This window comes from Zhongshania aliphaticivorans, from assembly GCF_001586255.1.
GTDB lineage: Bacteria > Pseudomonadota > Gammaproteobacteria > Pseudomonadales > Spongiibacteraceae > Spongiibacter > Spongiibacter aliphaticivorans.
In genome coordinates this window covers 2221618-2336960 of the sequence record NZ_CP014544.1, presented here as the reverse complement: position 1 = coordinate 2336960, position 115343 = coordinate 2221618, and the positions used below count along the sequence as shown (strand labels likewise).

The window sequence follows — 115343 nt, the reverse complement described above, 5'->3', positions numbered from 1 at the left end:
AGCTCGACGACGAGGGCGTTTATCGCTTTCGCAGTGTCGACCCCCAAAGCTCCCCTTATCGCGGGGTGTATGAACCCGATACTGGGCCAATGGAGGTTTAGCGCCAGGGTCTGCTGGGGGTTTTAATTGATAATTAGGGTATTGGGACTATGCAGCAAGGCTTATTCGGCGATGAGTCAGTAGCGCAAAATTGTATTTTTTGTAAAATCATTGCGGGTAAAGCGCCAGCGCATATTCTTTATCGCGACGAGCAAGTATTGAGTTTTTTAGATATTTCGCCGGTCAGTGCTGGCCATACTCTTATTATTCCCCTTAAGCACCATGACAATCTCTTCACCTTAAGCGGTGAAGAGATGACCGCTGTTGCACTCCACGCAAAGCGACTTGCGCCGATTATTAAGCGTGTTAGTAAGGCCGAAGGATTGGCGATTCATCAGCTTAATGGGCGTGCGGCGGGGCAAACCGTCTTTCATTACCATATGCATCTTATTCCTAGTCACCACGGCGGCCCAAAGCTCATTCATGGTCGTCGACCTGCGGCGCCAAGCGCGCTAGCTGAAATTGCCGCAGACATTCGTCAGGCCTTGACTAAAGGCTGAATCGGCAATTCCCAACTGACCGTTTTTGCTATCCCGATGACGTCTTATGTTATTGAGGGCTGTGGGCATATCGTGAAGAATGTGAAGTCTAAATTGGCGCACCCGGCCATTATGAAATAATTAACAGGAGCCGATCCATGGCAATGCCCAACGACATTAAAGTAATAGACCTAATGCTCAGCGTACCGGGCGAGGACAATAGCCAGTGGTATGAGTTTATGAAGCCGCTGCTGATGGATGAAGAAAGCCGCACCATGTTTAAAATGCCCGCTCAGTATATGTTTAAGGACATTCCTGAGAGCGGCAAAAAAGAAGATTATATTGCTTACACCATTGAACAAATGGACAAGCATAATATTGAACGCGCCATGCTCGGCATTGACGATCACAACGAGATTGCCAAGGAAGCGCTGCGCCGCCATCCAGATCGCTTTTTTTGCTCGCTGGAAGTTAATCCCAATAACGGCATGGACGAAGTCAGAAAAATCGTGCGCCTGCACAAAGAATTTGGTGTTAAAGCAATAACCGGCTTTGCCTCAGGTCTGTGCCCACAAGTGCCCTATGACGATAAAAAATGGTATCCGATTTACGCCAAATGCGTTGAACTCGATATTCCATTTTGCCCTTGCGTCGGTGTTCCCGGCCCACGTCTGCCAATGGCGCCGCAGAAAGTGGAACTGCTTGATGAGGTATGTTGGTTTTTCCCTGAATTGAAAGTAGTGATGCGCCACGGTGCCGAACCATGGGAAAAATTAGCGTGGAAGCTCATGCTGAAATACCCCAATTTGTATTACATGACCAGCGCTTTTGCGCCAAAGCATTACCCAGAAGAAATTGTTAAATTTGCGAATAGCCGCGGCTCAGATAAAGTCATGTATGCGGGCTATTTCCCCATGGGCTTGTCGCTGGATCGCATTTTTAAAGATATGCCGAATGTGCCGTTTAAAGACGAAGTATGGCCGAAGTTCTTACGCGAAAATGCTCGTCGGGTGTTTAAACTCGATTAATTTTTTGGTGATCGCGATAGGGCTATAGGTCAATCAGTATAGTATTAAAACAACAATAAAAACCTTAACAAGGAGATGTACCATGGCCCTATCTTTACAGGAAATGTCAGATCGATTTGAGATCCAAGACATGCTGTATCACTACGCCGATATTATTGATCGTAAAGCGGCACTGGAATTAACGGACATTTTTACCCCTGACGCCCATATCGATTACAGCGCGTTTGGTGGCACGGTTGGTGATTTATCAAGTACCATCGACTTTCTGAAAGAGGCGCTGCCCGCCTTTAGTGCCACCCAGCACCTGAACGCCAATATTCAAATCACGGTAACTGGCGATACCGCCAGTGGCCGTGTGATGTGCTTTAACCCGATGGAAATGCCACTTGGTGAAGAGACTCAGGTATTTATGCTTGGGCTTTGGTATGTTGATCGCTATCGCCGCACCGATGCAGGTTGGCGTATTAGCGAGCGTAAAGAAGAGAAGAGTTGGGTGTTTAATGTGCCCGATTTTATGGCGCTTTAATAAGCTAGACGTAAAAAGTGAGGGAGTTGATTCTCCCTCGGCTTTTTAGTTTTGGGGTGTCGCCGTAATAAATTCCAAAATTACCTGAACCAAGCGTTCGCTTTGGTCTTCTTGTAAAAAATGCCCGCCATCTGTAATCGTTGTGTGGGCTTGGCCCCTACAGCCGGGAATCCTTTTCTGGAAAATTGCGTCACCGCCTTTTGTAATTGGGTCTTTATCACTGAATGCGGTTAAAAACGGCTTTTGCATTTTGCTTAAAATTTCCCATGCGCGCCGGTTGGGAATCGCGGCTGGGTCATCTGCGGAAATCGGTACTAACATGGGAAATTGCCGAGCGCCCGCTTTGTAGCTTTCGTCAGGGAAGGGCGCATCGTAGGCGGCAATCGTATCGGCCGTTACGGGCTTAACACAGGCGCCAGCAATGATCTTACCTGTAGCGAAAATAGGAATGTTCTGAGACAACTGCTGCCACTGCACAAAGGCATCGCCAGGGTGGTGGTCGCCTGTGGGCAGCATGGTATTTGCGGCGACGCAGCGGCTAAAACGGTTATTTTCTTCGGCCAGTAAGCGCAGTCCAATCAGTCCGCCCCAATCTTGGCAGAACAGGGTGATGTCTTGTAAGTCGAGTTCATCTAACAGTGCACGGAGCCAATCTACGTGACGCTGGTAGGTGTAATCACTGCGCTCGCTTGGTTTGTCTGAACGGCCAAAGCCAATTAAGTCTGGGGCGATAACTCGGAACCCTGCTGCAGCCAAGCCTGGAATCATCTTGCGGTATAGGTAACTCCACGTTGGCTCACCGTGCATCAGCAAAATCGGCGGTGCATCTTTTGGGCCTTCATCAACATAGTGCAGGCGCAAACTGCCGCCCTCGGTGTCGTCAACATGGATATAGTTTGGCGTAAAGTCGTAGTCGGCCAAATGGCTAAAGCAATTGTCGGGGGTGCGAAGTGATTTCATAACGAGCTCCTCGTGTTTATATTATGCGTAGGCTGGCTAGATGTAGCTTGTTTTACCGTTAATTGTTGAAAATGTCGATGCGGGTTTATGGCCTGTCATGCAAAGTGTAAGGGCGACACGGGGTCAAGAGATTCCTGCTCGACGCTGCAGACGACCTTATTTTGCTTGAGCGCTTCGCTAATAAGCTTGTGAAGGTGGCTGATATGCGAATTGCTTGCTGCCGCTATGGTATCGGTGAGTGCCTTTAAATCTATTCTATTTTCATTTGATGCTGGCTCGTTAAACATACGAAAGGGAATCACTTTTCCGTCAAGCTGGCGATCTAGGTGGGCGAGTATTTGGTAGCCGCCAAGATCTATGTCGCCCCAGTGGTATACCGGGCACTGAACGGCTGCAATGAGGCGCTGCACTGGTGCGATCCATTGCCTTGGCGGGAAGCCAGAGGTGTAAATGATTACGCCGTCGTCGTCGATTTCTCGGCAATAGCGTTCAAAACTGCTTAAGTTTTCAATCAACAAAATATAAGGACTAGGGCTGGCAAGGGATATAGCCGTCAATTGCTCAAGCGGCATGGCAATATAAGGCGTGGCGCCCAGTGTAGAAATTGCTGAATTGCGCAGCTCTAGACGGCACTTGCCACGGATGCGCAACAGCGGGGAAAATTTGCTGACGCCCCATTCAGCCAAGATCTCAGCGTGGCTGTACGCGATACTTAGATCGTGGCGGCCACTCAATATTAAAACGTCGGTGATAGCGGGGAGATTGTTTTCTAAGGTTTTAGAGTCGCCGAAGGCCTTTACACTTGCGGTTCGAAAATCGATATTCAAATTGTCTTGCGCGGCTAGCCAGCTCGCAAAGCGAATGCCGAGAAGCAGGGCGTCTTTGCGATTATTTGAAAAGCGATGAATGCTTTTGCTATTTCGCCACGTGTCAGCAAGCTCGCGAAATGCGTCTTGAAGCCAGCTCGGGGCCGTTTGAAGCTGGGTTTGCAGCAACTGTATGTCAGCTTCAATGACCTCCGCGAGGACGTCAATATTTAGGGCTTTTAGCACGGCGCGGGTATTGCCGATGACGATACTCTTGAGTATTGGTATTTCGTCAAAGCCCTCGGCGTGGTAACAAATCTGAAGCTGGGGAACTTGCCTCGCGAGCGCATTTAAATAGTCGTGGGCGGCTAGCCGATCGGGGGTTGAGGCCGTGAGGTAGTCGTTATGACTTCTGGGCGTAATATTGATTTTGCCTTCGCACACCAGCGCACTCGTTTTGTTTAGCCGTTTCAGACATTGCAGCAAGAGGCTGTGGGCGAGGGGGTTAGCGTCCAAATTCTTGCTCCACGGCAGCCATAAAGGTATTCGCCAGCTCGGGGTGAATAATCGGATTGTCACTCTCCAGCAACAGTTTTGCTGCGTCGGTATGGCGGTGATTATCCAGAAACACCTGAGAATTTGCTCTGATTACCGTGATGGTGCGGTCAATATGGGGGGCGATTTTTACCGAGGCTTCAGGTGGCGCGGCCAGAATAATCTGGAGGCCAAGACTTTGAAAGAACTGGAGAGCAGCGGCGGTGTTCACACTGTCCATTTTTGACATGGCTTCATCAAAAATAGCCAAAGAGGCGCCGCCAATAACGCCACTGTCACCTTGCTTGCGAAGCTTGTAGGCGTTCATAAACGACGCGCCTAAGGCCACGTAAAATGGCGATTGCTGTTCGCCTCCCGATCCGGTTTTCAATAGGTCTGAGAAACGGCGCTTGGCACCGGTTTCGGTGTCGATTGTCTGGATGTCAAAGCTGAAAAAATTGCGGTAGTCGGCAATCTCATGCAGGCGCCCATCGGTAATGACTTCCTCAATGATCGTTAAACCTGGGTGATCTTGCGCGTCGTCAAAGAGTCCGCCGGGAATATGGCTTTCGTCGGGTAACGTGACGTAAGCATACACGTCTTTGAGGGTGTCAATCTCAACGAGCTGAGAGGTGAATTTGAAGCGGGTATTGTTAAAGTGCAAGTGGGTGAGTGCGCTGTTTAAGGTGTCGAAGGTGCCTTGCAAGCCGGTCATATTGTCTTTTAGCTTTGAGGCGATTTCGCTGCGGAAATGCTGAATCATCATCTCTCGGGTTTCTGCCGCAATGTGCTCGTGTACGGCGATCTCAGATTTTTCAATGGCGTCGGCGTATTCCCTGCAGCGGCTGAGTGCGTCAAGCGGTGGTAGGGCGACTAGCTCAGTCTTGTCTTCCAAGTCGTGACGATGCACAAGTTCACTGAGTTCTAGGTTGGCATTTTCTTTCGCTTCGGTCGCCTTGCGCTCCTGATTTCTCGCCTTGGCGAAGGCGTCATTCTGAATAGTGTCGAAGTCTTCATTATACTTTTCTGCCAATTGTTCAAACATCGCCGAGGAGGCCTGCTGGTCAAAAAATGGCTGTGACTCAATGGTGGCGCGGGCGGTAGCAGCCTTGCCGATTTCATCTTTTAATGGCGGGATACTTCGCTCAATTTCCTGCAGTTGCATGCGCAATTCGCCGCGCCGCTGCTGGGCTGTCGCCATGGCACTGCGACATTCTGTGCAGGCCTTGTCTGCTGCAATAAAGCGGCGTTCAAGTGCGGCAAAGCTGTCGTCGGCTTCCAGTTCTTTTATTAAGTCTTGAAAATGCTGGGCGTCTTTTTTTAGCTGCTGAAGGGTGCTGAAGCTCGCGATTGTCTGGTCTTGCTGTTTTAGTAGTTCGGTTTTGTGGCGGCTTAGCTCGTTGCTAATGTCTTTGAGCGGGCCTAACAGGTCTTTGACCTTAGTGTGTTCTTGCAAGGTATTAACAAGATCTTGATGGAGCTTTTCTGCTTGTGACTGGCGCGCGGCTTGGCCAAACAAAATAAACTCAATGGTATTGCCGCCGCTGATGGTGCCGTTTGCGGCGGTCATACCATCTTTGGTGATGCCTCGGTGGCACTGACGCAATTCGCCCTCGGTGTTAACCAGCTCAACATCGTACAGTAGCCCTTGCAGATAATTGCGCACAACGACATTGTCGGACTCGATCAGGGCTGCGGCGGTACCGCTTTTTGGGGTGTTTTTCGGTGCACGAATTTTTCCCGGATTTAATAATTTTACCGCGCGCAAACGCGGGTTGGTGTTCTTCTCCCGGCGGTAAATGGCGAGTGCGCGTTCAAGCGTAGGCGTGTCGACGGGTTCGCCGTCGGGATTGACGATCAACAAGGCCTCGCGGTTCCAAACACCTAAAAAGCGCTCGACTCCCTCCTGCCATTCGCCGTAACTGATCTCTGCCATATCACACACTGGACTTGCCTGAATATCATGGGCTTTGAGGAGCTGGATGACGGCCTGGGTTTGTGGTTTGAGACTCGCTTGGCCCGCTTTAAGGGTTTTGTGAACGTCAGTTAGGTATTGGATTGTGCTCTGGTACTCGCTGTTTTTACGGTCTAAATCACTCACCCTTTGGGTTAGGCTGGTTAACGGTGTAGCGAGTTTTTCGACGGCAGCAAAGGTGTGCTTGAGCGTCGCCTTACTCTGGGGCCACGTATTAAAAACATCTTCTTTGGCGAAGGCTGTGCAGGCTTGAATGTCGTTAATTACGGTTTGGAGTTCAGTGCGATTGGCGGCGTCAATGCCGTTGCTTAGCGGGATTGCCTCTATCGCACTCAAGCTGCGCCGACATTCATTTAAGATGGTCGTCAACGGCTTGATGTCGGTGTTGACGCGATCAAGACGCTCGCGATAAAGGGCGATCTTAGCCGCTAAGTCGGAATCATTTTTGTCTGTCAGTGCTTGGTCGCGCGTTGACGCAAGCTTGGTGAGCTTGTCTTCTAATTCAGCGCATTGCGTATCTTCATGCCGTTGTTCGGTGACCGTCGTGTCGCGCTGTTCTTCTAGGCTCTCTAAGCGTAAGTCGGCCTTGCAGACTTGCGCTTCCCGCGATGCCCATTCACAGGCCACTGATTTTATAGAGTGACTTTTGTAGGCGTCAAAGTGCTTGATGATAGCGTTGAATCGAACAAGACGGTCTTTGGCGTTTTGGATGTCCTTCAGAATATCTTTGTATTGCCGGTAATCGTTTTCGATTCGAACCACATCGATATTTTTACTCGGCAGAATGTGATTGCGGATGAATTCGGTTACGTTTTTTTGCGGTTGAAAACGCAAACCCTGGCTGATAGTGCGAAATAGCACATCTGGCGAAATAGCCGCATGAGCGCCCATGGCCGACATCATGACGCAGGCCTGATCGCGAAACTCGGTTGAGGTTGCGCTAACGGTGGCTTTGCCGGGCATACTGGCTAAGCGTTGCTGAAAGTCTTTGAAGGGCAATACCGATTGGTCTTGTAAAAAGTCGCTTGCTGAGAGGGCGTAGCCGTCAATTAAAAATAGGTATTTGTCGATGCTGCTGCGATCTTGTCGGGCATAGAATGCGCAGCCAAAACTGTAGTAGGCGCCGTTTGGCTTTTGGAAGCACAGACTTATATAGGTGTTGGCAACTTGCCTGGGCTCGCATTTTTCGTTGCTGCCGCTATCTTCGGTAACTTCGCCAAGGGCGTATGAGCGAATTGAGCGGCCTGAACCTCGCCCATCTGAAGACGCTGCGTTGTACATCAGCTTGTTTTCGTCGGCGCCGGCTAGGATGGTTTGAATGGCGTCGAGAATGGTGGATTTTCCGGCGCCATTGCTACCGGTAAGCATGATCGACTCGCCATTGATATCGAGGTCGTCGCTTTCAAAAAGATACCAGTTAACCAGTGATATTCGCATGAGGCGGTGGGTAATTATTTTCATTGGCTGTCCTCGGCTTCGGTCTCTGATTCATCCTCGTCTTGATCGTCGTCACTTGCGGGGCTGTCGGTAAAGGCGCTTAGTGTGGTGAGGTAATTGGCGCTAACCACGCGCATGATGGACGGCAGGATAGTAATTTCTTGCATTTCAGACAGTTCATTGACTTTGCCAAGTTCGATCACACCGGCTTTTCTTAGGCGGTCTAATGCGGATTTAGTGTCGCGTGGCTTGGGCTTCTCTCTGCCGGTAGCAAGGCAATATTCATCTAACAAGATGGCTTCGCTAGGTTGGCTGCGGCCATTTTCAGAGCGGGCTTTACGGCATTCCATGTCGTGCATTTTGGCTAAAATAAGCAGAAAAATAGTCTCTAGCTGATTGAGGCCGGGACGGTTGGCCTTGGGGATAATGCCGCAGTAGCCAAAGTGATTGTCGACAAAGAACTCGTCGCCAAAGGCGGCAAAGAGGTCTTCGAAATAGTCTTGCTGGCTGACCAGAATGTCATAAGTACGTCCTAGTGCACGGCTTTCTTTGAAAATAAATTGCCGTTCACGCAGTCTTGCGGCAACAGCTTTAAGCTCTGCGGCGTCGATGCCGTTGGAATTGGTGTCGACGATTTTTTCAAATTCTCTCAGCATCCTTCTACCCTTTGGATTACGAGTTGTGGGGCGATAACATATTCGTTTTCGGTAATGTGGCCGGGATTGATTTGAACATTAAATTGCTGTGCTAATGCGGCGTAATTGCCGCCTTTCGATTGGGAGCCCGCCATTAATTTTCTGACCTCAAGATAGGCCAACAGATCGTCAAGATTGTCGATTTGCATATCGCAGCTCGTTATTTTGGCGTTGTCACCGAGGTTTTTTTCTAAGTAGTTTTTGAGCCTAACGGGGTTGTCCATGCGACGCTGGAGATAAGCCTTGAACGCCCGGTCTCGTGCGATTTGCTCAAGTGGTGGCGGTGGTCGAGATAGGGCTGTGGCTTCAGCTTTGTCCTTTTTCCCTGGTCGCTCATAGAGTCGGTGGGCTGCTAAGAAAGTGTCGCCGACAAGGGGCGCCGGAAATTGCTCTGCACTGCAGCTAGCAATTTTACCGATAACGGCGTCTAAGCGCCGCCCAATATCAGGTGTGGACCGATATGAGTAGCGAATGGCCTCTCTGGTGCGGCGAGTCATAGACCGGCGGTAGCGCTCCATGCCTTCCATCAGTGTGGGGATATTGGTGAATACTTTGGTGATGGCCTGCAGCTCAGCACGCACTTCATCTTGTATTGATTCGGCGCTGGCTTCGTTTCTGGTGCTGAGAATACCGTTTACGACTTCGCTTAATACACTGCTGTCAAAGGCGATTTCGGCAGACTGGCTCAGTATTCGGCCGCGAAAGCGGTAGGGGTTGTCCTTGCTGTGCAGGGTTTTGTAGTCGCGAGTAAAAACTTGGTTGATGAAGATGTTAAAGAAAGTGTCGAGTTGCTCCGAACTCTTGCTTTGATTAAGCATGCGGTAGGCCAGTTCGCGGGTGGTAAACGATAATGCGGAAGCTTCTGCGTAAAAAGTCTTTGCACTTTTTGCGGCAAAACTAATTAGATGCGCATTTTCGCGGGGTGATTCCAGCACATTCTTTAAGCTGGAATAAACCCCTAAGCAGATGCTGCCGAGATCGAGTTCGCCTTGTTCGCCGAGGCTGGACAGCGCATTGAGCAATTGGGCAGCGTCGGGCGGAAAGGAAGTAATTCGGCGATAGCCGATTTCGTCCATTTCTATTAGCCAGTCGGTATCTCTGAGTCGATTGTAAATTCGGCCGGCCAGATCTGTGTCGGTATCGGCAATAAGTTCATCTTCGTCTTGCCATTCTATGGTTTGCGACTGATTAAATAGTTCGCGCCGAATGAAGTCTTTTGCTTCCTTGGGGGTGCATTCGTCTCCGCTTTCCTGGCTTTCAATTAGTCGTTTGTAGAGGGCGTGAAGCCCGATACCGTAGAGCCGAGCGTTCTTTGATGCCAAGGGTTTAAAAAGATTATTTGAAATCCGGTCGAGAAACACAGGGCTTCCTTTCTAAATACTAGCTGTCTTTGGTCGCGGCAAGCTCACAGCGCGTGCGCTGCGAACTTAACGCTTGAATAGCCAGGTTACGGAGCTGGTTGAGGTCATTAGCTTAGGTCGAAACGGCGGGCTCGACGGCCTCGGCGTTTGACTCCGGTGGTACAAAACTGATGACCGTATCACCGGGCTGTAGTTTACGGGGTTTTTGGCTTAGCCATTCCAGTTTGCCGCTTTCGGGGATAATGGCAAGCCGCACGGCATCTTCAGGTAGCTTGGCCAAAAAGTCTTTTTCGGTGTAAGTCTCGGTAATAATCGTTTTGCGGATACCCCAGCCACGAATCATTCGGGTCCACAGCTCGGCAAAGGAAATATTGGCAGAGAAAGCGGTAATGCCGCGTCGAGTTTCTGACACCACGCGATTGTGGCGTTCATAGCCGCTGTCGTAGGGCTGAAACACGCGGTGGCGGCCAAGGTGGGGCGCAAAGTGGTTACATACCATTGAGTTGTAATGGTTGTTGCCTGTTGCGGCCAGCACGGTGTAAATATTGTCTAGGGCCATGGCTTCCTCGGCCAAGTCAGACAGCACCTCGCCAAACCACGTGTCTATTCCCTGTTGGCGGGCAGATTGCAGTCGCCCCCATTCTGTATCGGCAATAACCACATCTTGGTTTATTTTTTTCAGGGCGCTAGCCAGTTCAACGGTCCACGGTGAGGCGCCAACGATGAGAATTCGGCCTTTGCCAGCCGATCCCAGTTTTAATAATTTGGTGAGGGGGCCAAGGGAAAAGCCGTGGGCGATGATAGTGGTGAAAATAAGCATAAACACCGCCGGTACCAGATACTCGGCGTCGCTGAATCCGGCATCAATGAGTGCTGGGGCAAAAGCACCAGCGGACGCTGCGGCGACAACCCCGCGCGGGGCGATCCACCCCATTAGCACGCGATCCTGCCAGCTACAGTCGGTGCGGATGGTGGCAAGAAATACGGCGAGGGGGCGAACCACAAAAACAAAGCCTAGCACCATGGCAATGAGTTGCCAGTGAATGGCGCGTATTGAGTCCATGGTGAGAGAGGCGGTGAGCACCACGAACAAAAATGAGACCAAAATAATGGTGATGTATTCTTTAAAACGGCGCATTTCATCTAAGCTGCGCAGGCGCATATTGCCCATCACCACGCCCATTAAGGTCGTCGCCAGTAAGCCTGATTCGTGTTGGGCGAGGTCAGATAGGGCGTAAACCGCGAGCACTGCAGCGATGATCGAGGGTGCTTTCAGGTATTCAGGGATCCAGCCCTGGCGAAATGCGTAGCCCAAGCTATAGGCAACGCCACCGCCGAGCACGATTGAGACTCCGAGGGCTAAGCCGAGGCTGGCGAGAATCGATTGCAGGGCAGGGCCTTCGCCTGAGTAAAGTAGGTATTGGTAAACCAGTACCGCCAATAGCACACCAATGGGGTCATTGATAATGCCCTCCCACTTCAAATAGGATGCCGTGCGGCGGTTGAGCTTGGCGTGTTTTAGTAGGGGCATAATGACCGTTGGCCCGGTGACCACCAATATGGCGCCAAGTAAGGCTGATACCGCCCAACTCAGGCCACCGACCCAGTGGGCCATGGCGATACCGATTGCCCACGCTAAAATAACGCCAATAGAGGTTAAGCGCCGGGTTACCTGTGCTGTTTCACGTAATTCATGGAACTGAAGATTAAGTCCGCCCTCGAAGAGGATGATTGCGACAAACAGCGAGGTAACGGCGGTGAGGCCGGTGCCAAAGTCGACAGCGGGTTGAATCCAGCCGCTAATCGGCCCAAGTACTAAGCCACAGGCGGCGAGCAGCACAATAGCGGGGAGGCGGAAGCGCCAAGCCAACCACTGACAGATGATTCCGGCGACTAAAATACTGACTAAGGCTGTTGTCATTGTGAAATGAATTCCCTTGTTAATTTGCGGTGCTGAAGATGTCATGGTCAGCCCTGTAAAGTAAAGCTGGGAACTGGGTCAAATCAAATTAAACTGCTTGAGTTATGATGGTTTAGCGCTAAAACCGACTATTCAGGCGCACTTTTGGGTGATGGGGACGTAAATGATTAAGCAACTCAGCAGCATTCTATGGGGATGTCTGCTCGTGTTTGGTATAAGTGGCTGCGCGCATCATGCCGAACAGCGCCGTTTTAGTGCCGAAGGCCAGCCCTCACCGGTTTTTAGTGGTGAATATCGCGGTGGCTTATTTAGGCAAGGTACGGTGACCTACGGAGATAAGCTTAATACAGTTTTTAGTGGGAAATTTAACGAGGCGGGCTTTCCGCTGCGGGGCGAGCTCCGGCAGTCCTACCAAGACGGCCAAGGAGGGCGGCTGCAGCTGCTACTAACGGGCGATTTTAGTTTAGACCCTGAAGAGAATGAGCTCAGATTTGCCGGTGGTTTCGTCATACTTGATGCCGAGCAGCGTATATTGGCAAGCGCTGAGGACAGTCAGTGGGCGGCCGCTTATGGCGAGCTTCACCCCTTTCAGGCGCCGCAGCGTATGACGATGGCGGGCGAAAACACCTATACCCAATATCGTCGAGACATCAGTCCAGCCGGGGTAGGCCATGCTTTTGTGAAGATTCGTCGCCCTTTATCCGGTCCGTTTGAAGTTGATCTTCGCTATCAAGCTGGATTGCCTAGGGGCATAGTGAAAATATCGACGACCAGCAGCGAGGGCAGGCAGTATGTTGTTGAGCGCCAGTATTTTAATTTTCAAATAGCAGGGGAGCCGGTTCATTATTTTTATTACGAGCCGGGTAGTTTTACCGAGGTCGATATCTTGGGTGACTGCAAAATAATGCCTAATTTAACTGCGCCGCAAGCGCTGTTGAGCGTCTATGCCTACGATTGTGATAAGGCGGTGTTTTATGCCTTGAGCGAGGATTTTCCGGCGTCGGTATTGGCGATTGCCGCCGCGGACTTAGATAATAGTGGCGCCTTTCACCGCTTTACGCTGTATCACCACGGCGAGGTTAGTCAAGTTGAGATTAGTGTCGATGCTCTGTACGAAGGCCAGTGGCTTCGGCACGGTGATGTAAGCCAGCTGCATTATGGCGACCTGCGGTTTTATGCGCGTTATCTGCTTGGCACACCGATTGGTATTGGTATTCAGGTTGATGATGAGGGGCCAAAATACATACGTTTTGGCGAGTTGGGGGCTGAGGCTGAGATACTCCCGAGCGCAGAGCTGTATGACCGCATCAACGGTCGCTATGAATGGCAAGTGACACGCTTGAATAAGCATTTTTCGGCAGTTTTGGGCAGCAGTATTTTGTCGGCAGACGCGCTTGCGACGCTAAAAGAGGCGTTGTTAGCAGATTTAAGTGAAAACAAGGCCATTGCCCAGGATGGCCAAGTACCAGGTTTGAGTGAGTTATGGCAGAGCTGGCAGCGCCAAAGTCGGGCGCGGATTATCACGTGGCAGCGCCATAGTGCTGGAGGCCAAGAGAAAACGCCGGCGTCAATGCAGTTAAAATTGAAAGCAGACATCGATAAGTGGTTGGCGCAAAGCCAAAAGCTCCTCCTTGACGAGGCGGAGCGGCGCTGTGAGCTGAATGGTCAGAGTTTCAATAATGATGTTTGGCAGTGCGAAAATCGTCCTGATGCTCGCCTTGCCGCCGTTTGCGTAAGCTATTTAAGTAAATCCGCCTGCGCCAAGATGGCAGGGGAGTTTGCGGCGAGCGCGGCGCAGTAGCCGGTGACAGTGCTGGGCATAAATTTGCCATTAATTTTGTGTTCTTGGTTTTTCCCTTGTCATAAAGCACTACAATGACGGCGAACATTTTCTTTTATCGTTACACAGGCAATGCGATACATGTGGTTTAAAAATCTTCTTATATACCGTTTTACCAAGCCATTTACCCTCACCGCAGATGAGGTGGATCAAAAATTAGGCGAAATGGCCTTTTCACCCTGTAATAGTCAAGATCCTTCTAGTTACGGCTGGACCATGCCGCTGGGCAGTCAGGGTAGCCAATATGTGCACAGTGCCAACGGCTATATTATGGTCTGCGCCAAAAAGCAGGAAAAAATTCTCCCCGCGGCGGTCATTAATGAAGTGTTGGCTGACAAGCTAGAAGAAATTAAATCTCAGGAAGACCGCAGGCCCGGACGCAAAGAACGCACAGACCTAAAAGAAGAAATTATTTTTTCTCTGCTGCCCCGCGCATTTACACGCTCGAATCGTGTGTTTGCCTATATTGCGCCCCAAGAGGGTTTGTTGATTGTGGATGCGGGCTCGCACAATAAGGCTGAAGAGTTAATGGTTTTATTGCGCGAATCGCTGGGCAGCCTGCCGGTTATTCCGATTAAGGCAAAAAATGTTGCTCAGCACGCCATGACCGAGTGGTTGACCAATGGCAGCGCACCCAAGGGCTTTGAGCTGGGTGGCGAATGTGAATTACGCGACAAGGCCGACGACAGCGCAGTGATTCGTTGCAAAAATCAAAACCTTTGCTCCACCGAGATTAATAATCACATTCAAGCGGGTATGTTTGTTAATAAATTGGCATTGCATTGGGTAGGGGATATCGATTTTATTGTTGACGACCAGTTGACGATCAAACGTTTGAGCTTTGGCGACCTTGTCCAAGAAAAAATAGGCGAAACCAATGCCGATAGCGCCGCCGAACAGTTCGATGTGGATTTCAACATCATGACCGGCGAATTTGCTAAATTCATTCCGGCGGTATTAGACGCCTTTGGTGGTGAAGACACCGCCGAGCAAGATCCTGTTATTTCAAGTGCAGCATAAGTAGTAGCCCGGCGGGCTGGCGTAGCCAGTTCCCGCCACCTCTTCTCCCTCCGTACGCCTTGGTTTTTATACGCATAGATGTGCAGGCCTTGTCGCCTCAGTGTAAGAAAATGTCATTTTTTTTGTTCTCTAGTGACATGTCCCCTTGGCCTGCTATGGCACAGAATGAGCCGCACATTTTTAGGGTGTCTATCATCTCTACCGACTTGCGGGCAGAGCTTCTCGATACGCTTTAATTAAATGCTTATTCGCAGGGATTACTATGCAAAGAGATTGTTTTACTGAAGAGCAGAATCAATTCCGCGACGCATACCGGCGCTTCTTGGATAAGGAAGTTGCGCCTTTTCGGGATGCGTGGCGCAAGGCGGGTATTGTTCCCCGTGAGATATTTAAAAAAATGGGTGAGCAGGGCTATTTGCTGACTTGGGCTGCAGAGGAGTTTGGCGGTCTCGATATCAATGATTTTCGCTATCAACAAATCATGATTGAAGAAGATGGCCTTTATGGCGAAGCTGGGCTTTTTCACACGCTCCATAGCCGTTTGGTTGCCCCGTATTTAAAACATTTTGGTAATCCTGAGCAGCAACAGCGCTTTATTCCTGCCTGCGTTAGCGGTGATTGTATTCTCGCTATTGCGATGACCGAACCTGACGCTGGCAGTGATTTGGCTGGCATGAAGTCGCGCGCTGAGGATAAAGGCGACCATTGGGTGCTAAATGGCTCTAAAGTCTATATTTCCAACGGCATTCTGGCCGACCTGGTAATCGTGGCGGCCAAGACCAATCCAGAAAAACCCCGCGAAATGACCTTGTTTCTGGTCGAGGCAGGCATGGACGGCTTTGAGCGCGGCCGCAATTTAGACAAATTGGGCTTGAAAGCGCAGGATACGGCTGAGCTGTTTTTCACCGACGTTAAAATACCCAAAGCAAACGTATTAGGTGAGGTGGGGCGGGGTATGCACCACTTGATGCAGGGCTTGGCAGAAGAGCGCTTGATTACGGCCTGTATCTCACTGGCCGCCGCACAGAGTGCCTTCGAGTTAACCAAGGTATTTGTGGAAGACCGCAAAGCGTTTGGGAAGTCGCTGTCGGAACAGCAGAATACCCGCTTTAAAATGGCCGCCATGCGCACTGAGCTCGATGTTGCCCAGGCGTTTGTTGATCAGTGCGTAAGCCAGCATAACGATGGCCGCTTAACGGCAGACTCGGCATCTAAGGCTAAACTATACTGCTCAGAGGTAGAAGGGCGGATGGTCGATGAAGGTGTTCAATTACATGGTGGCGCCGGTTATATGCAAGAATATGAAATTTGTAATCTTTACGCTAATGCGCGTATTAGTCGCATTTTGGCGGGAACGTCTGAAATCATGAAAGAAATTATAGCGCGCTCAATTTTTGAAAAGCGCTGATTCCTAACCTTACACACTCACAACAGTAGGAGAAAACTCATGGACATTAACGGTAAAGTTGCAATTGTTACTGGTGGCGCATCAGGCTTAGGTGAAGCCACTGTGCGCGCCTACGTGGCTAAAGGCGGCAAGGTCGCTATTTTTGATATGAACGCAGATCGCGGCGCCGCCATTGTTGCTGAATTGGGCGCCGATAATGTGAGCTTTCATAATGTGAACGTCTCTGATGAAGAGTCCGTGAGTACAGCAATTGCTGAAGTCATGGCCAAGTTTGGCGCAATTCATATCTGTAATAACTATGCGGGTATTGGCAATGCGGTGAAAACCCTGGGTAAAAATGGGCCATTTCCACTCGACGCCTATAAACACGTCATCAATGTTAATTTGATTGGTACTTTTAACGTCGCGCGCTTGGCTGCCGAGCAAATGGCTAAAAACGAGCCATATGACGGTGCAAATGCGCGCGGTGTCATTATAAATACAGCGTCGGTGGCTGCTTACGAGGGGCAAGTCGGTCAGTTGGCTTATAGCGCCTCTAAAGGTGGTGTTGTTGCTATGACCTTGCCAATGGCGCGCGACTTGGCCTCATACGGCATTCGTGTGAACACCATTGTTCCTGGCTTGATCCACACGCCCTTGTTTGAAACTCTGCCAGAAGAAGCTTACAAGTCCTTGGAAAATAGCGTGGTAAATCCTCGGCGTCTTGGTCGTCCAGCTGAAATTGCCCACCTGTCAGTGATGATCGCTGAAAACGAATACATGAACGGTGAATCTATTCGCTTGGATGGCGCAATTCGTATGCAGCCTCGTTAAGTATTAGGTTAGGTGTGACCCCGTGTGCCACGGGGTTTTGATAGCGAAAAAGGACAAGCAGGCAATGAGTGATAAGCCAGTGGTAGATCTTGCAGTAGATGGCCATGTTGCCACTATTTATCTTAATAGGCCGGATTCGCTGAATGCATTTAATCGGCAGATGCGTACTGAGTTGCTTGCCAGTTTCACCCAAGTTGCCGCCATGCCTACAATTCGGGTTGTGGTTTTGGCGGCGAGGGGGCGGGGCTTCTCATCGGGTGCGGATCTGACCGAGGGTCTTGTGCCGGGGCAAACTGTAGAACGCCAAATACTGGACGAGTACGGGCCAATTTTGCGTTTGATTGAGACCATGGACCAAACAGTTATTGCCGCAATTCCCGGCGTTATGGCGGGTATCGGCGCGGCTATCGCCATGCATTGCGACTTGTCCGTGATGGCGAATAATGCCGGTATGGTAATGGCGTTTAGCAATGTTGGTTTGGTGCCGGATGGTGGCGCTAGCTGGAATTTGCTGCGTCGTTTGGGTTATCAACGCAGCTTTCAGTTGCTTGCAGAAGGCGGCAAACTCGACGCAGCTGGCTGCCTTGAAGTGGGCTTAGTGACTAAGTTAGCCGATGCCGATAAAGTGTTGGAAACAGCGCAAGAGTGGGCAGGGCTGCTCGCCGTGCGTGCACCAATTGCCTTGCGCGAAACTAAATCACTGCTTCGTAATGCGGCTACGCAGTCATTTAACGAAACGGTGGCTGGAGAAGCCAAGGCGCAAAATGTGTGCTTGGCCAGCGAGGATTCCGCCGAAGCAATTGCCGCGTTCATGGCAAAACGTAGTCCTGTTTTTAATGGGCGCTAAGCGCTCTCAGTGAAATCTAACATTTATTCTCCTGGAGGCTTTTCAATGAGCGATGAAGTATTAGTAAGCGTCGAAGATGGCGTAATGGTTGTCACAATTAATCGTCCTAAAGCGAAAAATGCCGTTAACCTCGCCGTTGCCAAAGGCATTGCTGCGGCAATGGAAGAACTCGACAGCAACGACGCAATTCGCGCTGCAATCATTACTGGCGCCGATAACACCTTTTGTGCCGGTATGGATTTAAAAGCGTTTGTGACCGGTGAAATGCCGGTTGTAGAAGGTCGTGGATTTGCGGGTTTGTGTGAGCAAGGGCCTAAGAAGCCGCTCATCGCTGCCGTTGAAGGTTTTGCATTGGCTGGCGGTTTTGAAATTGCCATTAGCTGTGACCTTGTTGTTGTTGCAGATAACGCCAAGTTTGGTATTCCCGAAGCTAAGCGCGGTTTGGCCGCAGCCGCTGGCGGCTTGATGCGCTTACCGCGTCAAATTCCATCGCGCATTGCGATGGAAATGGCGCTCACTGGCGATTTTATTACTGCCCAGCGCGCCTATGAATTAGGTTTGGTTAATAAGGTAGTGGAAGCCGGTAGCGCCCTTGAAGGTGCTAAAGCGTTTGCACGCACAATTGCGGCTAACGGTCCAATGGCGGTTATAGCGAGCAAGCAGGTTGTGATCGACTCCCAGGATTGGCAGCAGGACGAGATGTTTCCTAAGCAAGCTGAAATTGTTAATCCGGTATTTAGCAGTAAAGATGCAATCGAAGGCGCCACGGCCTTCGCTGAAAAGCGCGCACCCAACTGGAAAGGTTGCTAATTGCCCGCAGGGGCTAAATGAGGTCATAAAATGAAAGAAGCATGGATAATTGACGCCTGCCGCACCCCTCGCGGCATTGGTAAAGTGGGTAAGGGCTCATTAGCTGGCATTCATCCCCAGCAATTAGGCGCTACCGTTTTGAAGGCGATTGCTGAGCGCAATAATCTAAACACGGCCGATGTTGACGATATCATTTGGGGCACTAGCGCCCAGCGCGGTACTCAGAGTGGTGACTTAGGTCGTATGGCGGCACTCGATGCGGGCTACGACGTTCGTTCAAGCGCTGTAACACTAGACCGCTTCTGCGGTTCCGGCATCACCGTTGTCAACTTAGCCGCAGCCAGCATCATGTCGGGCATGGAAGACGTGGTCATTGCGGGTGGCACCGAAATGATGTCTACCTACGGCGAGAATAGCCAGGGCATGTCACCGTTTATGGATGCCGGTAATACTCGTTTGCGAGAAAGTCATCCCCAGCCGCATCAAGGTGTGTGTGGTGATGCTATTGCGACGCTGGAAGGCATTAGCCGTGAAGACTTGGATAAATTAGCGTTTACCAGTCAGCAGCGCGCCGCCCACGCAATCGCTAACGGTCACTTCGATAAAAGCCTCGTGCCGGTTTATCGCGAAGACGGCACACTGGCCTTGGATAAAGAAGAATTTCCCCGTCCAAGCACTACCTTAGAAGGTTTAGCACAGCTTAAGCCTGCTTTTGCGGAGCTTGCTTACTATCCCTTAGATGAAGCGGGCACCACCTACGCTGGACTTGTAAACAAGGTCTACCCAGATCTAAAAATTAGCCACGTTCACCACGGTGGTAACTCTTCAGGTGTGGTTGACGGCGCAGCGGCACTATTGCTGACCTCGCCAGAATACGCCAAAGCGCACGGTTTAAAGCCTCGCGCTAAAATCGTGGCCATGGCCAATATGGGCGACTCGCCAACCTTAATGCTTAACGCACCCGTGCCTGCAACCCTAAAAGTACTGAAAAAAGCCGGTTTGACTATCGACGATATCGACTTGTTTGAAATCAATGAAGCCTTTGCCGTGGTTGCCGAGAAGTATATTCGCGATCTGAAGCTGGATCGTGACAAGGTCAACGTCAACGGTGGCGCAATGGCCTTAGGTCACCCCATTGGTGCAACGGGCGCGATTTTGATCGGCACTTTATTGGATGAATTGGAGCGTCGCGGCCTTAAGCGTGGTCTGGTGACTATGTGCGCTGCCGGCGGTATGGCTCCAGCGATTATCATTGAGCGTATTGACGGCTAAATTTACGCGATCTAAGTTCTTTGAGTTTAGAGGCCGCAGATGCGGCCTTTTTTGTTTTTGTCCGGCGAGAAAGCGGTATTGCCGTATTAAAAGGGCATTGCACGAGAATAAAACGCCCTGAATCCCCCCAGACCATAGCCTTAGCGGCCCAGCTTGACTAAAATGCACTCCTTTCGGCTTGGAATGTAACAGTTTCCGTGCCAGTCCCAGTATTGTCGGGTTTTCAGCGCCCGAGATATTGCCTGATGTTTTTAAGGAGCAATAGTGGATTCGGTCAAAGTAGGAATATGTGGTTTAGGAACCGTGGGCAGCGGTACGTTTGCGGTATTGAAGCGCAATGCAGCAGAAATTTCTGCTCGGGTTGGCGCCGACATCGTGGTGGCGCAAATCGGTTCGCGTCGCGACAACCCCAAGTGCGACACCGGTGACGTGGCGATTAATCGCGACGTGTTCGCCGTGGCTGAAAACCCCGAAATCGATATTCTGGTGGAGTTGATTGGCGGCACCACTGTGGCCAAAGAACTCGTCTTAAAAGCGATTGCTAATGGCAAACACGTGGTCACCGCGAATAAGGCACTGATCGCTGAACATGGCAATGAGATTTTCGCAGCAGCAACAGAAAAGGGCGTGACCGTGGCCTTTGAAGCTGCCGTCGCTGGTGGTATCCCCATTATTAAGGCGCTGCGTGAAGGCTTGGCGGGCAATAAAATCCAGTGGCTAGCCGGGATCATCAACGGTACTGGTAACTTTATCCTTTCTGAAATGCGTGAGAAGGGCCGTGACTTTGCGGATGTGTTGGCAGAGGCGCAGGAGCTGGGCTATGCCGAAGCGGATCCCACGTTTGACGTAGAAGGCATCGACGCCGCGCATAAGCTGGTGATCCTTGCCTCTTTAGCCTTTGGTATTCCATTGCAGTTCGACAAGGTCTTCACCGAAGGCATTAGCCGTATTGCTCAAGAAGACGTGATCTATGCTGAAGAGCTTGGCTATCGCATCAAACACTTGGGTATCGCCCGTGACACGAGCGAAGGCATTGAGCTGCGGGTTCATCCGACCTTAATCCCTGAAAAGCGTCTGATCGCCAATGTAAACGGCGTAATGAACGCAGTATTGGTGCAGTCCGACGCAGTTGGCCCTAGCCTGTATTACGGCGCTGGCGCCGGTGGCGAACCGACCGCTTCTGCGGTGGTCGCGGACATTATCGACGTGGCGCGCACCTTAAGCTCTTCGCAAAACAGCCGCGTACCGTACTTGTCGTTCAAAACTGAATCACTGAGCGCTCACCCGATTCTGCCCATCGACGCCGTAGAAACCGCTTACTATCTGCGCATGGCGGCAGTAGATAAGCCCGGTGTATTGTCTAAAGTTGCGCAGATCCTCAGCGACGGCGGCATCAGTATTGAAGCTCTGATTCAGAAAGAACCCGCCGACGGCGCGAACTTGGTGCCGATGATTATCCTGACCAACCGCACCATTGAAGCCAAACTATCGGCTGCAGTAAGCCAGATCGAAGGCTTGGAAAGCATTGTGGGTGAAGTGACTCGGATAAGAGTGGAGTCATTGGCGGGTTAAGGCCGCTTTACGCGGCACGGGAGACGGGAAACGCCAGTGCGGCTTTTGCGTCTCCCGTCTCCCATCAAGCGTTTAACTACTATAATTTAACGAACATTGAGAGCTAAAAGCACGTGAAATACATCAGCACCCGCGGCAAAGCGCCCGCCCTGAATTTTGAAGACGTTCTGCTCACTGGCCTCGCGCCGGACGGCGGTTTGTATGTGCCCGAGTCTTTGCCCAAGTACAGCAAAGCGCAGATTGCGTCGTGGGCGTCTTTGTCGTATACCGATTTGGCGTTTCAAATTATTCAGCCCTTTATCGGCGGTTGCATTCCCGATGACGATTTAAAAGCGATCATTGACGATACCTATGTGGATTTTCGTCATCCTGCGATTGCGCCGCTGGTGCAGTTAGATCGCAACGAGTGGGTGTTGGAATTATTCCAAGGACCGACCTTGGCCTTTAAAGATTTTGCTCTGCAAATGTTGGGTCGCTTGCTCGATTACGTGCTTGAGCGTCGTCAGCAGAAAGTTGTCATCATGGGTGCGACCTCGGGCGATACTGGCTCGGCTGCGATCCAAGGCTGCAAGCGTTGCAGCAATATCGATATTTTTATTCTGCACCCTTATCAGCGGGTATCAGAAGTGCAGCGCCGCCAGATGACTACCGTGGTGGGCGAGAACATCCACAATATCGCGGTGCGCGGTCACTTCGATCACTGCCAAGCCATGGTTAAGGCCAGCTTTGCCGATCAGAGCTTCTTACCTGAAGGTCGCCAACTCGTTGCAGTTAACTCGATTAACTGGGCGCGGATTATGGCCCAGATCGTTTACTATTTTTATGCGGCTTACGCCGTTGGTGCGCCAGAGCGTTCGGTGAGTTTCTCGGTGCCCACCGGTAATTTCGGCGATATCTACGCCGGTTATTTGGCAAAGTGCATGGGTCTGCCAATTGAGCAGTTGGTGGTAGCGACGAACCAGAATGATATTCTGCATCGCTTTATTAGTGGCAATAAGTTCGAGAAACACGAGCTGCAGCACACCTTGTCGCCGAGCATGGACATTGTGGTATCGAGCAATTTCGAGCGGATGTTGTTCGACTGCTACGATCGTGATGGCGCTGCCATCGATGATTTAATGACCAAGATGAATACCGAGACCGTTTCGATTCCTGATGCGGCGTTTGCTAAAGTACGTGGTCTGTTCGATAGCTACGGCGTTAACGACGAAGAAACCGTGGCTATGATCGCCTCGGTTTATGAAAACAATGAGTATCTGCTCGACCCTCACTCAGCGATTGGTGTTAAGGCCGCCCGCGAATGCCGTCGTGATACCGCTACGCCAATGATCACCTTGGCCACCGCGCATCCAGCTAAATTCCCCGAAGCGGTGATGAAGGCGGGCTACCCCATAGCGCCAGCGCTACCCCATCACATGAGCGATCTCTTCGATTTGGACGAGCGCTATGAGGTCGTCGACAATAAGTTGGAAGACGTGCACGCAATGATTGCCGCGAATATTCGCGCATGAACTGTTCCTCGATTACGTGAGCGATTTTCCCAAGATAATCCTTCGTGAACCCGCCGCCGCAGAATTTTCTGCGGCAGTGCCGACCCTTCTGCAAAGACTCTACGCCAGCCGTGGCTTGTCTCGCGATGCTGATCTGGAATCTGGCTTAGAGCATTTACCCAAGCCAGAAATGAAAGGCATGAGTGATGCTTGCGCCTTGCTCGCCAACGCCTTAGAGAAGCAGCATCGTCTGTTAATTGTGGGTGATTTTGACTGCGACGGCGCCACTAGCACCAGTCTTGCAGTCTTGGGTTTAAGGGCCTTGGGCGCGGCGGATGTCGATTATTTAGTGCCCAACCGCTTTGAATACGGCTATGGCCTTACCCCGGAAATTGTCGCGGTAGCGGCGGAGCGCCAGCCAGATTTAATTATTACCGTGGATAACGGCATTTCCAGTATCGACGGCGTTGCCGCTGCGGCAAAGCTGGGCATTCCGGTGCTGGTAACCGATCACCACTTGCCCGGTGATTCGCTGCCTCAAGCCGCCGCGATTGTGAATCCCAATCAGCACGGCTGCCCCTTTGCTGGTAAATCATTGGCTGGGGTAGGGGTGATGTTCTATGTGTTGCTGGCATTGCGTAGTGAATTGCAGCAGCGGGGCTGGTTTAGCGCCGAAAGGGCAAAGCCTAACTTGGCCGAATTTCTTGATTTGGTGGCCCTTGGCACTGTGGCCGATGTGGTGCCGCTGGAGCAGCTAAACCGCATTCTTGTTGAGCAGGGTTTGCGCCGTATTCGCGCGGGTCGCTGTCGGCCTGGTATTCAGGCCTTATTGCGGGTTGCGGGTAAAGAGTCGGGGCGTTTGGTCGCCTCAGACATGGGCTTTGCGATTGGCCCGCGCTTAAACGCGGCGGGTCGCCTAGATGATATGAGTTTGGGTATTCGCTGCTTGCTTACTGAAGATGCCGATACCGCGCTGTGTTTGGCTGCCGAGCTAGACGACTTAAACCGCGAGCGTCGCTCGATAGAGCAAAGCATGAAAGACGACGCGATGCGGGTGCTAGCGCATTTGCAGCTAGACCCCACAGCGGTGCCAAACGGGATATGTCTTTACGATCCCACATGGCACCAAGGCGTAGTGGGTATTCTTGCTTCACGTATTAAAGACCGTTACCACCGGCCAGTCATCGCCTTTGCCGACGCGGATGGAGATGAAATAAAAGGCTCGGCGCGTTCGATTCCCGGTCTCCATATGCGCGATGCGCTGGATTTAATCGCCAAGCGCCATCCGGGCTTGCTCAATAAATTTGGTGGCCACGCCATGGCGGCGGGCATGAGTTTGGCCAAGGCAGATTACAGTCGTTTTGCTGAGGCCTTTGACGCCATTGTGGCGGAGCTAACTAGCCCAGAGCAATTAACTGCTGCGGTGTATAGCGACGGTGAATTGACTGCCGAGGATTTGTCTTTAGAGCGGGCTGAATTGCTGCGCGGCGCCGGCCCTTGGGGGCAGAACTTCCCTGAGCCGCTGTTTCACGGCCGTTTTCGGTTAGTGCAGCAGCGTATTGTCGGCGCGCGGCATCTGAAAATGGTCTTGGCGCCAGAGCAGGGCGGTGAACAAATTTTTGATGCCATCGCCTTTAATATTGATACCGACGTGTGGCCTAGTCCCGATACGGAATACGTCGAGCTAGTGTATAAGCTCGACAGCAATCTGTTTCGCGAGCGCCTGTCTTTGCAGCTTATGGTCGAACATCTGCGCCCGTTGTGAGCTCCTTAATCGCCCCTTGTGAGTAATTGCCCCCACGATGCTTTGCGGGAGCTGGCTCATCAGGTAAAATGCCGCCCTTTCCACGTGATACCGGATAATCTTCAATGTTAGAAGTCAATGCCATACGTCAGTCCCTTAAAAGCATGAGCGAAAGAACCGACGTGCTTCGGGGGTATCTTTGACTACGCTAACAAGAAAGAGCGTTTATTTGAGGTAGAGCTAGAACTGGGCGACCCGAAAGTATGGGACGACGCTAAGCGCGCCCAAGAGCTGGGGCGCGAGCGCGCCGCGCTAGAAGCGGTAGTGGCGACCATCGATGAATTAGACAGCGGCGTGTCCGATTGCAAAGAACTTTTGGACATGGCGGTTGAAGAGGGTGACGAAGACACCATCAGCGGTATGCAGGTCGATGTCGACCGCTTGGAAGCTTCCCTCGGCGCCCTTGAATTCCGACGCATGTTCTCTGGCGAGATGGACCCAAACAATTGCTATCTGGATATTCAGTCTGGCTCTGGCGGCACCGAGGCGCAGGACTGGGCCAATATGGTCTTGCGCATGTATTTGCGCTGGGCAGAAGCCAAGGGCTTCAAAGCTGAATTGGTGGAACTGTCAGACGGTGAAGTGGCAGGTATTAAAAGCGCGACCATTCATATCCAGGGCGAATACGCCTTTGGTTGGCTGCGCACCGAGACGGGAGTGCACCGCCTAGTACGGAAATCGCCCTTCGACTCAGGCAATCGCCGCCACACCTCGTTCTGTTCGGTCTTTATATCGCCAGAGATTGACGACGATATCGAAATTGATATCAACCCATCAGACGTGCGCACCGACACCTATCGGGCCAGCGGCGCCGGTGGTCAGCACATTAACAAAACCGACTCGGCGGTGCGCTTAACTCACGTGCCGACGAATATTGTGGTGCAGTGCCAAAACCAGCGCTCGCAACATCAGAACCGCGACAGCGCGTGGAAAATGCTAAAAGCAAAACTCTACGAACTGGAAATGCAAAAGCGCAATAGCGCCGCGCAGGAGCTGGAAGACAGCAAATCGGATATCGGCTGGGGCAGCCAAATTCGCTCCTACGTATTAGATGATCAGCGCATTAAAGATTTGCGTACCAATGTGCAGACCAGCAATTGCAATGCGGTGTTAGATGGCGATTTAGATCAGTTTATTGAAGCAAGTTTGAAGTTCGGCCTGTAAAGGCCGGTCGGGTGTCGGAAGTCTGACGTCTGACGAGTAGTTCGCACAAGTGTTAAGTATGGCGCTGAGATCGGCGCCTAGTTTTTAAATACAAATAAGCAGCGCGCTGCTTTTAATACGTCCGACGTCAAACCTCCGACGCCCGACCCAGGAACTTAAAATGTCTGAGAATCACAACGAAGTAGAACAGGCCCAGGAAGAGAATCGCTTAATCGCCGAGCGTCGCGCCAAGCTGAGCGCGATTCGCGAAAAACGCAATGCCTTCCCTAATCACTTCCGTCGTGAAGACTATGCCCAGCGCCTGCAAGATGAGTTGTCTGAGAAGGGTAAAGAAGAGCTTGAGGTCTTAGATCGCAAGGCCAGTATCGCTGGTCGTATTATGGCTAAGCGTGGGCCCTTTATGGTGCTTCAGGACATGACCGGTCGTATTCAGGTCTATGTGGATAAAAAGCTCCTGCCAGCTGAGCTGATTACCGAAATTAAAACCTGGGATATTGGCGATATTATTTCGGCGACCGGCCCCGTGCATAAATCCGGTAAGGGCGACCTTTATGTAAATATGCATGAGACTTCGCTACTGACCAAATCTTTGCGGCCCTTGCCAGATAAATTCCATGGTCTAACGGATCAAGAAACACGCTATCGCCAGCGTTATGTCGATTTGATCATGAACGAAACCTCGCGCCGTACCTTCGCGATTCGCTCAAAAATGATCAGCTCTATCCGCAATTTCTTGCAGCAAAAAGACTTTGTCGAAGTTGAAACCCCAATGATGCAGGTCATTCCTGGCGGGGCCAGCGCACGTCCCTTTGTGACGCACCACAATGCCCTGAGCATGGATATGTATTTACGTATCGCGCCTGAGTTATACCTGAAACGTTTGGTTGTTGGTGGTATTGAGCGGGTGTTTGAAATTAACCGTAACTTCCGCAACGAAGGGCTTTCTACTCGGCACAATCCAGAATTCACCATGATTGAATTCTACCAAGCCTATGCCGATTACAAAGACATGATGGACTTGACCGAAGCCATGCTGCGCAATACCGCGCAGGAAGTTTTGGGCACCACGGTTATTAACTACCAAGGCAGCGAATACGATTTCGGTAAGCCATTTACCCGCTTGTCAGTGTTTGATTCTGTGCTGCAATACAACCCTGAGATCACTGCTGAACAGCTCAGTGATATGGCCCAGGCCACTGCGATTGCCGAAAAACTTGGTGTTAAAGTTAAAGATACTTGGGGCCTGGGTAAAATCCAGATTGAAATTTTTGAAGAGACCGTTGAGCACAAGCTTGATCAGCCGACCTTCATCACCGAATACCCCACCGAAGTTTCGCCACTGGCGCGCCGCAGCGACGGCAACCCCTTTGTGACTGACCGCTTTGAATTCTTTGTCGGCGGCCGCGAGCTGGCTAACGGCTTCTCGGAGCTTAATGACCCAGAAGATCAGGCTGAGCGCTTTATGGCGCAAGTTGCCGAGAAAGACGGCGGCGACGACGAAGCCATGCACTACGACGCCGACTACATCGCTGCGCTGGAATACGGCCTACCACCAACAGCGGGTGAGGGGATCGGTATCGACCGCCTGGTGATGCTGTTCACCGACTCGCCCTCGATTCGCGATGTGTTGTTGTTTCCGCATATGCGGCCTGAGTGACGGGAGATGCTTGATGGGAGACGGGAGACGCTAAGAAAAGACGCCGCAACGAGTGCCTGCGTTAGCAGGTATTCAAGTGAGCGCAGCGAATGCCCCGGCGTCTCCCATCTCCCGTCCAGCATAAAGCTTCTCACCTCCAGCGTAAAACCCGCCTAGACAGCCACTTACGCAACTATGCTATAGTGACCTCCACGTTTTATCGTCCTTGGGGAATGTGGTAATGAGTATCGAAAACGTCGATTTATTTGACGGCCTGATGCCGGAAGAAATTCAAATTTTACGCGACACCAGTGTGTTGCGAGACTTCGCCAAAAACACGGTTTTGATTCACGAGGGCGACGTTGCAGATTCCCTTTATGTTGTGGAGTCGGGCCGGGTTAAAGTGTATTGCAGCGATAAAAGCGGCAAAGATTTCGTGCTTAATATTCTTGAAGATGGCGACTACTTTGGCGAACTGGCGCTGTTGGATGACGACAAGCGCTCAGCTTCAGTGCGTGCTATGGAAACCACCAAGGTACGTATTGTTTATAAAGAAGATTTCAAAGCGATATTGGATATGCACCCCAATATTACCCGTATCCTCAATAAAAACTTAACTCGTCGTATTCGCAAGCTGACCAATGACGTCAAAAGCTTGGCCTTACAGGATGTCTATGGCCGCGTGGTTAAAGTGTTGACGAATCTGGCCCAGCCCGCGGGTGATGACGGCAGTATGCGGATTGATGAAAAGCTTACTCAACAAGAAATTGCTGATCGGGTAGGGTCGTCACGTGAAATGGTGGCGCGAATTCTAAAAGACCTGACGATCGGTGAATATATCGATGTTGAAGGCCGTCATATTGTGATTAAGCGCAAACTTCCCGAAAGCTATTAAACGCCCAGCAACATCGCTAATTTTAGCGGTGTTGCATCATTAGTAGTGGCGTGTGCGTATTCCGCTGAACCTGATCAGTCGTACCGCTTGAACGTGATCACTTAATTCACCTCATGCATCATGTGCCGTCTTTTTACTTTAAGTGATCATCTTCAGTCAATGTAGTCATCAGTTTTCGCATGGATTCCCCCTTCAAATTGATCTTGTGAGCGTTGTGTAAAAGCCGATCCAAGATGGCGTCAGCCAACGTTGGATCATTGATAAAGTCATGCCAGTTTTCCACCGGAAGCTGGCTCGTTACTATCGTTGTTTTTTTGTTGTGCCGATCCTCCATGATTTCCAGCAAGTCGTTCTTTTGCACTTGCGTCAGCGGCTCTAAACCCCAGTCGTCAATGATCAGTACGTCTGCTTTGGCGATTTGCGCGAGGAGCTTGAGATAGCTGCCATCACCGTGGGCGATGGTAAGCTGCTCAAACAGCCGAGAGGCACGGAAGTACCGAGTGGGATGACCCTGTACGCAAGCATGGTGGCCGAGAGCGCAGGCAAGATAGGTTTTGCCGCAGCCCGTCGGGCCGGTCATCACTAAGTTATGCCCTTTGCTAATCCAATGATTGCTTTGCAGAGCGGCAACGGTGCTTGGTTTAAGTCCGCGCGGATGGCTGTAGTCAACGTCCGCCAATCTTGCCATTTCTTTAAGGCGTGCAGCGCTGAGTAAGCGCTGCAATCGTTTGTCGTTCCGGTAGGTGATTTCCTGCTCAATGGCTAAGCCGATACGCTCTGCAAAGCCAAGCTCGTCGTAGGTGTTGGGCTGGCGGAACTGCGCTTCCAGTGCGTCCGCTAAGCCAGTGAGTCGAAGTTGCCGGAGTTGTTGTACGCTTTGTATTTCTAGCATGTGCTTTCCTTGGGTTGGGTGGTTTGGTTGATGATGCTTGTTTAGTGGTAGTAATTGGCGCCACGGACATTGCGATGAGACTCACTTGCCTGCGCTTGCGGTTCTAGCGGCAGGGCCAGTTGATCCATATTGCTCTGCAGGATCGATTTGATATTGCTTAGGCGTAGGGCTTTGATGTGTTGTGCACGTAAGCAAGCCGCCTCTAGGCGTGCCGGTGTGTATTGTTTGGCGAGATTCAGTAACCCTAAGCAGGCGCGATACGCCTGCTCTGGTACCTGCTTTCGTTGCAGGAACAGCTCAACCATCGCGTGTGTTTCGGGGCCTATCGTTCCCGCCCACGAGAGCAGTCGCTTCGGCGTCCACTGCTGATGCCGCTGGTGTGCTTCAGGCATGTGCTGCGTATTGGTGGTAAACCCACCTTGACGCTGGCTACGTGCATGACGTGCGACCTGCTGATCCTTAAAGAAGATAGCAACACCGTCGCGGCTGGCTTGGATCTCCACTTGCGTCTTAACCAGATGATGAGGAACGGAGTAATAGTGCTTGTCGAACTCGACGTGGTAATCAATATTGACCCGTGCCAGCTTGAACTCGAGGTATTCATAGCGCGTCGCTGGCAGTGGTTTAAGCGCCGGTTTGTCCAGCATCTCAAACTGGCTTAAGCGGCAACCCGGAAGCTTTTTGAAGGGCCGTTGATTGAGGTCTTCCAGTAAGCCCTTAATTGCAAGGTTAAGTTCCGCCAGCGTAAAGAAGGTCTGGTGGCGTAACTTCGCTAATATCCACCGCTGCACAATCAGCACCGCGTTTTCGGCCTTCGCCTTGTCTTTTGGTTTGAGCGGTCGCGCAGGAATGATCGCGGTTCGATAGTGTGAGGCCATATGTTGATAACTGGCATTGATGGTTGGTTCGTAACGGCAAGGTTTGCTCACTGCGCTGCGGAGCTGATCAGGCACAATGATCTCCGGCACGCCGCCAAAGAACTCGAAGGCCTTGACGTGGGCATCAATCCAATCCGCTTTGCGTTGCGTCCAGCTGGCGGTGGCAAAGGTGTAATTGCTGGCACCGAGCGTCGCGACAAAGATTTCAGCGTTGCGGATCTCGCCGGTATCTGGGTTAACAATCGGCACTGTCGCGCCACTGTAATCCACAAATAGTTTTTCACCGGCGAGGTGGATCTGCCGCATAGAGCGTTTTTGTTGGGCGCGCCATTCGCGGTAATACCCGCAATACTGCGAGTACTGATAGCCCGCATCCCCATAAGCCTGTTTGTATTCCTCCCACAGCAGCTGTTTGGTGACGCTTTTGCGCTTTAGCTCCAGATGTATGGCGGCGCAATCAGGCATAACGCGGCCATGTCGCGCACTCAGCTGGGGTGAAGGAAACAGCAGTTGCTCAAGATCGTTATCTGACAGCTCGGCGGGCAGGGGCCAGCAAAGCCCCAGCGCAGAGGCGCGTTTGCCGTAGGTTGATACGGTGCCCACGCCAATGCCCAGGCTGCGCGCTATCTGGCGATGACTTAGCTTTGCCTCAAGTTTAAGGCGGAGAATTTCTTTGATATGTCGCATTGCTAATCTCGTGTTTGGCATCGTCATCCCGGCGCAAAAGCGGCAAGGATAACGTGCAGTACAGGATGAATTTCAATGCATGAGGTGGTGTGGAAATTGATGGTGATCAGTCATTGCGACAACGTGAACACCCGTTGCGATAAGTCCCGTAAAGTGATCATTTTAAATCGCAATGAGTGATCACGTTCGTTCGCAACAGGTGATCACGTTGGATCGCAGGCGGTGATCAGGTTGGGTCGGAATACGCAGCGTGCAGCAACGTGCGAGTACGCCTTACGAATGTTGAAAGCGCCTACCATTTATAGCTCACGCCGATCGCGACAGAATAAGTGCTAAAAGTCTCTTGTGCCACTCTGCCTAAGGGTAGTTGAGTGTTTGTATATTGGCGATTGAGTTTGGTTACATAGTTCGCGATCAATGAGGTTTTCCAGTGTTGGTCTAATTCATGGTTTAATCCAGCACTAAGGTGCCACTTCGCGATAAGATTGTTTAACGGTGATTCATTGCCATGTTTAATAACATTGCCAACGTGGTTCACACCGGCTAAAAACTGAGTTCTATCATTTATTTGGTACTTGCTGCCGACAGAACTTGAGAATTGATCTTGCCCGCCAAAATCAGAATTTATTATTATTTTGTCTGGTGCGCCATTGGTCTGTGCTCCAGATAACTGGGTGGTAACTTTGCCAAGGGCTTTGCTCCAGCGATACCAATTAAGGTCGGCGCCCAAACTAAGCTTAGGGGTGATCTTCCAAGCAAGACCAATACCTAATTCACTGGGCAATGATAGCCCGTCAATTTTGGCAGAGGTGTATTTAACTCGGCCTAGGCCCATCGCTTCAAAGTTTACCACTGCATTCCCGTCTTTTAGCACTAGCTCAGTGTCGGAGCCGTAGGCCATGCCTAGGGTGAGTCGGTCGTTGATGTCGTACTGTAAGCCGGTGCGCCAAGCATAGCTGACGCCGCTCATGTTTTTAATGTCGAGACCGGGGAAACCGCTGCTCGCATCCGAGGTATTTGGAAATATCTCTTGCTCTGCTTCGGAGTAATTTATTGAGCCACTAAAGCCGAGGCGAAATTTGTCGCTGATATTCCAGGCGACGGCGGGTGCAAGCCGAAATACCCCAAATAAAGCGGTGAGATCGTCGCTATTTCCAAACGCGGTGTTGAGATTTTTGTATTCGTAGCCGACTCCGCCCTGGGCAAATAGTCCTAAGCCGATAGTAATGCCTGGGTGGTTTGCAAGTGGCTTAGACCACGCACCGCTGACAAGCAGAGCACGATCATTACGAGAGCGCTCGTCGTTGCCCAGTGAGTCTGCATGGCGAATGCCGTTCATCGCAAAGCCCTCAATAACAGTGCTAAATTGGGCAGATTTTGGTTTTGCGATGCCTGCAGTATTGTTGTTGATACTCAGTGGATCGCTGGAAAAAGCCATATCTGTGCCGGCCATTGCATTGGAATCGGCACCAAAGCCAAGTGGCAGAACACCTATTCCGGCCCAGCTTTGAGTGGCTAAGCTTGCGGCAAGTAAGGCCATAACGCGACAGCGTATATTGTGTGTAATGTAGCTTTTCAGTGGTGCGTGCAAGGGAATTCCTTCTTTTTATAATGTACCGATTGGTATGTTTTTGGATAATATACCGGATGGTATGTTGCTGCAATGATTTACCTGCGTAATTAGCTTGGGTATAAAGGCTGTGCAAATAATGAATTAGAGATAGTGAGATGGCAGCAGGTGAGGTGGGTGGCAAGCGCGAACGAACGCGGGCAATGATATTGCTGTGCAGTGCGCAGCAGTTTGCAAAGCATGGTTATAACGGCGTGAGTATGGATTTGTTGGCAAAAGCAGCAAAGCTTACGAAGGGCGCTTTGTATGATCATTTTAAGGGTAAAGATGATGTTTACGTGCAAAGCACGTCTACGTATTTAGAGACCGCGCTAAAAAAAATAAAGCCGGTGCATGGCGAGGAGGCGGCTAGTGCTGAAGAGGCCTTGTTTTCCTATCTGGGGAAATTCCTCGATATAATCCACAGCGATTTAGTCTTGCGGCGCTTAATGCTGCGCTTGGTGACGGAGTCGACGAGTAGCACGGTTCAAGAAATTGCGCGCAAAGCGCTTGCTGAGCCGTTTCATTATACGGTTGATTTATTATCGACCTACCGCCCAGAGATTGACGCCCAAGAATGCGTTTATTCCTTTTACTGCAATGCAATATTACGGGAAGACCTAACAAGTATTATGGGCGTGCTAAGCCCAAATATAACAGCGCAAACTAGTCCCCATACCTTGTTAAGCCATTTTCGTAAAACACTGGCTTAAGCGCTATTTGCTAACGGTAAGCGTCGCTGCACCTTTGGCTAGTTTCGCGTTTAGCTGATCACCACTTTTCAGGGCGTCGGCGTCGCGGACGATGGCCCCATTTTGATCGCTAATAATGGCGTAGCCTCGATTCAAGGTTTGTTCGGGGCCCAGGGCCCTGAGCTGTTGCTCCATGTTTTTTAAGGCAATTCGTGGCTGTTGCAGTCGCAGCTTTATGGCGTGTTGCATTCTGTCGCGCAGGCCGCTGAGTTCTTTATGTTTAGCTTTTAGCTGGCGTTCTGGGTTGAGCAGGGCTAGCTGCTGATTGGCAGCGTTGAGGCGCTGCTGGCGGCGGCGCTGGCTTTGCTGCCACTGGCGTTGCAAACGCAGCTCTAAATCATCTAGGCGCTGGCTTTGCTCGCGGAGCTGGCTGCGCGGATCGCGAACGCGGCGGCTTAAAGACAGCAGTTGCTCTTGCCAGCGTCGCAGCCGCAATTGCTGGGCTTTGGCGAGTCGGCCCTTGAGTAAATGAAGCTTAGATACTAGCTCAGCTTGGTCTGGGCTGAGCAGCTCGGCGGCTGCAGATGGCGTGGCGGCGCGGATATCGGCAACAAAGTCGCTAATGCTAAAATCGACTTCGTGGCCCACGGCGCTAATTACTGGGAGTTCAGAGTCGTGAATGGCGGCCGCGACAATATGTTCGTTAAACGGCCATAAATCTTCTAATGAGCCGCCGCCGCGGGAAACCAGAATCACGTCAAAGTCTAGCTGTTTAGTGCGCGCCCAGTGGTTAGCTTGGGCAATGGCATTGGCTATTTGCCCTGCAGCATTATTCCCCTGTACCAGCACCGGCAATACGCTGATCTGCATGGCGGGCCAGCGGCGTTTAAACACCGATAGAATATCGTGAATAGCCGCGCCAGTTGGGGAGGTCACTACCGCAACGTGTTTGATGGTGGCCGGTAGCGGCTTTTTGTGTTCGGGGTCGAACCAGCCTGCGGCCAGCAGTTCTTGCTTGAGCTTTTCAAAGGCCAAGGCCAGCGCGCCAGCGCCAGCTTGCTGCATACTGTCGACAATGAGTTGATAGTCACCGCGGCCTTCATATAGGCTGACTTTGCCGCGCACGCTGACTTGCTGGCCGGGCTCGGGGTTAAAATTAACCCGCATATTCTTACCCTTAAAGAAGGCGCAGCGAATTTGAGCGCGGTCGTCTTTTAGGGTGAAATACCAGTGGCCGGAGCTGGGGCGTGACAAGGTCGACAGTTCGCCGGTCACGTTGACCTGGGCAAAGCAGTCTTCGAGTAATTGTTTAGCCAAACCGTTTAATTGGCTGACAGAGAGAGTTTGTGGCGGTTCTTGTGTAGTCATGGCGCTATTGTAGCAAGATATAGTGGGTAGTTCGCCAAGAATCGGTTTACTAAGAGGGCTGTATCGCTTAAAATTGCGAGGATTCTAGCCACCGGCATTGGAATCTATTTATGCTACGTATTGCCCAAGAAGCACTCACCTTTGATGACGTTCTTCTGCTCCCAGGTTACTCCGAGGTTACCGCTAAAGACGTTAGCCTAAAAACTCAGCTGACCCGTAATATCTCACTGAATATTCCCCTTGTGTCCGCCGCAATGGATACCGTCACTGAAAGCGCGCTGGCCATTGCCCTCGCTCAGGAAGGCGGCATCGGCATTATTCACAAGAGCATGACCATTGCTCAGCAAGCTCAAGAAGTGCGCGCGGTTAAAAAGCACGAGAGCGGTATTGTTAAAGATCCAATCACCATTGAAGCGAGTGCACCACTTAGCGAGTTGTTTGAGCTACGTCGTCGCCACAAAATCTCCGGTGTTCCAGTACTGGATAAAGGCGAGCTAGTCGGTATTGTTACTAGCCGCGATGTACGCTTTCAAGAAGAATTAAACGTTCCTGTTTCTAGCATGATGACCCCGAAAGAAAAGCTGGTCACAGTTAAAGAGGGCGTGGATATGGTGGTAGCCAGAGAGCTACTGCACCGTCACCGCATTGAAAAAGTCTTAGTGGTCAATGACGATTTTAAATTGACTGGCATGATCACGGTTAAAGACATGAACAACGCCCAGACTTACCCTCATGCCTGTAAAGACAGTCAGGGCCAGTTGCGGGTTGGTGCATCGGTTGGCACTAGTGCAGATACCGATGATCGCGTTGCCGCATTGGTTGCCGCTGGAGTAGATGTATTGGTGGTTGACACTGCGCACGGTCATTCCATGAATGTATTAAATCGCGTGCGCTGGATTAAAGAGAACTACCCTCAGGTTGACGTGATCGGCGGCAATATTGCGACTGGCGCAGCGGCTTTGGCGCTACTCGAAGCTGGCGCCGACGCGGTTAAGGTCGGTATTGGTCCTGGTTCCATATGTACTACGCGTATTGTAACTGGCGTGGGTGTTCCGCAAATTAGCGCTATTGCTAATGTTGCTGCCGCCCTTAAAGGCACCGGCGTACCGCTCATCGCCGATGGCGGTATTCGCTTTTCTGGTGATTTGTCTAAGGCCGTTGTTGCCGGTGCAAACTGCATTATGATGGGCTCGATGTTCGCTGGCACCGAAGAGGCACCAGGTGAGGTCGAGCTATTCCAAGGCCGTACCTACAAATCCTATCGCGGTATGGGTTCGTTGGGTGCTATGACTAAAACCCAGGGTTCTAGCGATCGCTATTTCCAAAGTGCTGATGACGGTGCGGAGAAGCTCGTACCCGAGGGCATTGAAGGCCGTGTTGCCTACAAAGGCCCGCTGGCCGCGATTGTCCACCAGTTAATGGGCGGCTTGCGCTCAGCAATGGGTTATACCGGCAGCCTCGACATTGAAGCCATGCGTAACAATCCAGAGTTTGTAAGGGTGACCTCGGCGGGTATGAATGAAAGCCATGTGCACGACGTGAGCATCACCAAAGAAGCGCCTAATTACCCCACCTAGGGGCAGTGGTCGTTATTTTTTTAATTAACAAACCCGCTACCGCAGCGGGTTTGCTGTTTTATTTATGTTCACATTTGCCGTGAACCTTGTTGAGAGAATTGCCGTGTCAATCCCAGATATCCACGCCCACCGTATTTTGATTCTAGATTTTGGCTCTCAGTACACCCAGCTGATTGCGCGGCGTATTCGTGAAATTGGCGTGTACTGCGAAATTCGCGCCTTTGATATCAGCGATGACGATATTAAGGAATTCAAACCCTCAGGCTTTATCTTGGCGGGTGGGCCAGAGTCGGTAACGGAAGCAGGTTCGCCACGAGCGCCACAATTGGTGTTCGAATTGGGTGTGCCGGTATTGGGTATTTGCTACGGCATGCAGACCATGGCAGAGCAAATGGGCGGCAAGGTAGAAGGCTCGCCAGTTCATGAATTTGGCTACGCGCAGATCAAACTGGAAACCGCTGGCGCACTAACCGCAGACATTGCTGACCATATCGACAGTAAAGACGGCAAGACGTTACTTGATGTGTGGATGAGCCATGGCGACAAGGTTATTCGCCTGCCAGAAGGGTTTGAGGTTTTGGCCTCTACGCCATCGTGCCCAATTGCGGCAATGCAGTGCGAGGCCAAGAAGTTCTATGGTGTGCAGTTTCACCCCGAAGTGACTCACACGTTACAAGGTCAGCGCATATTCGAACATTTTGTACTGAAACTGTGTGGCTGCGAAGCACTGTGGACACCCGCCAATATTGTTGAAGACGCCATTGCCAAGGTGCGCGCCCAAGTCGGCGATCAAAAAGTATTGCTGGGTCTTTCCGGCGGCGTAGACAGTTCAGTAGTGGCAGCCTTATTGCACAAGGCCATTGGCACCCAGCTTACTTGCGTGTTTGTTGATAACGGCCTGCTTCGTAAAAACGAAGGCGATCAGGTGATGGAAATGTTCGCCAAAAACATGGGCGTGAAAGTGATTCGTGTTGACGCCGAAGAAGCGTTTCTAAGCAAGCTGGCCGGCGAAGCCGACCCCGAGAAAAAACGCAAATCTATCGGCAATACCTTTATCGAAATTTTCGATCAAGAAGCCACCACCCTCAAGGATGTTAACTTCCTTGCGCAGGGCACAATTTACCCCGACGTGATTGAATCTGCCGCCTCAAAAACCGGCAAAGCCCACGTCATAAAATCGCACCATAATGTTGGCGGCCTGCCAGACGATATGGCGATGGACTTGGTAGAACCACTGCGTGAACTCTTTAAAGACGAAGTGCGCCGCATTGGTTTAGAGCTAGGCCTGCCTTACGATATGGTCTATCGCCATCCTTTCCCTGGTCCAGGTTTGGGTGTGCGGATTTTAGGCGAAGTGAAAAAAGAATATGCCGATATTCTTCGCGAAGCCGACGCCATCTTCTTAGAAGAGCTGCACCGCGCCGACTGGTACCACAAAACCAGCCAAGCCTTTGCCGTGTTCCTGCCGGTGAAATCGGTTGGTGTAGTAGGGGATGCGCGCCGCTATGAATACGTTATTGCATTGCGCGCTGTAGAGACTATCGACTTCATGACCGCGCGCTGGGCGCACCTGCCTTACGAGCTGCTAGAGACAGTTTCAAATCGTATTATCAACGAGATAAAGCAAGTTTCACGCGTAGCCTACGATGTCAGCAGCAAGCCGCCAGCCACCATTGAGTGGGAGTGACGCAATATCATAACCCATTGAAATATAACAATAAAATAACTTCCATTGATAATGTAATCTGCATTATCAATGGTATTTTTCATGGTATTTCTTGTGTGCAACAAGGTAAAAGGTAGCAATACCACCAATGGGGAATTGATGCCTGCATGGTATCAGAGTAGTTGTACCACTCAGGGAATATCTGCCAGTGTCTGGTATCAGAAACGCAGGAGTATCAACCGATCATCTGTTTAAATCTTGCAAATTTGGATGTTGACTCCTAAAATGCAAGGTATGATTGATCGTCAAATTTCAGAGAAACTTCGAGCAACCATCGCACAAGTGCCTGCGGTTGCACTGTTGGGTGCACGCCAGGTTGGCAAGACAACGCTGGCAAAAATCATTGCTAAAAACATCGACTCGATTTACCTCGATTTGGAAGCCCCCGAGGATTTACTGAAGCTCAGTGACCCCAGCAGTTTCTTAAGCGCCCATGCCGATAAGTTGGTTGTTCTGGATGAAATACAGCGAAGCCCGGACTTGTTTCCCGTACTGCGGGGGCTGATCGATAAAAATCGGGAGCAGGGGCGTCGAGCAGGTCAGTTTTTGCTGCTTGGGTCAGCATCAATGGATCTGATGCGTCAGTCTTCCGAAAGTCTTGCAGGTCGGATTAGCTATCTGGAGATGAGCGGTCTGAACCTGGCTGAAGTCGATGGTCACCAACGGCAAAGACAGACCTTGTGGTTGCGGGGCGGATTCCCGGACAGCTATCTTGCTGCGGGTGATGATCTGGCTATGGACTGGCTGGAAAATCTGATTCGTACCTATCTTGAGCGAGATATTCCGCAAATGGGCTTTCGCGTTCCTGCGGCAAGGTTACGTCGGCTGTGGACGATGTTGGCGCATCTTCAGGGTGAGACCGTTAACTATTCCAGGCTCGCCTCAAATCTGGAAGTCGATGCCAAGACGGTAACGCACTACATTGATATTCTGACGGATCTTTTGTTGGTCAGGCGCCTTGAACCCTGGTATGCCAACGTCAAGAAGCGGTTAGTTAAATCCCCCCGTTTTTACGTGCGTGATAGCGGCATCCTGCACCGATTGCTGGGAATCAATGCCTATGATGCGTTGCTGTCTAATCCAGTATTGGGAAAAAGCTGGGAAGGCTTTGTCATCGAGAATATTCATTCCATCCTGCCAGGTCGTGCAGAGACTTACTTTTACCGAACGGCTGCTGGTGCAGAGATCGATCTTGTTATCAGGATGCCGTCGTCTGACATCTGGGCTGTCGAGATTAAGTATGGGGTTGCCCCCAAAATCGGCAAGCATTATAGCCAGACCTGTGATGATGTTGGCGCAACGCATAAGTACATCCTTTATGGTGGTGAGGATGAATTTCCTGTAGGTAGTGATATAAACGTTATTTCATTGTCAGGACTTATGGAGAGGCTTCGCTTCGCAAACAGTGAATCGGGATGAGTGAATACCAATACTACGAGTTCATCGCTATTGATGAGCCACTGACCTCGAAGCAAATGGCCGAACTGCGCAGTTGTTCGTCTCGTGCTCACATTACCTCGTCCAGTTTCGTCAATGATTATCAGTGGGGTGATCTTAAGGCTAACCCGGTTGACTGGATGCGGCGTTACTTTGATGCTCACGTCTACGTGGCAAACTGGTGCACCTGCATTCTTTACCTGCGCTTGCCGAAAAGTGTTTTTGATGTGGGGACCTTCCGTGATTTCAAAACCGAAACCACTTTTACAGCGACGCAGACAAAGACACATTGGCTGCTTGAATGGGGGCTGGATGAGAGTGACGACTATGAGCGCTTTGCCCTTGAGAATGGACACGGCTGGATGGGTAGACTGGCGCCATTGCGTGACGAATTGCTAGGGGGCGATCTGCGCCCGCTGTATCTTGGTTGGTTGGCCGGCGTGAGTGCTGGTGAAGTCAGTGAAAAGAGCATGGAACCTGAACCGCCGCCCGGACTTTCCCGGTTGAGCGCAGCCCAGCAATCGCTGGCGGACTTTCTGGAAATCGATGCGGATCTACTGACCGCCGCCGGACTTGCTGACCCTGGAGTTGCAAAATCCAACAGCAAGAGCGATGTGGAACTGGATGCCTGGCTTGCCGCGCTTCCTGAAGTAGAGAAAAACGCGATGCTTAAATTGTTATTGACCGGGCATGCACAACGGGCCGAGCGCGAATTAAAACGGCAGTTCCTGGCCTGGCGGCGTGAGCAGTCATCAGGCGAGAAGTCTGCAATGCCGCGGCGCAAGGTCGCCGATCTGCATAAGCTGGCGGCATCCGCTACCGAAGTGAGAAAGCAGCAGGCAGCTATACAGTACAAAAAGGCCGAAGCTGAACGGCAGGCCGAACGAGAAACCTATTTGCGTACACTGGCTGCTGACTTCAACCGACACTGGCGGACTGCCGACAATCACGCTAAACGAGGCATTGCCTCTGCCTACGATGAAGTCAAACGCACACTTGTCGATCTGTCGGATGCCTACGTACTGTGTGCGACCCGAGCCGATTTCGACAGAAGATTGACTCAGTTTATGACTCGGCATGGAAAACGCGGCGCATTGGTTCGGCGCCTCGTTGAGGTGGGTCTCTGGCAGAAATAGATGGATGGACACCTGCCGCCGCTGGTGTGGACGTTGCGGGTATTCTCTTTCGATGTTTAGGCCACAACGATTTTGGCCATAAAGACTTTGGATGGAGCAGTGAAAGCAGACAAAAACATTGCCACTTACCGCCGCATGCGCAATCAGCCTTTGTGGCGCTTACTCGCGTCTGGCAACGGGCCGACGGTGATTGCTCTGCTTCAATCACACCTCTATGAAAAGGAACGCAGCCTGCCGGCCTCGATACTGTTTGAGCGTCTGACAAGAGATCTGGAAGAGTTGCGGGCCCAGGGGGATGATTTTCCCCAGACGGCTCAGGCCTATGTGGCCAACTGGCTGAGTGACGGTTATCTCGAGAGGCGATTCCCGCCGGGCGCCAGTGAGGAGGAATACGAACTCTCTACAGCAACGGTGGAGGCAATTCGGTTTGTGTCTGCCATCGCTGAGCCCCATGCGGCGGCGACCGAGAGTCGCCTCTCGCTGGTGATACAGGCCCTGGCCGGGCTGGCCGAGGACACCGATGCTGATAAACATCGCCGGATCGACCGCCTGATGGCGGAACAGGCCCGTATCGGTATGGAGATTGATGCCATCCAGAAGGGGCAGCTGCGCGTCCTGCCATGTGATACTGCATTGGAACGGACGCGGGAGATCATTTCCCTGGCCGATGATCTGACGGGCGATTTTCGCCGGGTGCGTGACCAGTTCGAGCAGCTAAACCGGGATCTGCGAGAGCGCATCATGGATAGTGATGGCAATCGGGGCGAAGTGCTCGATTCACTGTTTACCGGTATCGATCTGATTGCGGAGAGCGAAGCGGGTCGGACCTTCTCTGCCTTCTGGCGTCTGCTGACCGATCCTGAACAGGCAGCGATGCTGGAGGAATCCCTCGACAGCGTGATGTCGCGGGAGTTTGTTGCTGGGCTGGATATGCGGGAGCGTCGTTTCCTGTTGCGTTTGACCAGAAATCTTCTCGAACAGGGTGGCGCGGTCCACGAGGTGTTGCAGACCTTTGCCCGCAGCCTCAAGTATTTCGTGCAAAGCCGTGAGTACCTTGAGCAGCGCCGCGTGAACCAGCTACTGAAGGAAGCACAACGCGCCGCGCTGGCGATCAAGGATGGGGTCAAGACAACTGAGTCCCTGACATATTCCCTGGAACTGACTAGCAGTCGGTTGCACTCTCTGTCCCAATGGGCACTCTACGATCCGGCACTGCAGGCGGAGCCGGAGGCGATGCGCGAGGGTGAACCCGCGCCCATCGATCTGGAGTCGGTCAGCGAGTTGGTAGCGCAGTCGGAAATCGATTTTCGCACCCTGAAGGAGCATGTATGCTCGCTGCTCGAACAGCGTGACCAGGCCTCAATCGGCGATATACTGGATCACTTCCCGGCAGAGCAGGGGCTGGGCAGTGTGATCGGCCTGCTGGCGCTGGGCAGTCGTCATGGCATTAAGGGTAGTGATAAGGGGGGCGATGCAAGTGTCGATGATAGTATCGAGACGGTGGCCTGGATCGGAGAAGACGATCAGAGGCGCTGCGCCCGTATTCGGGGTCCTAGGGATTTTGCCTCCAAATACTGCAAAAACCGTTGAAGGCCCCGTATTTGCTGGCCTCCAAGCCACTATTAATTTTAATTTAGCTCAAGTTTCAGTATCTTCTTCGGCCTTTGGGTCAAAGAATGAGCAGAAACAAGCGACTATCAATTCTCACTGCCGCTGAAATCGAGGATTTATACGGCGTCCCGTCCTTCAACGAATCGTATCAACGGTTTTACTTCACGCTGAATGATAAAGAGCGTGCTGAGCTGGCCAGAATAAGGCAGCGCAAGTATCGCTGTATCGCCGTCGCATTGTTGGGCTACTTCAAATGCAAACCGATCTTGCTCAATCCGACGTTTAAATCCATGCAGGATGACCTGGGATTTATCGCAAAAAGCCACTTTGATGGCCTGAAATTTCGACGCTTCAGTCTGAAATCCGATCAAAAGTCCCGCATTTATGAACGGATTTTTTCCATGATCGAATATGAAAATTGGAAAGATCCTGAGCATCAACCCCGGCTTGTTGAACACTTATTGGCCTGTGCTGAAAGCTGGGTTGCACCTCGTGCTCTCTTTGATGCAGCGATTGAGTTCCTGGCCCACCAGAAAATTGCCATTCCTGCCTATAGCACCCTGCAGAAGATCGTCAGTCAGGTGGTTAACCAGCATCAGCAGCGACTGCATGAGAAGATCGGCGCCGCGTGTAGCCCAAAATTGACGACTGTACTAAATACACTGGTATCCGGTAATGACCAGCTTACGTTAACACAATTGCGCGGCGGCGCGCGCAATTTCACCGGCACCGAGTTGCAGAAAGAACTCGCGGTGTATCACCACATTCAACCGCTGATGGCAGAGGTGACCGTTGTCCTCGACTCGCTTTCTCTGTCTCAAAAAAATCAGCAGCACTATGCCGAACGGATTCAATATTACGGCGCCAAAATCAAGCGTCAGTCGCCAGAGAACCAGTGCCTATATCTGCTTTGCTACCTACAGTTTCGATATCAGGAGGGGTTGGAACGCATGGCCGAAGGGTTCATTCACCACGTTCGACAGGTAAAGCAACGAGCGCATCAGCTGGCGCAGGATCGAGTTTATCGGGATTGGCAAAAGGCGGCTACCAATGTGAGTAAGGCTGCAGAAATCTTGTGCCTGTTTGTTGATGATCGTATCGACCCCAATACGTCATTCCATGCTGTACAGAAACAAGCGTTCCAGGTTCTCAATGCCAACGAGCTGAGTTCAGTCTGCCGGTACCTCGGCAATCAGAAGCAGTCGGCGGATGAGGCGTTCTGGCAACACCTGGATACGGAATCCACGTTGAGAACCGGCCTGTTACGATCACTCTTTTGCTGTCTACGCATCGAAGGCACCGATAAAACACAACGGTTGGCAGCGGTCTTGAGCCAAACTCGACAGGAGCTGGCGGCCGGCAACATGCTCAGAGATGCCAGTATTGACCGGCGTCTACCGCCAAAAGCCACGCGACCACTCTTGTTGAAACCTGACGGCGGCATAGACAAGGCTAGATATGAATGGTTCTTGTATTTGCAGATTCCCAGCCGCCTAAACGGCCAGTTAGTGCTGCCAGAAGTCATACGGTATCGTGCACTGGACGACGATCTGGTAAAACCACAGACTTGGAAAAATCAGAAGCAGGCCTTGGTCGAGGGTACGAAGCAACCCAAAATTACTGAGGATCCAAAGCAACTGATCCCGCGCATGGCGGATCGGTTGACCACTCGGCTATACGAAGTCAGCGACTATCTGGAACGCGTGGACAACAGGGATATCATTCTGCGCCCGAAGGGTGGTAAACACCTTTGGCGCTTACCGACCACCGGCAAAAAACATCTGGTGAACAATCCGTTCTTCCAGCAAATGAGGGCAATCGGAGTCGCCGATGTCTTGCGCGTGGTGGATCAGGATACCGGATTTATTGACGACTTTGAGCACGTGCTGGGCATGACCTCCAAAAGCCGCCAGTATGAAGTGGACCTGTTGGCGATCTTGATCGCCAATGCCACAAACCAGGGCATCTATGGTATCGCCCAGATCTCTGACCGCACCTATGATCAGCTGAGTACGATCCAGGCGAACTACCTTCGGCTGGAAACATTGAATGCCGCTAATGACCGCATCAACAACGCCACCACGCGACTGAGCATTTTTAATCACTACAATATCCAGGATGACAACCTGCATGCCAGCGCCGATGGCCAAAAGTTCGAAGCTAAGCGCGAGACATTCCGTACCCGGTATTCCTCAAAATACTTCGGTACCAGCAAAGGGGTCTCAGCGATCAGCCTGAATGCCAATCATATGGCAATCAATGCCCGGGTGATCGGCGCTAACGAACATGAATCCCATTACATCTTTGACCTTCTGATGAACAATAGTACCGAGATCATCCCGGATACGCTCTCTACTGACACCCACGGGGTAAACCATGTAAATTTTGCCTTACTCGATCTGTTTGGATATCGGTTCGCCCCCCGATATGCTCAGGTAGGTAGGGTCATCAATGAGATGTTCGATATCTCCGAGGACGAGAATCAGCGCGTGAAACTCGCGTTGCGTAAACCGATTAATACGCAGAGCATCATGGAGCGCTGGGATACCATCCAGCGAATTGCCGTCTCGCTGGCTCACCGGAAAACCACCCAAGCCACATTGGTCCGGAAACTCTCAGGCTACAAGCAAAATCACCCTCTACTGAAAGCGCTGACTGAATATAACCGACTATTGAAGGCCCAATATCTGCTGGATTACATCGATGACGCCAGTCTTAGAAACCACGTGCAACGAGCCTTGAATCGGGGAGAAGCTTATCACCAGTTGCGCCGGGCAATCAGCAACGTGAACAGCGACAGGTTCCGGGGAAATAGCGACGAGGAGATACAAATCTGGAACGAAAGCGCCCGGCTGGTAGCAAATGCCATTATCTACTTCAACTCGAAAGTACTCAGCAACCTGCTGGACAGCTTCGAGGAGCAGGGCAGCGAAAAACACATGGAAACCGTAAAGGGCGCATCACCTGTCGCGTGGGAGAATATCAACTTCCGGGGTACGTATACGTTCGCGCCGACGGGAGAGCTGCCTAAACTGGATGATTTAATGGCGCCGATTGAGGGCTATCGGCCGATAAGTAAAAATTGATGCCTCTCTACAGGCTAGCAAACACGGGGGCTTCGGAGGTTTTTGCAGTATTTGGAGGCAAAATCCCTAGGACCCCTATTCCAAAAATCTATTTTCTAAGGGATCGCCTGAATGAATTGGTCTGACCCTATGTCTGGAGACAGAGCGTCTGAAAAAAGAGTACCTGATAAAAGAGTACCTGAAGAAAGAGCGATAGAGGAAGAGATGCTGAATGCAGAGGACACCGAACAGGAGCCGGACCAGGCTTTGTATCCGGGCGATAGCGGTGAGTTGTCACTGGATACCCGTCGTGTGCTGGTACAGCTCCTTGCCGGCCCGTCACTGGACGGTCAGCGGCACTCCAAACTCTGGCCAATCCTGATTCGCGATGAAGCGGCGATCCGCTGTCGTTTGTCGGAGTTGTTCCTGCAGTTGGTGATTGATCGGGATCTGCAAGTGGCTTTTACCCGTCAGGCCGAGACCGGTGACCTGGAAGCTCCCCGGCTGCTGCGTCGCGCTAAATTGACTTTCCTGGATTCCATTCTGCTGCTCCACCTGCGCCAGCGACTCACCCAGGCCGAAGCACATGGCGACCGTGCGGTGGTATCGACCGACGAGATCATTGAGTTTCTCGGGGTTTATCAACAGGCCGGCAATACTGATCGGGCGCTGTTCGAGAAGCGTATCCATGCATCGATCGAGAAGATCAAAAAACACAGCATCCTGCGCAAGATTCGCGCAAGCGAAAATCGCTTCGAAATTTCGCCCACGCTGAAGTTGCTGTTCTCGGCCGAAGAGATTCAGGCGCTGACCCGGATTTACCATGATATGCGGGCGCCGGAAGCATCGTCGGAACAAGATGATGAAATGCCGTCAGGGGAGGGGAAGGGATGAGCGAGCAGTCTACCCTGTTCGCGCCGGAACAATTCCGCATGTCCCGGCTTCAGGTCTATAACTGGGGCACTTTCTCCGATGTTCACGATATCCCGATCACGGAACAGGGCTTTCTGTTTGTGGGCCGGTCGGGCGCAGGGAAATCAACGCTACTCGACGCCTTCTCCGCCTTGCTGGTGCCGCCACGTTGGGTTGATTTCAACGCTGCGGCGCGAGAGGCGGAAAAAACGGGACGTGATCGTAATCTGGTGAGTTATATTCGCGGCGCTTGGGCGGAGCAAAAGGACGATGCTTCGGGTGAAATTGCCACGCGCTACCTGCGCCCCGGGACGACCTGGTCGGCCCTGGCGCTAAGCTACCGGAACGCCCTGGGGCGGCATGTGGTGCTGGTGCAGCTCTTATGGCTGCGCGGGAGTGCCAATGGGCCCGGCGACGTGAAACGCCATTTCATGATCTTCGAACGTCCTGTTGAACTCAATGAGTTGGAAGTGTTCGGGCAGTCCAATCTGGATGTGCGCAAGCTCAAACAGACACTTGATGATGCCTTTCATCGCAGCGAGTTCAGCGCCTATGCTGAGCGGTTTCGTCGCTTGCTGGGGATCGACAGCGAGATGGCGCTGCGCTTGTTGCACAAGACGCAGTCGGCCAAGAACCTGGGTGATCTCAATACCTTTCTGCGGGACTTCATGCTGGACAGACCCGCGACCTTCGAGGTAGCCGACCGCCTGCTCAGTGAGTTTGATGAACTCAATGCAGCGCACCAGGCGGTGGTGACCGCACGTCGGCAGTTGGAGACACTGGTTCCGGCACGAGAGAAGCATCAACAGCGAGAGTTGCTGCTGAATGAACGCGGTGGCCTCAACGAACTTCTGGCCGGCATTGACAGTTACGGTGGGCGTCGCCGTATGGAGCTGCTGCAGGATCAGATCGAGCGCTTGAATATTCAGGCTGACGGTTTGCAGGGTGAGATCAGCCGGAAGCAGGCGGCGCTCAACCAGCATAGTGACTCTTTGCGCGAACTGGAACGTCGCCATAGGGAGGTTGGCGGCGACCACGTGGAAGCCTGGCAGGCGGAGAAGTCCACCCTGGAGCTGCAGCGCGAGCAGTGCTTGAGAAAGCAGGGGCAAGCCAAGGAAGCCTGCCGACAACTCGACTGGACTTTTCCGAACTCTCCTCAAGGGTTTGCCGAGCTGGTCGGCGATGCGCGTCAGGAACTTGAACGCTGGGAGAGTGGCAGTAGCGAGATCCGCGAACAGCGCGATCTGTTGGTGATCGAAAAGAAGGAGGCCGAGACGGCGTTTACGCACACCGCCGGTGAGGTGAAGGCCCTGGAGCGGCAGCCCTCTAATATTCCTGCGCATATGCTGGATCTGCGTCAGGCGATAGCCACTGCCATCGGCGTATCGGAGAGTGCGTTGCCCTTTATCGGTGAGCTGATTGAAGTGAAGTCAGATGAGGCGGAATGGCAGGGAGCTATCGAGCGGGTGCTGCACGGCTTTGCGCTTTCTCTGCTGGTCGATGAACGCCACTATTCCGCGCTATCCAATCATATCAACAGCCGCCATCTGGGCCAGCGGTTGGTTTATTACCGCACGGGACAGCTTGATCGTAAGCCAGCCAGAACGGTCAGCACCGATTCACTGGTGCTCAAGTTAACGATCAAAGAATGCAATCAATCCGAGTGGCTGAGCACGGAGCTGCGCCGCCGTTTCGATTACGCCTGTGTCGACTCCATTCAATCTTTCCGGCGCGCGGAGCGGGCTCTGACCCGCGAGGGACAGGTCAAACACAGCAAGACCCGCCACGAGAAAGATGATCGCCGCGATGTCAGTGATCGCCGGTTTTGGGTGTTGGGTTTCGATAACCGTGAGAAGCTGGCGCTCTACCGCAAGCAGGCACAGGAGCTTGCAGGGAAAATCTCTGATCTGGATGAACGAATCAAGGCGCTCATTGAGCAGGAGGGTGCCCGGGCCAAACGCGCGATGCATTGCCAGACACTGGCCAGCCTGCAGTGGCAGGAGGTGGACGTTGCGCCATTGCTCACGGGTATCGACAAGCTGGAACGCCGGATTCGTGATGCCCTGGAAGGTAACAGTGAGCTGAAGAATGTGGCCGATCAAATCGAGCGGCAGAAAAAAGTCGTTAGGGACGCCGATGAAACACTGCGCAAGACAACCATCGCCTATGAGAAGGTCGTCGGTAAAGTCGATGAACACGAGGAGACCTTAAAGAATCTTCAGGATGATCCAACCATTGTTCCGTTGACATCCCGACAACAGCAGGGATTAGACGAGCGATTCAATACGCTCGCGGAGCTAGTACGGTTGGAAAACCTGGACAAACTCATCCGTTCTGTGGAGAGGTCGATACGCGATGAGATGGACGTCCTGACCAGGGACGTGGCCAAGTGCGATCGGTTCATCGAAAAGCAGTTCGACGAGTTCATTTTCGAGTGGCCTGCAGAAGCGGAGGGACTCGACGCGACCCTTGCCGCTGCCTCGGACTTTTTCTCCAAGCTGACCCGATTGGAGACCGATGGTCTTCCAGCCCACGAGCAGCGCTTTTTTGAATTACTGGAGAGCCAGAGCCACCAGAACCTGGCGGCGCTTGCCACCTATCTGAGTGATGCCCGCAAGGAAATCCTGGAGCGCATGGATCTGGTCAACGACAGTCTCGCCCAGGTGCCATTCAATCAGAGCACCCATCAAACCACTTATCTGCAAATCGATCCCAGCGATCGGCAGCTACCGGGTGTGCGCGAGTTCAAGCAGGAGATCCAGCAGGCCTTGAGCCACGCCTGGAGTGAGGACCGCGAGTTGGCGGAGTCGCGCTTTCTGGCACTGCGTCGTCTGGTAGAACGCCTTTCCAGCCAGGAGCCGGAGGACAAACGCTGGCGCCAGTCGGTGCTGGATGTGCGGCAACATATGGAGTTCATCGGCAGGGAGACCGATGAGAGCGGTGTCGAGGTGGAGGTCTATCGCAGTGGGTCGGGCAAGTCGGGCGGTCAACGACAAAAGTTGGCGACAACCTGCCTGGCTGCGGCGTTGCGCTACCAGTTGGGCGGCAATGAACACGGTGTACCCCTGTATGCGCCGGTGGTGCTCGATGAGGCCTTTGACAAAGCAGACAACGAGTTCACCGCGCTGGCAATGAATATTTTCAAAAACTTCGGTTTTCAGATGATTGTCGCCACACCGTTGAAGTCGGTCATGACCCTGGAACCGTTTATTGGTGGTGCCTGCTTTATCGATATTAGTGACCGGCGTGTTTCCGGCGTATTGATAATTGAATACGATTCGGAGCAGCAGCGCCTGCAACTGCCTGCTCACGCCCATCAGGAGGCAAGCGTTGAAGTTTCCTGATGATGTTCAAAAGGTGTTGCTGCGCCGTTTCAGGAACCGGCATCGGGAGTGGTTGGAGGCAAGTGGCGATCAGGAGAAGCCGGAAGCGAAGGTCTGGCCGCTGAAGGTCGCTCTGGGAATCCCTACGGAAAACCAAGCGTTAAAGCAGGTTGAAGACGTTCGCTCCTGGGTAGCGGCCTGGCAATCCTGGCGTGGTGCGGGGTCACTCTCCTGGAGCGAAAGGCGTTGGCGCAAGCTGGGTACACAGCCTGTTCCCGAGAAACTGCTACTGTCTGGCCCCGACGAAGTTGCACAATGGATCGGCGAGGCTGATCGATGGGATCTAGCCCAACAACGGTATAGAGATCTTATCGGACATTGGCCCCAGCTTGGCAACAAGCTGCCCCGTTATTTTGCCATGTTAGCTGATTACAGCGAGGTGGATTATCAGCGTCTGGTCGATATAGTTGCCTGGATCGAGAAAAATCCAGGTTCCAACCTTTATCCCAGGCAACTGCCCGTGAGTGGCCTGGACAGCAAATGGCTTGAAATACGCAAAGGGCTTCTGGCTGATCTCGTTGACGCGGTGCGAGGTGGATCCACAACCGAAGGCAATTTTTTTCAATGCTGCGGGCTCCAGGCGCCACCGCAACTTATCCGTCTGCGCATACTGGATGACCGCCTGAGACAACGGGTTGGCGGGCTGAGCGACCTATCCACACCCTGGAAACAATTGGCTGAGCTCGATCTTCCTGTTAGCAACGTCTTCATTGTCGAGAATCTGCAGACCGGTCTCGCCTTCGATGATCTGCCTGGGTCAGTTGTCATCATGCATCTGGGTTATGGGGTCGACGTACTGGGTCGTCTGCCCTGGGTGGCCAGGGCGCACTGCGTTTACTGGGGGGATCTGGACACACATGGCTTTGCGATCCTGAATCGTGCCAGAAGTTATCTTCCTAAGCTGACGTCCGTATTGATGGACGAAGTGACCCTCCGAAGCCATCAGGATCTGTGGGTGGAGGAGAAAGATCAGCATGCTGCGGACACATTGCCCTTGCTGACGGGTTCTGAGCAAGCAGTGTATCAAGCCATCAAACGCAATGCCTGGGGACAGAATGTCCGTCTGGAACAGGAAAGGATTGCTTGGACTGTGGCTTGGAACACGGTGCAGCAGACACTTTTATCGGTTTGTTGAGGGAATCAGAATGTCGAAACTAAAAAGTTTCTGAGTATGGTATTTTTCATGGTATTACTGATTAGCAGGAAAATAAGCCATTGATAATAAAAGCTAAAAATAGCTTATTTACAATCGAATGGGAGTAACTTAAGCTCAGACTAGGAGATAAAAAAAGCGGCGCTCTACGCGCCGCTTAGTCGATGTCAGGCAGTAATTACTTGCGCCTGTGATGGATTACATATCGAAGCGATCGAGCTTCATCACTTTGCCCCATGCCGCCACAAAGTCATTAACGAACTGTTTCTCGCCATCTGCGGAAGCATAGGCTTCGGTCAGTGCGCGCAGCTCGGCGTTTGATCCGAAAATCAGATCTACCGGTGTCGCAGTCCACTTCGCTTTATTGGTGGCGCGATCACGCCCCTCATAAACTCCGTCTGACGTTGATGACTTTGTCCAAACAGTAGACATATCGAGCAGGTTCTCAAAAAAGTCGTTGTTCAGGGTACCGGGTTGGGTGGTCAATATGCCAAGCTTGCTTTGCCCTGTGTTGGCATCGAGGGCACGCATACCGCCAAGTAGGGCAGTCATTTCTGGCACTGTAAGTGTCAGCAAATCGGCTTTTTCCACCAGCATTTCTGTTGGTGAACCGTAGGCATCGTCAGTGTAATAGTTACGGAATGCGTCTGCCTTTGGCTCCAATACGGCAAAGGATTCAACATCGGTCTGGGTTTGAGATGCATCGCTACGACCAGGGGCGAAGGGGACTTCAATATTGTGTCCCGCTTTCTTTGCAGCCTGTTCAATGGCTGCTGCGCCGCCGAGCACAATCACATCTGCCAGGGAGACTTTTTTGCCGCCAGACAGTGATTTGTTAAAGTCTTTTTGGACTTTAGTCAGGGTTTTTAACACCTTGGCTAACTCCTTGGGGTCGTTAGCGGCCCAGGTATTTTGAGGTGCCAGCTGAATGCGCGCGCCGTTGGCACCGCCGCGATGATCTGAGTCTCGGTAGACAGACGCTGCTGCCCAGGCAGTCCTGACCAGTTGCGGGATCGTCAATCCAGATTTCAGGATTTTTACCTTGAGTTTGCTGGTATCCTTGGCATCTATCAGTGTGTAGTCGACTGCTGGAATGGGGTCTTGCCAGATAAATTCTTCGCTCGGTACTTCACTGCCAACATAGCGAGAGCGTGGCCCCATATCGCGATGTGTTAGCTTAAACCAGGCGCGAGCGTAGGCGTCATCGAACTCTTTTGGATTAGCTAGGAAATGCTCGATTATTTTGCGGAATCCCGGATCTTTTTTTAGCGCCATATCGGTTGTAAACATAATCGGCGCGCTGCGTTTACCTGGTATATGCGCATCCGGAACCATATTGGCAGCGCTTGTATCCGTGGGGGTCCATTGGGTGGCCCCAGCGGGACTCTTCGTTTTTTGCCACTCAAAACTCATTAGATTGCTGAGGTAGAGAATGGACCACCTTGTGGGAGTGGCTGTCCAAGCGCCCTCCAATCCGCTGGTCATGGTGTCCTCGGCATTGCCTTTACCACATTTATTTTTCCAGCCAAAACCTTGATCTTCGATCGCTGCAGCAGCTGGTGCGGCACCAACGCATTCACCTTTTTTGGCGCCGTGAGCCTTACCTAGGGTGTGTCCACCGGCAACCAATGCGACAATCTCCTCGTCATTCATGGCCATTCGGCCAAACGACAAACGCATATCTTGAGCAGCGGAAAGAGGGTCATGGTTGGCGTTGGGGCCTTCTGGATTGACATAGATCAAGCCCATTTGTACTGCGGCAAGGGGATTTTCTAACTTGCCATCTTTGTAACGCTTATCATTGGCCAACCATTTGGTTTCTGCGCCCCAGTAAACATGATCTGCTTCCCAGTCATCAACTCGACCACCGGCGAAACCGAGGGTTTTGAAACCCATTGATTCCAACGAGACATTACCTGCCAAGATCATAAGGTCGCCCCAAGAAACATTGCGGCCGTACTTTTGCTTGACCGGTTCTAGTAAACGGCGGGCTTTATCTAGGCTGACATTGTCTGGCCAGCTGTTTAGTGGCTCAAAGCGTTGCTGAGCACCCTCTGCACCACCACGGCCATCTGCCGTGCGATAGGTGCCAGCGGCGTGCCATGCCATACGAATCATCAGGCCGCCGTAGTGTCCCCAGTCGGCAGGCCACCAGTCTTGCGAGGTTTTAAGGGTCTTTTCAATGTCTTGTTTAAGCGCGTTGATGTCGACGCTTTTGAACGCCTCTGCGTAGTTGAAGTCTTCGCCGTAGGGATTGGATTTGGCGTCGTGAGCGCGCAGTTGATCGAGATTGAGTTTGTCTGGCCACCAAAATTGATTGGATGGTGACACCACGTCTGCCGCTGCCGCGTTTAGCGAGACAAGCAGAGTCAGACCTGCCGCGGCGCCAGTAAATAAGGATGTTGGTTTCATTATTGTGCCCTCCAGAGCGTACATCGATAATGCACAAATATAGTGCATCATCGCGCGGGAGGTAATTGCAAAAATTAGAAGATAACGTTCAGTTTTATGAGTGCTTTAATCTTGCCGTTTTGTCGCAGGCTAAGGCGCTTTTGCACACTGCTATTAAGGCTTCAATACTCGACATGCGGGTGTAATTGGGGCGTAACACAAAGGCAATACGCCGGTGTGGTCCAGGGTCGCTTAGGTGTACTGCAGTGAGTTCTTCGTTTTGGGCAATGAGTTGCTCAATTGCCATTGCTGGGATGAGTGTGGTGCCAAGCTTCCCAATGACCATCTGTACAAGAGTGTTCAAGCTAGTCGCGCCAAAACCTTGGTTGGCCGCCTGCTCAGGTAATTTACAGGCTTCAAGAATATGGTCTTTTAGGCAGTGCCCATCTTTAAGAAGCATAAGCTCGCAGTGATTTAAGGTTTTACTATGAATGGCTTCTTGTTGGGTGAGGGGGTTGTCTTTTGGTGCGACCCAATAAAAGTCTTCCTGCCAAAACTCCATGCTCAGCAAACCCTCTACCGGGTAGGGTAAGGCCAGGATTGCTGCATCTAAATCGCCACGGCGCACCATCTCGACCAACACATGAGACTGCTCCTCAACAATATTGAGTTTGGTCTGGGGGTGCAGCTCGTTTAACACAGGTAACACCTTGGGCAATAAAAACGGGCAGACCGTGGGTATAACGCCGATAGTAAGGGGGAAACTGAGCGGCAATCGCTGGGAGTCGGCTAAGTGTTCCAGATCGTCTACGTGCAACATAATCGTTCGGGCTTTATCTAGTACTTGCTTGCCGACAGGGGTTATAAGCACTTTTTTGTTGTCGCGTTCAAAAATTTGCAGCCCAAGCTGCTTTTCTAGCTCGTGTAGGGCGGTACTTAAGGCGGACTGGCTAATATTGCTAATCTCAGCAGCCTGTTTGAAATGAAGGGTTTTTTCTACCGCTAAGGCATAATTTAACTGTTTGATGGAGATCATTATTGTGTAGCCCAGTTTGTTATTCTATTTTTTAGAATGTTAATCTAAAAATTCGCAAATTTACAGTAGGTCGGCTCGGAGTAAAATTCGCTAGGCTTGCTAATTGATGAGGAGGTTATTGGTGCGGTACTCATCGTCACGGACTCAGGCCCACTTCCTATGAAATCATTACAAAGTTAATTTGGAATCCAATGTTGCAGTCGTTGAATAATGTCTAAAGGCTGGTATAACAGAGGAATAGCATTTTCTCTGGGCGCTAATTTCGTATGGGTATAGTAACTTGATATTAATCATGAAAACTGAATTTGAGAATCTACAGCAGAATATTGCACACTCTTATGATGTGGATACTAATTCTGATAAACAGGTTCTTAAAATCTATTGCGGTGAAGTGTTGATCGCCAAAAAGATAAAACAGAAAAAATCTATTCGCTACTTTGGGGTTCGGGATTACCAGAAGTACCTGTACTCAGTTTAATCGTTTTTATAAGTCCAGTATCGAGCGGCCTTTTGGCCGCTGCCATCGCATAGTCTATTGCTCGCCCTCTGATCGAATCCATATATCCCGTTGTGGAAACGGAATTTCTATTTCGTGTTTTCTCAGCGTTGCCTCTATTTCCACGTGAATCTCGTGAATTAAGGGCATGATGTCGAGCATGCTGGGTACAAATACGCGGAGTTCAAAGTTAAGGCTGCTGTCGCCAAAGCCGACAAAAAAGACTGATGGCGGCGGGTCTTTGGTAATTCGGCGGTTGTCTTCAATGACTTTAGAGAGCAATTTATGCACGGCAATCACATCGGAGCCGTAAGCAACACCTACTTTAATTATTTGGCGGGTAATAGAGTCGCTTAATGTCCAATTGGTGAGTTGTTCGGTAATAAAGGTTTTGTTGGGAATTATCTGCTCCTTGCGATCCCAGTCGGTGAGCGTTGTTGCCCGTATGCGGATGCGAGTTACTGTGCCGGTGTGATTGCCTACGGTGACGGTATCGCCAACACGAATGGGGCGCTCGAATAAGATGAGTAAGCCGGAGACAAAGTTCGCCACAATTTCCTGTAAACCGAAACCAAGGCCGACACCTAGCGCGGCGACGAGCCACTGTAACTTTGACCATTGAGCGCCGATTATATTCAGCGAAACGATAATGCCGACCATCACGATAATATATTTCACCACCGTGGTGATGGCATAGCTGCTACCGGCTTCGAGCTGCAGTTTACGTAAGATCGAAATTTCCAAAATACCGGGTAAATTGCGTGCCCCCAAGTAGGTTAGCGTCATCATAATAATGGCTATTATGCCGTCGGCAAGGGTGATCGCCTTGTCACCCATCGCGGGGTTGGCGCCTGTTACATGCCACAGCTCAATATTATTGAGTATGCTTAGTGCCGGTAGTATTTCTGCCCATAACTCCCAGCCTAGGACGATTGCCGCAACGCCCGTTAACAGACCTAAAAACCCTCTGGTTTGCTGGGTAATCGTGTCCATGTCGTATTCGGTGGCGTCAATTGATTCTGGCATTCCTTCGCCAGCGTTGTCAGCCGCTTGACGATTCGCATTTTGTGCTTGCTCAGCCTTACGTTTCACTCGCAGACGTTCAAGCGTCATGCGGCGTTCAACTACCGAGAATATGCGTAAGATTAGCGAGTAGAGTATGAACAGCGCAGCCATTAAACAAGCGGTTACAAAAAGCTTGTTTTGGATCATAAGTGCTGAAAAATGATAGCCGTACCAAGACAGGCCGAGCAGTACCAAGGGGATGCAAACCGCCAATGCGTGAATAATATATTTAAAACTGATTTGGCGCCTGGGGGCGTGGTTTCTCAGCAAAAAGAGTTGCCATAATACGCGGTGTGTTACGTAGGCAAGCGCTAAAGACGATACGCTGAACAGTAGCCGACTAATAATGCTATTGCCGTCTGCGGGGTGGTCTGCGATGGGTATGAAAAGTGATACAAAAACCAGTGTTAAGGTGAGCCATCGTAGATTTTTCCGGGTGACATTAATGATGTCGAGACGCCATTTAAAGTGGAACTCGGCAACCCCGTCTGGGCGACATATTTCACGGAAGACATTAAGCAGTAGCCATAAACCCGCCGCATTCTTAAGCCCTTGGTGAATCTGCTCCGTCAATGCGCCGCCATCGGACGTCAAGGCGGCAAGGAAACCAAGCGCTAAGGGACCCGGCGAGGCCAGTAGTAGGGAGATGAATAATGCTAGCGCGGTATCGGAAAATCGGTCTCGGTTTACTTTGCCGACGTTCGTAGCTAAGGTTTTTAACAGCGAGAGTAGTCGCGGCTTGAGTAAAATAATTAATCCCGGAATGGCGAGTAAAAAAAGCTGCCACTTATTACTCCACTGTAGGCTTTTCGATGGCGTGTTTGCTCGCCATGCTGATAGGCGCTCTGACCAAGGCGTTTCTTGCTCTATTGCTTGCTTTAGCTGAGTCCATAGTGGCGTAGTGCTCGGTATCCACAAAAGGCGGCTATTTAAAAGTGTCATGTATTCTGCGGTTTTAGTTTTTAAAGCGATATTTTCACTTCGGGTGGTCATTATTGTTTCAATGTACCGACGGTAAATTTTGATGCCGCTCTGGAGTAATAGGCCTTGTTCGTCGCGCAGCTTGTCGCCTTGTGAATCTAAACCCGTGTTGTTTTCCTTGGTGATTAAATACTGACGATCTTCTAAGCGAAGTTTTGTTAATTGGGCGCGGGCGAGTTCTTCGTCTAGTATTTTAGTTTTTAGGGTTAGGGAGGAGCGTTGAAAAAATTGTTGGCGTTGTTCAAGCAGATCGACACCTAAGGTTGAGAGACGATCGGCACCCGTGATGGCAAGCTGCTGTGCCATGCTGTTTGAGTAACGTTCAACGTAAGACCGCTCATCACGTAGCTGTGCTAGCTTATTGAGTAAGTCATCGGTGCGCGCCGTGATATTGGCAATATCGCTAGCGAGCTCGGCGTTATCCTGGGCGATTTTTTTAATCTCTTCATCCGCGTTCTCTAGCTCAACAAGGCGTTGTTGGGCTTGCTCGGCAATAGCATTAGCCTGATTTCGGCGGGCGCTACTTACAGCTTCTTGTAGTTTTTCGATAGCTTGATTCGCAATATCGATTTTTCTTACCACTAAGCGCTGCTGAAGATCCAAAATCTCAAGTCGTGAATCTCGGGAAATTAAGCGCTGTCGCAATAATTCAACTCGCGCATTTGCCGCTACGCTTTCGCTTTCGTTAAACGCTCGGCGGGCTTTAGCGAGTTCAGTTGTTTGGCTTTCGGGGCTTTCTGCTAATTGCGCTTCAGCGTTAGACTGCTTCTGCAAGGCAGCCTCTATAAGAGGTGAAACGTCTTGTTGCGCAGTGACAATACGCGCATTTATAGCGGTTTCTTCGCTGTGTAGTTCGAGTAAAGTAGCTTGTTGATTGAGTAAGCGCTTTTCGAGTAGGCTAAGTTTACCGCCAACATCGACTTCCGGCAGAGCTTGGTCTAGTTTTTGCTGAATCTCTGCCTGCCGTGTGGCGGCCGTCGCGATTTGATCGATATATCCTTGGGCTTGATTGCGGTCTTCTGTTGCTTGCGCCAAATTATCTAGGGCTTGCTGGTAGAGTTGGACAATAAAATCGCGTTGCTCAGAATTGAGCTTTTCAGAGGATTGCGCCGCATTCAGACGAAGTTGCAGGTCACTAATTGTTTGCTGGGTGTTTGTTGATGCTGCGTAGCTTGGCCATGCCGCGATGCTCAGCAGAAAGCAAAATACGAATAAGGCGTACCGGTATATTTTAACCGTTAGCTGCGTTGGGCTGGCGCTAGGCGTATTAGTGCTATTTGCTGGTGAGTAAGCAAAGTAAGCCCTTGTTGGTGGCGGGGAGTTTTTCTTAGGTATATGATTTCGTTGACAATATAGCATGTGTTGCCTTTTCGAAGTCCAGACATACGAAATGCTGGGTTAGCCTAAGGGTTGTTGTGAAAATACTACAGTTGACGGTAGCAGAAATAAAAGCCGGCGCGTAGACAAAAGTACGAGTTGTTGAGTGCGGGGCTGTCTAAAATGTAGCCTGCGGCAGAGTCGCAGTAAATACGCTAAAATAGCATTTTTTGAAATTCTGAGGGGTGTAAATAATGCGAGTTAACTCGCTACTTTTTTTTCAGCCTTTGCGTGACGTATATGCCTGAGTTTTCTGACGAGTATTGGATGCGCCACGCCTTAGAATTGGCGCAGCAGGCCGATCAAACCAACGAAGTGCCAGTTGGGGCGATTGTCGTTAAAGGCAATGCCGTTATTGCCGAGGGTTTTAATCAGCCTATAAGCAGTGCTGATCCTACCGCCCACGCAGAAATCGTGGCGCTGCGCGGTGCCGCGCAAACCCTAAATAATTATCGCCTGCCAGATACGACCCTCTATGTGACCGTTGAGCCATGCGCGATGTGCGCCGGTGCGATTATTCACAGCCGTATTAAACGCGTGGTGTATGGCGCTGCCGAGCCAAAAGCGGGGGCGGTGTGTAGCCATTTACAGTTATTCGACCAAGCCCAAATGAATCACCGGGTGGAGTGGCAGGGTGGTGTACTCGCTGATGAGGCAACTGCTGTATTGCAGGCGTTTTTTGCGCGGCGGCGTAATGAGAAGCGCGCTTTGAAGAAAGGTTGATTAAAATTTTTTGTAAGTTAGCCTGCTAGAGTGGTTTTCGCCTCGCTGGGCGACTTACTTCTTTTTTGTGTGAAAAAAGAAGTAAGCAAGAAAAACCACACCCCATCACTCGCCCTTCGGGTTCCCTGTGCTTCTCAAAACTGAGCGGCGCTGCGCAACTCGCCTTCGGCTCAAACAGTGCTCGCTAAAGGCCCCGCTCAGTTTCTGCGATGCTCGGCGAGTTCAAAGGGGACTTGCCGAGCCCGCAGTTGATGAGCATAAATTGAGTGTTTGGCTCGACGGGGAAGAATTGTATGTTCATCATTGCCAGAATTCTGATGATATAAGAGTGTTTTGCTTTTCGAATTCTTGCCAAGCAAAAGATGCGTCTCTGATTATCATATTCGCGTTCATTATAGGCGTTTTAAATAAATGAAGCATATTTCCTGCGTCGCTCCACTTTAGATTAAGTTTTTTGATATCAGGATATTCGTAATTGCCATCGATAAACTTTACGTCGATATGCGCTATCAATGTATCGCGAGCGGATTTTGCTGACATGAATATCGGGTTTGCAAGTATGTTCGTAGACGTTACGAGAAATTGTGCATAGAGATCTTCGAAATCCTTTGAGCAGCGAAATCTATTATAGTTGTTAGCTTGATTTCCGTCGGATAGGTATTGATGTTCCAATATACTTTTTATTTCTGATTTATCCAGGGCATTTTTCAGTGTGATTAAGCTGGGATTTCGTGGTCCGCTATCAAATACCATGTTTGAGATGTCTTGAATGATGCTTAAATATAGCGAAGTTCTTATAGTGTGCAGGCCAGCGCGTTTTCGAGTTGTGTCAAACTTCTTGTTCAGGCCACCTGAGCGAATCGTAGGCTCAAGCATTGCGTACTTTCTGCATGCCATTAGATAGAGCGTTAGAAGTTGGCTTGTGTGGCCTTGGAGCTTTAATATTGTCTGTTTGGTATTCATCCATTGAGTACCTTGTAGTGTTTAAAAGATACAAAAAAGCCGCCCGAAGGCGGCTTTTTCAACAAGGTAAGTCTAAGACTTACATCGTTCTTACATGCTTACCTCAGTAATTTCTACTGACGCTATACGCTTACCTTCTTCAGCACCTTTCTGGAAAGACGCAATTTGATCGAAGTTCATGTAGCGATAAATCTCGCCAGACATGGCATCCAGATCTTTACAGTATTCCATATACTCAGCCGGTGTTGGCAGGCGGCCGAGGATCGCGCCAACCGATGCTAACTCAGCAGAGGTCAGGTAGACATTGGCGCCATTGCCAAGACGGTTAGGGAAGTTACGGGTTGAGGTAGACAGCACAGTAGCGCCATCGGCAACACGTGCTTGGTTACCCATGCACAGTGAACAGCCTGGCATTTCGGTACGTGCACCGGAAGCGCCGAAGATGTTGTAGTAGCCTTCTTCCATCAGGGTGTGCTGATCCATCTTCGTCGGTGGTGAGATCCACAGACGGGTGTTCAGCGTGCCTTTGTTGGCGTCGAGCAGTTTACCAGCGGCGCGGAAGTGACCGATGTTGGTCATGCAGCTACCGATGAAAACTTCGTCTACTTTGTCGCCAGCAACTTCAGACAGCAGCTTAGCGTCGTCTGGGTCGTTAGGGCAGCAAACTACAGGCTCTTTCAACTCGTCTAGGTCAATTTCGATAACCGCAGCGTACTCGGCGTCGGCATCGCCTTCGAGCAGGCTTGGGTTGGCCAGCCATGCTTCCATATTGGCGGCGCGGCGCTCAAGGGTGCGTGGGTCGCCGTAACCTTCGCTTACCATCCAGCGCAGCAGGGTGATATTAGAACGCAGGTATTCAGAGATCTCTGGAATGCCTTGCTTGATGGTACAGCCAGCGGCTGAACGCTCTGCTGAGGCGTCAGACAATTCAAATGCCTGCTCAACAGTCAGACCGGCCAAGCCTTCGATTTCGAGAATGCGGCCAGAGAAGATGTTCTTCTTGCCCTTTTTCTCAACAGTCAGGTGACCTTCTTTAATCGCTTGGTAAGGAATGGCGTGAACCAGGTCGCGCAGGGTAATGCCAGGCTGCATTTTGCCTTTAAAGCGAACCAGTACTGATTCGGGCATATCCAGTGGCATAACGCCTGTAGCCGCTGCGAAAGCAACCAGACCAGAACCTGCAGGGAAAGAGATACCCATTGGGAAGCGAGTGTGGGAGTCACCGCCGGTGCCAACCGTGTCTGGCAGCAACATGCGGTTCAACCAGCTGTGGATGATACCGTCGCCTGGGCGCAGTGAAACACCGCCACGGGTCATGATGAAGTCTGGCAGGTTGTGCTGGGTGTCGATGTCGATTGGCTTGGGGTAAGCCGCAGTGTGACAGAACGACTGCATGGTCAGGTCGGCAGAGAAACCGAGGCAGGCCAAGTCTTTCAGCTCATCGCGGGTCATCGGGCCAGTGGTGTCTTGCGAGCCAACGGTGGTCATTTTGGGTTCGCAGTAGGTGCCGGGGCGAATGCCTTGGCCTTCTGGTAAACCACAGGCGCGACCAACCATTTTCTGGGCCAAGGTGTAGCCTTTGCCAGTGTCGGCGGGCTGCTCGGGCAGACGGAACAGGGTAGAGGTGGGCAGGCCCAGTGATTCACGGGCTTTAGCCGTTAGGCCACGACCGATAATCAGGTTAATACGGCCGCCAGCGCGAACTTCGTCGAGAAGTACGGGTGACTTTAGTTCGAAGGTGCTGAGGGTGGCGCCAGTTTCAACGTTTTTGATGACGCCGTCGTAGGGGCGGATTTCAATCACGTCGCCCATATTCAGGTCGTCAACGGGGGCTTCAAATACCAGTGCGCCAGCATCTTCCATGGTGTTGTAGAAGATAGGAGCGACTTTACTACCGATACAAATGCCGCCGGAGCGCTTATTTGGCACGCCAGGCATATCGTCGCCGAAGAACCACAGTACCGAGTTGGTTGCTGATTTACGTGAAGAGCCTGTACCAACAACATCGCCAACGAAGGCAATGGGGTGGCCTTTTTCTTTCAGGCTGTCGATCAGTTTAAGCGGGCCAACACTGCCTTGCACGTCGGGCTTAATGCCGTCGCGTTCCATTTTGAACATCGCCAGTGCGTGCAGTGGGATGTCTGGGCGCGACCATGCGTCTGGCGCTGGTGACAGGTCATCGGTATTGGTTTCGCCGGTGACTTTAAATACGGTATTCACAATGCTTTCTGGCACTTCAGGGCGGTTGGTGAACCACTCTGCGTCTGCCCAGCTTTGAATAACTTCTTTTGCCAGTGCATTACCAGCCTTGGATTTTTCTTCTACGTCGTGGAAGGCATCAAACATCAGCAAGGTGTGTTTAAGCTCTTCTGCGGCGAGTTTGGCTAGATCAGCGTGGTCGAGGAGTTCAACCAGAGTCACAATATTGTAGCCGCCGTGCATATTGCCCAGCAGTTTAACTGCTTCTTCTTTGCTCAGAAGCGGGCTGCTGGCTTCACCTTTTACGATGGCAGACAGAAAGCCAGCTTTCACGTAAGCGGCTTCGTCAACACCGGGTGGTACACGGTTGGAGATCAGGTCAACAAGGGTTGCTTCTTCGCCAGCTGGCGGATTTTTGAGCAATTCAATTAGGCCCGCGACTTGTTCAGCGTTGAGTGGCTGGGGAACAATGCCTTGCGCGGCGCGTTCGTCGACGTGTTTCCGATATGCTTCGAGCACAGTGTAACTCCTCTTTTCAGTTTCGGTACCCGTATCCGCCGGGATCGCCGGGGCCGGGGCTATCGATGCCCATCATCGATACGAAATAGGGGGCTGCAAGTATACTGAAAAACCACACATACGTTAAGGAATCTCTGCAGAAGTAGTTGCTTGGCCAGTCTTTCTCCGCCTCGTCAGACGTCCGACGTCAGGCGTCTGGCGATTTGCGGTTGGGGCTAGGGGAATTAGATAGTAATATTGTCAGCTTTCATTATTGGCCAAGCTTGCCAGCTCCTAGGGTGCTGGCTTACCCTTTACGCTTGTATTTCCTCTATTTATCTGGAGTCTGGTTTGGCTGTTGTGCGTCCTCGCGTAGTAACCCCCTGTATTGGCGTTTGTTCAACGGCGCTGGGCGATGAGGTGTGCCGAGGTTGCAAGCGTTATAGCCATGAGGTAATTGACTGGAATAGTTACAGTGATGGGCAAAAGCAAATTATTGACGAGCGTTTAGACGGCTTTTTAGTGCAGGTCATGGAGAATAAACTGCATATTAATGACGCTAAACTCTTGGAGTGGCAGCTGCAAACCCAGAGAATCCGCTATCCTGCTCATAAAAGCCCGTATATTTGGCTTTTTCAGTTATTGCGAGCCGGGGCGGGGCAAATTAGTGACTGCGGCCAGTTTGGCTTTAGTGTTGATGCTGAATACCGCGACGAACCTTTAATGGTGCTGCGCGACATGATTGATCGCGAGCATTACTTACTATCTGAAGCCTACTATCAGCGTTATATAGGCCGCTATTTGCATCGCGAGCTTTAGGCTCGGGCTTATTGCTCTCGTTTACCCTGAAATACATCTTAATTTTGCTATACTGCGCCGGTTTTCTTGCCTAGCTTTGAATTGGATGCGCCTTATCATGTCTGTTGATATCAGTGAAATACTTGAATTCCTTCCGTGTGAAACGCCCCAGGGCTGGGTAGATGCCGCGCTGCGCTTCCCCGAGGAAATGCTGATTGATCACGCTAATTGCGAGAAAAAGGCAGCCGGTACCGCATTAAACCTTATGTTTCGCTATGTAGATAAGCCGGACCTGCTGATGAAAATGTCTAAATTGGCGCGGGAAGAACTGCGCCATTTTGAGCAGGTTATGGGTATTATGAAAAAGCGCGGCATTGAATATCGGCATCTATCCTCGGCCAACTACGCCAACGGGCTGCGCACAGGTGCGCGCACCAGTGACCCCCATAAATTGGTCGATATCTTGATTATTGGCGCATTTATCGAAGCGCGCTCGTGCGAGCGTTTTGCGAAAATAGCCCCTTTGTTAGACCCAGAATTGGGCGCGTTTTACCACTCGTTGCTGAAGTCTGAGGCGCGCCATTTTAAAGATTATTTGGCGCTGGCAGAACGCTATGCAGTGGAACCAATCGCGCCGCGAGTGGCTTTTTTTCGAGAAAAAGAGCAGCGCTTGATTGAAACGGTAGAGGAAGAATTTCGCTTTCACAGCGGCCCGTTGGCGGCTTGAAGTATGTCTTTGCATCTCGCGTCTTCCGTCAAGTATTTAGCCTTCTCGCTTGCGTGAAGTATGGCTTTACGCAGCTAAATAAAAGACCCCGTATCCAATAATTGCCGCGCAACTTCAGTAATGGGTTTGCGTTGCCGGTCAGCATTTTTGCTGAGCAGATCGCTGGCTTGGTCCTCTGCCAAGCCATAGGTTTCCATAATAAATTTCTTGGCTTTATTCAGCGCTTGTCGGGCTTCAATTACGGGCTTTATGTGTTCAGCCTCGTAGCGCAATTGGTCGATGCTGTGGAAATAGGCAATTGCTATGTCGATTAAGGCCTGCAATAGCGCGGTGGGAACCGCATCGATGGCATAAAGACTAATGCCAGCCTCGGCGGCGAGGCGGTTGATGCCTTCGGAGCGCGTGTTTTCTAATTTAATGACAGTGCGCGGTGCATTTTTCTGAAGTTGAGCCAAGTGTTCTAGGGTGTCGCGATTGGGTGAATTGGTGTCGACAAGAATGATTTCTGGGTGCATTTCGCCGACTAATTGGTAAATGTCTGCGTTGCTGTTGTTAATGGTAATCATGTCAATGCCGGTCCAGGCAATGATGGGTGCAAGCTTGTTGGCGCGAATATCGTCAACATCAATCAATAGCAGTTTCATGAAGCGAGTTATACCTCTTTTTGGGCGTTAATTAGCCGTAGCGCGGGAATGTCTGCCTTCGAAAGATTTTGTTTTTCCAGATATTTAATAATGCCGCCGACGCTAATAATTTGTCCGTCCAAAAATTGATTGGGGCCGATGTGCTGGGATTTTGTCAACATCATTTTTTCATGTAAATTGCCCTCGGTTTTTCGGTCGATGCTGGGGCTTTCAATGCCAAGCGCTGCCGCGGCTATCCGAAATAAGCCGGGTTTGTACACGGCGGCGACGGTTTCTTCTATATTGACTGGCGTTGTTAATTGACCCCAGCGATACATTTGTGAAATAAACCACTCGGCGTGATTCAGCCAGGGGAAGTTGGCGGAATAGCGGTGGAAAACGTGGAAGTCTTCTACTTTTTCTGGTGGCAGGCCGTGATGCTTTAAGGATGAGCCCATCAATGAAAGGGCAACTGTCTCCTCTGGCAGGGCGATATACGCCGCCTGACTGATGATTTTGGCGGTGAGCCTGCGATTTTCTTTTTTATCCAACCAAATGCATGCTTTGATTAAGGCTCTGAGTAAAGCTTGGTGAGTGGCGGGGTTTTCTTTAGACCAACTTTCACTCACGGCGAATACTTTTTCTGGACTGTTGTTCCATAGTTGGTATTTGGTGGCGACCACATGACCAATTTGTTGCTGCACTGCCAGGGTGTTCCAAGGCTCGCCCACACAGAATCCGTGGATGTCACCGTCGGTCATCGCGGTGACCATTTTCGGTGGTGGAATGACCACAATTTCGACATCGCGGTCGGGATCAATGCCTGCACTGGCTAGCCAGTAGCGCAATTCATAACTCTGGGTGGAGCAAGGGTAAACGACCCCAAACCGCAATTTTGGGCGTTTACTCCGTTTGTTTTCTTCGATTAGACATTGCAAAGCCTGTGCGGCTATTAGGGGGCTGAATTCGCTGCGTGAATCAATTTCGTAGAGGTGGTTGTAAAGTTGATTATTAACGGTAATGGCGTTGCCATTGAGGTCGAGCACCATGGCGCTGACCATGTCTATTTTGGGGCCGCCCACGCCAAGGCGCGAAGCGACGGGTATGGACGCCAACATTTGTGCACCATCCAAAATGCCGAGTCCCACTTTGTCGCGAATACCGGCCCAAGACACCTCCCTAGAGAGGGTGACGTTGAGTCCCTCACTGGCGAAATAGCCTTTTTCGTGAGCAATAACCAATGGTGCGCAATCTGTTAAGGGAATGAAGCCGAGTGTGACGTCGGTCTTCTCTAAGTGGAGTCCGTTCTTATTGTTGATGGCGCCCATATTTATGCCCCTACGGCCTTTTTAACTTCGGATAATGGTTCGGCAGACGCGAGCTGCGGCGCTGATGCTGGCTTTTTGGCTTGCTTTTGGTGCAAGAACGTCAACACCGCAGCACGGTAGTGGTTGTAGTTTGGGTTGTCTGCCAAGGCTAAACGATCTCTGGGGCGGGGAAGATCTATGTTTAGAATTTCCCCTACTTTGGCGGCGGGCCCATTGGTCATCATAACGATGCGGTCTGACAACAACACCGCTTCATCGACATCGTGAGTAATGAGAATAACGGTGTTGTTTAGTTCGGCCTGAATCTCCATGAGTGCGTCTTGGAGATGGGCGCGGGTTAATGCATCTAGCGCACCAAACGGTTCATCCATCAGCAATACTTTAGGTTCCATTGCCAGTGCTCGGGCAATGCCAACGCGTTGCTTCATGCCCCCAGAAATCTCAGCCGGGAGTTTGTGGCTGGCGTGTGACATATGCACCAAGGCGAGATTGTAGTCCACCCATTGGCGAATTTCGGCTTTGTTTTTTTTGCCTTTAAAGACCTGTTTAACAGCCAATTCAACATTTTCATAAACCGTGAGCCAAGGGAATAGTGAATGATGCTGGAACACCACTGCACGATCTGGGCCAGGCGCGTTAACTTCTTTGGACTCAAGTATCACCGCGCCTTCTGTTGCCTCGTAGAGACCGGCAACAATATTGAGCACGGTAGATTTTCCGCAGCCGGAGTGGCCAATTAATGAGATGAACTCGCCGCGGTTTATTTTTAAGTCCACTTTGTCTAAGGCTTTAAATGGGCCGGTTTTGGTGGGGAATTCAATACTAATGTGTGAAATATCAAGATAAGTCGACATGTCGGCGTCCTTTGTTTCAAGCTTCGTCGTGGGCGATGATTTTGTGAAGGGTATGCATGAATGAGTCCAGAATGAATCCGACAAAGCCGATAGTGATAACTGCGACCATTATACGAGCGAGGGATTCGGAACTGCCGTTCTGAAATTCGTCCCATACAAATTTGCCGAGCCCAGGGTTTTGGGCGAGCATTTCGGCGGCAATCAATACCATCCAGCCGATGCCGAGAGAGATTCGCAGACCAGTAAAAATCATCGGGAGCGCGGCGGGGATCGCGATTTTAGTAACTCGTGTAAACCAGCCAAGCTGAATGACCCGGCCAACGTTGATTAGGTCTTTGTCGATATTGGCAACGCCGACAGCGGTATTGATCAAGGTTGGCCACATGCAGCACAGCGTGACGGTGATAGCCGAGTTGATAAACGATTTAGATAGCATTGGGTCATCGCTGACGTAGACGGCGCTGACGACCATGGTCACCAGTGGGAGCCATGCAAGGGGCGACACGGGTTTGAGTATTTGAATGATTGGCGTAATGGCTGTGTTTAATAGCGGGCTAAGACCGCAGGTTATGCCGATGGGAACCGCAATAATCGATGCGATCAAAAAGCCGGTAAAAACGGTTATGAGACTAGTAATGATCTGGTCGAAATACGTCGGCTTGCCGGTGTAGTCGCGGATCTTAATTTCGGCGTCTGGATTCCTTGCCAATTTTTCTTCGTTGCGTTTTGTTTGGCGTTCATAAAAGGCGACCGCCTTTTCACGTTCAACTACGTGTTCGTGATACAGACCCTGCGCTGCTGAGACGACCGCGACCGGGCCGGGAAACGTGCCAAGACTAGTGTCAATGCGCGATGCTGCCGTAGACCAGATGGCCAGAAATACCAAGATGGCGATCACTGGCAGTCCAATAAGACGAACGATTTCCTGTGCTTGCTCCCGGGGATTCTCCCAGCTGGCAAGCTTAATGAGTGGGACGAGCCATGCGAAACCTGCAACACTCAAGTAATGCAGGGTGTTTTGTTTAAACATAGGTGCTCCTTTTGCCCCGCTGTAAGCAGCGGGGCGGTACGACTACTACTTCAGAGTGTCTTTTGGTTTTAGGCCGATGCTGAACTTTGAGATGTATTCATTGGGCTTTTTACCGTCATAGGTAATGCCATCAATGAACTCAGATTGCGGTGGCTTAAAGCCGGATTCGGTCGCGAAGTTTGGGAACTCGCTGGCGCTAATCTTGCCCTCGGCAATCAATTGTTCGGCGGCCTTGCGGTATATATCTGGACGGTAAACCTTCTTGGCGATCTCCATATACCAGCTGTCGGGTTTGTGCTCAGGAATCTGGCCCCAGCGGCGCATTTGGGTGAGGTACCAAATCGCATCAGAGTAGTAGGGAAAGGTGGCGTTGTGGCGGAAGAATACGTTGAAGTCGGGGACGTCGCGCTTATCGCCTTTTTCATACTCAAAGGTGCCGGTCATCGAGTTGGCGATAACGTCGTAGTCGGCGCCGACGTAAGCTGATTTAGCGAGGATTTTAACTGCTTCTGGGCGGTTGGCGTTGTTGTTTTCGTCCAGCCATTTGGCGGCGCGAATCATGGCCTTGACGACGGCAATGTGGGTGTTAGGGTATTTCTCAGCCCATTCATTGCTCACGCCAAATACTTTTTCGGGGTTGTTTTTCCAAATTTCATAATCAGTAATAACCGGAACGCCAATGCCCTTGAAAACGGCTTGCTGGTTCCAGGGTTCGCCAACGCAGTAGCCGTATATCGTCCCGGCCTCTAGCGTTGCGGGCATTTGTGGCGGCGGGGTAACAGAAAGCAGTGCATCGGCATCGATTTGCCCGCTGGTATCACCTTTTAGCGGAGCGTAGTAGCCGGGGTGAATTCCGCCGGCGGCTAACCAGTAGCGCAGTTCATAGTTGTGAGTAGAGACCGGAAACACCATGCCCATTTTAAAGGGCTTACCTTCTGCTTTGTATTTAGCAACAACGGGTTTCAAGGCGTCTGCTTTGATCGGATGTACAGGCTTGCCATCGGCTTGTTTGGGAATGTGGGGTTTCATGTCTTCCCACACACTGTTCGAAACGGTGATACCGTTGCCGTTGAGATCCATACTGAAGGCGGTAATGATGTGGGCCTGGGTGCCAAAGCCGATGGTGGCGCCGAGTGGTTGTCCGGCCAGCATGTGGGCGCCGTCTAATTCGCCGTCTATGACGCGATCAAGTAGTACTTTCCAATTAGCCTGGGCTTCAAGGCTGACGTATAAGCCTTCGTCTTCAAAATAGCCTTTTTCGTAAGCAATGGCCAATGGCGCCATATCGGTAAGTTTTATAAAGCCGAATTTTAACTCTTCTTTCTCGAGCTCGGCGGCCATTGCAAAGCAGGTACTTGTTAAGGCGAGGGCGCCGACTGTGCATTTTATGAGGCTATGATACCAAGGCATTTATCTGTCTCCGGGTGAGTGACGGTTGCCAAGATGTGATCAGCATCGCGGCGTTCCGTATTCGTAACACCGCCAATTTTGGCGGGCTGCGTTTTGGATCAGAACGTTCTGCATAGGAATTAGCAATAGCTATGCCATGAGTGTTATTTATTTAAAAAACAGTGTGTTAGGGTTTTATTGCGCGGCGTTTGCGCTGGCGCAGTGCGCTAAATGGGTGCTGCTTAATTTGAGTGTGCCACGAAGGCGATGTTCAAAATGGTGCAGTTCAGCGCCGCTAGGGCGCTGAAGAGAGACGGCTTGGTGTTAGAGCGTGGCGTTTGAAAAGGGGATTTCTGTTAGCGTTAGGCCATTGTTGTCGGCAATCAAGAACCACGCGGCGTGATCCCAGTCACCGAGAACAATCCGCTCTGCGGGCTTGCCATCGATGTTGAGGGGGTGGCGCATTGGCCGGTGGGTGTGGCCGTGAATTAAGCGGTGGCAGTGGTGGGTCTGCATTTCGCGGATGACGTCATTGGGGTTTACATCCATGATGTCTTCGGCCTTGTTGCTATTGGCCTCGCTGCTGGCCATGCGCAGGTGTTGCGCTATGACGCGGCGCTCTTCCAGCGGTCTGGCTAGGGCTTCTTTCTGCCAATCGGCTGAGCGCAGCATTTTACGAAACTGCATATATTCTTGGTCGTCGCTGCACAGGCTATCACCGTGCATCAGGAGGGTGGCTTCGCCATTTAGCTCAATAACCGTGGGGTCCTTGAGTAGTTGTGCACCAACGGCGTCGCAGAATTGTTGGCCTATAAGAAAGTCGCGATTGCCATGCATGATATACAGGGCGACGCCTTTGCTGGTGAGCGCCTTGAGTTCTCTGCTGACTTCGTCGAGGAGCGGCGATTGGTCGTCGTCGCCAATCCAGGCTTCAAAAAAATCGCCAAGTATATATAAGGCTTGGGCTTTGCTAGCGTGGCTATGCAAAAATTGAAAAAACGCCCGGCTGATATCCGGGCGATTTTCATCCAGATGAAGATCTGAGATAAAGAGGCTAGTCATAGGGAGATTAGTCTACCCAAACCGCTTTTTCGATGATGACGTCTTCTACAGGAACGTCTTGGTGTCCGGCAGCACTACCGGTCTTTACGCCCTTGATTTTGTTGACGACGTCCATGCCGTCGGTGACTTTGGCGAATACCGCGTAGCCCCAGCCCTGCATGGTTTTGCTGCTGTGGTTCAAGAAGTCGTTATTCTTCACGTTAATGAAAAACTGTGAACTGGCAGAGTGCGGGTCTGAGGTGCGAGCCATAGACAGGGTGCCCACGTCATTTTTCAAACCGTTGTCGGCTTCGTTTTCAATGGTGGCGCGTGTCGCTTTTTGCTTCATGCCAGGCTCAAAACCGCCGCCTTGGAGCATAAAACCGTCGATGACGCGGTGGAATATGGTGCCGTCGTAGTAACCGTCAACAACGTATTGCTTGAAGTTTTCAGAGGTCTTGGGTGCATTTTCAAAGTCTAATTCAATGTTGATGTCGCCGAAATTCGTTTTGAAGATAATCATTTACGCTGATCTCGCTTATAACCAGAATTTAAAGCCGCTATAATACGGCTTTTGGTCCCTCGGTGAAACCAGCCTCGCACGTGGCGCTTCAAATCCGTCAGCGGAATGTATTAGCCCGCTTGCCGGAAAATGACGATTAACGGAATGATTCAATGACTGACACAGCAGTAACGGGCAATAATTTTCTGCGCACTATTATTAAAGAGGACATAGCCAGTGGGCGCCTAGTGGGTGAGCTGGTAACCCGCTTTCCGCCGGAGCCAAACGGTTTTCTTCACATTGGGCATGCCAAATCGATTTGTTTGAATTTTGGTCTGGCAGAGCAATTTGGCGGCCGTTGCCATCTGCGCTTTGATGACACCAACCCGGCGAAAGAAGAACAGGCCTATATTGATGCTATTCAGGAAGATATTCGCTGGTTGGGCTATGAGTGGTCAGGTCCGATCCGCTACGCCTCTGATTACTTTGACACCTTGTTTGAGTACGCCCAGCATTTAATCAGTACGGGCCATGCCTACGTTTGCGATTTAAGTGCCGATGAGGCCCGAGAATATCGTGGCACCCTTACCGAGCCTGGCCGTAATAGTCCTTACCGTGAGCGTAGTCCTGAAGAAAACCTAGCGCTGTTTTCCCGTATGCGCGACGGTGAGTTTGATGAGGGCAGCAAAGTGTTGCGGGCGAAAATTGATATGGCCGCGCCAAACATCAATTTGCGCGATCCCATCATTTATCGGATTCGCAAGGTTAGCCATCATCAGACCGGCGACAAATGGTGCATTTACCCTAACTACGATTTTACCCATGGCCAGTCTGACGCCTTGGAAGGTATTACCCACTCTATTTGCACCTTAGAGTTTGAGGATCACCGTCCTTTATATGAATGGTTTTTGGCGCATTTACCCGTGCCAGCTCAGCCTAAACAATATGAATTTGCTCGTTTAAACATCAATTACACCGTGACCAGCAAGCGCAAGCTAAAAATGCTGGTGGACGAGAAGGTGGTTGATGGCTGGGATGACCCGCGAATGCCGACCATTGCGGGTATGCGTCGCCGTGGCTATACCGCCACAGCCCTGCGCAATTTCTGCGATATGGTCGGCGTGGCTCGCAGTGAAGGCGTGGTTGATATGGCCATGCTGGAACACGCGATTCGTGACGACCTCGACAAAAATGCGCCTCGGGCCATGTGTGTGATGGATCCGCTGAAATTGGTCATTACTAACTACCCAGAAGATAAGCTTGAACAGCTCACCGCACCGGGTCATCCGAATCGCGATGACCTTGGCGAGCGCACGCTGCCCTTTGGTCGAGAAATGTATATTGAGCGCGAAGACTTCCGGGAAGAAGCCAATAAAAAGTTTAAACGCTTGGTCTTAGGGAAAAAGGTGCGTCTGCGCAGCGCTTACGTTTTGCTTGCTGAATCTGTTGTTAAAGATGATGAGGGCAATATTATCGAGGTGCATTGCAGCTATGACGACGGCACATTGGGTGAAGACCCTGCAGATGGCGTTAAGCCTAAAGGTGTTATTCACTGGGTTTCGGCGAGTCATGGTAAGCAGGCGGTAGTGCGCTTATACGACCGTCTGTTCACCCATGAAGCACCGGATCGTGGTGGCGAAGAGTTTTTAGATCACGTGAATCCAGACTCACTGACGGTCTTAGAAAACTGTTGGATTGAACCGGGCTTAGCTGACGCTGCACCCGAAGCGCGTTTTCAGTTTGAACGCACGGGCTATTTTGTTGCTGATCGGCGCGAACACTGCAGTGATAAGCTGGTGTTTAATCGGGCGATTGCCCTGCGGGATACTTGGGGTAAGGCCGACGACTGAAGTCGGACGAGAGCTATGGCGCGCTAGAGGCTGGACGGGAGACGGGAGACGCAAAAGATCTCTCTCGTTTTGCGTCTGTTTTTAGCTGGTAGTGTTCATATTTAAATTTATATGCGGTTTACGGTTTGATGTTGTTTTTGCGTCTCCCGTTTACCGTCCAGCATAAAGCGATAACCTATGACGATTCAAATCTACAACACCCTAAGCCGCAGCAAGCAGCCGCTAAAACCATTACAAGACGGCAAGATCGGCATGTATGTCTGCGGTATGACGGTTTATGACTACTGCCACTTGGGGCATGCGCGGGTGCTGGTGGCCTTTGATGTTATTACGCGATATTTGCGCGCTAAGGCGTTTGAGGTCAATTACGTGCGCAATATCACCGATATCGACGACAAAATTTTGCGTCGCGCCACTGAAAACGGCGAGCCTTACGAGGCCTTGACCGAGCGCTTTATTGTGGCCATGAATGAAGACGCTGAGCGCCTTGGTATTATTGCACCTGACCGCGAGCCACGCGCCACAGCGCATATCGGCGATATTATTGCCATGATTACGCGTTTAATTGCTACTGGTCACGCCTATCAGGCAAGCAATGGTGATGTTTATTACCGAGTTACGGCGTTTGCCGATTATGGCAAGCTGTCTGGCAAAAAGCCCGATGAGCTTTTATCTGGTGCACGGATTGCGGTGGACGAAGCCAAGGATGATCCCCGGGATTTCGCGTTGTGGAAGGCGGTGAATGACGGAACGACCAGTTGGCCGTCGCCATGGGGGGAGGGGCGCCCCGGTTGGCATATTGAGTGCTCGGCAATGTCGACCTGCTGCTTGGGCGAGACCTTCGATATCCATGGCGGTGGCCCGGATCTGGTTTTTCCTCATCACGAGAATGAAATTGCCCAGTCGGAAGCCGCCACCGGAAAAAAATACGCGCAGACGTGGATGCACGCAGGGGCTGTGCGGGTCGATAATGAGAAGATGTCTAAGTCCTTAGGCAATTTTTTCACCATTCGCGAAATTTTGGATAAATATCACCCTGAAGTGGTGCGCTATTTTCTGATCTCAAGTCATTATCGCAGTGCTATAAACTACTCCGAAGAAAATTTGCAGATCGCGAAGCAGAACCTGGAGCGGTTTTATCACGCTTACAAGGGTTTGCCGCCAGTAACGTTAATTGCTTACGCGGACTTGCCCCAAGAAAATGACTTTGTGCAGCGCTTTGACGCGGCAATGGCAGATGACTTTAACGTGCCGCTTGCCGTCGCGGTTTTATACGATATGGTGCGCGAGCTCAATACAGCGAAAGAGGCGGGCAATAGTGAGCGTATTAATTCTCTTGCCCAGCTTCTGAAATCTCTTGCCGCAGTTCTGGGTGTTTTACAGTTAGAAGCAGATGACTTTTTGCAGTCTGGCAGCGCCGATCAGTTGGACGCCGCGAGTATAGAGGCCTTAATCGCCGAGCGTGTGCAGGCCAAGAAAGATCGTCAGTTTGCCCGTGCCGATGAGATTCGCGATTCACTTAAAGCACAGGGCGTAATTTTAGAAGATAGTCGGGAAGGGACCACTTGGCGGCGTGATTAAGCGCCGTTGGTTTTTTCTAGCTTAAGGCTCGACGCTTACGCATCGCAAAATGCATTATAAGCCAGGCCAGTAGGTAGCCACTTATTACCCCGAGGCTATTGGCAAAAACATCTTCAATCGATGTGTGGCGACCGGGAGACAGTTGCTGGGCGTATTCAACGGCAATGCTGTAAGCCACTATTCCCGCAGCGCTAGCCAAGCGCCAGCGGTGGTTATGGCCAAGCGGAAACGCCAGCATCATAAATAATAAATAAGCGCAAAAGTGCTCAAGCTTGTCCCATATATTCAGTGCTGGGCTCTGCTCGGCGGGGAGTAAGGACAGAACGGTAATAATAAGTGCGTAAGCCAAAAACAATAAAATGCGCTTGCGACGGCTTAAGCTCATTTAGGACTTCCATAGTCATCAGCCTGTAAGGCGAGTAAGCGTTTCTGCGCCTCGGCCACTACAATACTTATATCTGTTTCGTCGGCATAGTCTTCCATGGGGAAGCGTTCGTAATTAAAGCTAACCGTAGTAAAGGGTTTGGGTAGTTTAGTTTTGTCCCAGGTGCTTTCCAGCCGCAAGCCATGGTAATCCGCGCGGATCAAATACAGGGGTAGCTTGGTTTTGCGGGCCAGCATAACAGCACCTTCTTTCATTTCGTGTCGAGGGCCGCGCGAGCCGTCCACAGTAAAGGCAATGGTTTTGCCCTTGCGTGCTGATTTCAGCAGCTGAAAGAACGCATCCATACCGCCTCGGCTACGTGAGCCTAGGGCAACTTCGTAGCCGTAGCGCTCCATCGCTTTGGCTATGGCATAGCCAAAGTGGTTTTGCGAGGCGATGGCGGTTACGTCGGCGTCACGAAAATAATGGATTAAGGGCATTAGTTCATCGTGATAGACCGCCATCACACAAGGGCGTTCAATATTGAGCTGATTTTTAAAGCGCAGGGTATTCATTACCCAGAAAAGCAGCTGCAGTATCTCGGTTAAGATCCTGCGGGCTATTTTTTGGGTGGCACTGATTTTTTTGGGGGGTTTAATGCGTCCCATTGTGTTTTCCGGCTTAGCCTAGTGCTTTTTCACCAGAATCAACACTCTGGAATATCAAGGTATTAATCGTCATTGGGCCAACACCGCCGGGTACAGGAGTATAAGCGCTGACGCGGTCGACTAAGGGTGCGAGCTCAATGTCACCAACGCCACCGGGGTGGTAGCCAGCGTCTACGACAACGGCGCCGTCCTTAATCCATTCGGCTTTAATAAATTCGGGCTTGCCTACCGCGCCAACTAAAATATCGGCTTGTTTAATAAGCTCTGGCAGGTTTTGAGTGCGAGAGTGGCAGATGGTCACCGTGGCGTTGGCCTCTAATAGCATCATGGCCATGGGTTTGCCCAAAATGGCGCTGCGGCCAACCACAACGGCGTGCTTGCCTTCTATGGCAATATTGTAGTGTTCAAGTATGCGCATAATGCCTTTGGGCGTGGCGCAGCCGTAGGCGTCTTCACCCATGGCCATACGGCCAAAGCCTAGGCAGGTAACACCATCGACATCTTTATGCAGTGCGATTGCATCAAAGCAGGCGCGCTCGTCAATTTGTTCGGGCACTGGGTGCTGGAGCAAAATGCCGTGTATGTCGGGGTTGTTGTTTAGCTCATTTATTTTGGCCAGCAGCTGCTCGGTGGTGGTGGCTCCAGGCATTTCTACGGCGAGTGATTCCATGCCAACACGGCGGCAGGCATTACCTTTCATTTTTACGTAGGTGGCGGAGGCAGGGTCATCGCCAACCAATATCGTTGCTAATATAGGGCTTCTACCTGCACAGCTATTCTTGAGGGCGGTAACCCGCGCCGCCAGTTGTTCTTCCGAGCTTGCCGCCAGTGTTTTGCCATCTAAGATCAGAGCTGCCATGTCAAGTAGTCTCAAAAAAGGTGATTCAAATTAAGGTGTTATTGTCGCACGCTGCGAAACGGCAGGCCAACAAATGAAATGAAATAATTTTGTTAAAAGCGTTGACGGAGAAAGGACCGCTGCGTATTATGCCCACCTCCTGTAGCGAGGCATACGGGAAACGAAAAACGGGGTATAGCGCAGTCTGGTAGCGCGCCTGCTTTGGGAGCAGGATGTCGGGAGTTCGAATCTCTCTACCCCGACCATTTTTCGTATCTCAGTTAAGGCGATTTTGCGCCCGTAGCTCAGCTGGATAGAGCAACGGCCTTCTAAGCCGTCGGTCACAGGTTCGAATCCTGTCGGGCGCGCCACTTACAGGTTTGTAGTACCCTTAGCAGTATCCCCAATGGTGGCCGTAGCTCAGTTGGTAGAGTCCAGGATTGTGATTCCTGTTGTCGCGGGTTCAAGCCCCGTCGGCCACCCCATTATTTAATGCACGCATTACCCAAGTCACTTACTCCAAGTTGCTAAGTTTTGCAGATCTGATCTTCCCTCCAAATTAATATGCCGAATTCTTACTAGCGGAATTTTTGTTCTGTGCTTTTAATTATATAAATTTGCCTGACCGTCTTGGTCTTTAATGCTAGATCCCTACCTACACCGCAATTATGGAATATTCACACAGTACTAATGATCGGGGCTATTGCGTATTCCGGCGCTTAACCTATGATAGGCGCGTTTTGGCGGCAGTTTAAAACTGGCGGTGAGGGTCTGAAAATAGCGCATTCGTCGCTGTGGTTTTTCATAATTATTTTGTTTTAGGTGTCGAATAGCCGCTTTATATAGCGGAATTTTGCGGTGCCTAAGGTTCCTGTCTGGGTAGCAGCTTTGGCTGGCGTCCAGTTGCAATTTCATTGTATTGGGTGTGGAGTTTGGCATGAGATCTGTTCGTCGGTATCTAGTAGCTGTGCTGGTGAGTGCGTTGTTAATAGCCCCTATGCTGTTAACAGCAAATGTGGCCAAGGCTGATGCAATGACTGATTTTTTAAATTCGCTAGGGCTTTCAGGGCTCTTTTCCGAATTTGGTAAATCGGTAGGTACGGTTGGCGGCTCGGTGCTTGATCCCGTCGGCACCGGCGATAACGATTTTCTGGGGCTTGATGTGCTCAACCCTGAGAATGATTTCGGCTTGACCGCGAATTCAGAAGAGGTGACAGGATTTGGTAATAAGACCGGCTCCGGTACGGCAATTCCCTTGGATGAGCTCGGTGGTTCTGAGGCAGCTAATGAATACGGCTTAAGCTATGAAAGTGGTAGTGCCGAACGAATTCGTGGCGTTATCGGGCCAGACGGATCAATTACTGCACCGGCGGCGGCGGGTGTTAAAGATGGTGCTGGGCAAATCGGCACGGCAGTGGGTTCAAATGCGCCTCTGCCAGGATTGAGTGATCAGCCCGTGGGTTTGGCGGTTCTGGGTGCTAGTTCATCGGGTAATGGCGAAGCGGTTGGGATCGCGGTTCTGTCGGGTGATAACTCTGGTAACGGTGGTAGTGCCGGTGTGGCGGTGCTCTCTGGGAGTGGCTCGGGCAACGGCGATAGCGCCGGTATTGCAGTGCTTGGCGGGGCGAATTCCGGTAATTCCGAGCTGGCTGGTGTCGCGGTATTAAATGGTGCCAATTCAGGGAACTCGGGCACCGTTGCAGTGGGTATCTTAAACGGCGCCAATTCCGCCAATGGCGGCGTGGTCGGTGCAGGGGTTTTAAACGGCCCAGGCTCGGGTTCTGGTGGTTTAATTACGCTTGCCGTTGCCAATGCGCCCCTCGGGCCAAATAGTAAAAGCGGCGGAGTGGGCAATAATGGTAGTTGCTCTGCGTCAGGCGGCGTGGGCTGCGGTGATATCGGCGCTTTGGCGCTGTTGGATTCGTGTAAAGATGCTGATCTTGACGGTGTGTGCGACGAGTTAGACGAGTGTTTAAATACACCCGCCGATATGCCGGTATTTTTAACGGGCTGTCATTTGTCTGAGGATGCGCCGCTGGTGTTGCGTGGCGTTAATTTTGAATTTGATAAGTGGGACTTAACCGCGGAATCTTATCCAATTTTGGAGCAGGCCGTTAAAGTGTTGAATGCACAGCCTGATTTTCTGGTGGCGGTAGATGGCCACACTGATTGGATGGGCAGCGATAGTTACAATATTCGCTTGTCATATAAGCGTGCGAGAACGGTTTATCACTATTTGGTTGATGCTGGAATTAAGGAAAATCGCCTAGTATTTCGTGGCTATGGGGAAAGTGTTCCGGTTGCGGCGAACGCAAACGAAGACGGCAGCGATAATCCCGAAGGGCGTGCAGAAAACCGTCGCGTAGAACTAAATGTTCTGCAGCCCGATGTTTTTGAAGCGGTGAAAGAAGAAAACTTGTCGCAGCGTTGAGGTGTGTCGGCGCTAGCGCGTAAGGGCTAGCGCTCATTTTTTGGGGAGTGGTCTCCCTTGGCTTTTATTGTTTAGAGACGATGATATGGCAATTGATTTTCCTTCCGCGCTTCCTCCGCAACAGGCGAGCGTAGCGCAGATTGCTGAGTGGGCAGGTACCGGTAGTGTTTATCAGGGCTTGGTGAATGGATACCAAGTCCGCGTTTCCGGCGCCCATCAATTGAGCCGCGATGAATTAGATAAGATTTTTAAATCGGCAAAAACGCCATCACAGGCGATTTTTCTGATGAGTTCGGCCGCGCTTAGAAAAGGGCATATGCTGGTTTCTATGCAGTATGCGCCAGAGGGTAATGTTATTTATGTTCACGCTCTTCAGGCTCGTGTTACGGGATTTAAGGGCGGCGAAATAAGCACGTTTTTTGCAGACTTAAAAGATGACCCAAACCTAACTCGCGGTGAATTTGATCGCGCTAGAGTGATGGCTAACGTGCGCAGTGAGCGCACGGGAGTTGATTATTCGGTTAGTTATGTCGTTGATGAAAATGCGCCTGAACGTGTTGTTATGGTGTTTTCTGGTGAACCCCGTGAAGACTACGATGCCACGGATTTGGTGTTGAAATTTGGCAACCAAGGTAGTCGTTACGTTGGACGTTATTTTGGCGATGTTGGACTCAGTCATAATTTTAAAGATGGTAGTCGCGCCACCGGCAGTTTAGAGACAGCGTTTACCGATTTAGGCGAATCTCGCGGCGGCGAAGATTACTACCGTATTCAGTTAGCCGCAGATCGTCCATTTACGCAGGGCTTGTACGGCATTAGTGCGGGGCATACTGAGTATTCTCAAGATCTAGGCAGTACAACGAGCTCAACAACGACAGCGTCGGGCTCAGATCCGATTTGTGATGCTTTGGGTATGCTCGGCTTGTGCAGTCCTAGCTCAACCACAACGACCAGTACCCAAAAAGTGGGATTAGATGCCAAAATTAATACGCTTGGTATATCGGGTGAACAAGTATTGGCCAGCGATTTAAGCTCAAGACTAAATGTGTTCGAGCGTATCGATTACATCGACTCACAAATCGATGTAGGTGTTTTTGGTAATTTACAAGACGAAAAGTACGCAACCCTTGAAGTTGGTGCAAAGTATTTTGCTGCTGACCTGCGTGGACCAAAGTCTTTGCGGTGGTCTGCTCAGCTTTCAGTTAAAACCGGATTAACTGGCGATAGCGGTAGCTTAGGGACCTATCCTGGGTATCGCACTCAGTATTTGAGCAACAACCCTGGTGCGACAAGTACGCCGCAGGTGGTGCCAGCGGCGCGAACGGCGGAGTTTGTAAGCGTATTGCCGCGCTTTACGGCCAAGCTTCCGCTTGCTGATAGTGGAAATTTACGGCTGAATGCGATGGCCCAGTTCGCCAATGAGCAATTGCCCCAGCAACAGCAATGGGTGCTGGGCGGTATGGGATCAATTAGCGCCTATTTACCAGGGGTTTTGTCGGGTGATTCTGGCTACTACGGTAAGTTAGATTACGCTAAAACGATTACTGTACTCGGTATTGAGGTCGAGCCAGAAATCTTTGTTGAGTACGGCGCAGCATGGTTCGAAAATGCCTCAGGTCTTGAGGGTGAAACCCGTAGTATTGTGGATGCCGGTGTTAAATTTAGTGCTGATTTGGGTTGGGACGTGCAGTTGGACACCGTATTTGCACGCTCCTTGGCTGATGACGGCTTTGCAAGTTCGTCCGCACTGAATGCATTCGAAGCAGATTTTTTCTTTACGGTTAAGAAAATATTCTAATCTTTTCTTGTCAATGGTAACTGGCGCGTTCGCGTGCCAGTTATTCGAAATATATTATTTTCTCTTTCCCCTCGAAATTTAAACATCCCTTTTTCTTACTCGGTATATCGTAATTTTGTGTGAGCTACAGCCTAGGTGCTGCTACATATAAAATACTTACCACCTATTTTGAGTTTTTTGGTGCTGATGCTCAAAAATATTTTATAGCAAAAATTTATTTCTCATATCTTTTTTAGTGTGACTTTGTCTTCATATCCAAAAAAATATCTGTGACGCTGTTCTCATATATCGCATCATTACGAGTGTAAAGATGACTTTTTCTCCCATCTTAATACAATTTCATTAAGATACTTTCCCTAATGTTAATGCAGTGCCACTTATTAGTTTCCTGCTAATGGTTGTGCATTGTCATCTTTGGAATTGGGAATTGAACAGTGACGTTCATGCCGCAGTAGAAGTTTCTGCTTACACGGAGAGTACCTATGTTTTTCGAAAGCGAAGCAGCGTCAAGTACAGCTAAATACCCCTCTAAGTATTTTAAAGCTGTGTTTTGTAATGAGGTTTTTACAAAGTCCTATTCCTTCTTGTCTAGAAAAAATCGCTACTTAGCTACTTTGCTAATGTCCTGGGAGATGATGGGGTTTGCAGTGCGCAGTCGCCGCGTTCATTTGAAAATGTCCAAAGTTTCACATTCTGAATTGCTATCTACTTTCTTTACAAATGGAGTTGCCAAATGAAGTCTATTCGCAGACTGCTGTCTGTCCCGCTAATCATATCAATGATGATGTTCGCGCCAATTGCCTCGGCAGATGGTTTAACGGATCTACTCAATAGTTTAGGCCTTCAGCAATTATTTTCGGAGGTAGGCTCCACGGTCGGTACCATTGGTGCCTCAGTGTTAGACCCTGTAGGCACTGGCGATAACGATTTTCTTGGCGCCGATGTTCTCAACCCAGAAAATGATCTCGGTGTGACAATGGGTTCTGAAGAGATGGCTGGGTCCGGCAACAAAACTGGCGGCGAGGCTATGCTTCCGCTCGATGCTTTGGGTTTGTCCCAGTTACTCAATACGTTAGGTTTAACTTATGAGGCGGGCTTGGCGACGCAGCTTCGCAGTTTAGTCGGGCCGAATGGCATGGTGACTGATGCGGCGGTCGATTTACTCAAGAGTATACCGACCGAGTTTGAGCTTCCTGGCTTGGGTCAGGGCGAGGGATTAGTTCTCGACGGCGCTGAGAACAGCCTTTTGGGCTTGTCGCTACTTGATTCTGGTTCCGGTGGTAATGGCGGCGCAATTGGTGTGGCCGTATTGTCTGGTAGTGACTCCGGAAATGGCGAATACGCTGGTATTAGCATCTTGGGTGGTGCGAATAGTGGCAACGGTGGCGTTCTAGGGCTTGCCGCCCTGTCGGGAAGTAACTCTGGAAACAGCGACGGGATTTCGGCAGGGGTATTGTCTGGTAGCGATGTTGGTAATGGCGGCGCTGCGGGCATTGCCGTATTAAATGGCAATAATTCAGGCAATGGTGACACCGCTGGGGTCGGCGTTTTAAATGGGAATAATGCGGGTAACGGCGATAGTGCAGGCATTGGGGTATTAAACGGTGATAACTCCGGAAACGCTGATTTAGGCGCAATTGCGGTATTGAATGGTGCCAATTCGGGCAACTCTGAGACGATCACGATCGCGGCGATAAACGACGCCAATTCAGGTAATGGCGGCGTAGTTGGCGTTGGTGCATTGAATGGTCCGGGATCGGGCTCTGGTGGTTTGATATCGGTTGGCGTGGCCAATGAACCGGGTAGCGATGGTAATAATGGCGGCGGCAATGACGGAAGCTGCGCCAGTGCTGGTGGCCTTGCTTGCGGTGGCCCGCTGCAACTTGCAATGCTGGACGCCTGTGAGGACAGTGATGCCGACGGCGTTTGTGATGAGCGTGATGAGTGCCTGAATACACCGGCTAATATGCCTGTGTTTTTGACGGGTTGTCACTTAACTGAGGATGCGCCGCTAGTGTTGCGGGGCGTCAATTTTGAGTTTGACAAGGCAGATTTAACGCCTGAGTCTTTGCCCATATTAGAACACGCCGTGCGCGTCTTGGCCGCTCAGCCAGAAGCGCTGGTGGCGGTAGACGGACATACCGACTGGATGGGTAGCGATGCCTATAATCTTCGTCTGTCATATCGTCGTGCGAACACGGTTTACAAATACTTGATTGATGCTGGCATCGATGAAAAGCGTTTAGCGTTCCGAGGCTACGGTGAGAGCTCGCCTGTCGCGCCCAATGCGAATGACGATGGTAGTGATAGCCCCGAGGGGCGTGCTGAAAACCGCCGGGTCGAGTTAAATATTCTCGACGGTGAAACCTTTCAATTGACCAAAGAAGAAAACCTCACAAATTAGTCGTTAGCGCGAGGCAAGTTGGTAGCTACGGGCAAGGAGCTTTAAGAGCTCCTTGTTGCTACAGCTTATGCCTTTACCGTTAACAACGAGCTTATTCAATGCATATTAAAGGACTAGATTATGGCTATTGATTTTCCCCCAGCCTTACCGCCGCAGTTGACTACCGTCGCCGAAATAAGCACGACGGCGGGTGCAAGTGCGCCGTATATTGGCTTGGTCAATGGGTACGAATTGCGGGTAACCGGGAGTCATTATTTAAATGAGACCGAGTTGGCCGCTATTTTTGAGACGGCCAAGACGCCCTCCCAAGCAATTTTTTTAATGAATTCATTAACCCTGCGTAAGGGCCATCTTTTAGTGTTAACCCAGTATGCACCAGAAGGGAGTACCGTCTATATTCACGCGGTACAGGCGTCAGTGGTTGCGATAGACGGTGAAGGCGTTGCCGAATATTTCAGCGATTTAAAGGGTGATCCAGACTTAACCCGCGCTGAGTTTGAGCGCGCGCGCGTGATGGCTAATGTGAAAAGCCAGCGCACAGGAATCAATTATTCAGCCACGTTCTTTGTTGATGACAATGACCCAGAAGCAGTAAGTTTGTTGTTTGAGGCCGCTCCAGTTGAAGATTACGACGCGACTGATTTTTTTGTGCAATTTGGTAACCAAGGTAGCCGGTATGTCGGGCGATATTTTGGTGACATCGGCATGAATCATAATTTCGCAAATGGCAGTCGGGTTGGCTTGGGCTATGAAACGGCATTCACCGACTTGGGCGAGTCTCGAGGAGGAGAGGATTACCATCGCTTCCAGCTCACCGCCGACAAACCCTTTTCTTCAGGTTTGTATGGCATCACAGCAAGCCACACTGAGTATAGTCAGCATCTTGGCTACCGTGCTGGTAGTGCCAGCGCCCCTGGTGGCGGTGTGGTGTGTGACCTGCTCTCTGTCTTGGGCTTGTGCCTGCCGACGACCGGCGCAACCGCTGGACAGAGTATTGATTTAGATGCTGATATCAATGCGCTGGCGTTAACTGGTGAGCAGGTTCTGGCAAGTGACTTCTCCTATCGCATAAATTTATTTCAGCGTCTTGAGTATGTCGACTCCACGCTTGATATTAGTGGGTTTGGCAGCTTGCAAGATGAGAGCTACGCCACCCTCGAGCTTGGGGCGAAGTATTTCTCTGCGGAAACCGTGGGGGATGGACAATTTCGCTGGTCGGCGCAATTATCGCTTAAAGGCGGGCTTACTGGTGACAGCGGCACGCTTGGTAGTTATGACAGTTTTAGAGCGCGTTATTTAGCTGAGAATCCCGGTGCAGCGTCGGCGCCAGAAGTTACGCCTGCGGCGCGTACCGCTGAATTTATTGCGGTCTTGCCAAAGATTGCCGCCAAGTTTCCCTTGTCAAAAGAAACAGAGCTGAATGCAAGCTTTTTTGCCCAATACGCGGATGAGCAATTGCCGCAGCAGCAGCAGTGGGTGCTCGGTGGTATGAAGTCAATAAGCGCCTATTTGCCTGGAGTATTGTCGGGCGATTCTGGGTATTTTGCTGATGTAAGTCTGCAGCGCAAATTGAATATTGCCGGTATGGACGTGAGTGCTGCGGTGTTTGCTGAATACGGCGCGGCGTGGTTTGAGAATGTGTCGGGCTCAGCTGGCGATGAGCGAAGCATAGCCGACGCTGGCGTGCGTGTTTCGGCTGACTTAGGTTGGGGTGTTAGTCTGGATGCCGTGGCCGCGACGCCGCTGACAGATGATGGCTTCGTGTCGTCATCAGAGTTGGAGCGCTTAGAGGCGGATTTTTACGTTGTACTGAAAAAAGTCTTTTAAATTGGATATCGCTGCACAACAGCTCGGCTTGATTGTGCAGCGATTTTATTTGAGAGATGTATGTTTAGCGGAGGCAGCGTAAATACGCCTTAATACAGGCGTCTAAGCCCATTTCAATGGCATCTACTGTAAAGGCGTGACCAATAGATACTTCCCGCAAATCGCTCACGCTATTTTTAAATAATAATAAATTATGCAAATTCAGGTCGTGACCGGCATTTAGCCCTAGTTCGATATCGGCCGCTAAAATACTGGCGTCGATAAAGCGCTGTAAAACCTTATCTTGATGTTTCGCGCCGAAGGCTTCTGCGTAGGGCCCCGTGTAGAGCTCAATTCGGTCTGCGCCAATGGCTTTAGCTAGGCGAATTTGTTCGGGCTCGGGATCCATGAACAAGCTCACCCGCACGCCAAGATCTTTTAATTCGCTAATAATTGGCTTTAGGCGTTCGCCGTCACGATGCAGATCAAAGCCATGGTCTGATGTTAATTGGGCGTCGCTGTCGGGAACTAAGGTGCACTGAGCGGGGCGTATTTGGCGAATGATTTCCATAAAGCCGGGGTAGTCAGCAACGTCTTTGCGCGTAGACTTCATTGCTGGTGCAAAGGGGTTTCCTTCGATATTAAATTCAACATTTAACATCTCTGCGAGCTCAAAGCAGTCGCTTACCCGAATATGGCGCTGATCTGGTCGAGGGTGTACGGTAATCCCGTGAGCGCCGGCGGCAATACAGCGTGCAGCATGGAGTGTTACGCTCGGATAGTCAGTATCCCGAGAGTTTCGAATTAGCGCGATTTTATTTAAATTAATACTTAGGTCGGTCACGGTAGATCCCTTGCGCTAATGCGCATGGATTATGGTTGCTGGACACCACTTGCCTGCTTGATGCTAGTATTAGTGATTAAAATGGGTTCGACGGGAACATCATCGAAGCCACCAACGCTGTGAGTGCGACTGACAGCGATGTCTCGAACAACGTTTTGTCCGTCTATGACTTTTCCAAATACGGCGTAACCGTCTCTGCCCATTCTGGCGTCGAGATTTAGGTTCATACCCATATTAAAATAAAATTGAGATTGTGCACTGTTTGGATCATTTGTTCTGGCCATCGCGATGGTCCAGCGTTCATTACTCAGTTTGCTCGTTTTAGACTCGTTGATGATCGGCTCTCCATTGTCTTTTTCAACGAGGTCTGGGGTGAAACCGCCACCTTGCACCGCAAAACGCCGAATAACGCGGTGAAATATTGTGCCATTATAAAAACCGCTGCGAACATAGCCTAGAAAGTTCTCAACGGTTATCGGTGCTTTGTCGGCATATAATTCAACGGTAATATTGCCTTTGCTGGTCTCTATAATCACTACTGGATTAGTCGCAGTCTGACTGTGGCCAATAGCGGGTAACAATAAACCTAATACAATGACTAGTGCCGACAAATAGCGCATGGTTTTTAACTCCAATCAGAGCGTCGTTTTGGCATCATCTTTGGAATAATCAAGGTGATCATAACGCCAATTAAAACGGCAAAAGCACCGTTCAAGAAAAATTCGTTTTCTTTGTTTTCTCGTAGGCGCGCATTGTCAGTCTTTAATACGTCAACTTCGCTGGCGAGCATTTGATTGGATTCCAGCAGGCGTCTGTTGTCCTCGTCTAGCTTGATCGCGTTTGCTGAGATTCGTTTGACTTCGCCAAGCTCCTCATTGAGCGCGGTGTTTTCTTGTTCAAGCTCGCTGACGATGTTGCTGGTTTGAGTGCTGGTTTGGGTGGTGCTCTTAAGCTGTTCGCGGAGCTCTTTATTGGAATTCGACAGTTCGGTGACTTGTTGCTTTGCGGCGTTTAGCAATGTGCGAGCAACGGGGTTTTCGACCAAGTAGTGGCTGGGTAGCCAACCTTCAACGCCGCGATCCGTCTTTACGCGAGAGTAGCCACTGTCTTCGTTTGTTTCGAGTAATTCGAGTTTTTCGCCACTGGGCAGGCCGCGATGAATAATGCGGTGTTTGGTGCTGTCGCCGACGCGCAATGGCACGTATATCTTGTCGCTGATGTAGCGAGTTTCTGCGAAGGCCATGCTGCCGACACTCAGTAGGAGAAAAGATGCGCCGACAATAATCGATTTTTTCACTGGATTTTCCACGTTAATAAGCTGCAATAAACGATTAAAAAATAAAGAATAAAGCACTTGGAGGCTTTCTTCAATTTTCTTACTTTTAGGGCAAAACCTTTTTATAGGGTTTCACGGTTACTTTGGCGTACACGCCGGCTGCAATATAGGGGTCTGTATCTGCCCAATGCTGAGCATCGGCCAAGCTTGGGAACTCGGCAATAATTAAGCTGCCAGTAAAACCCGCCTCGCCGGGATCTTCGGAGTCGATGGCGGGGTGCGGCCCGGCCATGATCAGGCGGCCTTGGTTCTTTAAGTCTTGCAAGCGAGCAATATGGTCTGGGCGCGCCTCTAGACGTTTGGCTAAACTATTGCTTACATCTTCGCTGATTACGGCGTATAGCATGGTGATCCTTAATTGAGTCGGAAGATTTCTTCAAAGCTCAGCGATGTGAGCTTTTCTATGCGCTTTACCAGATAAAACATCGCGCCCAACATCACTATTGTGCAAGGCAGGGCGATAACCGGAAAACTTAGACCAGTCATTTTGCCGAGTTCAGCGCTGTATTCCGCACTGCCAGGGGGGCTGATAAGTAATATTTTGGCAAGCGCATAATTGAGGGTGGCGGACAAGAAAAACGAAAAGGCAATCATATAGGTTGCGGTTTGCAATGCCTTTTGGAATAGCGCGTCGCTATTGTTTTGATTGAGTGCGTTGGTGACTTTTTCAGTGTCGATAATTTCATCATTAAAGATAAAGGTTTTTATCAGCGGGTAGGGGGTATAAAGTGAAATTAGCGTCGCGAGGCCAATAAGCGCTGGGATGCTTGCTTCCTTGATGGCGATATACCCTGCATCGAGCTCTAATAGACTGATGCCACCGGTTAGCAAGACACTGATAAAGCCCAAAATTGCAAACATATTGGCACGGCGGGTTTTTACAAAGTCGTAAAAACCGAAGCCAAGCGGGAAGGCCAGGGCAATTACGATGCTATAGCGTGGGCCAAGGTACACATCGCTACTGAGTTTGGTCAGTATTAAGGTGGGGATAACGATATTGAACAACAGGTTAACGATGACACTGTGACGTTGTTTGTTTGGCGCCTGTTCCGGCATATTGGATCCTAATGTGGGCTTGCTGTTTAGCGGGTAATGATTGATTAACGCGACCTGCTGTTGCGTCACTGCGGCAGGCCAGTGATAATCCGCCCACTATACCTATTTTCAAAATCCATCACTAGCCTCCAAGGGGATTAGCTTTGATTGTTGATTTACACACCCACACGACGGCTTCTGACGGCGGACTTTCGCCCTTGGAGTTGGTTCAGCGTGCTCGTGAGCGGGGTGTGCAATTATTGGCGATCACCGATCATGACACCGTTGCCGGTTTTGCTGCGCTTAAGGATGAGGCCGGTGCTGGAATGCAGTTGCTGGCCGGAATAGAGTTGTCTTGCACGTGGTCCGGCGTGAATATCCATGTACTCGGTTTGGGCATTGATACTATGGCCCCCGCGTTTGTCAGTGAGCTAGAGGGGCAGCGCAGCGCACGAGATTCGCGCGCCCAGCTTATCGGCCAGCGCTTGGATAAACTGGGTTTTGTCGGCAGTTATGAAGCTGCCGCAGAGCTGGCGGCCGGGCGAGCAATTGGTCGTCCGGATTTTGCTCGATTTTTGGTGGCCGAGGGGCATGTCAGCTCAATGGCGGCGGCCTTTGATAAGTACCTTGGCTCCGGTAAATTAGGTGATATAAAGGCTGTGTGGCCCGATTTGGGCGAAGTCGTTAGTTGGATTCGTGATGCTGGTGGCGTCGCGGTTATGGCGCATCCGCTGCAATATAAAATGACGAATGCGAAGTTGCGGCGCATGCTGGCTGAATTTAAAGAAGTGGGTGGCGAGGGCTTGGAAGTGTGCAACGGCAAGCCTTCTAATCAGGACTTGGCGTATCTTAGGCAGCTTTGTCAGCAGTTTGAGCTGGAAGCCTCTGCCGGTAGTGATTTTCATCACCCAAGCAGCTGGTCTGAATTGGGTTGCGACGCGAAAATCATTGCGCCTTGCAAGGCCGTTTGGGATCGCTGGTGTACGCAATAGATCGATTGGAACATAATTATTGGAGGCTGCAGTGAGCCAATTTTTTCAGATACACCCCGAAAATCCACAAGCCAGATTGATAAAGCAGGCCGCCGATATTATTCGCGGCGGCGGGGTGGTGGCTTACCCAACTGATTCTGCCTATGCCTTGGGTTGCCATTTGGGAGATAAAAACGCCCTGGAGCGAGTGCGGGCTATTCGTCGTCTCGACGACAAACATAATTTTACCCTGATGTGCAGTGATCTCTCTGAACTGGGCACCTATGCGAAGGTTGATAATTCTGCATTTCGTCTATTAAAAGCGCACATTCCGGGGCCGTACACTTTTATCTTGCGGGCTACCCCAGAGGTGCCGAAGCGCTTGCTACAGCCCAAGCGTAAAAGTGTGGGCTTGCGCGTGCCCGCTAATCAAATTTGTTTGGATTTGCTGGCGGAGCTTGGTGAGCCACTGATGAGTGTGAGCTTGATATTGCCTGGTGAAGAACTTCCGATGACCGACCCCTATGATATTCGCGATACGATCGGTGGCTTGGTCGATTTGGTGATTGATGGGGGCTATTGCGGTATGGAAGCAACCTCAGTCATTGATTTGGTGGACGAAGTTCCGGTAATAATACGCAGAGGCCTCGGTGATGTCAGTCAATTCGAGGATTCACTGTGACCGGCGGCCAGATCCACGTATAATCGCGCCCTTGGTGGATGATATCGTGAGATCTCAGTAACAGTGCAAGACGAGCAGACAGAACAGCAGCCCGACGCGGTTGTGCAAAGCGCAGCAGATGATGCCTCATTGGCGGCAGAACTCCGCGCTGGGCGTTTGGAGCCGGTTGTGGAGCCACCGATTGCCCCTCTGGAAATTATTAGCTTAAAAGCCATTCGCCAGCAGCCCCAACAAGGGGAAATGCCTTTTGCCGTAGTGCAGGGCAAAGCGCTTACTGAAATCCCCAAAGATTTATATATCCCGCCTGAAGCGCTTGAGGTTTTTCTCGAGGCCTTTGAAGGCCCGCTGGATCTCCTTCTTTACCTGATAAAACGTCAGAATCTGGACATCTTAGAGATCAACGTTGCGCAAATTACTGAACAGTATATGCAATACGTGAATATGATGAGCGCCATGCAGTTTGAGTTGGCCTCGGAATATCTGTTGATGGCAGCGATGCTCGCTGAAATAAAATCGCGGATGTTATTACCTCGTTCAGCGGAAGCCCTTGACGATGAGGAAGACCCGCGCGCGCAGCTAATTCGGCGTCTCCAAGAATATGAGCGTTTTAAGCAAGCTGCCGAAAGTATTGATCAACTTCCTCGTATTGGCCGGGATAATTATATTGCGCTCATTGATCCCCCCGCTGCGGAAAAACGCCGGGCAGAGCCCGATGTCGACCTTAAAGAGCTGATGCTGGTACTTGGCGACGTGCTTCGCCGCGCTGATTTATTTGAAAGCCACCAAGTGCAACGCGAAAAATTATCTACCCGCGAGCGTATGTCAGAAGTGCTTGCCGCACTGCGTTCCGACAGTTTTGTACCTTTTGTCAGTCTGTTTAAGGCGGAAGAGGGGCGTTTGGGCGTGGTGGTGACTTTTCTGGCGATTATGGAATTGATTAAAGAGTCGCTGGTTGAAATAGTGCAATCCGAAGCTTTTGGCCCCATTCACGTGAAAGCGAAAGTGATCTAATGCTCGAGCAACAACAATTAAAACGTATTTTAGAAGCCGCGCTTATGGCGGTTGGTCGCCCACTCTCGGTGCAGCAGCTCAGCGAGCTTTTTGACCCCGAGGACAGGCCAACCACGCCTGATATTTTGGACACCTTGAAAACAATTGCCGAAGAATGCGATGGTCGAGGCTTTGAGCTCAAAGTGGTTGCCAGCGGCTACCGCATGCAAGTCTGTGAAGACCTTGCGCCCTGGGTTGGCCGCCTCTGGGAGGAAAAGCCACAGCGTTATTCGCGGGCGATGCTTGAAACATTGGCCTTGATTGCTTATCGCCAGCCAATCACCCGTGGCGATATAGAAGATATTCGCGGTGTGGCAGTGAGCTCGCAAATCATTAAAACCATGCTCGAGCGGGAGTGGGTTCGGGTCGTTGGCCATAAAGACGTGCCGGGGCGCCCTGCAATGTATGCCACAACCAGAAAATTTTTAGATTATTTTAATTTGCGCAATTTAGATGAATTGCCCAGCCTCGCCGACATTGCCGATTTAGACACCCTAAATGGTGAGCTGGATCTTGACACTGGCGAGTTTAGTCCCACCCCAGATAATACTGAGTCGGAAGCAGAAGCCAGCGATGAACATGGTGATAACGAAAGCAGTGATTTAGCCTTGAATGACGATGCTGACGACAGTATCGAACTCAAGCTCACCGTTGCCGAAAATGGCGATGATGAAGACGAAGATAACCGTGACCCAAATTTCCCACCCGAGACCCTTCTTTAATGATACCAACTGATGAAAAGCTACAAAAAGTTCTGGCCCGTGCTGGTTTAGGCTCGCGCCGGGAAATGGAAAAAGTCATCAGCGAAGGTCGAGTGACCGTCGACGGCCGGGTGGCGGGCTTGGGTGATCGGGTCGCCGTGGGTGTCAAGATTCAACTTGACGGTAAACCGCTGCGTATTGAAGGCGCTGCTGCTAAGCCCCGGATACTGCTCTATAACAAGCCCGAGGGCGAAATCTGCAGCCGTAAAGACCCTGAGGGGCGGCGCTCGGTATTTGATCGTCTTCCTCGTCTCCAAGGAGAGCGTTGGATTTCGGTTGGTAGACTGGATTTTAATACGACTGGCTTGCTGTTATTTACGACCGATGGCGATCTAGCAAATAAACTGATGCACCCTTCAACGACCATTGAGCGGGAATATTTATGCCGAGTCATGGGCAGCGCAACCCCCGCGATGATGCAGCAATTGCGCGATGGCGTGCAGTTAGAGGACGGTTTAGCGAAGTTTGCCGACATCGCTGACGGCGGTGGAGAAGGCTTTAATCACTGGTATTACGTGGTGATTATGGAGGGTCGAAACCGGGAAGTTCGCCGCTTGTGGGAGTCTCAAGGTTTACAGGTGAACCGCTTAAAGCGTGTCCGCTATGGTTCGGTTTTCATACCCTCTAAGGTCAAGGTCGGGCAATGGACTGAATTGAGCGACCCTGAAATAGCCACGGTATACCAAATGGCAGATATGCCCGCACCGTTAAGCGCCCCAGAGGGCGGGCGGGGTCGGAAATCGCGTTAGACAGGCACAAAAAAGGCCCGCAAGGGCCTTTTGAATGGTGATGGTCAAAGGTTTGTCATGGAGTCAGTGGATTGCTTGTTTTTCAAGCGCGGTAGCGGTGTCGATGCCATCCCAGTGGTCGGTTCGGCCTTCTCGCCAGCCGGTTAGCCATTCCTGTCTGAGTTGGTCTTGATTATGTGGGCAGTTGTCTTTTTGTCTTCCAGCTATACCGGCCTGATAGCCGCGTTGGTAAGCTCTTTCGGTCATGTCGCGTTTCTGTCTTCTCATTGGGCATACGCCTCCAGCATTATAGTCAACATGTCGCTCTGGGTTATCGTCAGTGCGCCTAACCCAGTTTTCTGGCACCATCGCGAGACTTATCGCGGTGGGAACCCCATGTAATCAAACTTTCATGGTGCTCGTCGAAGACCTATTACTTATATGTATATAGTCTTTTAGAAGCAGGTCGTATAAGACGGTATGCTATTGTTTGTAAAAGAATTTAAATTTACTACTAGTTCTCTCCAGAGGTTTTATGAGTCAAAAGCGTTCTTTTATCGCCACCTGTCCTAAAGGTCTGGAGCAGTTGCTTGCGGCAGAAATCGCCAGCTTAGGTGGTGAGCCATTGCGGGAAACCGTCGGCGCGATGATTTTTAACGCCGATCTCGCGGCGATGTATCGCCTGTGTTTGTGGTCGCGGTTGGCCAACCGCGTTCTGTTGATACTGTCGGAATTTCGCGGTGAAAGTGCCGATGATCTCTATCAAGGATTGTCTGCTATCGATTGGCAGGATCACATGCTGGCCAGTAATAGTATTAGCGTCGACTTTAATGGCCAGACGGATGAAATTCGCAACAGCCATTTTGGCGCCTTAAAAAGTAAGGACGCGGTTGTCGATTATTTTCTGGCCCGAGGCGAGGCGCGACCAAGTGTTGATAAAAATGCGCCAGATATTCGCATTAATATTCGCTTAAACCGGGGCCAAATCACCGCTTGTATCGACCTGTCTGGTGAAAGCTTGCACCGTCGCGGTTACCGTTCCAGTGGCGCGATGGCGCCGCTCAAGGAAAACTTGGCGGCGGCGCTGTTGCTTCGAGCCGATTGGCCAGGTATTGCGAGTCGCGCAGGGGCGTTAATTGATCCCATGTGTGGCTCCGGTACCTTGCTTATTGAAGGCGCAATGATGGCCATGAATATTGCGCCGGGTCTGCTGCGCCAGCGCTGGGGCTTTCGCGGCTGGCTCGACCATGATCAGGCGCTGTGGGAGGGGGTTGTTGAGCAGGCTGAGGCTCACCGCAGCTTAGCCTTAACGCGGGAGTGGCCAGAAATCCGCGGCTACGATGCCAATGGTAAAATTGTTGCTCAAGCACAAGAGAATATTGAAAACGCGGGGTTGGAGCGTTTTATTAAAGTCTCTCGGCGGGAGCTTGCTCAGTTGGCTAAGCCAACACACCGCGAGTTGGACCACGGCCTATTAATTACGAATCCACCGTATGGCGAGCGCTTGGGTGAGCAGGCGGAGTTGCTGCATTTGTATCGTCATTTAGGGCAGTCGATGCTCGCGCACTTTGGCGGTTGGCAAGGCGCGGTCTTTACAGGCAATGCCGATTTGGGCAAGCGCATGGGGATTCGCAGTTACAAGCAATATCAATTGCTCAACGGCACCATCCCCGCCAAGTTGTTGCTGTTTAATATTGGGCCAGAGGCGCAAGTGCGAGAGCGCCGTCCTGATGTTCAGCAAGAGAGCCCTGCAGAAACGCTTCAGCTCACCTCGGGCGGACAAATGTTTGCCAATCGTCTGCGTAAAAACTTAAAGCGTCTGTCGAAATGGCGAGCTAAAAACGGCATCGAGTGCTTTCGTGTTTATGACGCAGATATGCCCGAATACGCCGTAGCAGTCGATTGTTATGGCAGCGCGGTACATATTGCCGAATACATGGCGCCAATCTCGGTGCCGGAGGAAGATGCTGAGCGTCGTTTGCGCGAAGTCATTGAGGCGGTTAGCCAGGTGTTTAATGTTTCGGCCAATAATATTGCGGTTAAGGAGCGTCGTCGTCAGCGCGGTAAAGATCAATACCAGCGTCAAGCACCGCGCAATACGGTAATGGAACTTAAAGAAGGCCAGGCTAAGGTTTTGGTTAATCTGCATGATTATTTAGACACCGGTTTGTTTTTGGATCATCGCCCGGTGCGTCTTGATATTGCGGCAAGAGCGAAGAATAAACGCTTTTTAAACTTGTTTAGTTATACGGCCGTTGCCTCGGTGCAGGCGGGTATCGGTGGCGCCAAGGTCACCACCTCGGTGGACATGTCTCACACCTATTTACAGTGGGCGCGACGCAATTTGTCGCTAAATGGTTTGAGTGAATCCCGCCATCGCACAGAGCACGGTGATTGTCGGCGTTGGATGAAAGACTGTAAAGATCAGTACGACCTTATCTTATTGGATCCGCCGACGTTCTCAAACTCTAAACGTATGGATGACGTCTTAGATATTCAGCGCGATCACAGCGAATTAATTAACGATGCAATGGCGCTGTTGGCACCAGAGGGCTTGTTAATATTCTCTACCAATAAGCGCGATTTTATTTTAGATCAGGACTTATCTAGTCGTTATAAAATGGAAGATCGAACGCGATGGTCCCTCGACGAAGACTTTTCGCGTGGCGGTAAACCAATCCACTACTGTTGGTATATTACCCGCTGAGAGTGGGAACAAGGCTGAAACAAAAAAGCCCGCAGTGATAATTCACTGCGGGCTTTTTTGCTGAATATTGCTTTAAAGCGCAATAACGTTAGCCGCTTGCGGCCCTTTTTGGCCAGTCTGTACATCAAACTCTACGGCTTGACCTTCGGCTAGGGTTTTGAAACCGGTGCCGCCGATAGCGCTGAAGTGAACAAAAACATCTGGGCCAGAATCTTGCTCAATAAAGCCAAAGCCCTTTGTTTCATTAAACCATTTTACTTTTCCGGTGCTTCTGGACATAACATGTGCCTCGTTGTGTTAATAAATGCCTTTTATGGTGCTTGAGCTGAGATAGGCAGGGACTTATGAAACAGAACGAGGTACTTAAAACGACTTCGTGGTGCTTATACATAAAACCAAGCTGCATCCGTAGCCAGCATGATTATTATATACATAGAAAAAAGTCGCTTTGGAAGAGCTTTAGTCCACGGAAAATGAAATTTTATTTCGTTTTCCGTGGTGGCAGGCCCGTGTGTTGCGTCAATATTCGGCGACCCTTGCCATGCTTGGGTGTCCAGTTTACTGGCTGGCGTGGCGGTACTAAATGCTTTTTACCATAGCCAATCAGGTCTTTACGGCCCATCGACAGCAGTGCCTCACGTATAGAGGGCCAGCCTTCAGGGTCGTGGTAGCGCAGTAACGCTTTGTGTAATCGACGCTGTTTCAGGCCCTTGGCACTCACCACGTCTTCACTGGTCCGCGAAACTTTCTTAAGCGGGTTTTTGCCGGAGTAATACATTGCGGTGGCATTGGCCATTGGCGAGGGGTAAAAAGCTTGCACCTGGTCGGCGCGAAAGCTATTACCCTTTAGCCACATGGCTAAATTCATCATGTCTTTATCACTGGTGCCGGGGTGGGCGGCGATAAAGTAGGGAATTAAATACTGCTCTTTACCTGCCAGTTTGGAATATTTATCAAACATGGCTTTGAATTTGTTGTAGCTGCTCATGTCCGGCTTCATCATCTTCGATAGCGGACCCTCTTCGGAGTGTTCTGGAGCAATTTTTAAATAGCCACCAACGTGGTGGGTCACTAATTCTTTGACATATTCTGGGGTTTCAATCGCGAGATCATAACGCAGACCCGAGGCGATTAAGACTTTTTTGACGCCTTTCAGCTCCCGCACGTCGCGGTACAAATCAATCAGTGGCGTTTGATCCGTATTCAGGCTTTTACAAATGCTGGGGTAAACGCAGGACAGGCGGCGACAGCGGCTTTCGATTTCGGTGCTTTTGCAATTTAGGCGCCACATATTGGCGGTGGGACCGCCTAAATCAGAAATGACGCCGGTGAATTCTGGGGTCATATCCCTGATTTTTTCTACTTCTTTGACGATAGATTCGTGAGAGCGGCTTTGAATGATCCGTCCCTCGTGCTCAGTGATCGAGCAGAAACTACAGCCGCCAAAGCAGCCGCGCATGATGTTTACTGAGAAGCGGATCATCTCGTAGGCAGGGATCTTGGCCTCGCCATAAATTGGATGAGGCTTGCGCTGGAACGGACGCTCAAAGACCCAGTCGAGCTCTTCAGTGCTCAATGGAATTGGTGGTGGGTTCAACCATACTTCCTGGTCGCCGTGACGTTGAATCAAAGCTCTGGCGTTGCCTGGATTGGTTTCCAAATGCAACACCCGGGCGGCGTGCGCATAATTTACGGGGTCGTTTTTAACGACCTCGTAATCAGGCAGGCGGATGACGGTTTTGGCAGCGTCAGTACCTGCTTTACGGGCTTGCAGGGGATCGATAATTCTTACCGCCTGCACCGCTTCAACTGCGGCCTCTGCGTCGGGATTTTCTTCGTTCTTTTTACAGCTCTCGGTGGCACTGGTGTCAACGTAAGGGCTGGTGATCGGATCGACCTTGCCGAGCTGGTCAACACTGGAGGAGTCAATGACTGTCCAGCCGCTGGGCACATCGCGGGTAACAAAAGCAGTGCCGCGCAGATCGCGAATACTGTCAATGCTGTCGCCACGGCCAAGACGGTGTGCCACGTCAATAATTGCACGTTCGGCGTTGCCATAGAGCAGTAAATCGGCTCTGGAATCGAGTAGTACCGAACGTCTAACCTTGTCGCTCCAATAGTCGTAGTGGGCGATTCGGCGCAAACTGGCTTCAATCGAGCCAATAATAATTGGCGTGTCTTTGTAGGCTTCTCTGCAGCGCTGGGAATAGACAATCACCGCGCGATCTGGACGCTTACCACCTTCGTTGCCCGGCGTGTAGGCGTCATCATGGCGAAGGCGACGGTCGGCGGTGTAACGGTTAATCATGGAGTCCATATTGCCAGACGCCACCCCAAAAAACAGATTGGGTTGCCCTAGGGCTTTAAAGGGTTCGGCGGATTGCCAGTCGGGCTGGGCAATGATGCCCACGCGAAAGCCTTGGGCTTCCAGTACTCTGCCGATAACCGCCATGCCAAAACTGGGGTGGTCGACATAGGCGTCACCGGTCACAATGATGATGTCGCAGCTATCCCAGCCCAATGCGTCCATTTCCTCGCGAGAGGTGGGCAAATAGGATGCGGTACCGAAACACTCGGCCCAGTAGGGGCGGTGACTAAAGATGAGTTTTGGAGTTTGTATTGCTGAAGACATAGAGGTAGCGCAGGAATCCGAATAAACGAGCATTATACGTGAAAACGGCGACACTTGCTGGATGTTAAGCTGTCGCGGCTAAATATAAATAGCTTTACTAAGTGCTTGAATTTTTAGGTAAATAAGGGATAAATGAGTGTCTCAAACGCGACTCGCTACGGAATGAGGTTAAAAATGGAATGGTTAGACGCAAATATTGCCTACTGGCACTGGATGGTTTTGGGTCTTTTGTTGGTTGCGACTGAGTTATTTGTTCCTATTTTTGTCATGATTTGGTTTGGCGCCAGCGCCATTGCGGTCGGCTTGATATTGTTGGTGGTCGACCTGAGCTTGGTCGTGCAAATGTTATTTTGGCTGAGCTTGTCGGTGCTCGATTTAGTGGTGTGGTTTAAATTTATTCACCCCAAAATGAAGAATAAGACTTTGTCGGGTATGTCCCGAGAGCAAGTGATAGGGCAGGAGGGCATGGTTATTCGGCTTGGCCCGGAAATAGAGCAAGGCACCATACGTTTTTCTATACCGGTGCTGGGCAGCGATGAGTGGCAGTTTATATGCCGAGAACACGTTGCCGTTGGCGACAGATTAGTTGTGGAGGACATATCGGGGAACACGCTTATTGTCCGGTCTCAGCGCGGCGCGGCGTAACATACAAGACCAACTGAATCAGAGAACAAGGAGTATTGCGATGGATGGCTTGGCAGTAGTAATAGCATTGGCAATTTTGGTTATTGTCACGCTTATGAAGGGGGTGCGCACGGTACCGCAAGGCTATAAACATATTGTGCAGCGCTTGGGTAAATACCATGTAACCTTGAATCCGGGATTGAACTTCATTATTCCCTATATCGATGACGTGGCTTATAAATTAACGACCAAGGATATCGTGCTCGATATTCCCTCGCAGGAAGTTATTACCGAAGATAATGCGGTGATCATTGCCAATGCGGTTGCTTATATTAATATTGTTGCCCCAGAAAAAGCAGTGTATGGGGTTGAAAACTACACCTTTGCGATTCAAAACTTGGTACAGACTGCATTGCGTTCTATTGTCGGCGAAATGGCGCTGGATTCTGCACTGTCATCGCGAGATCAGATCAAAGCGAAATTGAAAGCGGCGATTTCAGAGGATATTGCAGACTGGGGGATAACCCTGAAAACCGTCGAGATTCAGGATATCAATCCCTCACCGACGATGCAGGCAGCGATGGAAGAGCAGGCGGCGGCAGAGCGTCAACGTCGCGCCGCAGTGACCAAGGCTGAGGGAGAGAAGCAAGCAGCTATTCTAGAGGCAGATGGCCGCTTGGAGGCGTCGCGCCGTGATGCCCAGGCGCAGGTTGTATTGGCTAAGGCCAGTGGCGCCGCAATTACTTTGATTTCTGAGGCAGTGGGTAATGAAGAGTTGCCGGTATTGTATTTATTGGGCGAAAAATACACCGAGGCCCTATTGCGCCTGTCTTCGTCTAATAACGCAAAAACGGTTGTTTTACCGGCTGATTTGCCTCAGGCATTGCGTGGCATATTGAATAAAGCCTAATTTAGGATTGAGTGTTTTACATGGATCATACTTATCGTTTAGTGATTAGCTGTCCCGACCGCGTGGGCATTGTTGCGCGGGTTAGCCAATTTGTCGCGGAGCACGGCGGTTGGCTTACCGAGGCGAATTATCACGCAGATGCAGAAAGTAACTGGTTTTTTATGCGCAATGAGATTCGCGCGGAATCCTTAAAAGTTAGCGCTCAGGCCTGTCGCGAGGCCTTTGCGCCATTAGCGGCTGAATATGGCATGCACTGGGCGCTGGTCGATTCTGCTGTTAAGCGCAAGGTTGTAATACTGGCGAGTCACGCCTCCCACTGTCTGGCTGATATATTGCACCGTTGGCACAGTGGCGAATTAGACTGCGATATACCCTGTGTTATTTCTAACCACGAAAACCTGCGTAGCATGGTGGAGTGGCATGGTATTCCCTTTGAGTTTGTCGCCATTGACCCAAACAACAAAGCACCCGCACACGCCAAGATTATGGCGCTGGCCCAGAGCTATGAGGCAGATTGCGTGGTGTTAGCGCGCTATATGCAAATTATTCAGCCCGAGTTTTGCCAAGCTTATGCAGGGCGAATGATTAACATACACCATAGCTTCCTGCCCTCATTTATCGGCGCAAACCCCTATCAGAAAGCTTTTGATAGGGGGGTTAAGTTAATCGGTGCCACTTGCCACTACGTTACTGAGCGGCTGGATGAAGGTCCGATTATTGAACAAGACGTAATTCGGGTGTCCCATCGGCATAGCAAAGATGACCTTGTTAGACTCGGCAAGGACGTCGAAAAATCGGTGTTGGCGAGAGCGCTGCGCAACCACTTGGAAGATCGCGTTTTGGTGCATGGGAACAAGACCGTAGTGTTTGATTAATCAAGTGAAATTTAAACTGTCATAAAATTGTCACTTAAAATGGTTTTAATGCAGCCTACGAATTTTACAAAAAAAGGTTAATGGAATGACGTCAGCCACCATATTGATTGTCGACGATGAAACCGCAATCCGTGAAATGATACGGGTGGGTCTTGAATTGGCGGGTTATGAATGTCTGGAGGCAAGCAATGCCCAGGATGCCCACGGTATAATTGTTGATCAGCGCCCTGATCTTGTGCTGCTGGACTGGATGATGCCGGTCACTAGTGGTTTGGAATTGTTGCGGCGCCTACGCCGGGATGAACTGACCAGGGATTTGCTGGTGATTATGTTGACCGCCAAAGATGATGAAGACAATCGGGTGCAAGGTCTTGATGTCGGTGCCGATGACTATATCACCAAGCCTTTTTCGTCTCGTGAGCTGATGGCGCGCATTAAAGCCATTATGCGTCGATCGACAAATCGTGACGAGGAAGAAAGTATCGAAGTCGCGGGGCTGAAATTAGACCCCAGTAGCCACCGAGTATTTGTTGATGCAACTCCATTAGATATGGGGCCCACCGAATTTAAATTATTAAAATTCTTTATGACTCATCAGGAGCGAGCGTATAGTCGCGGCCAGCTTCTTGATCAGGTATGGGGCACCAATGTTTACGTTGAAGAGCGTACGGTCGATGTCCATATTCGTCGCCTTCGCAAAGCATTGCAAACTGAGCTAAGAGACTGCGGCCTTTTAATTCAAACAGTTCGTGGAACCGGTTACCGGTTTTCGACAACAGGTGTCTGCGCATAGCGCAAAATAATGCGGTATTACAGTTGGAAGGCAGAATTATTGCGGGTCGGCATACCACTCCTAGTGGTTGCGGCAGGCTGCGCGTTATTCGATCTTGGGCTATTGCCGCTATTGGCGGCGGCGTTGTTGGCATGCGCGTGGCTGTTGCGGCATTTACAGCGGTTGTCTGACTGGCTGTATAGCGGCGCGAAGTCAGATCCACCAGAGGCTGCAGGGATGTGGGGTCAAGTTTTTGATGTAATCTACGATATGCAGCGGGAATCGTCGCAGGACAGTGACCGCTTGCAGGCAATGATTGATTATTTGCACGCTTCGTTTGCCTCGATGTCGGACGCGGTAGTCATGCTTGATCCCTACGGCAATATCGAGTGGTGTAATGCCTCTGCCCACGATTTATTGGGTTTAAGAGAAGAGGGTGATAAAGGCCGTCAGCTGGTTAATTTGCTGCGCAGTCCGGCGTTTCTCCGCTATTTCGAGGCTGAGCGCTATCAAGCCCCGCTGGAAATGGTGTCGCCAGTCAATGGCCTCATTAATTTGAGTATTAGCGTCAGCTTCTTTGGTAAGCGCAATCGTCTTTTGTTTGCCCGCGATGTCACCCGAACCCACCGCTTAGAACAAATGCGCAAGGATTTCGTTGCTAATGTCTCCCATGAGTTGCGCACGCCACTCACGGTTATTAACGGGTACCTAGAGACGTTTTCTGAGCATGGCGGTGCAAATCCCCGCTGGGACAGAGCTGTGGATCAAATGCTGCAGCAATCTCGGCGCATGAATCTATTGATTCATGACCTGATGATGCTGTCGCGTTTGGAGTCGGTACCGAAATTGGCCGACGAGAGTGTCATTCAGCTGCGTCCCTTGATGGAAATGATTCGCGAAGAGAGCGGCACGGCGGCCAAGAGTGCCCGGCGTATTGAAATTGAATGTGACGATAATATTGCAATTAATGGCAATCCAAATGAATTGCGCAGTGCATTTTCAAATTTAGCGGTCAATGCGGCGCGCTACACTAAGGAGAATGATCGAATCATCCTGCGCTGGTATCAGGATGATTACCACGCCTATTTTGAAGTGGAAGACACCGGTATCGGCATCGAGCCCCAATACATTCCTCGATTAACCGAACGATTTTACCGCGTCGATCAGAGCCGATCCCTTGATACAGGGGGCACTGGCCTTGGTTTGGCAATAGTTAAGCATGTGCTGATTCGTCACCGAGCTGAATTGCGAATTCGCAGTGTGCCCGGTAAAGGCAGTGTCTTTACCTGTGTTTTTCCTAAGTCGGTGGCGGTGCCTGTTAAGGCGAAGCAGCTAAACTGAGCGCAATTATTACAGTCTCTGTCACAAAGTTGTCATAATTCGACTATAAAGTAGCTTCACTGAAGTAGCTTACATTGGTTTAGGAGTGTCGAAGTGAAGATTAAATATTTAGTAGCAAGTGCAGTTGTGGCCGCGTCTGCAGTGGGCGCAGTTGCTGATACCCGCGTGGACAGCGCTTTGCCAGACTACGTCACCGTGTCTGGTGTGTCAGGTAATTTGTCCAGCGTCGGCTCAGATACCCTAGCCAATTTAATGACCTTGTGGGGCGAAGACTTCAAACGTAACTACCCCAATATTAATATCCAAATCCAAGCCGCAGGTTCATCTACGGCGCCACCGGCTTTAACTGAAGGCACCTCGAATATCGGCCCCATGAGCCGTAAAATGAAGGACAAAGAACTTGAGTCCTTTGAAACCAAGTTTGGCTATAAGCCCACCGCAGTTCCTGTCGCAATCGACGCCTTAGCTGTTTTTGTTCACAAGGATAACCCGATTGCTGGCATGACCATGGCGCAGGTCGATGCGGTATTCTCCAGTACCCACAAGTGCGGTCATAGCGCGAATGTGAACACCTGGGGTGGACTAGGCATGACTGGCGGCTGGAAATCGCGCGATATCCAAATGTTTGGCCGTAACTCTGTGTCGGGTACCTACGGGTACTTTAAAGAAGAAGCGCTGTGTAAAGGTGATTTTAAAAATGGCGTGAACGAGCAGCCTGGCTCTGCGTCGGTTGTGCAGTCGGTTTCGACGTCTATTAACGGTATTGGTTATTCTGGGATTGGTTACAAAACCTCCAGTGTTCGCGCCGTACCGCTGGCCAAAGATGAAAAGAGCAGTTTTGTAGACGCTAACGCTGAAAATGCGACTAAAGGCAGCTATCCCTTGTCTCGTTTCCTCTACGTTTACGTGAATAAGGCGCCGAACAAGCCGCTAGCGCCGCTGGAGCGTGAGTTCATAAAGTTGGTTTTGTCTAAGCAAGGTCAGGAAGTAGTGGTTAAGGACGGTTATATCCCATTACCCGCCAGCGTTGTAGCGAAAATTAAAGCCAAGCTCGAGCTATAACGCCAGTTTTTACTGGTGATGCAAATGCCGCAGAATGGATTCGCGGCATTTTTTTTGTAGAAAGACCGTCTGTCATATTAATGTAATAAATTTGTCATATTGTATGCGCAGGTTTATAGAGAGCGAAATACATGAGTCAGTCTGAGGTTCGAGCTACCGCTTCCGCTTATCGTCAGTGGCGTAAAGTCAAAGATGGTATGGCAACGGCTACGATCACCGCGGGTGGTATAAGCGTACTCTTTGCGATACTGCTGATCTTTTTCTATCTTCTCTTTGAGATTATGCCGCTATTTGAGTCGGCCTCACTGGAGGACGGCAATGAGTTTTCTGCTAATAGCCAAGCTCCCAGCCTGTATTTGGCAATGGAAGAGCAGGCGGAAGTGGGTTTTAGCTTAGACGGTTCAGGTCGGGCAGACTTTTTCCAAACCAACGACGGCAAATTACTGCTCAGCAAAGCTATTCCGCTGAATGGCGCCGAGATAAGCAGCTTCGCCTTAGACTCTGAGGTAAGCCGGATATTTGCACTTGGCTTAAGCAATGGCCGAGTGGTTATAGCCAAGCATGATTACCGCACCAGCTTCCCGAACGATAAACGCCTAATTAGTCCGGAATTACGTTTCCCCTATGGCGAGCAAAGTTTGTTGCTGAGTGAAGAGGGTCCTATAGATCAACTGGCAATTAGCGATAGTGACGACGAGCTGCTGCTAGTGGCGGTGAGTAATGGCAAGCTTATTGGGCGCCGCTGGGTAAAAGAAGAAGATTTTCTTAGCGAAGAAGTGACTTTAGTTGAAGAGTCGGTTGATCTGCCAGTATTAGATATGAGTGCTGATCGAGTGCTCGTTGGGCCAGATCAACAATGGCTTTACGTCATGAGCAACGATGGCGGTTATCGACTCATCGACTTACGTCGCGTGAATGTCGCTGATCGCGGCTACCTTTTTGACAGCGGCAAACTAAACGAAGCGCGCTTCTTGCTCGGCGGAATATCGCTGCTGACCGCCAGTGACCACGGCGAAGTGGGCCAGTGGTTTGTGGTGCGCGACAGCGAACGAGAATCGGGCTACCGCTTACAAGCGGTAAGGAAATTTGAGGTGCCCAAAGGCAGTGGTGCCACCTTGGTTACTGAGCATCGTCGCAAGGGCTTTGTCAGCGTTAGTAAAGAAGGTCATTTGGATTTATTTTACACGACCTCGCACCGCCGTCTGCTCAATGCCGATTTAGACGTGGGGCGAATCAGCGCTATCGCCATTTCGCCGCGGGCAGATATGCTCTTGATCGAGAATGAGAGTGGAACTCGCTACAGCTATAAACTTCACAATGAACACCCCGAACTGTCGTGGTCAGCGCTGTGGAGTAAAGTGTGGTACGAAAGCTATCCCGAGCCGGATTATGTTTGGCAGTCTTCGGCGTCCACCAATGATTTCGAACCTAAATACAGCTTTGCGCCATTGGCTTTCGGCACGCTTAAAGCTGCTTTTTACGCCATGCTTATCGCTGCGCCCTTGGCAATATGTGGCGCGATTTACACCGCTTATTTTATGGCCCCGGCACTGCGTAGAAAAGTAAAACCCCTTATCGAGTTAATGGAGGCGTTACCTACTGTAATTCTCGGTTTTCTTGCCGGTTTATGGCTGGCACCATTTATTGAAAAAAATATGCCTGCGGTATTTTCAATGTTTTTGATTTTACCCTTTGGAATTTTGTTATTTGCTTGGTGCTGGTCAAAAGTCCCGATAAGTTTGCGACGACTAGTCCCCGACGGCTGGCACCCAGTGCTACTTGTGCCGGTTGTGCTTGGCATTGTTAGCGCGTGCGTCCTTTTGGGCGCGCCAATGGAACGTGCGTTTTTTGGCGGCGATATGCGCGCTTGGCTTACCAGTGATATGGGCGTGTCCTTCGACCAGCGCAATGCCTTGGTGGTTGGTATTGCCATGGGCTTTGCGGTAATTCCGACCATATTTTCGATTGCCGAAGACGCGATATTTTCGGTGCCAAAACACCTCAGTTATGGCTCTTTGGCGCTGGGCGCGACCCCGTGGCAGAGTTTAGTCGGGGTCGTTATGCCAACGGCAAGCCCCGGTATTTTCTCGGCGCTGATGATTGGTATGGGTAGGGCGGTAGGTGAAACCATGATCGTACTGATGGCCACCGGCAACACACCAATTATGGATGCAAATATCTTTGAAGGCATGCGCACGCTCGCGGCGAATATCGCCGTAGAAATTGGCGAGACTGAAGTCGCTAGCTCCCATTATCGAATTTTGTTCTTGGCAGCATTTGTGTTGTTCATGTTTACCTTCTTTGTGAACACGATTGCGGAAACAGTGCGTCAGCGCCTGCGCCTGCGTTACGGAAATCTTTAGTATTACTGTCGCAGTAGGCTGAACTACAGGAAATTTACCAATGTCTTTGCACGATGATAACAAGCAGGGCCTCGTCGAGTGGTGTAAACGCGGCGAACCCATGATTTGGATGAATGCAGCCGCGGTTACTGTGAGTACACTCGCCGTTATCGGCTTATTGCTCCTGTTAGCCGTACGCGGGTTTGGCCATTTTTGGCCTGCATCGGTCGTACAGGCGCAATACAGCTTGCCTGGCGAGTCCTCGGTTCCGATCTTGGCGGAGCGAGTCGAAGCCGAGAGTGTGCCCATTGAACAGCTCTTGAGTGCAGGTTTTAAAATCAATGCCGATGAAGCTTTTGTTAAGCGTGAGCTGGTTAAGGTGGGGAACCGCGACGTCGGCGGCGCGGATTTTCAGTGGGTAATCACTCGTCATCTTGAGAACCCAGAATACCCAGTTGATGCGGTGGTTGTAGAGCGCCGAGAATGGGGTAATTTTTACGGCTTCTTGCGCGAGGTGAAAGAGCAGGGGCAGGTTGTGGCTAGCGGCTCTGACGATGCTGGTTCGGTGTGGGCAGCCTTCGAAGAAAGAATTGCGCGGGCCAGTGAAATACACGAGAAAATTACTAAAATTGAAAAAAAGGAAATTGGTAGTATTAATTATCAGTTTGAAAAGCTGCGGTTAAAAGAGCGGGGTTTAGCGCTAGACCCAGAGCTTGATTTATCGCGTCGTCAGGCAATTGAAACGGATATTGCACTATCACGAGCAGAACTGGATATTCAATATAAAGCGCTGCAAGGACAATTAGCGGATCTGTATACCCAATGGAATCGAGATAGCTTTACTATTGAAACCAGCAGTGGCGAAATTCGCGAGCAGCGAATGGCCACCGTGGTAAAAGCCTACCGCCCCAATGCCATGCACCTAGGGCAAAAAATCGTATTTTATGTCCAAAAATTTGGCGAATTTCTTACCGAGGAACCCCGTGAGGCCAATACCGAAGGTGGCATCTTTCCGGCAATTTTTGGCACCGTTATTATGGTGCTCATTATGTCGGTCTTGGTGACGCCCTTTGGTGTGGTTGCCGCAGTTTACTTGCGGGAATACGCCAAACAGGGATTAATGACCCGTATCGTAAGAATTGCGGTGAACAACCTTGCCGGTGTGCCGTCAATTGTTTACGGCGTGTTTGGTTTAGGCTTTTTTATCTACTTTCTCGGTGCCGAGATGGATAAGGCCTTGTTTGCCGAGGCATTGCCAGCGCCAACCTTTGGTACGCCCGGGTTATTGTGGGCGTCGGTTACACTTGCGCTACTGACCTTACCGGTAGTCATTGTGGCCACGGAAGAGGGTTTGGCGCGGATTCCTCGCAATTTGCGTGAAGGCAGCCTAGCCTTAGGGGCCACCAAGGCAGAAACCTTGTGGCGGGTTGTTTTACCCATGGCGAGCCCGGCGATGATGACCGGCCTGATTCTGGCTGTGGCGAGGGCCGCGGGTGAGGTCGCGCCACTTATGTTGGTTGGGGTGGTGAAGTTAGCGCCGTCCCTGCCGGTAGATGGCAATTTTCCCTATTTTCATCTCGACCAAAAGTTTATGCATTTAGGCTTTCATATATACGATGTGGGTTTCCAAAGTCCCAATGTTGAGGCTGCGCGCCCGCTGGTTTACGCGACTGCGCTGCTGTTGGTGGTGATTATTGCGCTACTGAATTTAAGTGCGGTAGCGTTGCGTAATCATTTACGTGAAAAATACAAATCACTGGAAATGTAAGCGCGTGAATAAAGTAAATGAAAAGGCGGCGAATTTTATGACGACAGATAAAGCGGCAGTGAAATCACATGCCATCAATATGGAATCACTGGGTCGCAATCGTAGCGAGCAATCTATTCACGATGAGGATATTACTCTGTCGGTAGATAATCTCGACCTATACTACGGTGAGAAGCAGGCCTTGTTTGACGTCAATATGGTCATTCCTCGGAAAAAGGTAACCGCGTTTATCGGTCCAAGTGGCTGCGGTAAATCGACCTTATTGCGCTGTTTTAATCGAATGAATGACTTGGTTGATACCTGCCGAGTCGACGGTGGCATCTCTCTCGACGGTTCTAATATTTACGATAAGCGTGTCGACGTAGCAACCTTGCGCCGCCGGGTAGGTATGGTGTTTCAGAAGCCCAATCCCTTCCCTAAATCAATTTATGAAAATGTGGCCTATGGCTTGCGAATTCAGGGTATTAATAAAAAACGGGTTTTAGACGAAGTGGTGGAGCGCTCTTTGCGCGGCGCTGCGCTGTGGGATGAAGTTAAAGATCGCCTGCACGATAATGCACTTGGTATGTCTGGTGGTCAGCAACAGCGTTTGGTTATTGCCCGCACCATCGCAGTAGAGCCTGAGGTTCTGCTTTTGGACGAGCCTGCGTCGGCTCTCGATCCAATTTCGACCTTGAAAATTGAAGAGTTAATTTACGAACTAAAAGATAAATACACAATCGTAATTGTTACACACAATATGCAGCAAGCGGCGCGGGTGTCGGACTATACGGCGTTTATGTATATCGGGAAGCTAATTGAATTTGACAATACCGATGTTCTTTTTACTAACCCGACGAATAAGCAGACCGAAGATTATATTACTGGGCGCTATGGTTAAGCTGACGCTGAGTTGTTGTCGATCACTGTTTGCTGATGAATTATTGGGAGCATAAGCATGAAAGAAAAGAATTCACATACCCACCACATATCCCAGCAGTTTAATACCGAGCTCGATGATATTAAAACGCGCATGCTGGAGATGGGTGGCTTGGTCGAAAAACAAGTTGCAGATGCGACCAATGCCTTTATGCAATTGGATACGGGCTTGGCTGAAGAGGTTCGTAAAGGCGACGCGTTGGTAAATGCCTTAGAAGTCTCTATTGACGAAGACTGCACAATCATCCTGGCTCGGCGTCAACCCGCTGCGAGCGATTTACGCTTGGTTTTGTCGATAAGCAAAATTTTAAGTGACCTCGAACGAATGGGCGACGAAGCGAGTAAGGTTGCTGATAGTGCTATTAAATTGACTGAACTCGGTGGCTTACCACGCAGCGTGCTTGAAATTCGCCATATTGGTGATCATGTTGCCGGTATGGTGCGAGGTTCACTTGACGCGTTTGCGCGACTCGATATTGACCTCGCGCTTGAGGTTGCTGAAGAAGATAAGGCAGTAGATCTTGAATACGGCACGGCCATGCGCAGCTTGGTGACGTATATGATCGAGGACCCCCGCACTATTTCGTCGGTTCTACAGGTGATGTGGGCCTTGCGCTCGCTAGAGCGGGTTGGCGATCACGCGCGTAACATCGCCGAACATGTAATCTATTTGGTTAAGGGGGCGAATGTTCGCCACGTTAATATTGAAGAAATGGCGGCAACTGTCCAAGACCAGTCGTAAATGCGTGGCGGGCGACAAATGTCGCCCGCTTAGCCCGGGCCTAGCGGCAGTCCAGCTGCTAGCCACAATCCTAGTAATAGCGACCATCCCAGTAAAAAACTCAGCGAATAAGGCAGCATTAATGCCATGAGCGTACCCATGCCTGCGGTTTTGTCGTGACGTTGGACAAAGGCCACAACCACGCCGAAGTAGGGCATTAAGGGCGTTATAATATTGGTACTTGAATCGCCAATCCGATAAGCCATTTGAGCAGATTCGGGATCGACACCTAATAAAAAAAGCATAGGTACAAAAATGGGGGCCATCAATGCCCATTTGGCTGATGCGCTGCCAATTAATAGGTTAATAAGGGCGCTGATGAGAATAAAGCTTAGTAGCAGGCTTATTTTTGAAAGTGCGAGTCCTGCAAGCCAATGGGCGCCGTTAATCGCAGCGATTGCGCCAAGCCCGGTCCAGTTGAAATAATTTACAAACTGCGCCGCAAAGAACATGAGCACCAAATACCCAGATAAACTTGATAGGCCGGTTTCCATGGCTTTTATCCAGTCGTGTTGGGCGCGGAATTTGCCGGTAGTGTAGCCAAAAATAACCCCCGCGATGATTGCGTATAGGGCGATAAACACCACGATGCCGTTAAGCAAGGGCAGTGCAGCAAGGCCGTTTGGATCAGGATTTCTCATCAAACCACTGGCGGGCAGAACCAAAGCAAACAATATACCGACAAATACCAGACTAAAAAGGCCGACTCTGCGCAAGGCTGTGCCTTGGCGGGAGTCATCGATTGCGAGGGGCTTGTCTGCGCTGCCCTGCGGCTTCGGAAGTCGCGGCTCGACGAATTTTTCGTTTATCCACGTGCCAGCAACAGTGATAAACAGCGTGGAGGCGAGGGTGAAATAATAATTGGCGCTAGTCAGTACCTCTCTGCCTGGCGCCACCAAATGGATGGCTTCGCTGCTGATGCCAGACAAAATAGCGTCGACTGGGCCGAGTAATAAGTTGGCGCTATAGCCACCGGAGACTCCAGCAAACGCCGCCGCAATACCCGCCAGCGGAGAGCGACCGGCGGCGCGAAAGATCAATGCTGCGAGCGGTATTAGCACCACATAGCCTGAGTCAAAGCCAATGCTGGACATGACGCCCGCAAAGACGACAAAGCTACTGAGGAAACGTTGCGGGGCCTTGCTCGCCAGACCGTGAAGGGCGCAGGCAAGTAATCCGGATTCTTCAGCAACCGCAATGCCCAGTATCGCGACGATAACCGAGCCGACGGGTGCAAAGTGAATGAAATTGCTGACAGCATTGCTAATCATCCAGCGCACGCCGTCGCCAGACAGTAGCGATTTTGCGGCAATGGTGTCGCCACTAATCGGGTGGTTTGCGCTTAAACCCAGAAACTGCGCTATTGCCGAGGCCAGTATTACCGCAAGGCAAAAATAGAGAAATAGCATAACGGGGTTTGGGAGTCTATTTCCCGCGCTTTCGAGGTGGTTGAGCCAGCGCTGACTAATAGGGGTATTGGTATGACTGTCGGGCATTAAGAGCTTCCGTTGCAGTTAGAGGGCGTTAGCAGTGTACTATAACCATACTTAAAGCAGGGGCGCGAGTGCTTGGCGATATTTGTAAACTACGCCGTTCGAATTATAAAAAATAGGAATGCATAGGAAGTGACTCACTCTCAACAAAGTGGCCTTAAACCCACATGGCAAATGATGATTACACTGTATTTGGCCATGATGAGCGTCGGTATGGGCCAGACGGTCGTGTTTGCTATTTTACCCATGCTAGGTCGGGAATTGGCGCTAGATCAATTGGTTTTTCAACTTCCCTTTGGTCTAGGTGCTTTGCAGGGTAAAGAGTTGACGATCACCTCTTTGTCAGCGTTAACCGCATTCAGCTTTTTTATGGCCGCGCCCTATATGGGCCGCCTTAGCGATCGTCTTGGACGCAAGCCCCTCATTATATTTGGCCTTTGTGGTTATGCGGTGGGCACGCTTATATTTAATGGGGTCGCTGCTTTAGGCTTAAGCGGTGTGCTAGTGGGAACTATGCTCTACCTGTTGCTGGTGCTAAGTCGGGTATTTCATGCGGTTTTGATGTGTTCAACGCATCCTGCGTCTGCTGCTTATATGGCGGATGTGACTTCGGTCAGCGAGCGGACTAAGGGGATGGGGAAGATGCAAGCGTTCAATCAGCTTGGCGTTATGATTGGGCCCGCGTTGGCGTGGTTTGTTCATATTAGTTATTTAGCGCCGCTGTACATCCAAGCTGGTATTTCATTTGTGGTGGCGCTGATGGTTTGGCGGTTTTTACCGCCACTGCCGGTCACGCGTCGAAAAGATCAGAAAGTCGTATCGATGTCATTTTTTGATCCTCGTTATAAATTGTACATACTGCTCAGTTTTATTATGTATGGTCTGTTCGGAATGGTTCAGCAGACCTTGGGGTTCTATTTTCAAGACCTACTACATATAGATGGTGTTCGTGCCTCGCAGATTTTTTCGATGGCGATGGTCGTCTCTTCCGCTGCTATGCTAATAGCGCAATTTCTTGTAGTACAGCGCTATGCGGGACCGCCTATGCGCTTGCTGCGACGGGGCCTGCCGTTTATATGTCTCGGTTATGCCTTGCTTGCAAACGCAACGACGCTGCCAACGCTATTGCTGGCGATGTCTCTATTTGGTTTTGGCATGGCATTAACTGCTTCTGCGCTGGCCGCCAGCGCAACCATGGCAGTGCAAAGCAATGAACAGGGCGGGCTGGCGGGTCTGCTCGGGTCGACTGCAGGCTTGGGGTTTATGATTGGCCCACTTGTTGGTGGAGGCCTCTATCGAATATCCCCTAGCTACCCGTACTGGTGCGCCGCCGCGATTATGTTTGCCGTTATTGTATTTCTTTTTACCCAAGGTCAGCGGGAGGGAAGTCAAGCTAAATAAAAGGCCAAGGCAGTTTGGTTAATTTTTATCCGTAAGCTGACAGTGCCCATGAATCCTCGCTCAAGGTGGTTTCCTACAAAGTTATCCACAAGCTTATTCACGCTAAATGGGGAAAACTTTCATTGTTTGTGGCGTGGGGGATTATTTTGCCAGTATTGGTCTAGAATCATTTAAGATGCGCTTAGATACCCCACTTTGATCGATTTTCAACATTGTTTTCGTGGTTTTTGCGACGTTTAATGGCAGGTGTTAGAGTTTCTTGCTAAAAATAAAGAGCAATCAGGTATTATACTAATCCCTGTCCGAAGTTGGGCGCGATGCGTTTAATGAGAATTAAGTATGACTAAATACAAAATGCCGGCGATGCTGCCGCTGTGCTTGGCGGTTTTAGTTAGTCAGAATGCGATGGCACTGGGGCTTGGTCCAGCCAGCTTAGATTCTGAACTCGGGGAGCCCTTGTTTGCGCGGATCCCCATTTTTCGGGCAGATGGTTTGGGAAGTGAGCAATTGCTCGTTACCCTGAGTCCGGTTAAGGACGACGATAGCGGCATAGAAGTCGGCTCGGTCGATACTCGCGCTATCTCGGCGGTTGGCGAAGTAGATTTGAGTGGAAATGGCACGGTCTACTTGCGCAGTGATCGTCCCTTAGTCGAGCCTTTTTTACATTTTATGCTTACCGTTCGCTGGCCAAATGGTAGTTTAAGCCGCGCTTACACCTTGTTATTTGATCCACCGGTCAATGCGGCGGCAGATACGGCGCAGGGCGTGTCTGCGCTACAAAACATCAACCGAAGCTCAACATCGGCTATCGTGAGTCGCAGTGAGCCCCGTCAAACTAGGCCTCTTCCAGTTGCCGAAGCAATAACCGCTGAGTCGAGTTTATACACTACGGTCCGCGGTGATAGCTTGTGGACTATTGCCCTTCGTCTTGCCAAGGTGAAAAGCGGTTCGGTTACGCTGTGGATGGATAGGCTTTACGCCAATAACCCCAAGGCGTTTATCCGGGGCAATCGAAATTTACTTAAAGAACGTATGACTCTGGATTTGTTTGAAAGTATCCCAGAACCCTTGGATCCAGATCCACAAACAATCTCGGCAAAGCCCACAATTAAAAAAACGGAGGTCGTCGCCACCGGTTCTGTTGGTAACCCAGGGGGGCAGCTTGGGCAAGACAAGGTCATTTTAAATCGTCGCGAGGATGACGGTAATAATTCGTCTGTAGCCGACGACAGCGATGGCGCTTTAACTGAAAAGCAGTTTTTACAGCAAAGTCTGGTCGATGTTCGCAGTGAAGTTGATCGAGTGTCAGAGAATATTACGGCAATGACGGCCCGCTTGGCCGCATTGCAGAGCCAGCTCGACAGTCTCAATAGTCAATACAGTCAAGTACAAGCAACAAGTCTCGACGCTGAGCTGGGCGGCGAGACTTTGGCCAGTGCCGATGAGGGCCTGCCAAACGCTGATAATACGGTGGCCGATGCCGACGTAGTTGTGACTGATGAACTATTGGTGGCGTCAACGGAATTGCAGCCAGAACCTGTGGTAGCTGCCGATACGGCAATGCCGATCAGTAGCGCGCCGACGTCGACGGGCTGGCAGCTCAATTGGCGCTGGCTGTTACCGCTTGCGGCCTTCGCCTTTGGCCTATTGCTTTGGGTACGGCGTCGTCGAGAAGAGAAAGATGCTGCCTTTAATGTGGATTTGAGTGACGTAAATGCGGCAGTAGCTGCGAGAGCGAATACCAAAGAAGCCTTTAATGATGTGTTTTCGTCACTGGATTCCCATTCAGGTGTTGTAAAACCGAGTGTTAATCCGCTTGTTGAACCTACTTTGCGAGACGAGCCGCGCGAATCCGATGTCTTTGATTCGGCGCCGAGCCCAGCGGCGTCGGCAGATCAAGTCGAGTCCGCAAGCGCGGTGATCGGTGAGGATGTTTTTGCCGCACTGAATTTGATACCCAATGATTCTACAGAGGCGCATACCGACGAACTGCTTCTTGATTCTGCTGATGCAGAAGAAACGATCAGTATTGATGAAATTGAATTAGATGATGAGTTGTTCGCGAATTTAGATGAAGACGCGGCTCCTGAGGCTGATGAGCCGGACTTGGTCGACTTTGATTTGTCAGCAATAGATGATGATTGGCTTAGTGATTCACGTGATGATAGTTTTCACGCGCAGGAAAGTTTAGCTGCGGACGACGACGCCAATCATCGCGCCGCCGCCGCGCTTGAATTAGGCGATTTTGCTGGCGCTAAATTAATTCTAGAAGCTGCCATTGCTGAACACGATGATGTGGGCCTAAAGATGCAATTACTCGATGTCCTAGCCCGCAGTAATGATACTGAGCGTTTCGAGGAAATGGCGCTGCAGATCCAGTTTTCAGATGCCGATGACGAAATAATGCACGAGATTGATCTCTTGCGCGCTTTGCTTCACGACGGCCATGAGAGCGGTAAGCGCCACGCTGATTAATATGACTGTTGTGGATCAAACTAAGCACTATGAACTTGTAAAAGATACTGCGGACTACATCGTTATTGATAAACGCCCTGGCGTTAATCTTCATCGCAATAACACCAAGCAAAGCTTGGTCGACATCTTGAACGCGGATTTTCCAGGGGAGTCGCTGCATTTAGTGCATCGTTTAGACGATGCTACCTCTGGATTATTACTACTAGCCAAGAACCCTGTTGCAGCCGCTGAATTCGGTGCGCTTTTTGCCAATCGCGAAGTAGAGAAATACTATCTTGCTGTCGCTGACGGCAAACCGAGTAAAAAGCAGGGCGCAGTCGTTGGCGATATTAAAAAAAGTCGCAGTGGCAGCTATTTACTTAGTCGAACGCGCAGCAATCCGTCGCTCACTCAGTTTTTTAGTTACAGCCTAGGTGAGGGGCGACGGGCGTATTTGTTGAAGCCCTATACCGGAAAAACCCATCAGTTGCGGGTGGTAATGAAAAGCCTTGGGGTGCCGATTTTTGGCGATCGTCGCTACGGGCCTACAATTCAAGACAGTGACCGTATGTATCTCCACGCTACCGCCTTGCGTTTTACGTTTCGCGGCGAGCAGCGCGAATATATTTCGCTTCCCAAGGAGGGCCAGCTATTTGCTGATGGAGGCTTGGCAGCGGCTTTGTTAGACTGCCAAACACCTTGGGCTCTACCGTGGCCTAGCCTAAATTAGTGAGTAGCCTTGTTATTCTATTAACAGGGTCTGCATTGTAGATGGATTGTGAACATGACCGCGTTGCCCTCTGAATTAAGTATTAAACTCAATCGCGAAACCTCGAAAATTGATTGGGAAGCGCTTCAGCGCTTCTATGCCCAAGGCACGGTTTTGGTGGTTGCTGCGGAACTAGATTTGGTTGCCACGGCGGTGGCGCTTGCGGAAGATAAAGCGGAGTACATTGCAGAGCTGTTGGAAAAAGGCTTGCTTCAGAAAGCAGATGAAACTCAGGCTAAAGCCTGGCTGGCAGAAAAATGTGAGGTGTGGGCAGTGGTTGTCGCGCCTTGGGTGCTAGTGCAGCGCGAACGCAAATTGGCAAAATAATGAGCACTGCAAAAGACTTTTGCGCGCAGTTATCAGTGAAAATTAACTGTTTTTTCAGCGATCAGCAACAAGGTTTAGATATTCCTCCCGCGGAATTATATCGACTTGAAGGGTTCATTGAAGCGGGCTTGCTTGCGGGCTTTGTCCTCGAATCTGAGGTTAAACAAAGGTTTGTCGACGGCGCCGAGCAATATCTTAGTACCGAGATTGCCGATTTTTACCGGCAGGATTATCGCTTAATTCTACATATGCGTATGAACGAAGCGCCGGTTTATCCCAGCAGTAATACGTCGTGAACCTTCATTTTAGGAGCGATTCTGAGCTCAGCTTAGCGGATGTCTATGCACGGTTACGCGCCCAGGCTCTGCACAGCGGACACCGGTATTTGGTGTTCATTTCAGGTTCCGCCACGTGGTGTGAAACACAGTTATTGAATGTGCCTACGGCTCTTGTTAATTGTCTACTGGTGGCCAGACACGAA

At 50.8% G+C, this 115343-nt stretch carries 91 protein-coding genes and 3 tRNA genes (2 of these 94 only partly in view); 61 read left to right on the top strand and 33 right to left on the bottom strand.

Translation table 11 applies throughout. The features are described from left to right. The 4 genes from AZF00_RS10380 to AZF00_RS10365 form a co-directional block, all read left to right on the top strand. A protein-coding gene (locus AZF00_RS10380; RefSeq protein WP_008249716.1) for an MBL fold metallo-hydrolase crosses the window boundary here: on the top strand, window positions 1-101 show its 3' portion. Its footprint begins 1000 nt before the window's first position; only the last 101 of its 1101 coding nucleotides appear in the window; its start codon lies beyond the left edge, outside the window; the stop codon is at window positions 99-101. Between the two features lie 48 nt (window positions 102-149). Next, a complete protein-coding gene (locus AZF00_RS10375; RefSeq protein ID WP_008249718.1) occupies window positions 150-599 on the top strand; it encodes an HIT family protein in 450 nt (149 codons plus the stop codon). A gap of 137 nt (window positions 600-736) precedes the next feature. Further along, complete coding sequence (locus tag AZF00_RS10370; protein WP_008249720.1) at window positions 737-1606, top strand: amidohydrolase family protein; 870 nt, start codon at window positions 737-739, stop codon at window positions 1604-1606. A gap of 82 nt (window positions 1607-1688) precedes the next feature. Beyond that, window positions 1689-2132 (top strand): nuclear transport factor 2 family protein, encoded by a 444-nt coding sequence (locus AZF00_RS10365; protein ID WP_008249723.1) that lies wholly within the window; start codon window positions 1689-1691, stop codon window positions 2130-2132. A 45-nt stretch (window positions 2133-2177) separates the two neighbouring features. On the opposite strand, the gene AZF00_RS10360 is transcribed toward AZF00_RS10365, so the two are convergent. The 6 genes from AZF00_RS10360 to AZF00_RS10335 all read right to left on the bottom strand — a co-directional run bounded on the left by AZF00_RS10360 (window position 2178) and on the right by AZF00_RS10335 (window position 11821). Further along, window positions 2178-3092 carry a haloalkane dehalogenase gene (locus AZF00_RS10360; protein ID WP_008249725.1) on the bottom strand — a complete coding sequence of 305 codons (915 nt, stop codon included), beginning with the start codon at window positions 3090-3092 and terminating at the stop codon, window positions 2178-2180. A 95-nt stretch (window positions 3093-3187) separates the two neighbouring features. Further along, window positions 3188-4414 (bottom strand): Wadjet anti-phage system protein JetD domain-containing protein, encoded by a 1227-nt coding sequence (locus tag AZF00_RS10355; RefSeq protein WP_008249726.1) that lies wholly within the window; start codon window positions 4412-4414, stop codon window positions 3188-3190. Then, window positions 4404-7868, bottom strand: coding sequence for an SbcC/MukB-like Walker B domain-containing protein (locus AZF00_RS10350; protein ID WP_008249728.1), 3465 nt, complete (start codon window positions 7866-7868; stop codon window positions 4404-4406). Before AZF00_RS10350 ends, AZF00_RS10355 begins: the two co-directional genes overlap by 11 nt. Beyond that, window positions 7865-8500 carry a DUF4194 domain-containing protein gene (locus AZF00_RS10345; RefSeq protein ID WP_008249730.1) on the bottom strand — a complete coding sequence of 212 codons (636 nt, stop codon included), beginning with the start codon at window positions 8498-8500 and terminating at the stop codon, window positions 7865-7867. The genes AZF00_RS10350 and AZF00_RS10345 overlap by 4 nt, the downstream gene beginning before the upstream one ends. Beyond that, on the bottom strand, window positions 8494-9900 hold the full coding sequence (locus tag AZF00_RS10340; protein ID WP_040803140.1) for a Wadjet anti-phage system protein JetA family protein: 1407 nt from the start codon (window positions 9898-9900) through the stop codon (window positions 8494-8496). Before AZF00_RS10340 ends, AZF00_RS10345 begins: the two co-directional genes overlap by 7 nt. A gap of 112 nt (window positions 9901-10012) precedes the next feature. After that, a complete protein-coding gene (locus tag AZF00_RS10335) occupies window positions 10013-11821 on the bottom strand; it encodes a cation:proton antiporter (RefSeq protein ID WP_008249732.1) in 1809 nt (602 codons plus the stop codon). Window positions 11822-11984: 163 nt separating this feature from the next. On the opposite strand from AZF00_RS10335, the gene AZF00_RS10330 reads away from it, so the two are divergent. The 13 genes from AZF00_RS10330 to AZF00_RS10270 all read left to right on the top strand — a co-directional run bounded on the left by AZF00_RS10330 (window position 11985) and on the right by AZF00_RS10270 (window position 28392). Then, window positions 11985-13622 (top strand): hypothetical protein, encoded by a 1638-nt coding sequence (locus AZF00_RS10330; protein WP_008249734.1) that lies wholly within the window; start codon window positions 11985-11987, stop codon window positions 13620-13622. Window positions 13623-13742: 120 nt separating this feature from the next. Further along, on the top strand, window positions 13743-14681 hold the full coding sequence (rdgC, locus tag AZF00_RS10325) for a recombination-associated protein RdgC (protein WP_008249736.1): 939 nt from the start codon (window positions 13743-13745) through the stop codon (window positions 14679-14681). A 262-nt stretch (window positions 14682-14943) separates the two neighbouring features. Next, window positions 14944-16089, top strand: a complete 1146-nt coding sequence (locus AZF00_RS10320) for an acyl-CoA dehydrogenase family protein (protein ID WP_008249738.1) — start codon at window positions 14944-14946, stop codon at window positions 16087-16089. Between the two features lie 39 nt (window positions 16090-16128). Beyond that, the gene (locus AZF00_RS10315) at window positions 16129-16902 is read left to right on the top strand and encodes an SDR family NAD(P)-dependent oxidoreductase (protein WP_008249740.1); all 774 of its coding nucleotides are present in this window, start codon (window positions 16129-16131) and stop codon (window positions 16900-16902) included. Window positions 16903-16966: 64 nt separating this feature from the next. Then, window positions 16967-17749: an enoyl-CoA hydratase/isomerase family protein gene (locus AZF00_RS10310; RefSeq protein WP_008249742.1), complete on the top strand. Its 783-nt coding sequence runs from the start codon at window positions 16967-16969 to the stop codon at window positions 17747-17749. A gap of 45 nt (window positions 17750-17794) precedes the next feature. Beyond that, window positions 17795-18559 (top strand): crotonase/enoyl-CoA hydratase family protein, encoded by a 765-nt coding sequence (locus AZF00_RS10305; RefSeq protein ID WP_008249744.1) that lies wholly within the window; start codon window positions 17795-17797, stop codon window positions 18557-18559. Window positions 18560-18589: 30 nt separating this feature from the next. Beyond that, a complete protein-coding gene (locus tag AZF00_RS10300) occupies window positions 18590-19831 on the top strand; it encodes an acetyl-CoA C-acetyltransferase (RefSeq protein WP_008249746.1) in 1242 nt (413 codons plus the stop codon). A gap of 264 nt (window positions 19832-20095) precedes the next feature. Further along, complete coding sequence (locus AZF00_RS10295) at window positions 20096-21403, top strand: homoserine dehydrogenase (protein ID WP_008249748.1); 1308 nt, start codon at window positions 20096-20098, stop codon at window positions 21401-21403. A 113-nt stretch (window positions 21404-21516) separates the two neighbouring features. Continuing rightward, entirely contained in the window at window positions 21517-22914 is a 1398-nt protein-coding gene (gene thrC / locus AZF00_RS10290; protein WP_008249750.1) for a threonine synthase, read from the top strand. Window positions 22915-22930: 16 nt separating this feature from the next. After that, window positions 22931-24658 (top strand): single-stranded-DNA-specific exonuclease RecJ, encoded by a 1728-nt coding sequence (gene recJ / locus AZF00_RS10285; RefSeq protein ID WP_050985203.1) that lies wholly within the window; start codon window positions 22931-22933, stop codon window positions 24656-24658. Between the two features lie 104 nt (window positions 24659-24762). After that, a protein-coding gene (prfB, locus tag AZF00_RS10280; protein ID WP_143829386.1) for a peptide chain release factor 2 occupies window positions 24763-25861 on the top strand; the annotation gives its coding sequence in 2 pieces (ribosomal slippage) (window positions 24763-24837 and window positions 24839-25861; 1098 coding nt in all). A gap of 160 nt (window positions 25862-26021) precedes the next feature. After that, window positions 26022-27518 (top strand): lysine--tRNA ligase, encoded by a 1497-nt coding sequence (gene lysS, locus AZF00_RS10275; RefSeq protein WP_008249755.1) that lies wholly within the window; start codon window positions 26022-26024, stop codon window positions 27516-27518. Between the two features lie 220 nt (window positions 27519-27738). After that, window positions 27739-28392: a Crp/Fnr family transcriptional regulator gene (locus AZF00_RS10270; RefSeq protein ID WP_008249757.1), complete on the top strand. Its 654-nt coding sequence runs from the start codon at window positions 27739-27741 to the stop codon at window positions 28390-28392. Between the two features lie 133 nt (window positions 28393-28525). Here AZF00_RS10270 and istB read toward each other — a convergent pair whose 3' ends face one another. From istB to AZF00_RS10255, 3 genes are all read right to left on the bottom strand, one after another. Further along, window positions 28526-29284, bottom strand: coding sequence for an IS21-like element helper ATPase IstB (gene istB, locus AZF00_RS10265; RefSeq protein ID WP_008246814.1), 759 nt, complete (start codon window positions 29282-29284; stop codon window positions 28526-28528). 41 nt (window positions 29285-29325) lie between these two features. Beyond that, window positions 29326-30870, bottom strand: coding sequence for an IS21 family transposase (gene istA, locus AZF00_RS10260; protein WP_040802637.1), 1545 nt, complete (start codon window positions 30868-30870; stop codon window positions 29326-29328). 271 nt (window positions 30871-31141) lie between these two features. Beyond that, the gene (locus AZF00_RS10255; protein ID WP_062383707.1) at window positions 31142-32389 is read right to left on the bottom strand and encodes an OmpP1/FadL family transporter; all 1248 of its coding nucleotides are present in this window, start codon (window positions 32387-32389) and stop codon (window positions 31142-31144) included. Between the two features lie 188 nt (window positions 32390-32577). Here AZF00_RS10255 and AZF00_RS10250 point away from each other — a divergent pair, with 188 nt between their 5' ends. Then, window positions 32578-33171 (top strand): TetR family transcriptional regulator, encoded by a 594-nt coding sequence (locus AZF00_RS10250; RefSeq protein WP_008249762.1) that lies wholly within the window; start codon window positions 32578-32580, stop codon window positions 33169-33171. Between the two features lie 3 nt (window positions 33172-33174). Here AZF00_RS10250 and xseA read toward each other — a convergent pair whose 3' ends face one another. Further along, entirely contained in the window at window positions 33175-34518 is a 1344-nt protein-coding gene (xseA, locus tag AZF00_RS10245; RefSeq protein WP_008249764.1) for an exodeoxyribonuclease VII large subunit, read from the bottom strand. Window positions 34519-34628: 110 nt separating this feature from the next. Here xseA and guaB point away from each other — a divergent pair, with 110 nt between their 5' ends. The 9 genes from guaB to AZF00_RS10200 all read left to right on the top strand — a co-directional run bounded on the left by guaB (window position 34629) and on the right by AZF00_RS10200 (window position 50500). Further along, window positions 34629-36095: an IMP dehydrogenase gene (guaB, locus tag AZF00_RS10240; RefSeq protein WP_008249766.1), complete on the top strand. Its 1467-nt coding sequence runs from the start codon at window positions 34629-34631 to the stop codon at window positions 36093-36095. 103 nt (window positions 36096-36198) lie between these two features. Further along, window positions 36199-37782, top strand: coding sequence for a glutamine-hydrolyzing GMP synthase (gene guaA / locus AZF00_RS10235; protein WP_008249768.1), 1584 nt, complete (start codon window positions 36199-36201; stop codon window positions 37780-37782). A gap of 273 nt (window positions 37783-38055) precedes the next feature. Further along, window positions 38056-39240: an ATP-binding protein gene (locus AZF00_RS10230; RefSeq protein ID WP_040803521.1), complete on the top strand. Its 1185-nt coding sequence runs from the start codon at window positions 38056-38058 to the stop codon at window positions 39238-39240. After that, window positions 39237-40394 carry a hypothetical protein gene (locus AZF00_RS10225; protein WP_008249773.1) on the top strand — a complete coding sequence of 386 codons (1158 nt, stop codon included), beginning with the start codon at window positions 39237-39239 and terminating at the stop codon, window positions 40392-40394. The genes AZF00_RS10230 and AZF00_RS10225 overlap by 4 nt, the downstream gene beginning before the upstream one ends. A gap of 99 nt (window positions 40395-40493) precedes the next feature. Further along, window positions 40494-41984, top strand: a complete 1491-nt coding sequence (locus AZF00_RS10220; RefSeq protein WP_008249775.1) for a DUF3375 domain-containing protein — start codon at window positions 40494-40496, stop codon at window positions 41982-41984. Window positions 41985-42070: 86 nt separating this feature from the next. Then, window positions 42071-45091, top strand: coding sequence for a Tn3 family transposase (locus tag AZF00_RS10215; protein ID WP_008249776.1), 3021 nt, complete (start codon window positions 42071-42073; stop codon window positions 45089-45091). 111 nt (window positions 45092-45202) lie between these two features. Further along, entirely contained in the window at window positions 45203-45964 is a 762-nt protein-coding gene (locus tag AZF00_RS10210; protein WP_081482650.1) for a DUF4194 domain-containing protein, read from the top strand. Next, window positions 45961-49326: an ATP-binding protein gene (locus AZF00_RS10205; RefSeq protein ID WP_008249779.1), complete on the top strand. Its 3366-nt coding sequence runs from the start codon at window positions 45961-45963 to the stop codon at window positions 49324-49326. Before AZF00_RS10210 ends, AZF00_RS10205 begins: the two co-directional genes overlap by 4 nt. Continuing rightward, complete coding sequence (locus tag AZF00_RS10200) at window positions 49313-50500, top strand: Wadjet anti-phage system protein JetD domain-containing protein (protein WP_008249780.1); 1188 nt, start codon at window positions 49313-49315, stop codon at window positions 50498-50500. Before AZF00_RS10205 ends, AZF00_RS10200 begins: the two co-directional genes overlap by 14 nt. A gap of 216 nt (window positions 50501-50716) precedes the next feature. On the opposite strand, the gene katG is transcribed toward AZF00_RS10200, so the two are convergent. From katG to AZF00_RS10180, 3 genes are all read right to left on the bottom strand, one after another. Beyond that, the gene (katG, locus tag AZF00_RS10195) at window positions 50717-52930 is read right to left on the bottom strand and encodes a catalase/peroxidase HPI (RefSeq protein ID WP_008249781.1); all 2214 of its coding nucleotides are present in this window, start codon (window positions 52928-52930) and stop codon (window positions 50717-50719) included. 94 nt (window positions 52931-53024) lie between these two features. After that, complete coding sequence (locus tag AZF00_RS10190) at window positions 53025-53945, bottom strand: hydrogen peroxide-inducible genes activator (protein ID WP_008249783.1); 921 nt, start codon at window positions 53943-53945, stop codon at window positions 53025-53027. A 532-nt stretch (window positions 53946-54477) separates the two neighbouring features. Further along, the gene (locus AZF00_RS10180) at window positions 54478-57846 is read right to left on the bottom strand and encodes a mechanosensitive ion channel domain-containing protein (RefSeq protein WP_008249785.1); all 3369 of its coding nucleotides are present in this window, start codon (window positions 57844-57846) and stop codon (window positions 54478-54480) included. A 258-nt stretch (window positions 57847-58104) separates the two neighbouring features. On the opposite strand from AZF00_RS10180, the gene tadA reads away from it, so the two are divergent. Beyond that, a complete protein-coding gene (gene tadA, locus AZF00_RS10175) occupies window positions 58105-58587 on the top strand; it encodes a tRNA adenosine(34) deaminase TadA (RefSeq protein WP_040803155.1) in 483 nt (160 codons plus the stop codon). Between the two features lie 300 nt (window positions 58588-58887). Here tadA and AZF00_RS10170 read toward each other — a convergent pair whose 3' ends face one another. Both AZF00_RS10170 and acnB read right to left on the bottom strand, forming a co-directional pair. Next, the gene (locus tag AZF00_RS10170; protein WP_008249787.1) at window positions 58888-59550 is read right to left on the bottom strand and encodes an AbiU2 domain-containing protein; all 663 of its coding nucleotides are present in this window, start codon (window positions 59548-59550) and stop codon (window positions 58888-58890) included. A 90-nt stretch (window positions 59551-59640) separates the two neighbouring features. Then, the gene (gene acnB, locus AZF00_RS10165; RefSeq protein ID WP_008249788.1) at window positions 59641-62268 is read right to left on the bottom strand and encodes a bifunctional aconitate hydratase 2/2-methylisocitrate dehydratase; all 2628 of its coding nucleotides are present in this window, start codon (window positions 62266-62268) and stop codon (window positions 59641-59643) included. A 339-nt stretch (window positions 62269-62607) separates the two neighbouring features. On the opposite strand from acnB, the gene AZF00_RS10160 reads away from it, so the two are divergent. Both AZF00_RS10160 and AZF00_RS10155 read left to right on the top strand, forming a co-directional pair. Next, a complete protein-coding gene (locus tag AZF00_RS10160; protein ID WP_143829414.1) occupies window positions 62608-63066 on the top strand; it encodes a DUF1289 domain-containing protein in 459 nt (152 codons plus the stop codon). Window positions 63067-63163: 97 nt separating this feature from the next. Beyond that, window positions 63164-63772 carry a MiaE family protein gene (locus AZF00_RS10155; protein ID WP_008249792.1) on the top strand — a complete coding sequence of 203 codons (609 nt, stop codon included), beginning with the start codon at window positions 63164-63166 and terminating at the stop codon, window positions 63770-63772. Between the two features lie 652 nt (window positions 63773-64424). Here AZF00_RS10155 and AZF00_RS10145 read toward each other — a convergent pair. From AZF00_RS10145 to AZF00_RS10120, 6 genes are all read right to left on the bottom strand, one after another. After that, window positions 64425-65723, bottom strand: a complete 1299-nt coding sequence (locus AZF00_RS10145) for a CmpA/NrtA family ABC transporter substrate-binding protein (protein ID WP_008249794.1) — start codon at window positions 65721-65723, stop codon at window positions 64425-64427. Between the two features lie 2 nt (window positions 65724-65725). Beyond that, window positions 65726-66577 carry an ABC transporter ATP-binding protein gene (locus AZF00_RS10140; protein WP_008249795.1) on the bottom strand — a complete coding sequence of 284 codons (852 nt, stop codon included), beginning with the start codon at window positions 66575-66577 and terminating at the stop codon, window positions 65726-65728. A gap of 16 nt (window positions 66578-66593) precedes the next feature. Next, the gene (locus tag AZF00_RS10135) at window positions 66594-67607 is read right to left on the bottom strand and encodes an ABC transporter permease (protein WP_008249796.1); all 1014 of its coding nucleotides are present in this window, start codon (window positions 67605-67607) and stop codon (window positions 66594-66596) included. A gap of 45 nt (window positions 67608-67652) precedes the next feature. Then, on the bottom strand, window positions 67653-68948 hold the full coding sequence (locus AZF00_RS10130; protein WP_231856213.1) for a CmpA/NrtA family ABC transporter substrate-binding protein: 1296 nt from the start codon (window positions 68946-68948) through the stop codon (window positions 67653-67655). A 372-nt stretch (window positions 68949-69320) separates the two neighbouring features. Then, window positions 69321-70058, bottom strand: coding sequence for a UDP-2,3-diacylglucosamine diphosphatase (locus AZF00_RS10125; protein ID WP_008249798.1), 738 nt, complete (start codon window positions 70056-70058; stop codon window positions 69321-69323). 7 nt (window positions 70059-70065) lie between these two features. Next, a complete protein-coding gene (locus tag AZF00_RS10120) occupies window positions 70066-70560 on the bottom strand; it encodes a peptidylprolyl isomerase (RefSeq protein WP_008249799.1) in 495 nt (164 codons plus the stop codon). Between the two features lie 152 nt (window positions 70561-70712). On the opposite strand from AZF00_RS10120, the gene AZF00_RS10115 reads away from it, so the two are divergent. Further along, window positions 70713-72389, top strand: a complete 1677-nt coding sequence (locus AZF00_RS10115; RefSeq protein WP_062383704.1) for a glutamine--tRNA ligase/YqeY domain fusion protein — start codon at window positions 70713-70715, stop codon at window positions 72387-72389. Window positions 72390-72566: 177 nt separating this feature from the next. Beyond that, window positions 72567-73970, top strand: a complete 1404-nt coding sequence (cysS, locus tag AZF00_RS10110; RefSeq protein ID WP_008249801.1) for a cysteine--tRNA ligase — start codon at window positions 72567-72569, stop codon at window positions 73968-73970. A gap of 16 nt (window positions 73971-73986) precedes the next feature. On the opposite strand, the gene AZF00_RS10105 is transcribed toward cysS, so the two are convergent. From AZF00_RS10105 to folD, 3 genes are read right to left on the bottom strand one after another with little or no spacing between them, the layout of a single operon-like run. Continuing rightward, on the bottom strand, window positions 73987-74355 hold the full coding sequence (locus AZF00_RS10105) for a VanZ family protein (protein ID WP_008249802.1): 369 nt from the start codon (window positions 74353-74355) through the stop codon (window positions 73987-73989). Continuing rightward, window positions 74352-75002 (bottom strand): lysophospholipid acyltransferase family protein, encoded by a 651-nt coding sequence (locus AZF00_RS10100; RefSeq protein WP_008249803.1) that lies wholly within the window; start codon window positions 75000-75002, stop codon window positions 74352-74354. Before AZF00_RS10100 ends, AZF00_RS10105 begins: the two co-directional genes overlap by 4 nt. A gap of 13 nt (window positions 75003-75015) precedes the next feature. Then, the gene (folD, locus tag AZF00_RS10095; protein ID WP_008249804.1) at window positions 75016-75861 is read right to left on the bottom strand and encodes a bifunctional methylenetetrahydrofolate dehydrogenase/methenyltetrahydrofolate cyclohydrolase FolD; all 846 of its coding nucleotides are present in this window, start codon (window positions 75859-75861) and stop codon (window positions 75016-75018) included. Between the two features lie 168 nt (window positions 75862-76029). Between folD and AZF00_RS10090 the strand changes: the two genes are divergently transcribed. The 7 genes from AZF00_RS10090 (at window position 76030) to AZF00_RS10050 (ending at window position 84300) form a co-directional block, all read left to right on the top strand. Continuing rightward, window positions 76030-76106, top strand: a tRNA-Pro gene (locus tag AZF00_RS10090). 28 nt (window positions 76107-76134) lie between these two features. Beyond that, window positions 76135-76211: transfer RNA gene (locus AZF00_RS10085), tRNA-Arg, on the top strand. Between the two features lie 38 nt (window positions 76212-76249). Further along, window positions 76250-76325: transfer RNA gene (locus tag AZF00_RS10080), tRNA-His, on the top strand. Between the two features lie 452 nt (window positions 76326-76777). Further along, the gene (locus AZF00_RS10070) at window positions 76778-78271 is read left to right on the top strand and encodes an OmpA family protein (protein ID WP_008249806.1); all 1494 of its coding nucleotides are present in this window, start codon (window positions 76778-76780) and stop codon (window positions 78269-78271) included. An 85-nt stretch (window positions 78272-78356) separates the two neighbouring features. After that, window positions 78357-80069, top strand: a complete 1713-nt coding sequence (locus AZF00_RS10065) for a ShlB/FhaC/HecB family hemolysin secretion/activation protein (protein WP_008249807.1) — start codon at window positions 78357-78359, stop codon at window positions 80067-80069. A gap of 733 nt (window positions 80070-80802) precedes the next feature. Continuing rightward, complete coding sequence (locus tag AZF00_RS10055; protein ID WP_008249809.1) at window positions 80803-82473, top strand: OmpA family protein; 1671 nt, start codon at window positions 80803-80805, stop codon at window positions 82471-82473. Window positions 82474-82593: 120 nt separating this feature from the next. Then, complete coding sequence (locus AZF00_RS10050) at window positions 82594-84300, top strand: ShlB/FhaC/HecB family hemolysin secretion/activation protein (RefSeq protein ID WP_008249810.1); 1707 nt, start codon at window positions 82594-82596, stop codon at window positions 84298-84300. A 64-nt stretch (window positions 84301-84364) separates the two neighbouring features. Here AZF00_RS10050 and AZF00_RS10045 read toward each other — a convergent pair whose 3' ends face one another. From AZF00_RS10045 to AZF00_RS10025, 5 genes are all read right to left on the bottom strand, one after another. Beyond that, a complete protein-coding gene (locus tag AZF00_RS10045) occupies window positions 84365-85123 on the bottom strand; it encodes a pyridoxine 5'-phosphate synthase (protein ID WP_008249811.1) in 759 nt (252 codons plus the stop codon). A 29-nt stretch (window positions 85124-85152) separates the two neighbouring features. Next, a complete protein-coding gene (locus tag AZF00_RS10040; protein WP_008249813.1) occupies window positions 85153-85743 on the bottom strand; it encodes a peptidylprolyl isomerase in 591 nt (196 codons plus the stop codon). A 5-nt stretch (window positions 85744-85748) separates the two neighbouring features. Further along, on the bottom strand, window positions 85749-86420 hold the full coding sequence (locus AZF00_RS10035) for a TIGR04211 family SH3 domain-containing protein (protein ID WP_143829388.1): 672 nt from the start codon (window positions 86418-86420) through the stop codon (window positions 85749-85751). Between the two features lie 85 nt (window positions 86421-86505). Then, a complete protein-coding gene (locus AZF00_RS10030) occupies window positions 86506-86805 on the bottom strand; it encodes a YciI family protein (protein WP_008249817.1) in 300 nt (99 codons plus the stop codon). An 8-nt stretch (window positions 86806-86813) separates the two neighbouring features. After that, the gene (locus tag AZF00_RS10025; protein ID WP_008249818.1) at window positions 86814-87515 is read right to left on the bottom strand and encodes a VC0807 family protein; all 702 of its coding nucleotides are present in this window, start codon (window positions 87513-87515) and stop codon (window positions 86814-86816) included. A 143-nt stretch (window positions 87516-87658) separates the two neighbouring features. Here AZF00_RS10025 and AZF00_RS10020 point away from each other — a divergent pair, with 143 nt between their 5' ends. The 5 genes from AZF00_RS10020 (at window position 87659) to rluB (ending at window position 91707) form a co-directional block, all read left to right on the top strand. Further along, entirely contained in the window at window positions 87659-88486 is an 828-nt protein-coding gene (locus AZF00_RS10020) for a PHP domain-containing protein (protein WP_008249820.1), read from the top strand. Between the two features lie 31 nt (window positions 88487-88517). Further along, the gene (locus tag AZF00_RS10015; RefSeq protein ID WP_008249822.1) at window positions 88518-89147 is read left to right on the top strand and encodes an L-threonylcarbamoyladenylate synthase; all 630 of its coding nucleotides are present in this window, start codon (window positions 88518-88520) and stop codon (window positions 89145-89147) included. Between the two features lie 63 nt (window positions 89148-89210). Beyond that, on the top strand, window positions 89211-90158 hold the full coding sequence (locus AZF00_RS10010; protein ID WP_008249824.1) for a segregation and condensation protein A: 948 nt from the start codon (window positions 89211-89213) through the stop codon (window positions 90156-90158). Then, complete coding sequence (scpB, locus tag AZF00_RS10005) at window positions 90158-90919, top strand: SMC-Scp complex subunit ScpB (protein ID WP_008249826.1); 762 nt, start codon at window positions 90158-90160, stop codon at window positions 90917-90919. Before AZF00_RS10010 ends, scpB begins: the two co-directional genes overlap by 1 nt. Next, a complete protein-coding gene (rluB, locus tag AZF00_RS10000) occupies window positions 90919-91707 on the top strand; it encodes a 23S rRNA pseudouridine(2605) synthase RluB (RefSeq protein ID WP_008249828.1) in 789 nt (262 codons plus the stop codon). The genes scpB and rluB overlap by 1 nt, the downstream gene beginning before the upstream one ends. Window positions 91708-91770: 63 nt before the next feature. Here the strand turns inward: rluB and rmf are convergent, their stop codons facing one another. Then, window positions 91771-91974: a ribosome modulation factor gene (gene rmf, locus AZF00_RS09995; RefSeq protein WP_008249830.1), complete on the bottom strand. Its 204-nt coding sequence runs from the start codon at window positions 91972-91974 to the stop codon at window positions 91771-91773. Between the two features lie 247 nt (window positions 91975-92221). Here rmf and rlmKL point away from each other — a divergent pair, with 247 nt between their 5' ends. Then, window positions 92222-94393 carry a bifunctional 23S rRNA (guanine(2069)-N(7))-methyltransferase RlmK/23S rRNA (guanine(2445)-N(2))-methyltransferase RlmL gene (rlmKL, locus tag AZF00_RS09990; RefSeq protein ID WP_008249847.1) on the top strand — a complete coding sequence of 724 codons (2172 nt, stop codon included), beginning with the start codon at window positions 92222-92224 and terminating at the stop codon, window positions 94391-94393. Window positions 94394-94465: 72 nt separating this feature from the next. Here rlmKL and AZF00_RS09985 read toward each other — a convergent pair whose 3' ends face one another. Beyond that, on the bottom strand, window positions 94466-94672 hold the full coding sequence (locus AZF00_RS09985) for a cold-shock protein (protein WP_008249850.1): 207 nt from the start codon (window positions 94670-94672) through the stop codon (window positions 94466-94468). Between the two features lie 202 nt (window positions 94673-94874). Further along, a complete protein-coding gene (locus tag AZF00_RS09980; protein WP_008249853.1) occupies window positions 94875-97025 on the bottom strand; it encodes a YgiQ family radical SAM protein in 2151 nt (716 codons plus the stop codon). Window positions 97026-97199: 174 nt separating this feature from the next. Here AZF00_RS09980 and AZF00_RS09975 point away from each other — a divergent pair, with 174 nt between their 5' ends. The 10 genes from AZF00_RS09975 to phoU all read left to right on the top strand — a co-directional run bounded on the left by AZF00_RS09975 (window position 97200) and on the right by phoU (window position 108379). Then, entirely contained in the window at window positions 97200-97670 is a 471-nt protein-coding gene (locus AZF00_RS09975; protein ID WP_008249854.1) for an NfeD family protein, read from the top strand. Window positions 97671-97710: 40 nt separating this feature from the next. Then, window positions 97711-98559, top strand: coding sequence for an SPFH domain-containing protein (locus tag AZF00_RS09970; protein WP_008249855.1), 849 nt, complete (start codon window positions 97711-97713; stop codon window positions 98557-98559). Window positions 98560-98579: 20 nt separating this feature from the next. Further along, window positions 98580-99434 carry a formyltetrahydrofolate deformylase gene (gene purU, locus AZF00_RS09965; protein ID WP_008249856.1) on the top strand — a complete coding sequence of 285 codons (855 nt, stop codon included), beginning with the start codon at window positions 98580-98582 and terminating at the stop codon, window positions 99432-99434. An 85-nt stretch (window positions 99435-99519) separates the two neighbouring features. Beyond that, the gene (gene phoB, locus AZF00_RS09960; protein ID WP_008249857.1) at window positions 99520-100227 is read left to right on the top strand and encodes a phosphate regulon transcriptional regulator PhoB; all 708 of its coding nucleotides are present in this window, start codon (window positions 99520-99522) and stop codon (window positions 100225-100227) included. Between the two features lie 9 nt (window positions 100228-100236). Further along, the gene (gene phoR / locus AZF00_RS09955; RefSeq protein ID WP_008249858.1) at window positions 100237-101547 is read left to right on the top strand and encodes a phosphate regulon sensor histidine kinase PhoR; all 1311 of its coding nucleotides are present in this window, start codon (window positions 100237-100239) and stop codon (window positions 101545-101547) included. A gap of 93 nt (window positions 101548-101640) precedes the next feature. Continuing rightward, a complete protein-coding gene (locus AZF00_RS09950) occupies window positions 101641-102609 on the top strand; it encodes a PstS family phosphate ABC transporter substrate-binding protein (protein ID WP_008249865.1) in 969 nt (322 codons plus the stop codon). A gap of 131 nt (window positions 102610-102740) precedes the next feature. Then, window positions 102741-104972, top strand: a complete 2232-nt coding sequence (locus AZF00_RS09945) for an ABC transporter permease subunit (protein WP_008249866.1) — start codon at window positions 102741-102743, stop codon at window positions 104970-104972. 40 nt (window positions 104973-105012) lie between these two features. Then, window positions 105013-106719, top strand: coding sequence for a phosphate ABC transporter permease PstA (gene pstA / locus AZF00_RS09940; protein WP_008249867.1), 1707 nt, complete (start codon window positions 105013-105015; stop codon window positions 106717-106719). A 79-nt stretch (window positions 106720-106798) separates the two neighbouring features. Continuing rightward, a complete protein-coding gene (gene pstB, locus AZF00_RS09935) occupies window positions 106799-107599 on the top strand; it encodes a phosphate ABC transporter ATP-binding protein PstB (protein WP_197465760.1) in 801 nt (266 codons plus the stop codon). Window positions 107600-107656: 57 nt separating this feature from the next. Continuing rightward, window positions 107657-108379, top strand: a complete 723-nt coding sequence (gene phoU, locus AZF00_RS09930) for a phosphate signaling complex protein PhoU (protein WP_008249869.1) — start codon at window positions 107657-107659, stop codon at window positions 108377-108379. Window positions 108380-108408: 29 nt separating this feature from the next. On the opposite strand, the gene AZF00_RS09925 is transcribed toward phoU, so the two are convergent. Further along, on the bottom strand, window positions 108409-109914 hold the full coding sequence (locus tag AZF00_RS09925) for an AbgT family transporter (RefSeq protein WP_008249878.1): 1506 nt from the start codon (window positions 109912-109914) through the stop codon (window positions 108409-108411). Window positions 109915-110043: 129 nt separating this feature from the next. Between AZF00_RS09925 and AZF00_RS09920 the strand changes: the two genes are divergently transcribed. From AZF00_RS09920 to AZF00_RS09895, 6 genes are all read left to right on the top strand, one after another. Continuing rightward, window positions 110044-111312, top strand: coding sequence for an MFS transporter (locus tag AZF00_RS09920; RefSeq protein WP_143829389.1), 1269 nt, complete (start codon window positions 110044-110046; stop codon window positions 111310-111312). A 339-nt stretch (window positions 111313-111651) separates the two neighbouring features. After that, entirely contained in the window at window positions 111652-113787 is a 2136-nt protein-coding gene (locus AZF00_RS09915; protein ID WP_008249882.1) for a FimV/HubP-related protein, read from the top strand. Continuing rightward, window positions 113759-114496, top strand: coding sequence for a TIGR01621 family pseudouridine synthase (locus tag AZF00_RS09910; protein WP_008249884.1), 738 nt, complete (start codon window positions 113759-113761; stop codon window positions 114494-114496). The genes AZF00_RS09915 and AZF00_RS09910 overlap by 29 nt, the downstream gene beginning before the upstream one ends. Before the next feature lie 54 nt (window positions 114497-114550). Continuing rightward, window positions 114551-114862: a DUF2288 domain-containing protein gene (locus tag AZF00_RS09905; protein ID WP_008249886.1), complete on the top strand. Its 312-nt coding sequence runs from the start codon at window positions 114551-114553 to the stop codon at window positions 114860-114862. Beyond that, complete coding sequence (locus AZF00_RS09900) at window positions 114862-115158, top strand: hypothetical protein (protein ID WP_008249888.1); 297 nt, start codon at window positions 114862-114864, stop codon at window positions 115156-115158. The genes AZF00_RS09905 and AZF00_RS09900 overlap by 1 nt, the downstream gene beginning before the upstream one ends. After that, window positions 115155-115343 carry the start of a GNAT family N-acetyltransferase gene (locus AZF00_RS09895; RefSeq protein WP_008249890.1) on the top strand. It continues 1911 nt past the right edge of the window, so only the first 189 of its 2100 coding nucleotides appear in the window; its start codon is at window positions 115155-115157; the stop codon falls past the right edge of the window. Before AZF00_RS09900 ends, AZF00_RS09895 begins: the two co-directional genes overlap by 4 nt.

Coding starts and splice junctions, on each gene's coding strand:
- AZF00_RS10375 (WP_008249718.1), top strand. CDS start 150: ATGCAGCAAGGCTTATTCGGCGATGAGTCAGTAGCGCAAAATTGTATT.
- AZF00_RS10370 (WP_008249720.1), top strand. CDS start 737: ATGGCAATGCCCAACGACATTAAAGTAATAGACCTAATGCTCAGCGTA.
- AZF00_RS10365 (WP_008249723.1), top strand. CDS start 1,689: ATGGCCCTATCTTTACAGGAAATGTCAGATCGATTTGAGATCCAAGAC.
- AZF00_RS10360 (WP_008249725.1), bottom strand. CDS start 3,092: ATGAAATCACTTCGCACCCCCGACAATTGCTTTAGCCATTTGGCCGAC.
- AZF00_RS10350 (WP_008249728.1), bottom strand. CDS start 7,868: ATGAAAATAATTACCCACCGCCTCATGCGAATATCACTGGTTAACTGG.
- AZF00_RS10345 (WP_008249730.1), bottom strand. CDS start 8,500: ATGCTGAGAGAATTTGAAAAAATCGTCGACACCAATTCCAACGGCATC.
- AZF00_RS10335 (WP_008249732.1), bottom strand. CDS start 11,821: ATGACAACAGCCTTAGTCAGTATTTTAGTCGCCGGAATCATCTGTCAG.
- AZF00_RS10330 (WP_008249734.1), top strand. CDS start 11,985: ATGATTAAGCAACTCAGCAGCATTCTATGGGGATGTCTGCTCGTGTTT.
- rdgC (WP_008249736.1), top strand. CDS start 13,743: ATGTGGTTTAAAAATCTTCTTATATACCGTTTTACCAAGCCATTTACC.
- AZF00_RS10320 (WP_008249738.1), top strand. CDS start 14,944: ATGCAAAGAGATTGTTTTACTGAAGAGCAGAATCAATTCCGCGACGCA.
- AZF00_RS10315 (WP_008249740.1), top strand. CDS start 16,129: ATGGACATTAACGGTAAAGTTGCAATTGTTACTGGTGGCGCATCAGGC.
- AZF00_RS10310 (WP_008249742.1), top strand. CDS start 16,967: ATGAGTGATAAGCCAGTGGTAGATCTTGCAGTAGATGGCCATGTTGCC.
- AZF00_RS10305 (WP_008249744.1), top strand. CDS start 17,795: ATGAGCGATGAAGTATTAGTAAGCGTCGAAGATGGCGTAATGGTTGTC.
- AZF00_RS10300 (WP_008249746.1), top strand. CDS start 18,590: ATGAAAGAAGCATGGATAATTGACGCCTGCCGCACCCCTCGCGGCATT.
- lysS (WP_008249755.1), top strand. CDS start 26,022: ATGTCTGAGAATCACAACGAAGTAGAACAGGCCCAGGAAGAGAATCGC.
- AZF00_RS10270 (WP_008249757.1), top strand. CDS start 27,739: ATGAGTATCGAAAACGTCGATTTATTTGACGGCCTGATGCCGGAAGAA.
- istB (WP_008246814.1), bottom strand. CDS start 29,284: ATGCTAGAAATACAAAGCGTACAACAACTCCGGCAACTTCGACTCACT.
- istA (WP_040802637.1), bottom strand. CDS start 30,870: ATGCCAAACACGAGATTAGCAATGCGACATATCAAAGAAATTCTCCGC.
- AZF00_RS10255 (WP_062383707.1), bottom strand. CDS start 32,389: ATGGCCTTACTTGCCGCAAGCTTAGCCACTCAAAGCTGGGCCGGAATA.
- AZF00_RS10250 (WP_008249762.1), top strand. CDS start 32,578: ATGGCAGCAGGTGAGGTGGGTGGCAAGCGCGAACGAACGCGGGCAATG.
- xseA (WP_008249764.1), bottom strand. CDS start 34,518: ATGACTACACAAGAACCGCCACAAACTCTCTCTGTCAGCCAATTAAAC.
- guaB (WP_008249766.1), top strand. CDS start 34,629: ATGCTACGTATTGCCCAAGAAGCACTCACCTTTGATGACGTTCTTCTG.
- AZF00_RS10230 (WP_040803521.1), top strand. CDS start 38,056: ATGATTGATCGTCAAATTTCAGAGAAACTTCGAGCAACCATCGCACAA.
- AZF00_RS10225 (WP_008249773.1), top strand. CDS start 39,237: ATGAGTGAATACCAATACTACGAGTTCATCGCTATTGATGAGCCACTG.
- AZF00_RS10215 (WP_008249776.1), top strand. CDS start 42,071: ATGAGCAGAAACAAGCGACTATCAATTCTCACTGCCGCTGAAATCGAG.
- AZF00_RS10210 (WP_081482650.1), top strand. CDS start 45,203: ATGAATTGGTCTGACCCTATGTCTGGAGACAGAGCGTCTGAAAAAAGA.
- AZF00_RS10205 (WP_008249779.1), top strand. CDS start 45,961: ATGAGCGAGCAGTCTACCCTGTTCGCGCCGGAACAATTCCGCATGTCC.
- katG (WP_008249781.1), bottom strand. CDS start 52,930: ATGAAACCAACATCCTTATTTACTGGCGCCGCGGCAGGTCTGACTCTG.
- AZF00_RS10190 (WP_008249783.1), bottom strand. CDS start 53,945: ATGATCTCCATCAAACAGTTAAATTATGCCTTAGCGGTAGAAAAAACC.
- AZF00_RS10180 (WP_008249785.1), bottom strand. CDS start 57,846: ATGCTATATTGTCAACGAAATCATATACCTAAGAAAAACTCCCCGCCA.
- tadA (WP_040803155.1), top strand. CDS start 58,105: ATGCCTGAGTTTTCTGACGAGTATTGGATGCGCCACGCCTTAGAATTG.
- AZF00_RS10170 (WP_008249787.1), bottom strand. CDS start 59,550: ATGAATACCAAACAGACAATATTAAAGCTCCAAGGCCACACAAGCCAA.
- AZF00_RS10155 (WP_008249792.1), top strand. CDS start 63,164: ATGTCTGTTGATATCAGTGAAATACTTGAATTCCTTCCGTGTGAAACG.
- AZF00_RS10145 (WP_008249794.1), bottom strand. CDS start 65,723: ATGGGCGCCATCAACAATAAGAACGGACTCCACTTAGAGAAGACCGAC.
- AZF00_RS10140 (WP_008249795.1), bottom strand. CDS start 66,577: ATGTCGACTTATCTTGATATTTCACACATTAGTATTGAATTCCCCACC.
- AZF00_RS10135 (WP_008249796.1), bottom strand. CDS start 67,607: ATGTTTAAACAAAACACCCTGCATTACTTGAGTGTTGCAGGTTTCGCA.
- AZF00_RS10130 (WP_231856213.1), bottom strand. CDS start 68,948: ATGGCCGCCGAGCTCGAGAAAGAAGAGTTAAAATTCGGCTTTATAAAA.
- AZF00_RS10125 (WP_008249798.1), bottom strand. CDS start 70,058: ATGACTAGCCTCTTTATCTCAGATCTTCATCTGGATGAAAATCGCCCG.
- AZF00_RS10120 (WP_008249799.1), bottom strand. CDS start 70,560: ATGATTATCTTCAAAACGAATTTCGGCGACATCAACATTGAATTAGAC.
- AZF00_RS10115 (WP_062383704.1), top strand. CDS start 70,713: ATGACTGACACAGCAGTAACGGGCAATAATTTTCTGCGCACTATTATT.
- cysS (WP_008249801.1), top strand. CDS start 72,567: ATGACGATTCAAATCTACAACACCCTAAGCCGCAGCAAGCAGCCGCTA.
- AZF00_RS10105 (WP_008249802.1), bottom strand. CDS start 74,355: ATGAGCTTAAGCCGTCGCAAGCGCATTTTATTGTTTTTGGCTTACGCA.
- AZF00_RS10100 (WP_008249803.1), bottom strand. CDS start 75,002: ATGGGACGCATTAAACCCCCCAAAAAAATCAGTGCCACCCAAAAAATA.
- folD (WP_008249804.1), bottom strand. CDS start 75,861: ATGGCAGCTCTGATCTTAGATGGCAAAACACTGGCGGCAAGCTCGGAA.
- AZF00_RS10070 (WP_008249806.1), top strand. CDS start 76,778: ATGAGATCTGTTCGTCGGTATCTAGTAGCTGTGCTGGTGAGTGCGTTG.
- AZF00_RS10065 (WP_008249807.1), top strand. CDS start 78,357: ATGGCAATTGATTTTCCTTCCGCGCTTCCTCCGCAACAGGCGAGCGTA.
- AZF00_RS10055 (WP_008249809.1), top strand. CDS start 80,803: ATGAAGTCTATTCGCAGACTGCTGTCTGTCCCGCTAATCATATCAATG.
- AZF00_RS10050 (WP_008249810.1), top strand. CDS start 82,594: ATGGCTATTGATTTTCCCCCAGCCTTACCGCCGCAGTTGACTACCGTC.
- AZF00_RS10040 (WP_008249813.1), bottom strand. CDS start 85,743: ATGCGCTATTTGTCGGCACTAGTCATTGTATTAGGTTTATTGTTACCC.
- AZF00_RS10030 (WP_008249817.1), bottom strand. CDS start 86,805: ATGCTATACGCCGTAATCAGCGAAGATGTAAGCAATAGTTTAGCCAAA.
- AZF00_RS10025 (WP_008249818.1), bottom strand. CDS start 87,515: ATGCCGGAACAGGCGCCAAACAAACAACGTCACAGTGTCATCGTTAAC.
- scpB (WP_008249826.1), top strand. CDS start 90,158: ATGCTCGAGCAACAACAATTAAAACGTATTTTAGAAGCCGCGCTTATG.
- rluB (WP_008249828.1), top strand. CDS start 90,919: ATGATACCAACTGATGAAAAGCTACAAAAAGTTCTGGCCCGTGCTGGT.
- rmf (WP_008249830.1), bottom strand. CDS start 91,974: ATGAGAAGACAGAAACGCGACATGACCGAAAGAGCTTACCAACGCGGC.
- rlmKL (WP_008249847.1), top strand. CDS start 92,222: ATGAGTCAAAAGCGTTCTTTTATCGCCACCTGTCCTAAAGGTCTGGAG.
- AZF00_RS09985 (WP_008249850.1), bottom strand. CDS start 94,672: ATGTCCAGAAGCACCGGAAAAGTAAAATGGTTTAATGAAACAAAGGGC.
- AZF00_RS09980 (WP_008249853.1), bottom strand. CDS start 97,025: ATGTCTTCAGCAATACAAACTCCAAAACTCATCTTTAGTCACCGCCCC.
- AZF00_RS09975 (WP_008249854.1), top strand. CDS start 97,200: ATGGAATGGTTAGACGCAAATATTGCCTACTGGCACTGGATGGTTTTG.
- AZF00_RS09970 (WP_008249855.1), top strand. CDS start 97,711: ATGGATGGCTTGGCAGTAGTAATAGCATTGGCAATTTTGGTTATTGTC.
- purU (WP_008249856.1), top strand. CDS start 98,580: ATGGATCATACTTATCGTTTAGTGATTAGCTGTCCCGACCGCGTGGGC.
- phoB (WP_008249857.1), top strand. CDS start 99,520: ATGACGTCAGCCACCATATTGATTGTCGACGATGAAACCGCAATCCGT.
- phoR (WP_008249858.1), top strand. CDS start 100,237: ATGCGGTATTACAGTTGGAAGGCAGAATTATTGCGGGTCGGCATACCA.
- AZF00_RS09945 (WP_008249866.1), top strand. CDS start 102,741: ATGAGTCAGTCTGAGGTTCGAGCTACCGCTTCCGCTTATCGTCAGTGG.
- pstA (WP_008249867.1), top strand. CDS start 105,013: ATGTCTTTGCACGATGATAACAAGCAGGGCCTCGTCGAGTGGTGTAAA.
- pstB (WP_197465760.1), top strand. CDS start 106,799: ATGGAATCACTGGGTCGCAATCGTAGCGAGCAATCTATTCACGATGAG.
- phoU (WP_008249869.1), top strand. CDS start 107,657: ATGAAAGAAAAGAATTCACATACCCACCACATATCCCAGCAGTTTAAT.
- AZF00_RS09925 (WP_008249878.1), bottom strand. CDS start 109,914: ATGCCCGACAGTCATACCAATACCCCTATTAGTCAGCGCTGGCTCAAC.
- AZF00_RS09915 (WP_008249882.1), top strand. CDS start 111,652: ATGACTAAATACAAAATGCCGGCGATGCTGCCGCTGTGCTTGGCGGTT.
- AZF00_RS09910 (WP_008249884.1), top strand. CDS start 113,759: ATGAGAGCGGTAAGCGCCACGCTGATTAATATGACTGTTGTGGATCAA.
- AZF00_RS09905 (WP_008249886.1), top strand. CDS start 114,551: ATGACCGCGTTGCCCTCTGAATTAAGTATTAAACTCAATCGCGAAACC.
- AZF00_RS09900 (WP_008249888.1), top strand. CDS start 114,862: ATGAGCACTGCAAAAGACTTTTGCGCGCAGTTATCAGTGAAAATTAAC.